Raw genomic sequence first — 110425 nt, forward strand, 5'->3', positions numbered from 1 at the left:
GTCAGCGTCGCCAGCGAGGCGCCCAGCGACAGCAGCATCAGCGGGATCAGCATGCCGCCCAGGATCTCGGTGGTGCGCGCGATGAACTCCGGTGGCCTGGAGCCGGCGAGGATGAAGGCCAGCGCGAGGATCAGGGTGTAGATCAGTGGTTGGCGTGCCAGGGCGCGCGGCGAGAAGCTGCCGGCGGCGATGCCGATGCCGACGGTGAACTGGCCCATGGCGGCGATCGCGAACCAGGCGATGCCCAGCGCCAGACCCTGCTCGCCGAAGGCCAGCAGGCAGAGCGGCAGGCCGACATTGCCGCCATTGGGGAACATCAGCGCCGGCAGATAGGAATGCGCCGGCAGGCGCGCCAGCCGCAGGACGATCAGCCCGAGGACGGCCATGCCGGCGAAGCAGCAGAGGCTGGCCAGTGCCAGCGTGCCCAGGGCGCCGGGCGAGACCTGCAGGCGGGTGAGCGCGCTGAAGATCAGGCAGGGCGCGCCGATGCCGGAGACCAGCGCGGTGGCGAAGCCGGGATCGAACGGCCGGCCCAGCCGCGCCCAGCCATAGCCGATGGCGACGCAGAGCAGCACCGGCGCAATGATGGTGAAGAGCTGGCCGATCAGGTCGAGGGTCATGGGCGGCCGCACCATGCGGACTCTCCGCCGCTCCCCGCAAGCGGCGGCGCGATCCCATATCGGACCACCCCGCCATATTCGAAAGCGGGAGCATTGACGCGCGGTGCGGCGCTCAGCAGGCTTCGCCGGTGCCAAGCCAGATCCATGCCACCTGCGTCGCGCTGCCGGAGGGCGGCGTGCTGCTGCGTGGCGGATCGGGCGCCGGCAAGTCCGATCTCGCGCTGCGCCTGATCGATGGCGGCGCGCGCCTTGTCGCCGACGACCGCACCGAGCTGACGCGCGAGGGCGATCGGCTGATTGCGCGCGCGCCATCGAGCATCGCCGGCCTGATCGAGGCGCGCGGCGTCGGCATCCTGCGACTGCCGCCGCAGCGACTGGCACCGCAGGCGACCGTCGCCCTGATCGTCGATCTGGTCGATCCGGCGCGGATCGAGCGTCTGCCGGAAGCGGCGACCGAAGACCTGCTCGGCATCGCGCTGCCGCGCGTCGCGCTCGCGCCCTTCGAGGCCTCGGCGCCGGCCAAGATCAGGCTTGCGCTGCTCGCGTCGGGCTCAGCATCATCCTCGCCGTGAAGAGGCCAGCCGTCCCAAAGACGAAGTCGTCATCGAGTCGCCGCAGGACGGTACCGGCGCGTCGGCCGGTTGTTCTGGTGACTGGCCTGTCGGGCGCGGGCCGCAACACGGCGCTCAATGCGCTGGAGGATCACGGCTACATCGCCGTCGACAACCTGCCTCTCTTCCTCGTCGACGATCTCCTGCGTCCCGGCACCGGCGACGCGCAGCCGCTGGTGCTGGGCATCGACGTGCGCTCGCGCGGCTTCACCACGCCGGCCGTGGTCGACCATGTGCGCGATCTGCGCGCACGGGCCGACCTCGACGTGCGGCTGCTTTACCTCGACTGCGACAACGACGTGCTGCTGCGGCGCTTCACCGAGACGCGACGCGCCCATCCGCTGGCCCAGGAGCGGCCGGTCCTCGATGGCATCGTCGACGAGCGCCGCCTGCTGCGGCCGCTGCGCGATCACGCCGACGTGACCATCGATACCTCGCAACTGGCGCCGCATGAGCTGAAGGCGCTGATGCTGGGCCATTTCGCGCCGCGTGCCGGGGGTGGCGGGCTGCGCATCGCCGTGATGTCGTTCTCCTACCGGCGCGGCCTGCCGCGCGAGGCGGACCTGGTGCTCGACACGCGCTTCCTGCGCAATCCGCACTATGTCGACGGGCTGCGGCCGCTGACCGGACAGGATGGGGGGGTGGCGCGGTACGTGAAGGCCGACAGGGACTTCAAGGGTTTTTTTCGTGGCATTACGTCGCTGCTCGAACCCCTCTTGCCGCGCTTCGATAGTGAGGGCAAGAGTTACCTGACCGTCGCGGTGGGCTGCACCGGCGGCCGGCACCGCTCGGTGCTGGTGGCCGAGGAACTTGCAGCTTGGCTGCGGCGGCGGGGGCGTGTCGTCACTCTCACCCATCGCGACCTGGAGGCAGGCGCGGCGCGGACGGTGGCTGGGACTGGGAGAACCGGATGATCGGCATCGTGCTGGTAACGCACGGCAAGCTGGCGCGCGAATTTGTAGCCGCCCTGGAACATGTTGTCGGTCCACAGAAGAATGCGGCCGCGGTCTGCATCGAGGCCGACGACGACATGGAAAAGAAGCGCGAGGAGATTCTCGCCTCGGTCTCGGCCTGCGACACGGGCCAGGGCGTGGTGCTGTTGACCGACATGTTCGGCGGCACGCCGTCCAATCTCGCGATCTCCGTCATGGACCGCGCCCGCGTCGAGGTGATCGCCGGCGTCAACCTGCCGATGCTGGTGAAGCTGGCCTCGGTGCGCGTCGATCGCACGATGGCCGAGGCGGTCGCCGCCTGCCAGGACGCCGGCCGCAAGTACATCACCGTCGCCTCGCGCCTGATGGCCAAGGACGCCGGCTGATGGCCGATGCCGGCGGCTTGAGTGGCGACAGGCGCACGCTGAGGATCCTCAACAAGCGTGGCCTGCATGCCCGCGCCGCCGCTAAGTTCGTCCGCACCGCCGGCCAGTTCGACGCCGCAATCCGCGTCGCCCATGGCGGCCAGAGCGTGTCCGGCCTGTCGATCATGGGCCTGATGATGCTGGCCGCGGGCATCGGCAGCGACATCGAGATCAGCGTCTCCGGCCCCCAGGCGGCCGAGGCGATGGCCGCGCTGAGCGAGCTGGTGATGCTGAAATTCGGCGAGGACTGAGGACCTGTATCTCGGGGTGAGCACGCCGTTGCAGCGGAAGAAACCCGCTTCCAAGGCGGGCGCCCGTTCCGCCCCGACTGCACCGATGATCCCCCTTCCGGCGGCTGATCCTGGGGGGTGAGGGATTGTGAGGGATTTTCGGTTATCGACCGTCCGCGCGCGTGACGCCGATAACCCGACAAAGGTTCACAATCCCTCACCCCGCTGGCCTGACCCGTGCGCGAGGCGGCTCATTCTCATATCAGCATGTCTTTATATCGGCCGCGTTGTCGCTGCCGGCCGGCGCTGATATAGGGCGCTCCACATTTCAGGAGCCGTTCCATGGCCAAGGACTACGTCGTCAAGGATATCGGGCTGGCCGAGTGGGGCCGCAAGGAACTCGACATGGCCGAGACCGAGATGCCCGGCCTCATGTCGATCCGCAAGGAATACGGCTCCTCGCAGCCCCTCAAGGGCGCGCGCGTTGCCGGCTCGCTGCACATGACCATCCAGACCGGAGTCCTGATCGAGACGCTCAAGGCGCTCGGCGCCGACGTGCGCTGGGCCTCGTGCAACATCTACTCGACCCAGGACCATGCCGCCGCCGCGATCGCCGCGTCGGGCACGCCGGTCTTCGCCGTCAAGGGCGAGTCGCTGAAGGAATATTGGGACTACACGCATCGCATCTTCGAGTGGGCCGACGGCGGCACCGCCAACATGATCCTCGACGACGGCGGCGACGCGACCTTGCTGGTCCACCTCGGCATGCGCGCCGAGAAGGATCCGTCGCTGGTCGCCAAGCCGACCAACGAGGAGGAGGAGGTGCTCTACGCCGCGATCCTCAAGACCAACAAGGAGCGACCGGGCTGGTACGCCACGCTGGGCAGGAACATCAAGGGCGTCACCGAGGAGACCACGACCGGCGTGCATCGTCTCTACGAGATGGAGAAGCAGGGCCGCCTGCTGTGGCCGGCGATCAACGTCAACGATTCGGTGACCAAGTCGAAATTCGACAACCTCTACGGCTGCCGCGAATCGCTGGTCGACGGCATCCGCCGCGGCACCGACGTGATGATGTCGGGCAAGGTGGCGATGGTCGCGGGCTTCGGCGACGTCGGCAAGGGCTCGGCCGCCTCGCTGCGCCAGGCCGGCTGCCGCGTCATGGTCTCCGAGGTCGATCCGATCTGCGCCCTGCAGGCGGCGATGGAAGGTTACGAGGTCGTGACCATGGAGCAGGCCGCGCCGCGCGCCGACATCTTCGTCACCGCCACCGGCAATGTCGACGTCATCACCGTCGAGCACATGCGGGCGATGAAGCACCGCGCCATCGTCTGCAACATCGGCCACTTCGACAGCGAGATCCAGGTCGCGGCGCTCCGGAACTACAAGTGGAGCAACATCAAGCCGCAGGTCGATGAGATCGAGTTCCCCGACGGCAAGCGCATCATCCTGCTGTCCGAGGGAAGGCTGGTGAACCTCGGCAACGCCACCGGCCATCCGAGCTTTGTGATGTCGTCCTCGTTCAGCAACCAGACCCTGGCGCAGGTCGAGCTGTGGTCCAACCCGGGCAAGTACCAGAAGAAGGTCTACACCCTGCCCAAGCACCTCGACGAGAAGGTCGCGGCGCTGCACCTCGAGAAGATCGGCGTGACCCTGACCAAGCTGCGCCCCGACCAGGCGAAGTACATCGGCGTCGCGGAAACCGGGCCGTTCAAGCCCGAGCACTACCGCTACTGATCAGCCCCGTCGCACCGGCGCGGGCAGGGCGATCGCATATGTCGAGCTTCATACCTTCTCCCGCTGGCGGAGAAAGGTGGCGCGAAGCGCCGGATGGGGGTGGCTCGCGCGGCCAGACGCGATCTGACTTGCGAGGCCGCCATCGCCTTCGACAGCCACCCCCATCCGCCCTTCGGGCACCTTCCCCAGCCAGCGGGGGAAGGTAGGAGACCAAACGTCGCCCCGGCGGCGCCTCTTCGTGTTACATCGCCGGTGTGTCCGGTCCGTCGCGTTCTGACATCGCTCTGGCGCTGCCCGACCTCGCCGCCACAAGGCGGCTGGGCGCGGCCCTGTCGCGCCGGCTCGCGATCGGCGATGTCGTGGCGTTGCACGGCGACCTCGGAGCCGGCAAGACCGAGCTGGCCCGCGCCATCATCCGCGCCGCCGCCGAGCATCCGGAACTGACCGTGCCCAGCCCGACCTTCACCCTGGCGGAGACCTACGACACGGCGCTGGGGCCGATCTGGCATTTCGACCTCTACCGCCTCGATGCGCCCGAGCAGGTCTGGGAATTGGGCTTCGAGGAGGCGCTGGCCGGCGGCATCAGCCTGATCGAATGGCCCGAACGTCTCGGCGCGCTGCTGCCGGCGAGGCGGCTCGATGTCACGCTCACCATCGAGCGCGACGAGGCGCGGGCCGCGGCGCTGGCCGCCGGCGCGTCCTGGGCCGATCGCCTGGCCGAGCTGGGCCGTGAGGTCGCGCATGGTTGATCGCGCGTCGGCGCGGCGCGCCTTCGTGGAGGCGAATGGCTGGGGCGATGCGTGGGAATCGCTGCTGGCCGGCGATGCGTCGTTCCGCACCTATTACCGGCTGACACGCGGCAGGCAGACCGTGGTGGTCATGGACGCGCCGCCGCCGCAGGAGGATGTGCGGCCCTTCGTGCGCCTGGCGCGGCATCTGCGAGACCTCGGCCTCAGCGCGCCCGAGATCCGCGCCGTCGACGAGGCGGGAGGCTTCCTGCTCGAGGAGGATCTCGGCGACACGACATACGCACGGCGCCTCCTTGCCCGGCATGACCCGGATGAGGAGCGCGCGCTGTACACGCTGGCGACCGACGTGCTGGTGCATCTCGCAGCGCAGGGTTCCGCGGCCGTCCCGCCCGGGCTGGCGCGCTACGCCGGCGAGGCGCTGATCGACGCGGCGATGCTCCTGCCGGAATGGTACCTGCCGCAGGTCGCCGGCCGCCCGGCGACGGCGGCCGAGCTCGAGTCCTACCGGGAAGCATGGCGCGACAGCCTGCGCGCCTTGCCGTCCTCGCCGACGACCCTCGTCCTGCGCGACTATCACCAGGACAACCTGCTGTGGCTGGGCGATCGGCCCGGCGTGCGCGCCTGCGGTCTGCTGGATTTCCAGGACGCGACCAGCGGTCACCCCGCCTATGACCTGATGTCGCTGCTCGAGGACGCGCGGCGGGACATCGGCGAGGAGCTGCGCGCGGCGATGATCGCGCGCTATCTCGAGCACGCCGACGTGACGGACCGTCCTGGCTTTCTGGCCGCTTTCGCGATCCTCGGCGCCCAGCGCCACGCGCGTGTCGTCGGCCTGTTCATCCGGTTGCTGCGCCGCGACGGCAAGCCGATCTACCTGCCGCATCTGCCGCGTGTCTGGCGGCTGCTGGAAAACGCGCTGCGGCACGAGGCGATGACGCCGCTGCGCCGCTGGATCGACGCCCACATCCCGCCCGACCAGCGGGGCAACCCGACATGAGCCGGGGCGATCGCATGGGGCGCTTTCCTCCCTCTCCCCGCAAGCGGGGAGAGGGTCGGGGTGAGGGGTCGTTTCAGGTTGGGCACATCCGCGGTGCGCGACTTGCGGCAGCTCCTCACCCCAACCCTCTCCCCGCGCGCGGGGAGAGGGAGCGGAAGGCAAGCTGTCTTCGGGCCGCGCCGCTCCAGCGGCGCTCATGCTCGGCGAGCACGCATGGGTCCGTGATGTCTTCATTCTCTCCGCGAATGCAGGGAGAAGCAGGGCTATCGCATATGGACTTCAACCTTCCCCCTCCTGGGGAAGGTACGACCAGGTCAAACCGGCCATATGCGATAGGCCGGTGGCGCCCATCGGGCATTGCTCGTGAAGCGTCGCTGGCGCGACGCGGCCTCGCGAGGGCCGCATGAGCGCGTCGCCGCGCCGTGCCATGGTGCTCGCGGCCGGGCTCGGCCAGCGCATGCGGCCGATCACCGACAGCCTGCCCAAGCCGATGATCGAGATCGCCGGCCGCACGCTGATCGACCGCGCGCTCGATTCGCTCGCGGCCGCCGGGGTCGAGACCTGTGTCGTCAACACGCACCATCTCGGCGACATGCTGGCGGCGCATCTGGCGACCCGCACCAACCCGCGCATCGTGCTGTCGCCGGAGGACACCCTGCTCGACACCGGCGGCGGCGTCGTCAAGGCGCTGACGCATTTCGGCGACGAGCCGTTCTTCACCGTCAACGCCGACACCTTCTGGCTCGACGGGCGCACGCCGATGCTGGCGCGTCTGGCGGCGCAATGGGATGCTCGCCGTATGGACGCGCTCCTGCTGCTGCACTCCACCATCACCGCGCATTCTTACGAGAGCCACGCGATGGGCGACTACCACCTCGCCGCCGACGGCCGCGCCCGCTGGCGTGGCCGCGTGGGCGTGGCGCCTTTCGTCTTCGCCGGCGTCACGCTGTGCCATCGACGTCTGTTCGAGGGCGCGCCGCAGGGTGCCTTTTCGCAGCTCCGGCTGTGGAGCGAGGCCGAAGCGCGCGGCCGGCTCTACGGCCTGCGCCATGATGGCGAGTTCTTCCACGTCGGCACGCCGCAGGCGCTGGCCGAGACGCGGGCGTGGTTCGCCGCCGGCGGCGAGCAGCGGGCGATGGAGTAGGCGCGATGCGCGGCCTGTTCCACATCCCGCCGCGCCATGCCTTCATCGACGCCCTGGCGCGCGGCCTGCTCGATGCCCATGGCGGCGATCCGCTGGCCTTCGCCGATGCGCTGGTGCTGCTGCCCAACCGCCGCGCCGTGCGCGCGTTGCGCGACGCCTTCCTGCGCATCACCGACGGCCGTCCGCTGCTGCTGCCGCGCATCCGGCCGATCGGCGACATCGATGATGACGAGCTCGCTGCTTCCGCCGGGCCGACGCTGGGCGAGGACGCGACACGGATCGAGGATCTGCCGCCGGCGGTCACCCCGCAACGGCGCGAGGCGCTGCTGGCGCGTCTGGTCCTCGAGGAGGGGCCGCGCCTGGCCGGCATCGAGGCCGCCGCGTTCTCGCCGGCGCAGGCGCTGCGCCTGGCGCGCGAGCTGGCGGGCCTGCTCGACGAGCTGCAGATCGCCGGCGTGCCGCTCGACGCCCTGTCCGGCCTGGTGGCCGACGACCACGCCGATCACTGGCGCGGCACGCTGGAGTTCCTCGGCATCCTGCGTACGCGCTGGCCGCAGGAGCTGAGGCGGCTGGGCGCGATCGATCCGGTCGATCGGCGCAGCCGCGCGCTGCGCGCCCAGGCGGCGCAGTGGCGCGCGCAGCCGCCCGCGCACGCCGTGATCGCGGCCGGCTCGACCGGCACGCAGCCGGCGACCCGCGAGTTGCTGGCGGCGATCGCCGATCTGCCGCTGGGCTGCGTGGTGTTGCCTGGCCTCGACCTCGATCTCGACGAGGAGGGCTGGGCGGCGCTCGACGAGACACATCCGCAGTTCGCCCTGCGCGAGCTGCTGGCCGGCCTTGGCCGGCTGCGGCACGAGGTTGCGCACTTCCCTTCTCTCCGCGAAGGCGCGGAGAAGGAAAATGCCCGCGCCGCACTGCTGTCGGAGGCGATGCGGCCGGCGGCGACGACGGATCGCTGGATCGGCGGCATGACCGACGCCGACCGCGCGCTGGCGAACGTGACCCGTATCGATTGTCCGACCGAGCAGGCGGAGGCCGTGGCCATCGCCCTGGCGCTGCGCGAGACGCTGCAATCGCCCGGGCGTACGGCCGCCCTGGTGACGCCCGATCGCGGCCTGGCGCGGCGCGTCGCCGCCGAGCTGCAGCGCTGGGAGGTCGATATCGACGATTCGGCCGGCGTGCCGCTTTCCGAGACTCCGCCGGCAGCGCTGGCGCGGCTGCTGGTGGCGATGATGGCGGGCGGCTTCGCACCGGTGGCCTCGCTTTCGGTGCTGCAGCATCCGTTCGTCGCGCTGGGTATGGCGCGCGAGGTCTGCCGGCATCGCGCCCGACTGCTCGATGCCGGCGTGCTGCGCGGGCCGAAGCCCGAATCCGGGCTCCAATCGCTGCGCGACCTGGTGGCGCGCGGCGAGGGCGGCCAACGCGGCACGCTGGAGGAATTGCTGGCCGCCCTGGCGCGCGCCTGCGCGCCGCTGTCGGCGGTGGGCGAGGACGAGGCGCACCCTGTGGCGGCGTGGCTCACGGCGATGACGCAGGCGCTCGAAGCGCTCGCCGCCACCGACCGGGAGCCCGGCGCGGCGACGATGTGGCGGGGCGACGCCGGCGAAGCGCTGGCGCACATGATCGCGACGCGCCGCGACGACAGCGACGAGCTGCCGCCGCTCACATTGGCGCAGCTTCCCGACCTGCTCGACGAGCTGCTCGCCGGCGTCGTGGTGCGGCCGAGGCACGGACGACATCCGCGCCTGGCGATCCTCGGCCCGCTCGAAGCGCGCCTGCAGCATGCCGATCGCGTCGTGCTCGGCGGCCTCAACGAAGGAACCTGGCCGGCCGCCGTCGACACCGGACCGTGGCTCAACCGTCCGATGCGGCGGGCGCTCGGCCTGCCCCAGCCGGAACTGCGCATCGGCCAGGCCGCGCACGACTTCGCCCAGGCCTTCGCCGCCGACGAGGTTTTCCTGGTGCGCAGCAATCGCGTCGGCGGCACGCCCACCGTGCCGGCACGCTGGCTGGCGCGGCTCGATGCGCGGCTCGGCTACGATTCGCAGGACAAGGACGCGAAGCCGCCGGCTTATGTCGCGGCCGGCCTGGCGTATCTCGACTGGGCGATGGACCTCGACGCGGCGGCGGGCCGCGCGACGCCGGTGCGCCCCGCCTACAGCCCGCCCGTGCCAGCGCGTCCGAGAAGGCTCTCGGCCAGCGCCATCGAGCAGTGGCGGCGCGATCCCTACGGCCTTTATGCGCGACTGATCCTCAAGCTCTTCCCGCTCGATCCTCTCGAGCAGCCCTACGGCGCGGCCGAGCGCGGCACGGCGATCCACGATGCGCTGGAGGCGTTCCTGCTGGACTGGCCCGACGAGCTGCCCGATGACGCCGAGGCGAAGCTGATCGAGCTTGGCCGCAAGACGCTCGGGCCGCTGCTGGCGCGCCCGGCGGATCGGGCGTTCTGGTGGCCGCGCTTCGAGCGGCTGGCGGGATGGTTCTGCGATTTCGAGCGCCAGCGGCGCGCCGAGGGCTGGCGTCCCTATGTGCTGGAAAAGCGCGGTGAGCGCGTCGTCGGCCCGGTGACGATCAACGCCAAGGCCGACCGCATCGATCGCAACGGTTCGGCCTGGGAGATCATCGACTACAAGACCGGCCGGATCCCGACGCGCAACGAGATCGAGGCCGTCTATGCGCCGCAGCTGGCTGTCGAGGCGCTGATCGCGCGTGCCGGCGGCTACGGCGAGAAGGCGGGCGGCGATATCGGGCTCGGCTATTGGCGTACTGGTGGCGGCGATGCCCAGCGCGCGGTCGCGGTCAAGGACCCGGCCGCGGTGATCGCCGAGACCGAGCGCGTCCTGGGCGAGATGATCGACGCCTTCTACCGGGACGGGGCGGCCTATGTCGCGATCCCGCAACCGGCCTACGCGCCCACGTTCAACGACTACGCCCATCTCGAGCGCATCGACGAATGGGCGACGCGCGTCGAGCCCGAGGACGAGGACGCGCCGTGAGCGACGTGCGCGCCACCGCCGACGCCCAGCAGCGCCTGGCGATCGACCCGGGCCGCTCGACCTGGGTGATGGCCAACGCCGGCACCGGCAAGACGCACGTGCTGACCAACCGCATCCTGCGCCTGCTGCTGGGCGGCGCGTCGCCGCAGCGCATCCTGTGCCTGACCTTCACGCGCGCCGCGGCGGCGGAGATGCGCAACCGGCTCGCCGGCCGTCTCGGGCGCTGGACCTTGATGGCCGACGCGGCGCTGGCGGCGGAGCTCGAGAGGCTGGCGCTGCCGTCGCCCGATGCGGCGATGCTGCAGCGCGCGCGCCAGCTCTTCGCGCGCGTGCTCGACGCGCCGGGCGGCGTGCATATCCTGACCATCCACGCCTTTGCCCAGTGGCTGCTGACGCGCTTTCCGCTCGAAGCCGGCGTGGCGCCCAACGCCAAGGTGCTCGACGAGACCGAGGCGCGCCAGCTGCTCGACCGGGCGCGCGACGAGCAGATCGCCGCCATTGCGCGCGGCGAGGACAAGGCGTTGGTCGCCGCGCTCGACACGGTGGCGCGCCGCGTCAGCGAAGCCGACTACGCCACGGCGCTGGACCGGCTGCTGGGCGAGCGCGGGCGACTGGCGATCCTCGGCGAGGATGTCGGCGCGGCGATCGCGGCGCTGCGCCAGGGCCTGGGCCTCGCCGACGATGACGACGAGGCGGCGGTGCTGTCGGCGACATGGCGCGAGACGGATGCCATGGCCGCGGCGCTGTACGACATCATCGAGGGCCTGTCGCGCGCGCCCGGCGTCAAGAACGACGCGATGGCCGCCGGCATCGAGCGCTGGCTCGGGCGGGGGGAAGGCGGCGAGGCCGAGGCGCGGCGCCTGTGGCCGCAGTATCGCGCCGCCTTCCTCACCGCCAGGGACGAGGCGCGCAAGGATGCGCCGACGAAGAAGTGGCGCGACGCCCATCCGGCGCTCGTGCCGGTCATCGAGCGCGAGGCGGCGCGGCTGATCGCCGCCGAGGAGCGGCGGCGTGCGGCGGTGCTGGCCGACATGAGCGGCGCCCTGCTGCGGCTGGCGGTCGACATGGCCGGCCGCTACGAGGCCGCCAAGCGCGCCCGCGCCGCGCTCGACTACGACGATCTGATCCTGCGCGTGAAGCGCCTGCTGAGCGGCGATCGCGCCGCCGCCTGGGTGCTCTACAAGCTCGATGGCGGCATCGACCATGTGCTGGTCGACGAGGCGCAGGACACCAATCCCGATCAATGGGACATCGTGCGAGCGCTCACGGGCGAGTTCTTCAGCGACGCCAGCGCCGCGCATGACCGCACGATGTTCGCGGTCGGCGACGCCAAGCAGTCGATCTTCAGCTTCCAGCGCGCCGATCCGCGCAAGCTGATCGAGATGCGCACGCATTTCGACGCTGCGGCGCGCCAGGTCGGCAAGCGCTTCGGCGCCGTCGGTCTCACGGCCTCGTTCCGCTCGACCGAGGCGGTGCTGGCCGCGGTCGACGCCGTCTTCGCCATGGGCCTGCCGGCCAACGAAGGCGTCGGCGAGGAGGGCGAGATCCAGCATCTCGCCACCCGCGCCGGCGAGCCCGGGCTGGTCGAGCTGTGGCCGTTGTGCAGGCCCGATGGCGAGGCCGATGACGTGCCGCCGGCGCGGCGCATGGCGCGGCTGGTGGCGGCGCATTGCGCGGCGCTGATCGGCCGCGAGCGGCTGGCGGATGGCAGGCTGATCGATGCCGGCGACATCATGGTGCTGCTGCGCAAGCGCAACGCCTTTGTCGGCGAGCTGATCGGCGAGCTCAAGGCGCTGGGCATCGACGTCGCCGGCCGCGACCGGCTGAGCCTGTTCGACGATCTCGGCGTGCAGGACCTGGTGGCGCTGGGCAGGGCGGCGCTGCTGCCGACCGACGATCTGACGCTCGCCTGCGTGCTGAAGGGGCCGCTGGTCGGCTTCGACGAGGCGGCGCTGTTTGCGCTCGCGCATGGCCGCGACGGCGATCTGTGGGCCGCGTTGCGCCGGCGCGCCGCATCGGGCGAGGCGCCGTTCTCGACTGCCCATGCGCGGCTGTCGGCGATCTTCGCCCGCGCCGATTACCTGCCGCCCTACGCCCTCTATGCCCGCGTCCTGGGGCCTGAGGGCGGCCGCCGCGCGCTGCTCGAACGGCTGGGGCCGGACGCGCTCGATCCGATCGACGAGTTCCTCGCCCAGGCGCTGGCGTGGTCGAGCGCGGGCCATGGCTCGCTGCAGGGCTTCCTGCACCACATCGAGACCGAGGGCGGCGAGATCAAGCGCGACCTCGACGGTTTGCGCCGCCGCGAGGTGCGGATCCTGACCGTGCACGCGGCCAAGGGGCTGCAGGCGCCGATCGTCTATCTGCCCGATACCTGCTCGGCGATCGACGACCGCGAGCGCGTGCTGTGGGTGCCGCAGGGGCCGCCGCTGTGGGCCTTCCGCGCCGCCGAGACCCGCGTGCCGACCGTCGACTTCCTCAAGGCCGATCTCGCGCGCCGCCAGCGCGAGGAGCATCACCGGCTGCTCTACGTGGCGATGACCCGCGCCGGCGAGCGTCTGTACATCGGCGGCTTCCACGGCAAGCGGCCGCCGCGCGAGGGCAACTGGCACGGCCTGATCGACGCCGCCCTCTGTCCGGTCAGCGAACGCTTCGCATTCGCAGCGTGGACCGGCGAGGGACTGCGCCTGCAACGCGGCGATTCATCAAATGCCCCCCGCCGGCCCGGCGAGCCGCGAGCCCGCGCGGCGCTGCCCGACTGGACCCGCCGGCCGGCGCCGGCCGAGAGCGCGCCGCCGCGCCCGCTGATGCCCTCGCGCCCCGACGACGAGGATGCGTGGGGCGACGCCGCGCGCGCGGCGCTGGGCGGCTGGAGCGAGCCGGCGGCGCTCTCGCCCCTGGCCGGCGACCAGGGCCGGCGTTTCCGCCGCGGCACGCTGCTGCATCGCCTGCTGCAGCGCCTGCCGGATGTCGCCGTGGCCGAGCGGCCGGGCTTCGCCGCCGCCTGGCTGGCGCGCGAGGCGGCCGACCTGGACGAGGCGATCCGCGCCGGCTGGGTCGAGGAGGCGCTGGCGAGCCTGGCGCTGCCCGAGGCCGCCGCCCTGTTCGCGCCCGGCTCGCGCGCCGAGGCGCCGGTGGTCGGCATGGTCGAGACGCCGTCCGGGCGGGTGGCGATCAGCGGCCAGATCGACCGCCTGGCGGTCACCGGCGAGGCCGTGCTGTTCGCCGACATCAAGACCAACCGCCCGCCGCCCGAGCGCGTCGAGGACGTGCCGCGCGTCTACCGCCGCCAGCTCGCGCTCTATCGCGCGCTGCTCGCCGGCATCTATCCCGACCGTCAGGTGCGCGGCTTCCTGCTGTGGACCGACGGGCCGCGCCTGATGGAAGTGCCCGCCGCCCTGCTCGACGCCGCGCTCATGCCGGCCTGAAATAAACTTGCGCCGGCCCTTGCCTTGACCCCCCTTCGGCCTCTCCCTAGATTCCGGCCTCGCCTCAACCGGAGTTTCCTATGGCAACCATCAAGGCCAGCGACGCGACCTTCGAGCAGGAGGTCCTGAAGTCGGACCAGCCCGTGCTGGTGGATTTCTGGGCCGAATGGTGCGGTCCCTGCAAGCTGATCGGGCCGTCGCTCGAGGAGATCTCCGGCGAGCTGGAGGGCAAGCTGAAGGTCGTCAAGGTCAACATCGACGAGAACCCGATGGCGCCGTCGAAGTACGGCGTGCGCTCGATCCCGACCCTGCTGGTGTTCAAGAACGGCCAGGTGGCGGCGACCAAGATCGGCGCCGAGCCCAAGCAGCGCCTGATGCAGTGGATCAACTCGGTCGTCTGACCGTCGCGACAAATCGAGGGGGAAATCCACGATGGTGAGGGCGTACGCGGCGCGCATGGGCGCGCGGCCATGGGCGGTCGCTGTCGTGCTCGCCCTGGCCGCCTGCCAGACCACGGCCACCTCCGAGCCTTCGGCCAGTTACGCCGTCGTCTCCGCCCAGACCCAGGCGTCGGTGGGCCAGGGCGCCGGCTGCCTCGACGAGGCCGAGCACAACGCGGTGCGCGCGCGCATCCTGCAGAACTCGCTGGCGACGGCGACGCTGACCTGCCTGGGCGCCAACCGCGTGCGCCTGCTCGAGGCGAAGTACAACCAGTTCGTCCAGCGCTACAATTCGGAATACGCCGAGAACGCGCGGACGCTGCGCCAGATCGCGGCGCGCCGCGGCCGCAACTTCGACGTGATGAACACCGACATGGCCAACCAGGCGGCCGCCCAGCTGAGCGCCGACGCGCAGTTCTGCAATCGCAGCAGCCGCGCGCTGGACTGGGCGCTGAGCCCGAAGGTGACGTCGCTGTCGCAAGTGCCGCCGCCGGTGGATTACACCGGGCAGCTCGGCCTGCGCCTGTGCAGGGCGCGGGCTTAAGTACTCTTCACTTGATCAGGTCAGGCCGGCGCCGAACGGCTGGCCGTCGGTGCCTATGACTTGAAGCTCAATTCGGTGCTGGCAGTCAGGACGGTGAGATTCGTTCCGACCGCCGAGACGCCAATGGCCGCCGCGAGCGAGATCGTGGCAATGAACCCGACGATCGTGGCGAGCAGTTCGCGGTCGAGGTTCCGACGAACGAATGCAGACATGATGCACCTCACAAAGCCACGTCCAATGGCCGCGGCGCGTTCTTAGTGCTCGCGTTGCGGCGGCCAGTCAGCCCGGGAATGATCCGGATCGAAGCGATCTCCCGCCGGCGTCGACGCGCGTAGGCCAAAAAAGCAGCCGGCGACCGGTGGGAGGAACCGGTCGCCGGCGCGGTGAGCGGGTGACGCCGTGGGGCGCGTCAGGCCCGCCAGAAGGGCTTGCTCGCCTCGTAGGCCAGCAGGCCGGGATCGATCCCGAGGTCGCGCGCGTCGCGGGCGCTCAGCTGGGCGATCTCGGCCCGCTCGCGCGCGCGCTTGCGCCACAGCGCCAGCGTGCCGGGCACGCGCGAGAGGATGCTCTCGGTCGGATGGTCGCGCAGGTCGGCGATGGTGAAGATGGTCATGGAAGACTCCTGGAAACCGGGGTGTGCGATGACGGTGCCGCGATCAGAACTGGACGCGGCTCTCGACGTGGAGGCGGGTCGGCGGTGACCTGGTATCCCTGAGGTGCGTCGCTCGCCGCCACAGCCAGGCAATGCCGCCGCCGATCATTTCGCGCATCAGGGCGGCCCGGTCTCGGCGGGCTCTGGCCACGATGGCGAAGGTATCGACGGTGCGAATCGGCCCGGCAGTGACCAGGTCACCGTCGAAATATCGGATGAGATCGGTTTGTGCTGGATCACGCGGACTGACGCTGTGGACGGCGGTCATGTCGACCTCCTCGATTGGCTCTTTGATGGGCTGAAATTGAGCTTCGAGAGGTGGCTTTACAAACGACGACTCGTCCATCATAGATGAGCGAATCTCATGAAAATGGGGACCGACCGATGCGCCGTGCGCTGCCCTCTCTCAACGGCCTGCGAGCCTTCGAGGCCGCGGCGCGGCACCTCTCCTTCACCGAGGCGGCCAACGAGCTCAACGTCACGCAGGCGGCGATCAGCCATCAGATCCGCGGGCTCGAGGATCGTCTCGGCTTGAAGCTCTTCATCCGGCGCAATCGCGCGCTGCTGCTGAGCGAGGCGGGCCAGGCCTACCTGCCGGGCATTCGCCAGGCCTTCGACCTCCTGCACGAAGCCACCGAGCGCCTGCTGCAGAAGGACGCCTCGGGTCCGCTCACCGTGACCACGACGGCATCGTTCGCCACCAAGTGGCTGGTGCCGCGCCTGGGCGGCTTCCAGCAGAAGCATCCCGAGATCGACGTGCGCATCTCGACCAGCACCCACCTGGTCGATTTCGGGCGCGACGACATCGATGTCGGCATCCGCTACGGCCGCGGCCATTGGGGCGGCCTGCACGCCGAGTTCCTGGTCGCCGAGGACGTCTTTCCGGTCTGCTCGCCCGCGTTGCTCAAGGGGCCCAAGGCGCTGCGCAGGCCCTCCGACCTGAAGAACCACACGCTGCTGCACGTCTCGACCTTCCGCGACGACTGGCAGGTCTGGCTGACGGCGGCCAACGTCAAGGGCGTCGATCCCTCGCGCGGCGTGCTCTTCGACCTGGCGCTGGCCTCGATCCAGGCGGCAATCGACGGCGTCGGCGTCGCCCTGGGCCATCGCCCGCTGGTCGCCGCCGACCTGAAGGCCGGCCGTCTGGTGGCGCCCTTCGACGTCGCGCTGCCGAGCGACAGCGCCTACTACGTCGTCGCGCCGTCGGAGCGCCTGCGGCGGCCCAAGATCAAGGCCTTCGTGCAGTGGCTGCTGGAGTCCGTGGCGCGCGAGCGCGCGGCGAGCTGACAGCAGAATCCTACCTTCCCTCTCCGGGGGAAGGTAGTCGGAGACTTCCGGTCCAGGTAGAGTCTCACGCCGGTAGCAGCGCCTGCACTTCCTTCGACATGGTCGCCAGCGCTGCCATCGGCTCGGCCTTCTGCGCCACCACGGACTGCAGGTGGTCCTTGATCACGTCGGTGATCTTGAGCCCGTTCTCGCCCGGGAAGGCGTACCAGCCGGTGGCTTTGGGCAGCTGCTTCATGGCCACGAGGTGGTTGGGATTGGCGGCGTAGAAATCCTTGAGCATCGCCGGATCGTCGGCGACCTTCAGCGCCGAGGGGAAGTAGCCGGTGGCCTTGACCATCATGGTCGCGCCGACCGGACCGGTGGCGAACTTGATGTACTCCCACGCCGCCTTCTGCTTCGCCGGATCCTTGGCGAACAGCATCGCGGTGTTGCCGCCCATCGGCAGCCGGCCATTGGCGGCGGTCGGGAACGCGGCGGTGCGCAGCTTGAACTTCTCGCCGACCTGCTTGGTGACGCCGCCCAGGCGCGAGGTCGAGTGGCCCCAGATGCCCATCGTGCCCGAGGTGAAGTCCTGCAAGGCCACTGACTGCGCGACGTCGCGCATGGTGCCTTCCTTGACCATGCGCGAAAGCGCGGTGATCGCCTGCTTGCCGGCCTCGCCGTCGAAGGCGACCCTCTTCTCGTCCTCGCTCAGCATGGTGCCGCCATTGGAGAACACCAGCGCCTGGAACATCCAGTTGCCGGTGATGTCCCAGTCGAAGTGGAAGCCCTGGGTGCTGCCGCCCAGCGCCTTGACCTTGCGTGCCAGCTCGAAGATGCCGTCCCAGGTGGCAGGCAGCGCCGCGAGGTTGCCGCCGGCCTTCGCCACCAGGTCGCCGTTGACGTAGATGATCGGCGTCGAGAGCGAGAAGCCGATGCCGTACTGCTTGCCCTTGATCTTGCCGATGTCGAGCAGGCCACGCGCGTGGCCGAACTCCTTGAACTGCGCGTCGGCGGCGATGAACGCCTCGAGCGGCTGGGCGATGCCGCGATCGACGAAGATGCGCTGGCGATTCAGGCCGTGATAGGCGACGTCGGGCAGGGTGTTGGTGATGGCGGCGCGCAGCACGCTCTGGGTGATCTCCTCATAGCCGGGCTGCGGCGCGCGGAAGGTGATCTTGTACTGCGGGTTGGCCTTCATGAACGCCCGCGCGATGTCCTCGTGCAGGGTCTTGAACAGGTCGGGGATCGAGTACTCGACGATGATCTCCGTGGTCGACTGGGCGATGGCCGGTGCGGCCACCAGGGCGGTGGTCGCGGCCAGCGTCTTCAGGGCGGTGCGTCTCAGCATGGAGCTCTCCTGTCCGTCTTTCACTTGATGCCCGAGAGCGTCATGCCCTCGATGAACCGCCGTTGAGCGGCGAGAAAGAACAGCACCAGCGGCGCGGTGATGATCACGGCGCCGGCCATCAGCGGGCCGTAGTCGATGCCGGCCTCGGTGTTGCGCAGGTAGACCGTGCCCAGCGCCGGCATCGCCATGTCCGGGCTGGTGACGATCAGCAGCGGCCAGAAATAGTCGTTCCAGTGGATGACGACGGAGAGGATGCCGAAAGCGGTCAGTGCCGGCGCGGCCGCCGGCAGCATGATGCGCCAGACGATCTCGAACTCGCCCATGCCGTCGAGACGTGCGGCATGCAGCAGGTCGTCGGGTACGGTGCGGAAGAACTGGCGGATCCAGAAGATGCCGAACACCGAGATGATCGAGGGCATCACCAGGCCGGCATAGGAGTTCAGCAGCTTGGCCTCGCTCAGCATGATGTAGTGCGGGATCGCCGGCACGTGCGAGGGGATCAGCAGGCCGAACAGCACCAGGGCGAACAGCGGCTTGGCGCCACCGAAGCGCAGCTTGGCCAGCGCGTAGGCGGCAGGCAGGGCGAAGGCGACCTGCAGGATGAAGATCGTCGCCGTCACCACGGCGCCATTCAGCAGGTAGCGGTGCATCGGCACCTTCTGAAAGGCGGCGCCATAGTTGCGCAGCGCGTCCCATTTCTGCGGGATCAGGTGCAAGTCCGACGTGAAGATGTCGTCGGGCGCGCGCAGCGACAGCGACAGCATCCAGACGAAGGGCGCCAGCATCACAACCGCGCCACCCATCAGCAGCAGATGGCGCAGCGCCGCGGCGGGCAGGGAGAGCGCGGCATTCATGCGTAGTGCACGCGGCGCTCGGCCAGCCGTACCTTCAGCAAGGTCAGCAGCAACACGAAGACGAGGAAGACGACGGTGATCGCCGCCCCGTAGCCGGCACGGAAGAAGCCGAAGCCCTCCTGGTACATGGTGTAGAGCAGCACCTCGGTAGCCTTGTTCGGACCGCCTTCGGTGAGCACGGCCACCGTGTCGAAGACCTGGAAGCTGCGGATCGAGGAGATCACCAGCACGAACAGCGAGGCCGGTCCCAGCATCGGCCAGGTCACCGTCGTGAAGCGACTCCACCATCCGTCGGCCCCGTCGATCGCAGCTGCTTCGTAGAGGTCGCGCGGGATGGATTTCAGCCCGGCGAGGAACAGCACCATGTTCAGGCCGACCATCTGCCAGACGCCGATCGCCGCAAGCGAGGCCAGTGCCAGGTCGGGATGCTTCAGCCAGTTGTGCTTGCCCAGGCCAAGCGAATCGCTCAGCAGATTGATCAGGCCGATGCTGGGATGCAGCATGATTTCCCACACCGTCGCCATGGCGATCAGGGTGGCGGTCACCGGCAGGAAGTAGGCAGCGCGGTAAAAGCCGCGCAGGGAGGTGCCAGATTCGATCAGGATGGCGGCGAACAGCGCCAGCGCCACCGAGGCGGGCACGACGAAGCCGACATAGAGCAGCGTGTTGGAGAGCGACTTCCAGAACACGCGGTCGCCGAACAGCTTGGCGTAGTTGTTCAGCCCGACCCAGTTGAAGGCCGCTGCACCGAACTGCCAGTCGGTGAAGGACAGCAGCACAGTCGCCAAGGTCGGCAGCAGCAGGATGGCGAAGAGCAGGAACGTCGCCGGTGCCGCCAGCGCCCAGGCGGCGAGCGCCTCGGCGTGCGCCTGCCGGCCGATGCCCGATGCGACGTCGGCGCTCTCGGTCGCGGGCAGCGAGGCGACGCTCACGCGAATCTCGCCAGCCGGCGGCCATCGGCGTCGAAGGCCAGGATGTGCAGCGGCGACGGACGTATGCCAACCGCGCTGTCCATCGGTACCTCGCCGATGCGCTGCGGCTCAAGCCGCAGGATCAGCGGCTGGCGTGCACCGACGGGCAGGACATGCGCGAACAGATCCGAGCCGAGATTCTCGCGATGGCGCACGACGCCGGGGATCGCGCCGACCGCATCATGCGCATCGAGCGTGGCGTGCTCGGGGCGGAAGGCGAGCGTGACTCGGCTGCCGGCGTCGGCCTTGGGGCGGATCGGCATGATGGTGCCGTCGACCTCGACCGCACCGTCCTTGCGGATAACGCCGCCCAACGTGTTGATGCGGGGGCTGCCGACGAACTCCGCGACACGCAGGTCGGCGGGATCGTCGTAGATCGCCGAGGGCGCCGCGACCTGCAGGATGCGGCCGTCCATCATGACGGCGACGCGGTCCGACATGGTCATCGCCTCGGCCTGGTCGTGCGTGACGTAGACGAAGGTGGTGGCGAGCCGTCGATGCAGCTCGGCGATCTCGGCGCGCGCCTGTACCCGCAGCTTGGCGTCGAGGTTGCTGAGCGGCTCGTCCATCAGGAAGGCGCGCGGCTGGCGCACCATGGCACGCGCCAACGCCACGCGCTGGCGCTGGCCGCCGGAGAGCTGGCCGGGGCGGCGCGCCAGCAGATGGCCGATGTCGAGCGAGCTGGCGACACGCGCCACCTCGGCCTCGACATCGCGGCGGATGCGCCGCGCCTGCGGGCCCATCCAGCGCAGCACGGGCAGGCGCTGCCACGGGCGCGAGCGGCGCATCATCAGCGGCACGGCGATGTTCTCGCCGGCGCTCATATGCGGATAGAGCGCGTAGCTCTGGAACACCATCGCCACGTCGCGCTCGGCCGGCCGCAGCCCGTCGATGGCGCGGCCGCCGATGATGACGCTGCCGAGATCCTGGCGCTCCAGGCCGGCGATCACGCGCAGCAGGGTGCTCTTGCCGCAGCCCGACGGTCCCAGCAGGGTGAGGAATTCGCGCTCGCCGATGTCGAGCGACACGTCGCGCAGCACTTCGGTGGCGCCGAACGACTTGCCGATCGTCCGCAGCGACACCCCAGCCATGTGACCACCATGAGTTCTTGCGATGGCGGGACTTACGGTGGCGGGGTGTCGCGATTCCTACCGATCGATGATGCTTCAGTGACGCCCCGTGGATGATGTGTGATCCCCGTCAAGCTGAAGCCTGTCATCAGATCGTCACGCCTCTGTCACGCTGCATTTATCGCCGGCGCCTACCAGCGGCCGCGATGGTGTCCCTCGACGCAGCTTCCACCGGCGCAGCGAGCCGACCGCAGGCGCGGGTCGAACGGCGTCGGCCGCGCCGCGCCTGGTGGTTTCCCTATGTGCTGCTGGCGCCGTCGCTGCTGTTCCTGGTGCTGTTCACCTATCTGCCGGTGATCCGGGTGATCGTCGATGCGCTGCATGTCAGCCGACACGGCAGCGCGGAGCCGGCGCGCTTCGCCGGCCTGGCGAATTTTCGCACGGTCCTGGGTGATTCCGCGTTCCATCAGGCGCTGATCAACAATGTGATCTACGCCCTGGGCACCCTGGTGCCGACCATCGTGCTGGCGCTGCTCTTCGCGCTGGCCGTGCAGCGCTCGACGCGGCTGGCGTCGGTGCTGCGCACGATCTTCTTCTTTCCCTCGCTGGTGCCGCTGGTGGCGGCGGCGTCGCTGTTCTTCTTCATCTTCCTGCCCGGTGTCGGCCTGCTCGACTATCACCTGGGCAAGCTCGGTCTCAGCGGTCCGAACTGGCTGGGCGACAGCGACGTGGCGCTGTGGTCGATCATCGGACTCACGGTTTGGAAGAACGCCGGCTACTACATGCTGTTCTACATCGCCGGCCTGCAGAACATTCCCGGCGACACCATCGAAGCGGCGATGATCGACGGCGCCAACGCGCTGCAGCGGCTGTGGTACGTGATCCTGCCGGCGCTGGCGCCGACAACGGCCTTCGTCGTGGTGATCGCGCTGATCAACGTGCTGACCAACGTCGACCACGTGGTCGTGCTGACCAAGGGCGGACCGAGCAACGCCACCAACCTGCTGCTGTTCTACATCTTCCAGGAAGCGCACGAGAATTTCGACTACGGCAAGGCTGCCGCCGCGACGGTGATCAGCGTCGCGGTGCTGCTGGCGATCTCGCTGGGCTCGATCCGCGTCATGGAGCGGGGAGGTCGCGGTGCGGCGTGATCGAGGGCTCGTGGCGATGCTGCTGGTGGCGCTGGTTTGCGCCGTCGCCTTCGTCTGGGCCGCGCCGTTCATCTGGACGCTGGTGGCCTCGTTCCGGACCGAGGGCGCGGGTAGCGCCGGCATGGCGACGCTGATCCCCGACCTCAATCCGACGCTGTCGAACTTCCGCAACGCGCTCGATAGCGGCACCTTCGGCCTCTACTACCTCAACACCGCGATCGTCGTGACCGGCGTGTTGCTGGTGCAGTGCGTCACCGTCAGCCTCGCCGGCTACGCCTTCGCGCGGCTGCGCTTCGCCGGCCGCGACGTGCTGTTCTACGTCTTCCTGCTGCAGCTCATGCTGGTGCCGCCGGCGCTGATCGTGCCCAACCTGCGCACGGTGGTCGACCTTGGCCTCTACGACTCGCTGGCGGGCGCGATGGCGCCGTACTTCGCCTCGGCCTTCGGCACCTTCCTGATGCGCCAGACCTTCCGCGCCATCCCGCGCGACTTCGAGGAGGCGGCCGCGATCGACGGCGCGCCGTGGTGGGCGGTGGTCTGGTACGTCCTGCTGCCCATGGCGCGGCCCGGCCTGGTCGCCTTCGCCATCGTCTCGGTCACCGCCCACTGGAACGAGTTCCTGTGGCCGCTGATGGTGATCAACGACCCGAACAGCCACACGCTGACCATCGGCCTCGCGGCGTTCACGCGCGGCGCCGAGGGCGGCAAGGAATGGGGCGTGCTGGCGGCCGGCACGCTTCTGGTCATGGCGCCGCTCGCCGTGGCCTTCGTCGCGTTCCAGCGCCGCTTTGTCGACAGCTTCGTGTTCAGCGGCATCAAGGGATAGGGGGTGGCCATGTCATTCATCGGACGTCTGGCGGCCGGCGCGGCGGCGCTGGCGATGGGTTGCGCGGGTGCGTCGGTGGCGCAGGCGCAGACCAGGATCGAGTTCTTCTTTCCGGTGCCGGTCGAGGGCAAGCTGGCGCGCGAGATGACGCGACTGGTGAAGCTCTACAACGAGGGCCAGAAGGAGGTCGAGGTCACGGCGGTCTATACCGGCAGCTACGACGAGACCAAGCTCAAGGCGCAGGCCGCGGCCAAGGCGGGCAAGCCGCCGGCGGTGGTGCTGATGAGCGCCAACTTCAACGTCGACCTCAAGCTTTCCGGCGACATCATGTCGCTCGAGCCGCTGGTGAAGGCCGAAGGCTTCACGCGCGAGAAGTTCCTCGCCGATTTCTGGCCAGCGCTGCACGCCAACACCACGGTCGACGGCGAGCTCTACGGCGTGCCGTTTCACAACTCCACGCCGCTGCTCTACTACAACGTCGATCACTTCAAGCAGGCCGGACTCGATCCCGCCAAACCGCCGCGGACCTGGGCCGAGCTGGTCGACGCGGCCAGGAAGCTCACCAGGCGCGACGGCGACAAGGTCGAGCGCTACGGCTTCCTGATGCCCTCCGGCTACGACTATCTCGGCTGGCTGATGAGCGCGCTGTCGATGTCCAACGGCGGGCGCTACTTCAACCAGGATTACGGCGGCGAGGTCTACTACGACTCGCCCTCGATGCTGGGCGCCGTGCGGCTGGTCGACGACATGATCCACAAGCACAAGGTGATGCAGCCCGGCGTCGTCGAGGCGGGCGGCGTGTCGACGGCGTTCTTCGCCGGCAAGGCCTCGATGATGCTGCTGTCGACCGGCTCGCTGTCGTTCATCCGCGAGAACATGAAGAGCCCGTACAACGTGGGCTTCGTGCCGCGCAACGTGCGCAACGCCGTGCCGATCGGCGGCGCCTCGCTGGTGATGTTCAAGGGCCAGAGCGAGGCCAGCCAGCGGGCCGGCTGGAAGTTCGTGAAGTGGCTGTCCTCGACCGAGACGCTGGGTGGCTGGAGCCGCTTCACCGGCTACTTCGCGCCGCGCCGCTCGGTTTACGACACGGCGGAGATGAAGGACTTCATCGCCAGGAACCCCGACGCCAAGGTGGCGCTCGACCAGCTGGTCCATGCCCAGCCCTGGTTCGCGACCTATCAGACCGTCGCGGTGCGCAAGGCGCTGGAGGACGAGGTGCAGGCGGTGATGAACGGCAAGAAAAAGCCCGACGCCGCCGTGCGCGACGCGCAGAAGAAGGCCGATGAGCTGCTGAAGCCTTACGTCGACGAGACGGCACTGAAGCTGCCTTAGTCCAATTGCCTTCCCCTGGAGGGGGAAGGTGCCCGAAGGGCGGATGGGGGATGTCGAAGACGGACTCCTCCGTTCGTCTTCGACATCCCCCATCCATCGCTCCGCGCCACCTTCCCCCTCCGGGAGAAGGTAGATCGGGTCAACAGGAGTTGCCGAGATGATGATCGCCCAGATCACCGACCTGCATGTACGGCCGCCGGGCACGCGTGCCTACACGGTGGTCGAGACCAACGCCATGCTGCAGGCGACGGTCGAGGCCATCAATGCCCTGCCGCGCCTGCCCGACGTGGTGATCGCCACCGGCGACCTGACGGATTGCGGCCTGCCCGAGGAGTATGCCGCGCTGCGCCGCATCCTCTCGGCGCTGGAGATGCCGGTCTATCTTGTACCTGGCAACCACGACCGGCGCGCCGAGATGGTCGCGGCGTTCGGCGACGACGGCTACCTGCCCGACGATGGCGAGTTCCTGCACTACGTCGTCGAGGACAACGACGTGCGCCTGATCGGGCTGGATACCGTCGTGCCCGGTCACGGCCATGGCCAGATGTGCGAGCAGCGCCTGCGCTGGCTTGATGCGCGGCTGCTCGAGGAGCGCGAGCGGCCGACGCTGATCTTCATGCATCACCCACCGTTCTCGACCGGGCTGGCGGCAATGGACGACATCAATTGCCGCGACGGCGAGGAGATGGCGGCGGTGGTCGGCCGGTATCGGCATGTCGAGCGCGTGATCTGCGGCCACCATCACCGGCCGATCGTGACGCGCTGGGCCGGCACGATCGGCTCGGTGGCGCCCAGCACGGCGCATCAGGTGACGCTGCATCTCGCGCCCGGGGACGAGCCGTCGACCTTCACCATGGAGCCGCCGGCCTACCAGCTCCATGTCTGGAGCGAAGGCGCCGGGCTGATCAGCCACACCGCCTATGTCGGTGCCTTCGCCGGCCCGTATCCCTTCATCCTCGACGCCGACTACCCGGGACACCAGAAGGTCACGGCAGCGGAAACCGCTTGAGCAGCGGCAGCAGCTCGGGCTCGAGGTCGATCTCCAGCGTCGCCAGCACGCGCACCACGGCGCAATAGAAGCTGGCGAACAGGGTGAACTCGACGATCATCTCGTCGTCGAGCTTCTCGCGCAGCGACGCGAAGGTGGCGGCGGCGACGCCGCGGCCGGTTTCCATCTCGCGCGCGGCGGCGAGCAGGGCACGCTCGAAGGCCGGCAGCGAACTCGTGTCGCCCTTCGATTCGAGGATCAGCGCGTCGATGTCCGCGTCGCTCACGCCGAACTCGCGGCCGATCTCGATGTGGTGCGCCCATTCGTAGGGCGAGGATGCGACGTAGCCGATCTGCAGGATCACCAGCTCGCGCAGCCTGCCGTCGAGCCTGCTCTTGAAGCGGATCCAGCGCGCGATGCCGTTGAAGGCGCGCGCACCGTCTAGGCTGTTGGCCAGCGCGCGATAGATCGGCCGGTCGCGCCAGATCACGTCCTTGTCCTCGGGTGACAGTTCCTCGGGGGCGACATAGCGGACGCGGGCCATCTGGATCTCCTCGGGTTCGGGCTGCGGCGGAGCGTAGTGCATGATCCGGATGAGTTGAATCGCCACTGTCATCCCGAGCGCAGCGAGGGATCCAGGGAAGCCGCCTGGATTCCTCGCTGCGCTCGGGATGACAGCCGGTCCGGGACCTGCGGACAAATATTTGCATTTGCAAATATCGTCGGATGGGTGCAGGATCGCCAGCAATGACGGATGGGAGGCCGCGATGGCGCTGGATTTCGGCTACTTCACGCTGAGCGACAACCGCTACAAGGACAACCCGCGCAGCGCCGAGTCCTTCATCAAGGACATCTACGCCGAGGCGCTGTGGGCCGAGGCGGTGGGGCTGAACTCGGCCTGGATCGGCGAGCACCATTTCAACCTGCTGGGCGTCAACGCCAGCCCGCTGGCGATCCTGGCGCAGATCGCCGGCGCGACGAAGCGCATCCGGCTCGCGCCCGCCGTGACCTTGCTGCCCGTGCACCATCCGCTGCACGTGGCCGAGGAATGGGCGACGCTCGACCTGCTGTCCGGCGGCCGTGTCGACTTCGCCGCCGGCCGCGGCTACGACCGGCTGGAGTACGGCCCGTTCCAGGCCGATTTCGACCATTCCGCCGAGATCTTCGCCGAAGGCCTGGAGGTCGTCTGGCGCGCCTGGACCGAGACCGGCAAGTGGTCGCACAGGGGCCGCTTCTTTCAGTTCGACGACATCGAGGTGCGGCCCAGACCGGCGCAGTCTCCGCTGCGGCCCTACGTGGCCTGCTTCTCGCGGCCCTCGATGGAGCTGGCGGCGCGCCACGACTGGAACATCATCTACGCGCCCTTCGCCGCCGCCATGGTCTACGGTTCGCTGGCCGACGCGGTGCGGGTCTATCGCGAGACCTGCGAGGGCACGCACAAGCGGCCGGCGCGGCGCGCGATGTGCTCCTACTTCATCCATATCGCCTCGACGCCGCAGGAAGAGGCCTATGGCCGCGAGGCGCTGATCCGGTACTTCCACGATGCGCTGATCGCGGCGTTCCCCTCGTCCTCGGGCGAGAAGGTGCCGCCGACCTACAAGTACTTCGTCGAGATCGTGAACCTCCTGCGCGACATGCGGCCGGAGAAGCTCACCAGCAAGTCGATCCTGGTCGGCCCGCCGGCCAAGATCATCGAGGACCTCAAGACGGTCGAGGAGGCCGGCATCGCCGAGGTGATCCTGTACTTCAACTACGGTTGCAAGCCGCACGCGCTGGTGAAGGAGCAGATGCAGCGCTTCATGCAGGAGGTCGCGCCGGCCTTCGAGGGCTCGCACACCAAGCTCCGCCTGAGGGCGGCCGAGTAGCGTGCTGCCGCTCGACGACTACGTTCCCTACCTGCTGAACCGCGCCGGCGCGCGCATCGCGGCGTCGTTCAGCGAGGAGGTACGGCCCTTCGGCATCACGCTGCAGATGTGGCGCGCGCTGGCGGCGCTGACAGACCGCGACGGCCAGACCGTGGGCGAGCTGTCGGGCCGCACCAGCATCGAGATCTCGACGCTCTCGCGCGTGCTCGACGGCCTGCAGCGCCGCAAGCTGCTCGAGCGCCGGCGCGCCGAGGATGATGGCCGCGTCGTGACCCTGCACCTGACCGCGGCAGGCCGGACGATGACCCGGCGCGTGATCCCGATCGCCGAGCGCTACGAACGCGTGGCGATCGCCGGCCTGTCGGCGCGCGACGTCGAAACGCTCAAGCGCCTGCTGCGCACGCTCTACGCCAACATGGACGGGCTCGCGGAAAGGCCCTGAGCGCTGCGGGGTTGAATACGATCGGCACCTCGGCGATGATAATCGTTCGCATTTCCTGGAGCCGAAACATATGGCGCGTGTCACCTCGGTCGATGCCCTGCGCAACATCGTCAAGCCGCCCAACCCGCGCACCTTCACCAAGATCACGCCGGAGCTCGACGAGCAGTCGATCGACTTCCTCAAGCGCTGCCCCTTCGCGCTGGTCAGCACGGTGAGCGAGGACGGCACGATCGAGGTCTCGCCCAAGGGCGACGAGCCGGGCTTCATCCGCGTCGAGGATCCGCGTACCCTGCTGATCCCGGAGCGCGCCGGCAACAATCTGGCCTTCGGCCTGACCAACATCCTCAACAACGGCAAGATTGGCATGATCGCCCTGGTGCCGGCGACCGGCGAGACCCTGCGTCTGTCGGGCACGGCCGAGATCTTCGACGATGCCGACCTGGTGGGCTCGATGAGCTCGCTGGGCAAGCCGGCGCTGCTGGCCACGCGCATCCACATCAAGCACTGCTACTTCCACTGCGCGCGCTCGATCCTGCGCGCCAAGCTGTGGGATCCGACCGCCTGGCCGGCGCCCGGCCGCGTCTCCTTCGGCAAGATCATCGCACCCAAGATGGGCGGCGACGAGGCGATGGCCAAGCAGATCGACGCCGGCATCGACGGTGCCTACACCACGCGGCTGTGGAGCAACGGCTAGCGTCCCCGCGGCCGCCATGCTTTGCTTGGCGGCATGTCCAGGACTGACGCCGCCCAGCCGCCGTTTCGCGCCGAGGTGATTGGCAGCCTGCTGCGCCCGCGTTCGCTCAAGGACGCGGCCGCATCGGGTGCCGAAAGCCACGCCGCCGCGCTGGAGCGCGAGATCGCGCGCGTCGTCGCCAAGCAGGAGGAGCTGGGCTTCCGCGTCGTCACCGATGGCGAGCTCGGCCGCACCTCCTGGTTCGGCTTCTTCTTCGAAGGCCTCGACGGCATCCGCCTGGCGCCCTCGCAGTTCCGCTTCCGCGACGCCGAGGGCGGCAGCTACGAATGGCCGACCTGCGTCGCGGCGCAGAAGCTCAGGCGGCGCGCGCCGATCACGCTCGCCGAGTATGCGCGGCTCAAGCGGCTGGTGAAGCACGCGCTGCCCAAGGCGACCCTGCCGACGCCCAGCGCCTTTCACTTCTTCCGCTTCACCGCGGCCTTCGACCCGCAGGCCTACGCCGATGCCTCGGGTTACTTCGACGACCTCGTCGCCATCTACCGCAGCGAGCTGGACGAGTTGGTCAAGGCCGGCTGCCGCTACATGCAGATGGACGAGGTGCCGGTCGCCATGCTGTGCGATCCGCTGGTGCGCGAGCAGACCCGCGCGCAGGGCGGCGATCCCGACGCGCTGCTCGACCTCTACGTCTCTGTGATCCGCCGCATCCTCGAGGGAAGGCCGGCGGGCGTGACCGTGGGCATGCATCTGTGCCGCGGCAATTTCCGCGGCCGCTGGATGGCCTCGGGCGGCTACGAGCCGGTGGCGCGCAAGCTGTTCAACGACTTCCCGGTCGACGTCTACTTCCTCGAATACGACAGCCAGCGCGCCGGCGACTTCGCGCCGCTGCGCCACGTGCCCGCCGACCGCCACGTCGTGCTCGGCCTGGTGTCGTCGAAGAGTCCCGAAATGGAGAGCGTCGACGATCTGCGGCATCGCATCGACGAGGCCTCGGTGCACGTCAATCTCGATCGGCTGTCGCTCTCCTCGCAGTGCGGCTTCGCCAGCGTCGCCGGCGGCAATTTGCTGAGCGAAGACCAGCAATGGGCCAAGCTGGCGCTGATATCAGACACGGCGCGGCGCGTCTGGGGTACCACTTAGGAGACGACCAATGGCGGCGGCGAAGCGCAAGCTGGGTTCCAGTGACCTCGACGTGTCGGCGATCAGCCTGGGCTGCATGTCGCTGTCGGGCACCTACGGCAAGGCCGACGATGCCGAGGGCATCGCGCTGATCCACCACGCGCTGGATCGCGGCGTCACCATGCTCGACAGCTCCGACATGTATGGCTGGGGCCACAACGAGCAGCTGATCGGCAAGGCGCTGGCCGGCGCGCGCCGCGACGGCGTCGTGCTCGCGACCAAGTTCGGCCAGGTGCAGCGGCCCGGCGGCGCCAACGGCGTCGATGGAACGCCGAAGCACGTGAAGGCGGCGTGCGATGCGAGCCTCAAGCGGCTGGGCGTCGACGTGATTGACCTCTACTACCAGCACCGCGTCGATCCATCGGTGCCGATCGAGGACACGGTCGGCGCCATGGGCGAGCTGGTGAAGCAGGGCAAGGTGCGCGCGCTGGGACTGAGCGAGGCCGCGCCCGACACCATCCGCCGCGCCCACGCCACGCATCCCATCGCCGCCGTGCAGAGCGAATACTCGCTGCTCTATCGCGTCGATGCCGAGGAGACACTGAAGACCACGCGCGCGCTGGGCATCGCCTACGTCGCCTATTCGCCGCTGGGCCGCAGCCTGCTGACCGGCAGCGTGCGGCAGGTCGGCGATATCCCCGAGGGTGACGGCCGCGGCCGCCACCCGCGCTTCGCCGCCGACAACCTCTCGCGCAATCTCGGCCTGGTCGGCAGCATCGAAGGCGTCGCCCGCGCCAAGGGCTGCACGCCGGGCCAGGTGGCGCTGGCCTGGCTGCTGGCGCAGGGCCCTGACATCGTGCCGATCCCCGGCACCAAGCAGGCGCGCCGCCTCGACGAGAACATGGCGGCGCTCGACGTGACGCTTTCGCCCGCCGAGGCCGCCTCGCTCTCCGCCGCGATCCCGCCCGGCGCCGCCGCCGGCGGCCGCTACGCCGATGCGCAGATGAAGGCGGTGTATCTGTAGGCAGCGGGCGATCCTTCGTCTTCCTGGGAGCGCCGGCGGGACGCCGGCGCTCCCAAAGACGGTTGATGCTCAACGCCGGTAGCGCCGCTGCACCACTAGGTTCGCCGCCATGGTCAGCAGCAGCGTCACCGTCATCAGCACGAAGGCGATGGCGCCGCCGAAGGGCCAGTTGGTCTGCTGGGTGAACTGGTTGTAGACCAGCGGCGCCATCATCTTGAACAGCGGGCCGCCGAGCAGGAACGGCGTGGCATAGGCGTTCATCGCCAGGATGAAGGTCAGGATGGTGCCGGCGAGGATGCCGGGCAGCGCCAGCGGCCACAGCACGCGGCGGAACATCGTGCCCGGCGTGGCGCCGAGGCTGAAGGCGGCCTCCTCGACCGAGCGGTCGATGCTCTCGATAACGCTCTGCAGGCTGAGCACCATGAAGGGCAGGTTCACGGCGATGATGCCGATGATCACCGCGCTCTCGCTGAACATGATCTCGATCGGCTTGCTGATGACGCCCAGACCCATGAGCGTGGCGTTGACGAAGCCCTTGGTGCCGAACACCACCATCCAGCCGGCGGCGCGCACGGCGTTGCCGACGAACAGCGGCAGGACGATGGCGATGATCAGCAGGTTCTTGAACCTCGATTGCGTGCGCGCCACGACATAGGCGAGCGGGAAGCCCAGCACCAGGCAGGCGGCGGTCACGATCACCGCGACGCGCACGGTCACGCCGAGGATCGAGGTGTAGTACGAGTCGGTGAAGAACCTGACGTAGTTGGCGATCGTCACCGCCTCGACCATCATCTTCTTCGTGCTGACGAACTCGTTGAGGCTGTAGCGGAACAGGATGACCAGCGGTCCCAGCAGGCAGAGCGCGACGAAGATCGTCGCCGGCGACACCAGAGTCGCCGCCGTCAGGCCCTCGCCCCGCCGCCTCTCGGCGACGGGGCTGGCGGCGATGGCCGTATCGGTCATTCAGCGATGACTACGCCTTGAACGACTTGTCCCACCATTCCTTGAAGGCGGAGTCGTTCTTGGCCATGTAGCCGTAGTCGAGGTCGACCAGGCGCGTCTGCTCCTCGTCGGTGAAGCCGATGCGCCGGCGCAGCTCGGGGTCGACCTTGGCGTTGGTCACGGTCGGGTTGTAGCCCATGTCCTTGGCGAAGTTCTCCTGCGCCGAGGCGTCGAGCATGGCGTCGAGAAAGGCGTAGGCGCCCGGCTTGTTGGGTGCGTTCTTCGGCACCACGAAGCCGGAGACGTACATCGGCACGCCTTCCTTGGGCGCGATGGTCTGCACGTTGATGCCGGCGTTCTGCCACTGCACGGCGCGCGCCTTCCACATCACGCCGCAGGCGATCTCCTCGGTCTTCAGCGCCTGGGCGAAGGCCTCGTTGCTGGGATAGATGCGCGCGCCGGCCTTCTTCAGGGCGACCAGCAGCGGCTTGCCGGGCTCGAAATCGCCGACCTTGCCGCCGGCCGCCAGGCTCGCGCACAGCATGGTGTACTGATACTGGATGTCGATGATGCCGAGCTTGTCGCCATGGCTGGTGTTGAGGATGTCGGCGAAGCTCGTCGGCGTGGCCATCATCTTGGGATTGAACAGGCCGACCTTGCCCGAATAGATGTGGCCCACGCCGTAGGGATACTTCATCGCCGGGATGAGGTTCTTGGCGTTGGGGATCTGCGAATAGTCGAGATGCAGGATCGTGCCCTGCTCGTTCATCTCGTACATGTTGGCGGCCGAGGCTCCCTGGATGTCCGAGGTGCCGCGGCGCAGCGACTTCTCGGCCAGCACCTTGGCGCGGCGCGGCGGGTCGCCGGCCTCGTCCTTGACCACGTCCCAGCCCTTGGGCTTCAGGATCGGCGTCTCGATGTTCTTGGCCAGCAGGCGCGAGTAGTCGCCGCCCCAGGTGCCGACGACGATGCGCTTGTTGTCCTGCGCGATGGCCGGCGCGGCGAGGCCGCTGGCGAGCGCGGCGGTGCCGCCCAGCACGGCGCGGCGATTGATCTTGAGACGATCCGTCATTTGTCTCTCCCGTTGACGTTCGACGCTACCCTGTGAAGACAAGACCGGCCCCGGCGGGCCAGCCGATATGGACCTGTTGTCCGACTTGCGGCGCGAAGCTGCTGTCGCGGTTGGCGATCTGCACGACGACGCGATCGGCGGGCGACAGGCGCACGTGGATGTCCGTCAGCGCGCCGAGATACGAGACGAATTCCACCGTACCCGGCAGCCGGTTGTCGAGTCCCGAAAGCGGCCCGGAGGACGCCATGGCGGCGATCTCCAGCCGTTCCGGCCGCAGGGCCAGCGACGCCGGGCCCGGCGCGCCGCCGCTGCAGGCCAGCGCGAGGCCGCCTTCGGTGCGGAAGCGGCCCGGAGTCTCGATCGTGCCGGTGAGGAAGGTGCTGCGGCCGACGAAGCCGGCGACGAAGCGGTCGGCCGGCGTCTCGTAGAGCTCGCGCTGGGTGCCGACCTGGCACACCGAGCCCTCGTTCATCACCACCAGCCGGTCGGCCATGGTGAGCGCCTCTTCCTGGTCGTGCGTGACCATGACCGTGGTCAGCCCGAGCTGGCGCTGCAGCTCGCGGATCTCGACGCGCACCTCCTGGCGCAGCTTGGCGTCGAGGTTGGAAAGCGGCTCGTCGAGCAGCAGCACGTCGGGCCGGATGGCGAGCGCGCGCGCCAGCGCCACGCGCTGCTGCTGGCCGCCGGAAAGCTGGCGCGGCAGGCGCGCGCCGAAACCGCCCAGCCGCACCAGCGCCAGCGCCTCCTCGACGCGCTTGGCGACATCGGCGCGCGGCAGCTTGCGCATCTCCAGGCCGAAGGCGACGTTCTGCGCCACGCTCAGATGCGGGAAGAGCGCGTAGCTCTGGAACACCATGCCGGTGTTGCGGCGCCACGGCGGCAGCTCGGTGACCTCGGCGCCGCCCAGCCGTATGTGACCCGCGGTCGGCTCGATGAAGCCCGCCACCATGCGCAAGGTCGTGGTCTTGCCGCAGCCGGACGGGCCCAGCAGGACGAGGAACTCGCCATCGGCTACCTGAAGGTCGACCTCGCGCACGGCGTGGAAATCGCCGTAGCGCTTGCTCAGCCCATGTATGTCGAGACGCGCCATCTCACACCACCCGCGCAAGCTTCACGTAGCGATCGGTGACCAGCATGGCGATGCCGATCAGCAGGATCTGCAGCACCGAAACCGCGGCGATGGTCGGGTCGATCTTCCACTCCAGATACTGGAGGATGACGATCGGCAGGGTGGTGCGGCCGGGGCCGACGAGGAACAGGCTCATCTCGAGATTGCCGAAGGAGGTGACGAAGCCGAACAGCGCGCCGGCGACGATGCCCGGGCGGATCGACGGCAGGGTGATGCGCCAGAACGTGGTCCACGGCCCGGCGCCGAGATTCTGCGCCGCCTCCTCGATGGTGCGGTCCATGCCGGCGAGGCTCGCCGTCACCAGCCGCACCACCCAGGGAATGACGATCACGACGTGGCCCGCGACCATGGCGTAGAAGGTGCCCAGCACGTCGACATCGAGGCCGTTCTCGACCTCGACATGGAAGACGTACATCGCCGTGCCCAGCACGACGCCGGGCACGACCACCGGCATCAGCAGCAGATTGGCCAACGGCCCGCGCAGCTTGAAGTCGAAGCGCGCCAGGCAGAGTGCCGCCGGGATGCCCAGCGCCAGGCCGATGAAGGTCGCCAGCACGCCCACCCGCAGGCTGAGTGAGAAGCCGTCGACGAACTTGCGCTGGTCGAGGATGGCGGCGAACCAGCGCAGGCTGTAGCCCTCGGGCGGAAACGACGGGATCTCCTGCCGGAAGAACGCCAGCCAGGTGACGAAGATCAGCGGCGTCAGGATGTAGAGCAGCGCGATGCCCGCGGCACCATTCAGCGCCCAGCGCCGCGCGCGCCGGCGGATGAGGGCGGCGGCGGTCATGGAAGCCGGGCGCGCGCCACTCCAGTGGCGCGATCCTTGTTGGCGCAAGACAAGACGCGCCACTGGAGTGGCGCGCCCCCAGCCATGAAGGCCAGCACCATCACAGCGCGTTCTTGTGGAAGCGGCCGCCTTTGACGATGGCCGCGAGGTTGGGGCCGCCGTCCTGGAACAGGCCGAGGTTCTTCAGCGGATCGCCGTTGACCACCAGCAAATCGGCGAAGGCGCCGGGCTCGATCACACCCAGCCTGCCTTCCTGGCGCACGACCTCGGCGCCGATCAGCGTGGCCGAGCGGATCACGTCGATGGCCGGCATCACCTCGCCGCGGATCTGGAACTCGCGCGTCTGCTCGTCCTCCAGCGCGCCCAGCAGGTCCGAACCGTAGGCCATCTTCACGCCCGCCTTGCGGCAATGCTCGAGCTCGGCGAAACCGTATTTCAGCACCTCGTCGTTCTTCTCCAGCATGGAGTCGGGCATGCCCAGCTCCTTGGCGCGCCGCTTCATGGCGTCGTAGGCGATCAGGTTGGGCACCATGTAGACCTTCTTGCTGGCCATCAGCCTGGCGGTCCTGGCATCGACCAAGTTGCCGTGCTCGATGGTGCGCACGCCGCAATTGACCGCCCGCGTGATCGCCTCGGGCGTGTAGGCGTGGGTCAGCACGTAGCGGCCGAAGGCGTGCGCCTCCTCGACGGCGGCGGTGATCTCCTCGATGGTGAACTGGATCGATTCCAGCGGATCGTAGGGCGAGGCGACGCCGCCGGAGACCATCAGCTTCACCTGGTCGGCGCCTTGGCGCATCTGCTCGCGCGCCGCCTTGCGCACCGCGTCGGGACCGTCGGCGATGCAGCGGATGAACACCATGCCGTTGCAGCACAGGCAGGGCGGTCCGGTGAAATCGGTGCGCCGGTTGCGATCGTTGTGGCCGCCGGTAGGACCGATCGAGCGGCAGGAAATGAACAGGCGCGGACCGGGGATCAGGCCGGAGTCGATCGCAGTCTTGGTGCCCCAGTCGGCGCCGCCGGCGTCGCGCACGGTGGTGAAGCCGCGATCGAGCATGCGCTTCAGGCGTCCGGTCGAGCGCGCCATCATCAGGGTCAGCGGCACCGCCTCCATGCGGTTGATGTAGACTTCGCTGTGGTGCGTGTGCACGTGGCAGTCAATCAGCCCGGGCATCACGGTGCGCCCGCCGCAATCGATCACGTCGGCCTTGGCCGCCTTGATCGGCTTGGCCGAAACCTCCTTGATCAGATCGCCTTCGACCAGCACTTCGTAACCGCCGCGCGCCTCGGTCCAGCGCGGGTCGAGCAGGCGCAGATTTCGGAACAACAGCATCGATCCTACCCCGCGCCTATTTCAGCGTGTTCTTGTGGAACTGGCCGGCCTTCATGATCACCGGCAGATGCGCGCCCTGGTCGAGGAACAGCTCGAGGTTCTTCAGCGGATCGCCGTCGACCACGACCAAGTCGGCGAAGGCGCCCGGCTCGACGATGCCGAGCTTGCCTTCCTGACGCAGGATCTTGGCGCCGACCAGGGTCGCCTGCCGAATGATCTCCAGCGGTTTCAGCACCTCGGCGCGATAGATGAACTCGCGGCTCTGCTCGACCTGCAGCTGGCCGAGCAAGTCGCTGCCGAAGCCGACCTCGACGCCGGCCCGCTTGCAGATCTCCAGCGAGCGCAGCGCGCCGTCCATGACGATGTCGTTCTTGTCGAGCATGTCCCTGGTCATGCCGAACTGCGCCGCGCGCTCCTTCATCACGAAATAGGTGACGAGATTGGCGATCATGAAGCCACCCTTCGACGCCAGCAGCTTCGCCGATTTCGCATCGATCAGGTTGCCGTGCTCGATGGTGCGCACGCCGTTGCTGACCGCGCGGGTGATGGCCTCGGGCGTATAGGCATGCGCCAGCACGTAACGGCCGAAATTCTTCGCCTCGTCGGTGGCCGCGGCGATCTCGGCCGGCGAGTATTGCAGCGAGTCGAGCGGATCGTAGGGCGACGCCACGCCGCCCGAGCACATGATCTTGATCTGGTCGGCGCCCTGGCGCATCTGCTCGCGCACCGTCTTGCGCACCTCGTCGGCGCCATCGGCGATCGCCATTGCGTAGACCATGGCGTTGCAGCAGCCGCAGGACGGCGCCCCGGTATCGGTGCGGCGGCGCGAATCGCTGTGGCCGCCGGTGGGGCCGATGGCGCGGCCGGAGATGAACAGGCGCGGGCCCGGGATCAGCCCGCTGTCGACCGCGGTCTTGATGCCCCAATCGGCGCCGCCGGTGTCGCGCACCGTGGTGAAGCCGCGATCGATCATGCCCTTCATCAGGTCGGCGGCCCGCGCGGTCAGCAGGGTGAGCGGCACGGATTCGAGGTTGCGGATGTTCACCTCGCTCAGGAATACGTGCACGTGGCAGTCGATCAGGCCCGGCATCAGCGTGCCGCCGCCGCAATCGACGATGCGCGCGCCCGACGCCTTGATCGCCTTGTCCGAGACGTCCCTGATGGTCGCGCCCTCGACCAGCACCTCGTAGCCGCCGCGCGCAGCGGTCCAGCGCGGATCGAGCAGTTTCAGATTTCGGAACAGGATGGCGGCCACACGACTCTCCCCGGATGCGCTCCTTGCAAGGCTAGCGCCAACCGCGGCGGAAGTCTTGTGTGTGAGCGCGGCTGCGGGGCTGTCTATGATGGCCCGGACAATCCGCGCGGGTGGGACAATCCATGCAGTACACGACATTGGGCAACACCGGCCTGAAGGTCTCGGTCGCCGGACTGGGTTGCGGCGGCAACAGCCGGCTGGGATTGGGCACCGGCGGCAGCGACGCGCAGGCGGTCGCGGTGGTGCGGGCGGCGCTCGACCTGGGCGTGAACTTCCTCGATACGGCGGAGGCCTATGCCACCGAGCATGTCGTCGGTGAAGCGCTCGCCGGGCGGCGCGACCAGGTGGTGGTCTCCTCGAAGTGCCGGATCCGCCGGGGCGAGGGCCTGATCTCCGGTGCCGATGCGGTGAAGGCGCTGGACAACTCGCTGCGCCTGCTCAGGACGGACCACGTCGACGTCTATCATCTGCATGCCGTGGCGCCGGCCAACTATGACCACGCGCTAAAGGAGCTCGCGCCGGCGCTGCTGCGCGAGAAGGAGAAGGGCAAGCTGCGCCATCTCGGCATCACCGAGACCGGACCAAACGATCCGAAGCAGGAGATGATGGCCCACGCCGTCGCCGAGCCGCCGTGGGAGGTCGTGATGCTGGCCTACAGCATGATGAACCAGGGCGCGCGGCGCGCCATCCTGCCGACGGCAAAGAGGCGCGGCATCGGCACCCTGCTGATGTTCGTGGTGCGCAATATCTTCAGCCGGCCCGCGGCGCTCAGGCAGGCGATGGCCGATCTCGCGGCCGCCGGCGAGGTGCCGGCCGAGTTCGCGAAGTCCGACGCGCCGCTGTCGTTCCTGATCCACGAGGGCGGCGCCACCAGCCTGACCGACGCCGCCTATCGTTTCGTGCGCCACGAGCCGGGCGTCGACGTCGTGCTGTTCGGCACCGGCCGGCAGGAGCATCTGCGCGCCAACATCGAGTCGATCCTGCGGCCGCCGCTGCCCGAGGCCGACATGCAGAGGCTGCGCGACCTGTTCGGCACGCTGGTCGGCGTCGGCCTCGACCTGCCCGACCGCGTGCGCGCCAGGGCCTGAGCCGCCGACTCATCGCCACATTCGTGCGGGATTGACATGCTGGTTGCGTTTCACTAATTAACTTTAGAGTTAATTAGTGAGCGCTCGCGAGGAAGGAGCAGTCCCATGACCTATGTCGATGGCTTCGTGATCCCGGTGCCGAAGAAGCAGCTCGCGGCCTACAGGAAGATCTCCGCCAAGGCAGGTCGAATCTGGAAGGAGTTCGGCGCGCTCGACTACAAGGAGTGCGTCGGCGACGACCTGAAGATCAAGTGGGGTACGCCGTTCCTCAAGCTGGCGAAAGCCAAGCCGGGCGAGACGGTGGTGTTCTCGTGGATCACTTACAAGTCCAAGGCGCAGCGCGACAGGATCAACAAGAAGGTGATGAACGACCCGCGCCTGAAGATGGATGGTTCCAGCATGCCCTTCGACATGAAGCGCATGAGCTACGGCGGCTTCAAGGTCTTTGTCGACGTGTGACGGGCGGCGGGCATGCTCGAGATTATCCAGATCGTGCTTGCCGTCGTCGCCACCGCGGTGATCGGACTGCTCCTCTATGCCTCGACGCGCCCCGACAGGTTCCGCGTCCGGCGCTCGGTGACCATCGAGACGCCGGCGCGGAGGACCTTCCCGCGGCTCGATGATCTGCGCGCCCAGCAAGGCTGGTCGCCGTGGGAGGCCAAGGATCCGGCGATGAAACGCACCTACAGCGGCGAGCAGAGCGGCAAGGGCGCGAAGTACGAGTGGCAGGGCAACAAGCAGGTCGGCCACGGCCGGATGGAGATCATCGAGTCGAGGCCACCGACCAGGCTGGTGATGAAGCTCGACTTCATCGCGCCCTTCCCGGCCAACAACATGGCCGAGTTCATCCTCGAGCCGCAGGGCGTTCGACGATGGTGACCTGGGCGATCTATGGACCGAGCCCGTTCATGTCGAAGCTGATGGGCGTATTCATGAACATCGACACCATGATCGGCAAGGAGTTCGACACTGGCCTGGCGAACCTCAAGGCGCAGATGGAGAAGTGAGGCCGGGCGGCCTAGACTGCCGCCAATCGACGCTCATTCGCAGGAGGCCACCATGCAGGCGATCTGGCAGGGCGCGGTGATCGCGGACAGCGATCGCACGCTCGAAGTCGGCGGCTACCGCTACTTCCCGCGCGAGGCGGTGCGGATGGAACTGCTGCAGGCGTCGCCGCAGACGGCGAATGACCTGAAGTGTCCACATGGGGTGCGGTTCTACGACGTGGTCGATGCCGGCAGGCGCAGCGACCGTGCGGCGTGGTCCTACGAGGCGCCGCGCGATTCGATGAAGCCGGTCGATCACTGGATCGGCTTCTGGGAAGATGTCGAGATCAGGTGATGGCCAAAGGTGGCAAGATATACACGGGCATAGGCGGCTGGACCTTCGAGCCCTGGCGCGGCGTGTTCTATCCCGAGGGCCTGTCGCACAAGCGCGAGCTGGAATACGCCGCGCGCAAGCTGACCTCGATCGAGATCAACGGCACCTACTACTCCAGCTTCAAGCCCGTGAGCTGGGCGAAGTGGCGCGACGAGACTCCCGAGGGCTTCGTCTTCTCGATGAAGGCGTCGCGCTTCTGCACCAACCGCCGTCAGCTCGCCGACGCCGCCGAGTCGATCCAGCGCTTCGCCAACCAGGGCCTGGTCGAGCTGAAGGACCGGGCGGGGCCGATCAACTGGCAGTTCATGGCCACCAAGAAGTTCGACGCCGAAGACATCGAGAGCTTCTTCAAGCTGCTGCCCAGGGAAGTCGGCGGGCTGAAGCTGCGCCACGCAATCGAGGTGCGCAACGAGACCTTCAAGGACAGGAAATTCTACGAGCTGGCGCGCAAGTACAACGCGGCGATCATCGTCGCCGATGATGACGACTTCCCGGCGATCGACGAGCCCACCGCCGACTTCACCTACGCGCGGCTGATGCGCAGCGAGGAGAAGGTGAAGACCGGCTACAAGCCCGCCGACCTCGACAAATGGGCCAGTCAGGCCAAGGCCTGGGCCAGGCGCGGCGACGTCTTCGTCTACTTCATCTCGGGCGCCAAGGTGCGCAACCCCGCGGCGGCGCAGGCCTTCATCGAACGCGTCGGCTGAGCCTCAGCCCTTCTGGCCGACCAGCGCGAAGGCGGCGCCCTGCGGATCCATGCCCTGGATGATCCAGTCGCCGCCTGGCACCTCCATCGGGCCCATCAGCACCTGGCCGCCGGCATCCCTGACACGCTGTGTCGCGGCCTCGATCGGACCGACCTGCATGTAGTAGGTCCAGAACGGCACCGGCACCTCGGTCGGCTTGGTCATCATGCCGCCCATGGGCATGTCGGCGTCGGGTGGGCCGAACAGGTGGTAGAGGCCCATCGGACCCATGTCCATGGTGTCGAACTTCTTCCAGCCGAACAGCGCGCTGTAGAAGTCGAAGGCCTTGGCGCCATCGGCGGCGTAGAGCTCGTTCCAGCCGGTACCGCCGACCGTGCCCGGCGCGACCGGTCCCGGATCGCCGCCCGGCATCGGCAGCGGCTTGAACAGCGCCAGCGCCGCGCCGCCAGGATCGAGGAACATCGAGAAGCGGCCTACGGTCGGAATGTCCTGCGGCGGCACCTGGATGGTGGCGCCGAGGCTCCTGGCCTTCTCGGTGCCGGCATCGACGTCGTCGACGCCGACATAACCCAGCCAGTGCGGCGGCACGTTGCCCTTGCGCAGCTCCTCGGGCATCTCCATCAGCCCGCGCACGCCGCGTCCGCCATCGATGGTGAACACCGCGTAGTGCATCTCCGGCATGTCCTGCGTGCCATAGCCGACGACCTTGCCGTAGAAGGCCTTGGCGGCCTTGGTGTCGGTGGTCATCAGCTCGTACCAGACGAAGCGGCCGGTCCCGGACATCGCGCTCTCCGCACGTGGGTTGCGATGTGCCCTCTTAGACAACCCGATGTAGCGCGGTCTACCGCGAGCTTGTCTCAGTTCTCCGGGGACACGCGGAATTGATAGGGCGCCTCCAGCGCTGCGATCTCTTCGGCCGACAGTGCAGGCATTGTGCTGGCGACGGCCGCGTCGTCGAGCTGCTCGAGCCGGGTGGCGCCGATGATCGGCGCGGCCATGTAGGGCTTGGACCACAGCCACAGCAGCGCGACCTGCGTCGGCCTGCAGCCGCGCTGCTGCGCGATGGCCTTCAGTGCCTCGACGATGGTCCAGTCGCAGTCGCGCCAGGTATCGGCCTTGACCAGCGAGTCGGTTCTGGCGCGCTCCGTCTCGCCGCCACCCGAGCGCGACCGGTTGCCGGCAAGGAAGCCGCGCGCCAGCGGCGAGTAGGGGATCAGCCCGACGCCCTGCTCGAGGCACAGCCGGTTCATCTCGCGCTCTTCCTCGCGCTGCACCATGTTGTAGAGGTTCTGCATGGCGATCGGCCTGGCGTAGCCCTTCCAGTCCGCGACCATGCACATCTGCGCGAACTTGTAGGCCGGCATCGTCGAGCCGGCGATGTAGCGAACCTTGCCCGAGCGCACGAGCGCGTCGAGCGAGTACATCGCCTCCTCGATCGGCGTGTGCGCGTCCAGCCGATGGACGTGATAGACGTCGATGTAGTCGGTCCTGAGCCGCCTGAGCTGCGCATCGATCGCCGACATCAGATGCTTGCGGCCGACGCCGGCATCGTTGGGCTTTTCGCTCATCTTGATGCCGAACTTGGTCGACAGCACCAGTTCGTCGCGCGGCACCATCCGCATCAGCGACTCGCCGACGATCTCCTCCGAACGGCCGAGATTGTAGGCGTCGGCGGTGTCGAAGAAGGTGATGCCGAGATCGAGCGCGCGCCTGAAATAGGCCGGCGCCTCGTCGGCGTCGAACTTGCCCCACGGGCGGCGGCCCTTGGCGCCCCAGGAATTGCCGCCGAGGCAGACGCGGCTGACGATCAGGCCTGAGCGGCCGAGCGGAACGTACTTCATCGGTGATCCTCTTGCGTATCCTGTCATCCCCAGCGCAGCGGGGGGCTTGTCTGGGAGCGCCGGCGCTCCCAGCCCCTCGCCGCGCTCGGGACGGCAATCAGGTGGGTTCGAGCAGCGCGCTGCTCTCGAGAGTCTTGAGCGTGGCCTCGACGAACTCGGCGGCGGCCTTCCGGCGCGCCTCGTCGCCCTCGACCGGCCGGCCGTCGCGCATCAGCTGCAGGCCACCCTCGGCGACGATGCGCATCACGCCCTCGGCCAGGCCGGCGCGGTCGCGCGAGCCGTCGAGCAGCGGCAGGAGCGCGCGCATCGGCACGTCGATGTTGATCGCCTCGTGGCGCAGGCTGGCGGTGTAGGCCGAGTTCTCGATGGCATCGAGGCGCGCGAAGGCCGAGGCGACCGGCCGCTCGGCCGCGGCCGAGCCCACGCGCAACGGCACGGTCGAGAAGTCGATCATACCGACATTGGCCATGCGAAACAGCGCGTCGAGCACGGCGGCCTCCTGCAGCGCCGGCTGGTCGGCCCAGCGCGTGGCGATGGCGATCAGCTCGCGCGGCTCCGCGGTCCCCGGATAGCGCGCCGCCAGCGCCTCCAATGCCGTCGCGACCGAGGCGCTGGCCGTGGTCAGCGTCCGATCTGACGCATCCTTGAACAGAAAGGCACCCTTGTCGGTGCGCTCGGGCTCGAGGCGGAACTTGCCCGACAGATGCAGGTCCATCAGCCGGACCGGCTCCAGCATGCGCTGGGCGCGCCGCGCCTGCTCGGTCTTCACCAGGATGGTCTGGCGGAAGGTGCGGCCGGTGAGGATGTCGATGTACTGCTCCAGCGGCAGCAGCCGGTTGCCGGCCAGCTCGCGCAGCGCCTTGGCGGTATCCTCGCCATAGGTCTCGGCCAGCATGGTGTGGATCTCGGTCTCGGCGAGATAGCTGGTGCCCTGCCTCTCGGCGGCGAGCACGAACTCGGTGACGGTGCAGGGCGTGTTCTCGGCCTCGAGAAACTCGTGCAGCACATAGTCGTCGCGCTGGTTGACGAGGAAGGTGGCCTCGGCGCGCAGCGCGCTGCCATAGGGCGTGGCCTGCGCCACCTTGTCCTTGAGGAAATTGATCAGCGCCTTGGCCTGGCCGACCTTCTGCGCCGGGTCGGGGATATGCGCGACGTGCGCCAGCATCGCGTCGCGCACGATGCGCTTGAGATGCCAGCCGGGCATGACGTTGTAGCTGACGATGGCCATGCCGTTGTCGGCCAGCCGCGTGGCGCAGATGCGCAGGATCGCCTGGCGCACCTGCTCCGGCACCCAGGAATAGACGCCGTGGCAGATGACATAGTCGAACGTGCCGTCGGCCTCGCCGACCTCGGTGATGCTGCCGTGGCGCAGCTCGACGTTCTTCAGCTCCAGCCGGCCGAGGCGCCGCCGTCCGTGCTCGACCTGCACGCCCGAGAGATCGACGCCGAGGAAGCGCGCCTCGGGGAAGCGCAGCGCCATCGGCAGCAGATTGCCGCCGGCGGCGCAGCCCAGCTCCAGCACCCGCGCCTTGTGCACGGCAGGCGCATCGAGGCCGAACATGCGCGCGACGGCCGACAGCCGGCCCGGCTGGGTCAGCGGGAAGGCGTGCGAGGTGTAGGGCGCGGCGTCGTAGTCGGCGGCCGTGCGCTCGAGCGCCGTCGCCAATTGCCCGGCACCATCTCCGTCAGCTGCCACCACTATCCGCGCTCCCTGCCGGTTGCGCGCGGAGTATAGACAGCGCCGTCACGTCCCGGCGAGGGCGTCGATTTCCGCGTCGGTCGGAAAACGGCCGGTCTTGCCGCGGGTGTAGGCAAGCGCGCCGTCGACCGTGATGTCGAACTGCCCGGACCTGCCGGGGATCAGGGTGACGTCGGTGTGCCCGGACCGGGCAAGCATGTCCCTCACACGGAGGGCCTGGGGCTTGTAGCCTCAACCGCTGCAGTATTCGATCAGGACCTTCATCGGCCTCTCCGCATGCGCCGAACCGGGCATGGCGCAAGGATACATTGTTTGACGGCGCGGGCGATATATCCTGAGTTGGTGGCGGCAGGACCGGAGATGGACATGGATCGCTCGGGGCGGGCAATGGGGCGGCGGCGCGCATTGGGCGCCGCCGGCGCGGCTGGCGTGCTGATATCCTTGGCACCCGCCGCCGGAGCCACCCCGGAAACCGCCCGGGGCCTGCTGGGCAGCCTGGTGAAGGGTACCGCGCGCGAGGGCCGGATTTCGATCCTCGCGCCCGAGATCGCCGAGAACGGCGCGGCCGTGCCGTTCACGGTGAGGGTGGAGAGCCCGATGACGGATGCCGACCATGTGCGCGCGATCCATGTCGTCGCCGAGGGCAACCCGGCGCCGGGCGTGGCCTCGTTCCGTCTCGGTCCGCTGAGCGGTCGCGCCGAGGTGCAGTTCCGCGCGCGGCTGGCGGCCTCGCAGCGCGTCCTCGCCGTGGCCGAGCTCGGCGACGGGTCGCTGTGGATGGCGGCGCGTGACGTCACGGTGACCGTGGGCGGCTGCGGCAGTTGAGGTCGGGAGAGGGCGATGGCTGACGACATCAGGCCGCGCATCCGCGTGCCGGCCAATCCGAAGAAGGGCGAGGTGATCGAGGTCCGCACCCTGATCAGCCACGCGATGGAGAGTGGTCAGCGCCGGGATGCCGGCGGCGCGCTCGTGCCGCGCAAGATCGTGAACGCCCTCGAGGTGACCTTCAACGGCAGGCCGGTCTTCGCCGCCAGGCTGGAGCCGGCGATCTCCGCCAATCCCTATCTGGCGTTCTTCATGCGCGTCGAGGAGAGCGGCGTGCTGCGCTTCATCTGGCGCGACGACGACGGTGCGCAGTACACGGCCGAGCAAAAGGTCGAGATGGCGGCCTAGCACAAGGAGAGGGGGGATGACGATGAAGCGGATCTTCGGGGCACTGCTTTCAGTGTCCGCCTGCGTCGCGCTGGCGATGCCGGCACGCGCGCAGAGCGGGCAGGCGATGGCGCAGACCTGCTACGTCTGCCACGGGCCGGGCGCCAAGGGCTCAGGCCAGATCGTGGCCCTGGCCGGCCTGCCCAGGGATCACCTCGCGCGCCAGATGTCCGACTTCAAGGCCGACAAGCGCCCGGGCACGATCATGAACCGCATCGCCAAGGGATACACCGACGAGCAGCTGGCGCTGATCGCCGCGTATCTCGCGGCGCTGAAGTAGGGGAGGCCGACATGCACACGACACGTCGTCGTTTCCTGAGGTCGGCCGCCGCGACGGGTGCGGCGATTCCGCTGCTGGGCGCGCCGGCGATCGCCCAGGGCATCGCCGGCAAGGTGGTGGTGGTCGGCGGCGGCTTCGGCGGCGCCACGGCCGCGAAATACCTCAAGCTCGCCAATGCCAGGCTCGACGTCACGCTGGTCGAGCGCGACGATCGCTACGTCACCTGCCCGTTCTCCAACTACGTGCTGGGCGGCTTCCGCAAGATCGAGGAGAACGTCAGGACCTTCGAGGCGCTCGGCAAGCTCGGCGTGAAGGTCACCAAGGGCGAGGCCGCGGGCATCGACGCTCCGGGCCGACTGCTGCGCCTCTCGGGAGGCAGCCGAATCACCTACGACAAGCTGATCGTCTCGCCAGGGGTCGAGCTGAACCACAAGGGCGTGCCCGGCTACGACGAGGCGGCCTCGAAGAAGATGCCGCACGCCTGGAAGGCCGGTCCGCAGACGACATTGCTGCGCAATCAGCTCGAAGCGATGCCGGACGGCGGCACCTTCATCCTGGTCTCGCCGCCCAATCCGTTCCGCTGTCCGCCGGGTCCCTACGAGCGCGTCAGCGCGATCGCCTGGTACTTCAAGAACCACAAGCCGAAGTCGAAGATCCTGATCCTCGATGCCAAGGATGCGTTCTCCAAGCAGGGCCTGTTCCAGGCGGCATGGGAAGCAGAGTACCCGGGCATGATCACCTGGATCGCCGGCAAGGATGGCGGCAAGGTCGAGAGCGTCGATCCGGCGACGATGACGGTGAAGTCGGGTTTCGGCAGCGAGAAGGGCGCGGTGATCAACGTCATCCCGCCGCAGACCGCGGGCCGCATCGCCGTTGACGGCGGGCTGGCCGACGATCGCGGCTGGTGCGCCGTCGATCCCATGACCTTCGCCTCGCGCAAGGCCGAGCATGTCTACGTCATCGGCGACGCCTCGATCGCCGGCGCGATGCCGAAGTCGGGCTCGTCGGCCAATATCCAGGGCAAGGTCGCGGCTGCCGCCATCGTCGCCGCTCTCGACGGCAAATCCCCGGGAGCGCCGGCGCTGCTGAACATCTGCTACAGCCTGGTCAACCCCGACTACGGCATCTCGGTCACGGACGTCTATCAGGTGACCGATCGCGGCATCGTGGCTACGCCCAATGCCGGCGGCGTCAGCCCGCGCACGCCGACGGCGATGAACGAGCGCAAGCTGGAGGCCGAATACACCCGCGCCTGGTACCAGGCGATCACGGCCGACACCTGGGGATGACGCCGGGGTGCGGCGGCGGCGCGCATGGCGTCGCGCCGCGTGCCGCCTCATATCTCGCGGCGGTTCCGCAGGAGGGCGTCGCATGAAGTGGCTTGGGCCGGCAGCCGCCGGGATGATCGCAGGTCTTCTCGCAATCCCGGCGCAGGCGCAGGACGTCGCCGCCGGCGAACGGCTGTTCAAGCGCCATTGCGGCATCTGCCATATCGCCGAAAAGGACAGCACGCGTCGCCTGCAGGGGCCCAATCTATGGGGCCTGATCGGCCGGAAGGCCGGCACGATCGAAGGCTTCCGCTACTCCGAGGCCAACAAGAACTCGGGCATCGTCTGGAGCACCGAGACGCTCGATCCCTATCTTGCCGACCCGCGCGGGGTGATCCGGGGCACCACCATGGCCTTCGTCGGCGTGAAGAAACCGGACGAGCGCAAGGCCATCATCGAGTTCCTCGACGCGCAAAAGTGACAGAGGGCGCGGTGCGCTTTCGCTGTCATCCCGAGCACGCGAGGGATCTATGGGTTCTCCGCTGCCCTCGGAATGGCAACGGTGCGCTTCGTCCTCGCCGCCTCGAAGATCGCGTCGGCCAGCACCGCCATCGCCACACCTGAACCCGCGTTCGCCTCCGGCTGCGCGCGCCGGGCGATGGCGTCAAGGAAGACCGCGAACTGCGCCGCCATGCCCTGGATCGGCGACAGCGGCATGAACCCGCGGCGTTGCGGGCTCTCATAGAGCGGCAGCCAGCCGCCGTTGTCCTGCGGCATCAGCAGGCATCTGCGCGTTGTCAGGGCATCGAGCATGAAATCGACCGAGGCCTGTCCCTGGTCGCCCGTGATCGTCAGCCGCTTGCGCGAAAACGCGCCGCGCGCGAACTCGTCGGCGTGCTCGCCCGGCACGATGCACGAGGCATCGACCCGCGCCACCGGCCCGTCGATCCAGTTCAGCGTGATGGCGGCGATGTCCTCGAAGCCGCGGCCCAGCCGCTCGACCAGGGTCGCCGACACCTCGTCGGGCAGTCGGCCGACGATCCAGCACATCAGATCGAGGAGGTGCACGGCGTCGTTGAGCACCACGCCAGCGTCACGCCGCGGGCGCTTGAGGCTGATGAACTCTGCCACGATCATCGACATCGCGCCGACGCCCGATACGCCCACGTGCTCGCGCAGCGCCCGCGCGGCGGGATGGATGCGTAACAGATAGCCGACCTGCACGATGCGCCGCCGCGCTGCCGCCTGCCCGGCGATCTCGCGCGCCTGCGTGGCGCTGCTCGCCATGGGCTTCTCGATGAAAAGGTCGAGGCCCGCCTCCAGCGCCGCCATCGCGATCGCGTGATGCAGGTCGCTGGGTGCTGCGATGTCGAGCGCGTCGCATTCTCCCAGGGCCTCGCGCCAGTCGGCGACGATCCTCGCCTTCGGATGCGCCTTTGCCGCGGCATTGCGCGCCGCTGCGGAGCAATCCGCGATGATCAGCGAAGCTTCGTGCCCCAATGCCGCCCAGGCACGGGAATGCTGCGCGCCGAAGACGCCGTAGCCGACCTGCAGGATGCGCGGCGGGGTCAAATGCCGAACGCGGCGCGGGCGTTGTTGCCGAGGATGCGCGGGCGCGCCGTCGCCGGCATCGCATCGACCATGTGCTCGAGCTCGGCGAGGTAGTCGCCGGTATGGTCGGGGTGCGGATAGTCGCTTGCCCAGAAGAAGCGGTCGGCGCCGTAGAGGTCGAGCAGCGCCGGAATCGTGCGCTCGTCGGGATCGGCGGAGATCCAGACCTGGCGGCGGAAATAGTCGCTGGGCTTGTGCTTCAACGGCGCCCGGCCGCCGATGAAAGTCGACGTCACCACGCCGTCGAGCCGGTCGAGCCAATAGCCGATCCAGCCGGCTCCCGATTCGAGAATGATCAGCTTCAGCCTGGGGAAGCGATCGAAGGTCGCGAACTGGAAGAAGGTGGTGAAGGCCTCGCGCACGCCGTTGGCCGCCGAAACCGCGGCGAGCAACGACATGCGGTGCTGGTCCTCGAAGCGCTGGCCGCGCAGGCGGAACGGCTCGAAGGCGGGATGGATCGCGATCGGCACGTCGAGCTCGCAGGCCTTGGCATAGAGCGGGTCGTGCACCGGATCGCCATGCGCCTTGCGCGTCCAGGTGAAGGGCACGACGAAGGCGCCGCGGCAGCCATCCTTGACCGCGCGCTCCAGCTCGGCCGCCGCCGCCGGCGGATCGCCGAGCGACAGATGGGCGATCGGCACCAGCTTGCCGCCCGACGAACGGCAGAAATCGGCGATCCAGCGGTTATAGGCACGGCAATAGGCCTGCGACAGCTCGGCGTCCTCGAGCTCCGCCTCCCACAGGATGCCCAGGGTCGGATAGAGGATCGCCTTGTCGAGGTTCTCGGCCTCGAGCAGCTTCAGGCGCTGGCCGGCGTCGCAGGCGCCGAACGGCATGTTGGCGGCGTAGGTCTTGTCGGGGTGCGGCTTGAAGGCGTCGAGCTCCTTCTGGCCCATGCGGCCCAGCGTGGCCGGATAGCCCTTGCGCGTCATCTTCGAGGGCTGGCCGCCGACCTCGAGATACTCCAGCCCGTCGGCGTCGCGCCTGATGCGCAGCGCGCGCTCGCGATAGCGCGCCTCGATGTAGGTGTCCCAGAGATCGCCCGGCTCCAGCACGTGACCGTCGGCGTCGATGGCGCCGGGATGCTTGAAGCGATGCACCGAAGACAGGTCGAACACCGGCTGCATGGCCTCCTCCATCGCGATGGCTTCCACCCTGCCCTGCGAGGATAGGGGTCGCACGCGTGGCGGGCAAATTGCATCATTCCGCATGGTGCGATGACGGAGCGGACCATGAAGCGCGTGATCCTGGCGACTGCTTTCCTTGCCGGCCTGACAGTGCCGGCAGGCGCGCAGCAGACGCTGCGCATCGGCATCGGCAGCGATCCCGATGCGCTCGATCCCACGCTGTCGCGCACGGTGGCCGGCCGGCAGGTCTTCGCCGCGATGTGCGACAAGCTGATCGATATCGACGAGAAGTCGAACCTCGTGCCGCAGCTCGCGACATCGTGGAGCTGGTCGACCGACGGCCGCACGCTCAGCTTGAAGCTGCGCCCGGGCGTGAGCTTCCACGACGGCGAGAAGATGGACGCCGCGGCGGTCAAGGCGTCGCTCGACCGCCACCTGACCATGCAGGGCTCGACGCGTCGCTCGGAGATGGGGCCGATCAAGCAGATCGCGGCGGTCGGCGCCGATACAGTGGACATCGAGCTCAACCAGCCCTTCGCGCCGCTGATCTCGGCGCTGGCCGATCGCGCCGGCATGATCATGTCGCCCAAGGCGATCGCCGCCCTGGGTGACAGGTTCGCCAATGCGCCGGTCTGCGCCGGCCCGTTCAAGTTTGTGCGCCGCGTCGCGCTGGACCGCATCGAGCTGGAACGCTTCGCCGATTACTGGGACGCCCGGAACATCCATCTCGACCGCATCGTCTACCTGCCGGTGCCCGACGGCACGGTGCGCCTGAACAACCTGCGTGCCGGCAGCCTGGACCTGATCGAGGCCGTGCTGCCCAGCGACGTGGCGGATCTGAAGAAGGACACGCGGGTGCGCGTCGCCGCCGGGCCGGGCCTGTCGGCCGTCTACATCTCGTTCAACATCGCCAACGGCCCGCGTGCCCAGGCGCCGATCAACAAGGTCCAGAAGCTGCGCGAGGCGCTCGACTGGGCGATCGACCGCGAGGCCCTAGCCCAGGTGCTGTCGGACGGCGTCTACATGCCGGGCAACCAGTCGGTGGCGCCGGGCACGGCGTTCTACGCCAGGAGCGTGCCGGTGCCGAAGCGCGACGTGGCCAAGGCCAGGGCGCTGATCAAGGAGGCCGGCCTCGAGCGCGTGAAGGTGCACATGTCGCTGCCCAACACGACGGAGTTCAGGCAGGCGGCCGAGATCATCCAGGGCATGGTGGGCGAGGCCGGCTTCGACATGGAACTGCAGGTGTTCGAGACCGCGACCCTGCTGCGCGACTGGGTCGCCGGCAATTTCGAGAGCCTGCTGATCCTGTGGAGCGGACGCGTCGACATCGACGGCAACATCTACAGCTTCAAGGCCTGCGATGGCGCGCTCAACGGCGGCAAGTACTGCAACGCCGAGGTCGACAGACACCTGAAGGACGGTCGTGGTCGCGTCTACCTGCCGGCGCGGCTCAGCGCCTACGAGGCGGCCGCCAAGATCTATCTCGCCGAACGGCCATACATCTACCTCTACCACCGCACCAATATCTTCGCCCACGGCGCGAAGCTCGAGGGCCTGCGCCTGATCCCCGACGGGCTGATGCGCGTGCAGGGACTGAGGCTCAGGTAATTCTCGCATAGGGACTGGACGAACCGCCTCCGGGCGCGTAGAAGGCGCGCCCCCAAGGAGGCTGAGATGAGCGGACGTAGCTACGACGTCCTCGCGCAGGACGGTCACAAGCCCATCAAGATGTGGACGCGCGGCGTGATGGTGGCCGACAACGCGGCGCAACAGCTGCGCAACGTGGCGTCGCTGCCCTTCGTCGGCCCGCACGTCGCGGCGATGCCCGACGTGCATTGGGGCATGGGCGCCACGGTCGGCAGCGTGATCCCGACCAGCGGCGCCATCGTGCCCGCAGCCGTCGGCGTCGACATTGGCTGCGGCATGTGCGCGTCGCTGACCAATCTGACCGCGTCCGACCTGCCGGACTCGCTGCTCGGCGTGCGCACGGCGATCGAGGCGGCGGTGCCGCACGGCCGCACCGACAACGGCCGCGAGAACGACACCGGGACCTGGCGCGGCAATGTCCCGCCGCCGGTCGCCGAGGCAATCGCCGAGCTGCGCGAGGGCCTGGACAAGGTCGTCGAGACGCGTCCAGCGCTGAGCCGCGCGGCCAAGCGCATGCCCTCGCACGCCGGTACGCTGGGCACCGGCAACCACTTCATCGAGGTCTGCCTCGATGAGAAGGACCGCGTGTGGGTGATGCTGCACTCGGGCTCGCGCGGCATCGGCAACGCCATCGGCCAGCTCTTCATCGAGCTCGCCAAGCAGGACATGCGGCGCTGGTTCATCAACCTGCCGGACGAGAACCTTGCCTATATTCCTGACGGTTCGGAGCATTTCGGGGCCTACCTGAAGGCGCTGAACTGGGCGCAGAAGTTTGCCCGGACGAACCGCGAGATCATGATGGCCGCGACGCTGCGCGCCATCGGCGAAGCGCTCGGGCGGCCGGTCGACGGCACGGCGATGGCAGTGAACTGCCACCACAACTACGTGTCGAAGGAGCGGCACTTCGGCAACGACGTGTGGCTGACCCGCAAGGGCGCGGTCTCGGCGAAGGAGGGTGAGCTCGGCATCATCCCCGGCAGCATGGGCGCGCGCTCCTACATCGTGCGCGGCAAGGGCAACCGCGACAGCTTCATGTCGTGCTCGCACGGCGCGGGGCGGGCAATGTCGCGCGCCGAGGCCAAGCGCCGCTTCACCCTGGCGGACCACGAAGCGGCGACATCAGGCGTCGAGTGCCGCAAGGACGCCGAGGTGATCGACGAGACGCCCGGCGCCTACAAGGACATCGACGCCGTCATGGCGGCGCAGACCGACCTGGTCGACATCGTGCACACGCTGCGCCAGATGGTGTGCGTGAAGGGCTGAAACGGAAGGGCCGGCGAAACGCCGGCCCTTTTCACTCTACCTTCCCCCGGGGGAAGGTAATCAGTAAACCACCACGCTGCGGATCGACTCGCCCTTGTGCATCAGGTCGAAGCCTTCGTTGATGCGCTCCAGCGGCAGCTTGTGCGTGATCAGGTCGTCGATGTTGATCTTGCCGTCCATGTACCAGTCGACGATCTTCGGCACGTCGCGGCGGCCCTTGGCGCCGCCGAAGGCGGTGCCCTTCCAGACGCGGCCGGTGACCAGCTGGAACGGCCGGGTCTTGATCTCCTGGCCGGCCCCGGCGACGCCGATGATCACCGACACGCCCCAGCCGCGATGGCAGCACTCCAGCGCCTGGCGCATGATCTCGACGTTGCCGATGCATTCGAAGCTGTAGTCGGCGCCGCCGTCGGTCAGCGACACGAGGTACGGCACGAGATCGCCCTGGACCTCTTTCGGGTTGACGAAATGCGTCATGCCGAACTTCTCGGCCAGGGGCTTGCGCGCCGGGTTGATGTCGACGCCGATGATCTTGTTGGCGCCGGCGAGCCGCGCGCCCTGGATGACGTTGAGCCCGATACCGCCCAGGCCGAAGATCACCACGTTGGCGCCGGGCTCGACCTTCGCGGTGTTGATCACCGCGCCGATGCCCGTGGTCACGCCGCAGCCGATGTAGCAGACCTTATCGAAGGGTGCGTCCTCGCGGATCTTCGCCAGCGCGATCTCCGGCAGCACTGTATGGTTGGCGAAGGTCGAGCAGCCCATGTAGTGGAAGACCTTCTTGCCGCCCAGCGAGAAGCGGCTCGAGCCGTCGGGCATCACGCCCTGGCCCTGCGTTGCACGAATCGCCGTGCAAAGGTTGGTCTTGCCCGACAGGCACGATTTGCACTGCCGGCATTCGGGCGTGTAGAGCGGGATGACATGATCGCCCTTCTTCAGCGACGTCACGCCGGGCCCGACATCGACGACGACGCCGGCGCCCTCGTGGCCGAGGATCGCCGGGAACAGGCCCTCGGGATCGGCGCCCGACCAGGTGAACTCGTCGGTGTGGCAGATGCCGGTGGCCTTGATCTCGACCAGCACCTCGCCCGCGCGCGGTCCCTCGAGGTCGACAGTCTCGATCACCAGCGGCTTCTTGGCCTCGAGCGCGATCGCGGCACGGGTCTTCATGCGAGAGTTCCTTGTGCTGGGGGCACGCCACTCCAGTGGCGCGTCTCAGCTCGTTTCACCAAAGACGCGCCACTGGAGTGGCGCGCCCCGACCATCCTAATCGCAGCGCGACAGGGCGCGCCAGCATGAAGCCCACGGTGACTGTGGTCGGCGGCGGCCCCGCCGGCCTGATGGCGGCCGAGGTGCTGGCCGGCGGCGGCTGCGCGGTGACGGTCTACGAACGCATGCCAACGGTCGGCCGCAAGCTGCTGATGGCCGGCCGCGGCGGGCTGAACCTCACGCACAGCGAGCCGCGCGAGGCATTCCTGTCGCGCTACGGCGAGGCGCGCGACTGGCTGACGCCGATGCTCGGTGCGTTTCCGCCGTCGGCGCTGCGGGCCTGGTGCGCATCGCTGGGCGAGGAGACCTTCGTCGGCTCCAGCGGCCGCGTGTTTCCGAAGAGCTTCAAGGCCTCGCCGCTCCTGCGCGCGTGGCAGCGTCGGCTCGATTCGTTGGGCGTGCGCATCGAGACGCAGCACCGCTGGCTGGGTTGGGCCGACATCCGTGCCGATGCGAGCGTGCTGGCCCTCGGCGGCGCATCCTGGCCGCGGCTGGGCTCAGACGCATCGTGGGTCGGCATTCTGCGCCAGCGCGGTGTCGTCGTCAGTCCGCTGCGTCCGGCGAACTGCGGCTTCGAGGTCGATTGGAGCGATCACCTGCGCGAGCGCTTCGCCGGCCAGCCGCTCAAGCGCATCGCGCTGTCGTTCGGCGAGCAGCGGGTGCGCGGCGAGGCGATGATCACCGCGCACGGCCTGGAGGGCGGCGCCGTCTATGCGCTCGCGGCGACCCTGCGCGAGGCGATCCTGCGCGATGGTCGCGCGGTCGTGAATGTCGACCTGCTGCCCGATCTCGACGAGTCCGATATAGGCCGGCGGCTGTCCGAGCCGCGCGGCGCGCGCTCCCTGTCTACCATCCTGCGCCGCATTGGCCTGTCGGCCGCCGCCGTGGCGCTGCTGCACGAGAACCGGTTCGGCGCGACGCCGGCCGAGATCGCGGCGCGGATCAAGCGCGCGCCCGTGATCGTCGTCGCCGCCCGCCCAATCGAGCGCGCGATCTCGACCGCCGGCGGCATCGCGCGCGACGAGGTCGACGATGCGCTGATGCTCAAGCGCATCCCCGGCGTGTTTGTCGCCGGCGAGATGCTCGACTGGGAGGCACCGACCGGCGGCTACCTGCTGCAGGCGACCTTCGCGACAGCGGTTACCGCCGCGCATGGCGCGCTGGGCTATCTCGGTCGCCCGGTCCCGCTACCGATGGGGCCGTGGTAGAGGGTCGCAATGTCCGAGATCATCGACGCCTACATGGCTGCCTGGAACGAGCCCAACGAGGCTCGGCGCGACGCACTCCTGCGCCAATGCTGGGCCGAGGACGGCGTCTACACCGATCCGGGCGTGTACCTCGTCGGCGCGACCGCCCTGTCGGCGCGCATCGAGCAGAAGCAGCGCGAACGTCCGGGCGCGCGGCTCGTCCTCATGAGCGCCGTCGATGCGCATCACGGCCGCTTCCGCTTCCATTGGCGGCTGATCAACGCCAACGGTGGTCCCGGGCCGAAATCCGTCGACTTCGGCCAGTTCGGCGCCGACGGTCGCATCGCGCTGATGGTGGGCTTCTTCGGCCCACCGCCCGAGGATCGCGACTAGCCCGAGGCCGAGGCGCTCTCGATCACTAATGCCTTCTTCTGCGCCAGGTCGTATTTCAGCCGCTGCACGTAGTCGAGGTCGCGGCCGGTGACGCGCACGAAGCGCGAGCCCTCGGGATAGTCAATGGAATGGATGTCGCCGACGTCATAGCAGCCGGCATGGCCGGGCTCGAGGCGGTAGGTCTTCACCGGCTCGAGTTCCGCCGGGCCGGCGCCGTCGCCTTTGTCGAGGCGCTTCCACACCGTCATGTCGGTGTGCTTGATCGCCTGGCCGTAGACCGCCCAGGACGGGCCGTGGTCGTGCGGCGGCGATTTGTGTGCGCCATTGTTGACGTGACCGAGCACGACGAAGCCCAGCTCCTTGTCCTCGTAGAGCGTGGTGCGGCCCTTGGGGGCATTCTCGCCCACCGCCTTCTCGACGAAGTCCTTGTTGGTCAGCAGCTTCTCCAGCAGCACGCGCACCTTCTCGCGGCCATCGCGGCCGGGCGTGCCCTTCAGCGCGTCGTGCGCGTCGCGGCAGAATTCGTCGAGCGTGTAGACCATGGTTTCCTCCCGGCGAAACTCGGCTGTCCCGATGGATGCTAGGCTACTCCTCCGGCAGCCGCGCACAAGGGAGCGAGACGTGAAGAAGGACCCGTTCGATTTCACCGGCAAGGTGGCGCTCATCACCGGCGGCAGCCGCGGCATGGGCCGCCAGATGGCGCTGGCCTTCGCCGAGCGCGGCGCCGACGTAGTGATCACCAGCCGCAAGATCGACTCGTGCGAGAAGGTCGCCACCGAGGTGCGCGCGATGGGCCGCCGCGCGCTGCCCTATGACTGCAACGTGGCGCGCTGGGAGGAACTCGACGGGCTGGTCGACGCCGCCTATGCCGCCTTCGGCAAGGTCGACATCCTGGTGTGCAACGCTGGCAGCTCGCCGATCGCGCCGTCCTCCGTGGAAACCAGCGAGCAGCTGTTCGACCGGGTGATCTCGCTGAACTTCAAGGGCCCGTTCCGTCTCAACGCGCTGATCGGCAGCCGCATGATGCAGGGCGACGGCGGCTGCATCATCAACGTCAGCAGCGTCGGCGCACTCAGGCCGCGGCCGCAGATCATCCCCTATGCCGGCGCCAAGGCGGGGCTGAACGCGATGACGGTCGGCTTCGCCTTCGAGTTCGGCCCCAAGGTGCGGGTCAACACCATCTCGCCCGGCCGCTTCCTCACCGACATCTCGGATGCCTGGCCGGAGGAGCACAAGAAGAACAGTAGCGCCGCGCTCAAGCGCAGCGGCCAGCCCGAGGAGATCGTCACCGCCGCGCTCTACCTGGCGAGCGATGCGTCGTCCTTCACCACGGGCTCCAACATCCAGGTCGATGGCGGGATTGCCTGAGGGCTGTGGTGTCAGCCGTAGAGCGCGAGGATGCCGCGCAGGCTGACATAGAGGCCGGCGGTGATCACGAAACCGGCGAACAGCCGGGTCAGGACCGTCTTGTGTCGGGCCAGCGCGGCGTTGGCGCGGGCACCCAGCATCGCACCGGCCACGCCTCCGGCGATCAGCAGTCCGGCGATGCGCCAGTCGATCAGACCCGACCAGGCATAACTCGACGCCGACGCCAGGCCGAACGCGGTGACAGCCACGAGCGAGGCGCTTGTGGCGGCCGCCAGGCTCATGCCTGTCGCCATCATCAGTCCCGGCACGATCAGGAAGCCACCGCCGATGCCGAAGAAGCCGGACAGCACGCCGACTCCGGCGCCCAGACCGACGAGGCGTGGCACCAGGCGCGAGGCGCTGCCGCGCGTCAGCCAGACATCGTCGCCGCCGGCGGGTCGCGAGCGCAACATCAGCGCACCGACCACGATCATGACCAGCCCGAAGAGCGCCAGCAGCCTCTGTCCCTCCGTCGCCTTGCCGAGGGCGGCGCCCAGCAGTGCGCCGCCGACCCCGGCAATGCTGAACACCGCCGCGCAGGGCCAGTGGATACGCGTGCGCCGCGCATGCAGTCCCAGGCTGAAGCTGGCGTTTGCCGCGACCGCCAGCGCGGCGGTGCCGACCGCGGCGTGGGTCGAGGGCATGCCGACGAGATAGACGAGCAGGGGAACGGCGAGGATCGATCCGCCGCCGCCGATCAGCGCGAGCACGACGCCGATCGCGGCGCCGGAGCCGAGCGCCAGCGCGGCCGGAGCGAAGGCCGCGATCATGCGACCGTGCCTCTTGCCGGACGATTCCACGGCATCATCGCCAGCAGCTTTGCCATGCCGCACCAGCCGCTGACACCGGCGAAGACGAGCCCGGCGCCGACGAACGCGGACAACGCGACGAATGATGGCGCCACGGTCAGGGCCAGCACCGCGCCGATCACCACGAGGCTGCCGGCGGTGATCTGCACCTGGCGCATGATCTCCAGCGGCTGCCTGCGGTCGACCGCCACCGGCAGGCCGGCCTTCTTCCATGCTTCGATGCCGCCTTCCAGGATGTACGCGTCACAGGCCGCGGCCTCGGCGAGGCGTTGCGTGTTGGCTTTGGTGCGCGCGCCGGAGCGGCAGTGGAAGACGATCGCCCGCGCGCCGGCGGAGTGGATCGGCGCCAGGCGCGACAGGGCCTCGTGGCGTGCGCCCGGCACCCATTCGCGGCGATGCTCGTCGAGCTCGCGGATGTCGACGAGGATCGCGCCCTGGTCGATGAGTTGCCGGGCGGCCTGTGGGGCGATAGCGGGAAGCGTCATGGTCGATCCTCCAGAGAAAGCGGTTCAATCCCGGCAGTAGAGGCGATGGAGCGTTGCCAGCAGCGTGCCGATGCGGGGATCGGCGATGCGGTACCAGATCGTCTGCGCCTCGCGGCGGAAGGCGACGATCCCTTCCTCGCGCATCCGGGCGAGATGCTGGGACAGCGCCGATTGCGACAGGCCCACGTCATTCGCCAGCGCGCCGACCGTCTCCTCCCCCTGTTCCATGAGCCGGCACAGGATCAGCAGGCGCCGATCGTTGGCCAGGGCGCGAAGCAGGTCGGCGACCTCCGCGGCCCTGCTTTCCAGTGCTTTTGCGTCGATGCGGGTTGCTGCTGTCGGCATGGTCGCTGCTGTTGTTTAGGTATTGCTAATTTAGTATATACTAATATATCTGTCAAGTATCCACATTGGAGACACGACAGATGACGTCATCACCCGACATCGAGGCCTTCTTCGATGAAGCGACCTTCACCATCAGCTACCTGGTTGCCGACCCCACAACCGGTCGGACCGTGATCGTCGATCCCGTGCTCGACTACGATCCCCGCTCCGGCAAGGTGTCGACCGCTTCCGCCGACAGGCTTCTCGCGCGCATCGCCGACCGCGGGTGCGGGGTGGACTGGATCCTCGAGACCCACGCTCATGCCGATCACCTGAGCGCCGCGCAGTACTTGAGGGTGCGCACCGGCGCCGCCGTCGTGATCGGCGAGCACATCCGCGACGTGCAGCGCATCTTCGGGCCGGTGTTCAACGCCGCCGACGTCAGCGGCGAAGGTCGGGAGTTCGACCGATTGGTGCGCGACGGCGAGCGCCTGAGGCTGGGTGGCCTGGAGATCGAGGTGATGCACCTGCCGGGCCACACGCCGGCGGACGTCGCCTATCGGATCGGCGACGCGGTGTTCGTCGGCGACACGATCTTCATGCCCGACTACGGCACCGCCCGTGCCGACTTCCCCGGCGGCGATGCGGGCACGCTCTACGCCTCGATCCGGCGCCTGCTGTCACTGCCACCCGAGACCCGCCTGTTCATGTGCCACGACTACAAGGCACCCGGCCGCAATACCTATGCCTGGGAGACCACGGTGGGCGAGCAGCGGGCCAGGAACGTGCATGTGCGTGACGGTGTCGATCAGGCCGCCTTCGTCGCCATGCGCAAGCAGCGCGATGCGACGCTGGCGGCGCCGGTCCTGCTGCTGCCCTCGATCCAGGTCAACATGCGCGCCGGGCGGTTGCCGCCGGCCGACGCCAACGGCACCCGCTACCTGCGCGTCCCGCTGCGCGTGCCGGAGGGCGTCGCCTGAGCGCTACTCCGGATACCGCCATGGGTTCGCCGGCTGCTGCGCGGTCTCGTCGATCGTCCAGTGCGGAATCGACAGGCCGGGCGCCACGTCGGCGAAGACCATGCGCATGCGGCTGCCGATGCCGACGCGCTTGACCATGTCGGGCGGCGCCAGCTTGCCGTCTGGCGTGGCGAGGTTGCCGACGACGCGCAGCGCCTGGTGCTCGGTCGGCTTGCCCTTCTGCGTGTCGAGATCGACCAGCAGGATCAGATAGGGCGTGTGCTGCCTGAACGATTGCTGGATGGCGTGATGCACCTCGGAATAGGAATGCACCGCGCCCTTGCCCTCGACCCGCGTCCAGGTCGACTTGGCGTGGGCGCAGAACGGGCAGCCGGTGGTCGGCGGGTAGCGCAGCAGCCCGCAGGCATCGCAGCGCTGCAGGTGGAAGTCGTGCGCCGCGCAGTGCTTGAAGTACTCGAGGTTCTCGACGTCGAGATCGTTGATCTCCAGCGGCATGCCGAGATAGGTCGCGCTGATGGCCATGATGCGATCCTCCCTCAGGCGCCGCGCCGCATGACCATCGCCGAGCCCGTGCCGGGCATCGCCCAGCCGAGATTGGCGCTGACCTCGACGTTCTTCACCTGCCGGCAGCCGCCGGGTCGGTAGTCATAGGTGTGCTGGCGCTTGCCGTCGGGTCCGATGGGGCACGAGTCGTCGACGTCGTGCCTGAGCTGCCGCACGTTCTCGACCACCATGTTCACGCCGTGCGTGTAGCCCTCGCAGAGATGGCCGCCGCTGGTGTTGTTGGGCCGCCTGCCGCCCAGCCGCATCGTGCCGTCGCTGACGTAGTGTCCGCCCTCGCCCTTCTTGCAGAAGCCGTAATCCTCGAGCTGCAGCATGGTGGTGAAGGTGAAGGCGTCGTAGGAGCCGGTGATGTCGACGTCCTCCGGCCCGACGCCGGCGTTGGGCCACAGGATGTCCTTGCCGTAGTGGCCGGCCACGGTGGAGATCGGGCCGTGCTGGTAGTGCATGTCCATGCGCGGCTTATTGCAGCGTCCGACGACGCCGCGGATCAACGCCGGTGTGTGCCTGCAGTCCTTGGCGCGGTCGGCCGAGGTGATGACAATCGCCGTGCCGTTGTCGGTCTCGACGCAGCAATCGAGCAGGTGCAGCGGCTTGCAGATGATGCGGCTGTTGAGCACGTCCTCGACCGTGACGCGATCCTTGTAGTAGGCCTTGGGATTGTTGCCGGCGTGCTCGCTGTGGATCGCCTTCACGGCGGCGACCTGCGCCGGCGTCGTGCCGTAGTCGTGCATGTGGCGCATGAAGGTGAGGCTGAACATCTGCCCGGCGCTCTGCCAGCCATAGGCGCGGTTGTGCAGCATGTCGCCCAGCACGGGTGCCGCGGCGCGCGCGCCGGTGCCGCCGATGCGCACCTGCGAGAAGCCGTTCATGGCGCGGAAGATCACCACCGTCTTGCACATGCCGGCCTCGATCAGGCCGATCGCCATGCCGCACAGCGCCTCGGTCGAGGAGCCGCCGCCGAAGACGTCCATGTAGAAGTTAAGCCTGATGCCAAGATCGCCGGCGATGAACGGCCCGAAGGTCGAGTCGCCGGACTGGTAGGACAGCATGCCGTCGATGTCGGAGGGCTTCAAGCCGGCGTCGGCGATCGCGTTGCGCACCGCCCAGCTGCCCAGCGCGCGCGTCGTGATGCCCGAACCGCGCGTGTAGGTCGTCTCGCCGACGCCGACGATGGCGTACTTGTCGCGGAGATACTTCGGGCTGGTGGTGTCGACATCGGCCGGCAATGGCATGGGCGCTCTCCCTCGTTGGTTCTGAAGACAGTGTATCGCGGCCCGGCGGACACGCTAGGATCGAGGCAAGGAGTACCGTGCATGGGAGGGGCGCAATGGACGCGGTGAAGATCGGCGACGCGACGATCACGCGCATCGAGGAAACCTACGAGCCGAACTTCGATGCGGCGAGATTCTTTTCCGACTGGCGGCCGGAGATCGTCGAGAAGCACTACGGTTGGATGCTGCCCGACCACTACGATCCGGCGAGCGGCATGATCAAGCTCAGCGTGCACAGCTGGCTGATCACCGTCGGCGGCAAGCGCATCCTGATCGACGGCTGCGTCGGCAACCACAAGCCGCGCCCGCTGCGCAAGATGTGGGACATGATGAATACGCCCTATCTGGAGCGGCTGGCCGCCGCCGGCGTGAGGCCGGAGCAGGTCGACATCGTGATGTGCACCCATCTGCACATGGACCATGTCGGCTGGAACACGCGACTGGAGAACGGCCGCTGGGTGCCGACGTTTCCCAATGCGAAATACGTCTTCAGCCGCGCCGACTACGACCACTACCTCAAGCTCGACAGCGATCCCGCGACCGGGCCGGTCAACCAGGGCTCGTTCCGCGACAGCGTGATCCCGATCGTCGAGGCGCGGCTGTCGCAGATGGTCGACGGCGCGCACACCGTCGACGAGCATCTCTCGCTCGATCCGCGGCCCGGCCACACCCCGGGCACGGTGGCGATCAATCTCGCCTCTCGAGGGCAGAAGGCGCTGTTCTGTGGCGACATCCTGCATCACGCCATCCAGGTCTATCATCCGGAGTGGAACAGCTTCGCCTGCGCCGACCAGGTCAACGCGCGCAGGAGCCGCCGCCAGGTACTGGAGGATTGCGCCGGCTCGGGCGCGCTCTTGATGCCGGCGCATTTCGGTGCGCCCTTCGTGTGCCGAGTCGATCCCAGGGGCGAGGGATTCACGCCGCGCTTTGGTGCCTGATTCGTTGAAGCGCGCGGGCCTGGCGGCTACACTGTCCGAAGAGACCTTTGCGCGTTTGACGGAACCCACAATGCGTCTGTTCGGGGCCATCGCTTTCGCGGCGGTGTTGATGGTCGGCGTCGCCGCGCGCGCCGAGTTGGTCAACGGCACGCAGTTCCAGAGCGGCAACTGGAAGGGTGCCGCCTATACCAACGATACCACCCGCCGCTTCTCGCATTGCGCCATGAGCACCGCGTATCGGAGTGGCATCTCGATGTTCTTCGCGATTTCCGACAACTACACGTGGCGCGTCGGCTGGAGTCGAACGACCTGGAACCTCAATGTCGGGCAGAGCTACCCGGTATCGCTGACCGTCGACGGGATCAATGCCGGCACCCTGCAGGCCAAAGCGGTCAACAGGCAATTCGCCGTCGCCGAGCTGCCCGCGCAGGCCACGCTTTTCGACCTGTTCCGCCGCGGCAATCAGCTCACCATGGTCTCGGGCAGCGACCGCTTCCAATTCAGCCTCCTGGGCACCAGCGCGGCGCTGGCCGTGCTGATCAACTGCACCCGAACCCAGCTCGCTTCCGCCACGCCACAGCCGTCGCCACAGCCGTCGCTCCAGCCCTCGCCGCCGTCGCCGCCGCCAGGAGCCTCTCGCCCGGGACCGATCACCGTGCCGCAGCCGGCGGACCCGCGGCCAACGCAGCCCGTCGCTCAGCCGGCACCGTCATCGGCGCCGCCGCCGGCCAATACACGGCGGCTGTGGCCGGAGAGCTCTGCGCAGCAGCGCGTCGAGGCGGCGCGTACCCTGTCGGCGATCCTGGCCTTGCCGGGCATGCAGGGGTTTCGGCCGATGAGCGAGCGCGAGGCGATCGACCTGAACGTTGCGCAATCGGCACGCGCCGACCTGGCGTGGCGCGCCGACCTGCTGACAGGGGTGCTGGACATCGTGCCGGCGCAAAGCGGGTTCAACGCCTCGGCGATCGCGGGCACGATCATCGCCGCCGATCGGCGCGCCTGCGGTGGCGGCCGCTTCCACTCCGGCACGGCGCCCGACCAGCGCTCGCAACGCGTGACCCGGCTGTTCACCACCTGCGAGGCTTCGCTGCGCACGTCCGAGGCGCGCTACATGGTGGTGCCGATGGTCGACGGCGCCAGCCACTATGTCTTCGCTATGGTCGGGCCTTCGTTCCAGAGCGCCGACGGCAGGACCGAAGTGGCCAAGGCGGCCGACGAGCTGCGCCAGGCCGTGCTCGAGGTGCTGCGACAGTAGCGGCGCCCTGTGGGCAGCCGGAGGGGCTGCCCGCCGAGGCGCATGCTGCCGGCGCTACGTCGCCGCAGGGCGCCTCAGAGCGAGATCGTCTTGCCGAGCTGGAAGTCGGTGCCGCGCTGGCCGTACTCGCTGACGGTGTAGCTGCTCGAGCTTCTGTGCTGGCCCATGGCGAAGATCTTCGCGTTCACACCCGACATGTAGAAGAACAGGGTTACGCTCTTCTGCATGTTGCCCGACGAGGCGTGCAGCACCGGCTGGCCGGCGAAGGTGTGGGCGCCGCTCGCCTTGCCGCGGCCGCCGAAGACGTCGTTCATCGCCTGCTTGAGGTTGGCGACGCGGTCCTTGGTCAGGAGGTTGGCGAGATAGCTCTCGGCCTGGGCCTGCATCATGGCGGTGGTGTCGCCCTCGCCATCCTTCTTGACGATGATCGCCATGCTGGCCGGTGTATGCGTCATGAGTCACTCCCCCTCAAGAACGGATGACGCAGTCGGCCAGCGTCGGTCAGCCGCGTCAAGCCAAGGAACGACTACAGGGACTGAAACAAGAGCGGACGCCGGTCGGGGGCCCGGCGTCCGCATGTTGCCGTCGAAACCGCGCGAGGAGAATCGCGATCCGCATCGAAAAGGCACTGCATCGTGACACAGCCGTGTCCGGTTGCAATGGAAAGGTTTTCCACAATCATTGCGCGAGTACCAACCCGTCAGTTTGGGCTTTGCGGGCGGCAAGCGCAACAGTGTCCGTGTGGCTACGCGACCTTCACCGGCCGGGCGCGCTGATTGTACAGCAGCTTGGCGCGACGCTCCTGCTCCTCGGCCGGCAGCTTGGTGACGTCGCCCGAAAGGTCGGCGCCTACCGCCATGCCCTTCTGAACCGCCGGCCGCGCGCCGAGCTCCTCGAACCAGCGCTTGAAGTAGGGGAACTCCTCGATGTCCTGGCCCTGGAACTTCCAGTTGACGGTCCACGGGTAGCAGATCATGTCGGCGATCGTGTACTGGTCGCCGGCCAGGTACTTGTGCTTGTAGAGCTGGTTGTTGAGGACGCCGTAAAGCCGATTCGCCTCGTCGGTGAAGCGCCGGATGGCGTAGGTCTGATCACCGTTCTTGGCCTGGTCGACGCGGCGGAAATGCCCGCACTCGCCGGTCTTCGGGCCCTGGTTGGCCATCTGCCAGATCAGCCACTGGTTGACGTCGTAACGCGTGCGAAGGTCCTGCGGATAGAACTTCCCGGCCTTCTCGGCGATGTACATCATGATCGCGCCCGACTCGAAGATCACGAGCGGCTTGCCGCCGTCCACGGGCGCGTGGTCGACCATCACCGGCATGCGGTGGTTGGGATTCATCTCCAGGAACTCGTCGGTGAACTGATCGCCACGGCCGATGTTCACCGGCACGATCTTGTACGGCACGCCACACTCCTCGAGCAGGATCGTGACCTTCTTGCCGTTGGGCGTGGGCCAGTAATGCAGGTCGATCATGGTCGCTTCCTTCCGATCAGCAGATGCACAGGCGCGTCCAGCATACGCGCCCGCCACGCTGCCCGGGAAGCTCAGGACTTGTGAGCCGCCGCCAGCGGCGCCAGCTTGTCGAGGGCCGCCAGGATGCCGTCGCGATCGAGATCGGGCACCGCCAGCAGGGCGCGCTGGATGCCGTGCTCCTCGTAATCCGCCAGCGCCGCCGCCTCGTTGGGCGCACCGAAGACGGTGATCGACAGCGTCGAGAAATCGCGGCCCATCCTCTCGGCCATGGCCTTCAGGCGCGCGACGCCTTCCCTGGCGACGAAGCCGCGCGGGCGCGGGAACCAGCCGTCGCAGAACTCGACCACGCGACGCAGCGTGTGATCGCTCTCGCCACCCAGCAGGATCGGCGGATGCGGCCTCTGTTTGGGCTTGGGGTAGCACCACAGCGGATCAAGGTTCACCATCTCGCCGTGGAACGAGGCTTCGTCCTTGGTCCACATCTCCTTCATCGCCAGCACGCGCTCGCGCATCAGCTTGAAGCGCGTGGCGTGGCGCGCGCCGTGGTTCTCCATCTCGTCGACGTTCCAGCCGCCGCCGATGCCGAAGACGAAACGGCCATTGGACATATGGTCGAGGCTGGCGACGCTCTTGGCGGTGATGATGGGATCTCGCTGTGGCACGAGGCAGACGCCGGTGCCCAGCAGCAGCTTGCTGGTCGCCGCCGCGGCAAAGGACAGCGCAACGAAGGGATCGTGCGTATGGATGTAGCGCCTGGGCAGTTCGCCGCCGGCCGGAAAGGGCGTGCGGCGGCTGACCGGTATGTGGGTGTGCTCGCAGAGGAACAGCGAGTCGAAGCCGCGATCCTCCAGCGCCCGCGCCAGCTCGGCGGTGTGGATGCCGTAATCCGTGGGGAAATAGAAAACGCCGACGCGCATCGCTGGCTCTCCCTCGAGTGTCCTGTCGAGGGATACTATAGGGCGCGGCCGGTGCTTTGTGTCGCTTAGGCCCGCGACAGCGGGGAGGACGAGGAGTCGACCGACCCCAGAGCCGTGCGGCAGGCGCGCATCAGGTCGGCAGGCGCGCAGGGTTTGCCGAGGAAGGTGCTGCGCGAGACGATCCGCGCGCCGTCCATGGAGTTGCCCGAGACATACACGACGGGAAGATCGGCGTAGCGCGATCGCAGGCGCTGCGCGACGTCCCAGCCGGTCAGCTCGCCGGCCAGCCGGATATCGGTCACGACCAGGTCGATCCGGCCGACGGCATCGGGCAGCGACAACGCGGCCTCTCCCGTGCTGGCCTCGACGACCTGCCAGCCGACATTGCGCATTTCGGAGGCCATCGCTTGGCGCAGGAGCCAGTCATCCTCGACCACGAGGATCACCGCCGGCCCACCCTGGCCAGCGGATCCATGCATCTGCGCATTGGACGCCATGTGCGACATTCAACTCGGTATTCGACAAAAGCGGCAGTCGGATCAACGCAATGGTGCCCGCTTTGTTCCTCGCGTCGTTCAAGCGGGAAAGGTAAGCAGTGCTGCCATGTCGAACACGGTCAGGAATCCAGAGAATCCCTGTCACGACTGCACGGACAGGGCCTCGACGACACTTCTAGGGGTGGAAATCGGCGGCCGGCCGATTTCCGTCACCGGGATTGTCGACACAGGAACTCTCGGAGCCTGCACGGCGTTAAGCGAACCTCTGACGGGAAATCCATGAGAGATCGGGTCGGCGGTACCGTGGCATTGGCTGAACGGGACGAGGAAGGTCGGCGGGAGGCACCGGGGTTCTCCCGAGCGGTGCTCGACGTGCTGCCGGCAGCGATCTACACGACCGACGCGCAGGGCCGGATCACCTACTACAACGAAGCGGCTGCGGCGCTCTGGGGACATCGACCGGAGCTCGACAGCGCGACCTGGTGCGGCGCGTGGAAGCTGTTCTGGCCCGACGGGCGGGCCATGGCGCACGACGAATGTCCCATGGCCGTCGCGTTGCGCACGGGCGAAGCGGTGCGCGGTGCCGAAGCCTTCGCCGAGCGTCCGGATGGCACCCGGGTACACTTCACCCCGTACCCGACCCCGCTGTTCGACATTTCCGGCAGACTCGTCGGCGGCGTCAACATGCTGGTCGACATCACCGATCGCAGGCGCAGCGAGGAGTCGGCCCTGCGCCTTGCCTCGATCGTCGATTCCTCTGACGACGCGATCGTCGGCAAGGATCTCCGCGGCATCGTCACGAGCTGGAACGCCGGCGCCCAGCGGCTCTTCGGTTACACGGCCGATGAGATGATCGGCCGATCCATCACCATCCTTATCCCGCCCGAACGCCTCGACGAGGAGCCCGGCATCCTCGGCCGCATCGTGCGGGGCGAGCGCGTCGATCCATATGAGACCGTGCGCCGCCGCAAGGACGGCAGCCTGGTCGACATCTCGCTGACGGTGTCGCCGATCAGGTCCCACGACGGCACGGTCATCGGCGCCTCCAAGATCGCGCGCGACATCACCGAGCGCAGGCGGGCGCAGGAGCAGGCAAACCTGCTGCTGAGCGAGATGAAGCATCGCCTGAAGAACAGCCTTTCGGTCGTCCAGGCGATCGCTTCGCAGACACTCGGCAGCGTCACGCCGGAGGACCACGCCGCTTTCGCCGGGCGCCTGCAGGCCCTGGCGGGCGCGCAGGACCTGCTGACCCTGAAGAACCTGCGCAGCGTGCCCCTGCGCGAGGTCCTGGCCCGGGCGCTGGCGCCGTTCCAGGAACGGCACGCCGAGCGCATCGTGCTCGACGGCGTCAATGACATCTGGCTCGACGCCGGAAAGGTGACGCTGCTCAGCATGGGGTTGCACGAACTGGCGACCAACGCCGCCAAGTACGGCGCCCTGTCGAACGACACCGGCACGGTACACCTCACGTGGCGCGTGATGCCGGCAGAGGAGACCAGGCGGGTGAAGCTGGTCTGGCGGGAGAAGGGCGGCCCACCCGTTGAGCGACCGCAGCGCAAGGGCTTCGGCTCCCTGCTGCTCGAGCAGGCCCTGAAGTCGGAGCTTGGGCGTGCGTCGCTGGAGTTCCGTCCTGGCGGCGTCGTGTGCTCGGTGGAGCTGACGATCTAGGCAACCAGCGGCCGGCCGTATCCTTGATGCCTCGGGGAGATCAAGGAGGACGGTCATGTTCATGCCGACATTGCCGGTGTGGGAGCTGATCGCGCGCGGCGCGATCGTGTTCGTGGCGGTGCTGGTGCTGTTGCGCGTCTTCGGCAAGCGGCAGGTCGGGCAGATGACACCCTTCGACCTCGCCGTGCTGCTGCTGATCAGCGAGGGCGCGTCCAACGCCATTCGCGCCGACGACCATTCGATCACCGCCGCCATCGTGGTCGTCGCCACCATGCTGGGCATCAATCTGCTGATCGGCTTCGTCGGCGCGCGGTCGAAAGCGTTCGATCGCCTGGTGGAAGGCACGCCTGAGATCCTGATCCGCGACGGCCGCGTCGACTACGAGAAGCTGTGGACCGTGAACGTCTCGAAGGCCGATCTTCTGACCGCGTTGCGCGAGCACGAATGCACCACGCCGCACGAGGCCGAACTGGCCGTCCTGGAGACCAACGGCCACATATCGGTCAAGAAGAAGGCATCTTGAGCCGGGCGGAACCGGGGTTTGCGGCTGGCGTTTTTCCTTTGCTTCGACGGACCGCGTTTCGACGGCGGTCGCCGTGCAATCAATGGAGATTCCCATGAAGACCAAGGGCCGAATCTGTGCGGCGTCGCTGCTCGGTCTCCTTGTCGCCAGCGCGGCCAGCGCGCAGACCAGCATGATGCCGGGCTATCCCGAGTTCCGCGACCCCGTGACCGGCAAGGTCTGGACGCCCGACAATGTCAGCAAGGACGGCACGCCGGTGCCGTTCGACGACCGCGCGTTCGAGCCACGGGCGCAGGCCGGTGGCGTTCCGGGCGTCGTCGTCCAGCAGGCCAGCCTGCGCGTCCTGGGCACAGTGCCGATCACCTCGGGTCCGAACACCAACGTGCCGACCATGACCATGGACGTGCCGTCGCTGTTCGCCGATCCGGGCCGGCGGTGGATGGCCGTGATCTACCTGACCAACAACAGCCCGATGGCGATCGAGCCGGTGGTGAACTGCAGCTTCACCAACGCGGGCCAGGTCGTGCTGGCGACGCGCGTCATGACCGGACCGATCGGCCCCGGTGAGCGCGTCGGCACGTTCGTGCGCGGGCCACGCACCGAGCTTTACGTCGACCAGACGAACTGCCAGATCCATACGCCGGGCTGAGCCTTCCGGTTGCGCCTGGTGCTGGTGAGGAGTACCCGTCCATCCGGCTTGGATCGGACAGGGCAGTCCATTAGGGTTCCCTCCTGCCGCGTTGGGCGGCACGAGGGGCGATGCGCAGCATTCTGCTGACCGAGGACGAGTTTCTCATCCGTGCCGTCTTGGTCGAGACCTTCAAGCAGGCGGGGTTTCATTGCCTCGAAGCCTCGACCGGCGGCGCGGCCCTGAAGGTGCTGCGAAGCGCGCAACCGCTCGATGCCATCGTTGTCGATATCGGCCTGCCTGACATGTCTGGCGACGACGTCATCGCCGCGGCGCACAGCCTGCGCCCCGGCGTTCCGATCATCCGCTGCTCGGGCGATCGCGGCGGTCCTGCCACCATGCCCTCGGTGCATGTCTTCGACAAACCCTACCTGCCGGTCGAACTCTGCCGGTTCGTGATGTCGTTGGTCGACCCCAAGGCGGCCTGACGCAGCTTCGGCGGATCGAATCGGCGTCCAGCGCGTTTTGCGGTGACCAATCGGAGCCCGCGGCGCGAACGCGTCTCTCCGTCATTGGTGCGGAGCAGCGTGATGGCCGAAACCGCCGCGCAGGCGGAACCGTTTGCCGATCTCGTCGATGCCGAGGAGACCCCGCAGCAGCGCGAGCGCGCCCGTCGGCGCGCTCTGACGGGCGTCTTCTGGCGACGTGCGCGCGGCTTCTGGGGCGGCCGGGGATACCGGTGGGCATGGTGGCTCACGCTCGCCCTGCTCGTCGTTATCCTGCTGACGCTCGCGGCACAGTACGGTGTCAATCGCTGGAATCGGGCGATCTTCGATGCTCTGGAGAAGCGCGACGCGTCCACCGTCTGGCGCATGGCGGTCCTGTTCGTGCCCCTGGCGGTGGCCAGCGTGACGTTCGGCGTCGTCGCCGTCCTCCTGCGCATGACGATGCAGCGGCGCTGGCGCGCCTGGCTGAACGACAAGGTGCTCGACGGCTGGCTGGCCAACGGCCGCTACTACCAGCTGAACCTGGTGAGCGGCGAGCATCAGAATCCGGAGTACCGCATCGCCGAGGATCTGCGTGTGGCCACCGACGCGCCGGTGGACTTCGCCGTCGGCGTGCTCTCCGCCTTCCTGTCGGCGATCACCTTCATGGTCGTGCTGTGGAACATCGGCGGCACGATGCACTTCGAGATCGCCGGCGCGACGATCGCGGTGCCCGGTTTCCTCGTGGTGGCGGCGATCATCTACGCCTGCATCGCCAGCATCTCCATGCTGATCATCGGCCGCCGCTTCGTGCGCGTGTCCGAAGACAAGAACCAGGCCGAGGCTGAGTATCGCTACGCGCTGACCCGCGTGCGCGAGAACGGCGAGAGCATCGCGTTGCTCGGCGGCGAAGCGGAAGAGCGCGCCGGGCTGCAGCGCCACTTCACCAAGGCGCTGCGCCGCTGGCGGGAGATCTGCGGCCAGCATATGCGCACGACCGTGGTGTCGCAGGGCAGCAACCTGGTCGCGGCCGTCGTGCCCGTCATGCTGACGGCACCGAAGTTCCTCGACGGCTCGATGAGCCTGGGCACCGTCATGCAGGCGACGTCGGCCTTCGTCATCGTGCAGAGCGCCTTCGGCTGGCTGGTCGACAACTATCCAAGGCTGGCCGACTGGAGCGCCGGGGCACGTCGCATCGCCTCGCTGATGGCTTCGCTGGAGGCTCTGGAAGGCGCCGAGAAGGGCGACGGCATCATCCATCATGGCGTGGCAAAGGATGCGGCGCTGCGGCTGGCCAACGTCAGCGTCACCCTCGACGACGGCACGATGGTGGTGGAGGAGACGGAGGTGCTGATCGCGCCGGGCGAGCGCGTGCTGTTCGCGGGCGAATCGGGAACCGGCAAGAGCACGCTGATCCGCGCCATCGCCGGCCTGTGGCCCTGGGGCGGCGGCACCATCGAGGTCGGCGACGGCCTGCAGCTCTTCCTGTTGCCGCAACGGCCCTACGTGCCGACCGGCACCTTGCGCCGCGCCGTGGCCTATCCCGCGCCGGCGGAGCAATGGCCGGCGGAGCAGATGACGAAGGCCCTGGAAGCGGTCGGCCTGGGGTATCTCGGCCAGCGACTGGAGGAAGAGTCGCCCTGGGACCAGACGCTGTCTGGCGGCGAGAAGCAGCGCCTGGCTTTCGCCCGCGTCCTGCTGCACCGGCCGGACATCGTCGTGCTCGACGAGGCGACGTCGGCGCTCGATCCCAACAGTCAGGATGCATTGATGGGCCTGATCTGCGAGCAGCTGAAGGAAGCCACGATCCTCAGCGTCGCCCATCGGCCGGAGCTCGAAGCGTTCCACAGCCGCAAGATCGTGCTGGCACGGCGCGAGCACGGTGCGCGACTCGTTGCCGACATACCCCTGGCGCACAAGGCGGGACGCTTCATGCTGATTCCGGGCTGGTTCAGGCGGCGCGGTGGCGAAAGCAAGGCCGTCTCCACCGAGCGCTATCCCGGACATCGACCGTAACCAACCGCCACCGCTTTTCCGCAACCGGCCTCTTATGTCGACGTTCACAGCCGACCTCTTGGAGCACACACCACGATGACATTGCGGCGGCGATTCTTGCTGGCGGGTGCGGCGGCGGCATGCGCGTCAGTGCCCGGACGGTTCACTTGGGCCCAGGCGCAGGCGTTCTCCTTCGCCCAGGTTCGAGAGCAGGCGAGACGCATGGCCGCCGAGCCGTACAAGGCGCCGCCGCCACTGCCGCCGAGCGATCTCGCGCGCATCAACTACGATCAGTACATGCGCGTCCAGTTTCGCCCCGAGGCGATACTGTGGCGCAGCGCGCCGAGCATGTTTCGCGCCGAGTTCTTTCCCGCCGGCTTCATCTACAACACGCCGGTCGCGATCCATGTTGTCGCCGAGGATAGCGTTGCGCCGCTGACGCCATCGCCCGGCATGTTCGATTTCGGTCCCGCGAATCTGCGCGAGCCGCCGGGCGCTGTGGCCTTCGCCGGCTTTCGACTGACCTATCCGCTGCATGAGGCGAAGTTCGACGAGATCATCTCGTTTCTCGGCGCCAGCTACTTCCGGCCGATCGGCCGCGAGCAGACCTATGGCGCTTCGGCGCGCGGCCTGGCGATCGACACCGGCCTGCAGCGCCCGGAAGAGTTTCCGGCGTTTCGCGCCTTCTGGCTGGTCGCGCCGGCCAAGGGCGCGCGTGAGCTCACACTGCATGCGTTGCTCGACAGCCCCGGCGCCACGGGCGCCTACACCTTTCTCGTGCGGCCGGGTCGTCGCACGACGATAGACGTCAGCGCCACCCTGTTTGCGCGCCACGACATATCGCTGCTCGGCATCGCGCCGCTGACCAGCATGTTCTTCGCCGGGAAGACGGGACGCCGCCACCCGCCCGACCATCGGCCGGAGATCCACGATTCGGATGGTCTGCTGATCGCCAGCGGCTCGGGCGAGCGGATCTGGCGACCGCTCAGCAATCCGTCGGCTCTGGCGGTGTCGTCGTTCAAGGACCGGAACCCGCGCGGCTTCGGTCTGCTGCAGCGCGAACGCGGCTATGCCCAGTACAAGGATCTGGAAGCGCGCTATCACGCACGGCCGAGCCTGTGGGTCGAGCCGGCGGGGGAGTGGGGCGAGGGCGAGATACGCCTGGTCGAGATTCCCACCGATTCGGAAGTGCACGACAACATCGCGGCCTTCTGGGCCAGCCACACGCCGACGCGTCGCGGCCAGGAGGTCGAGTTGCGCTACCGCGTGTCGGCGCTCAGCGACGAGCAAGCGCTGTCGCCCGGTGGCTTCGTCACTGGCGTACGGGTCTTCCGGGCACCCGATCCCAAGTTCTGGCGCCTCGCCGTCGAGTTCGGCGGCGGCGACATCGCCGGCCTGCGGCCGGCGCAGCCCGTCGAGGCGGAGATCGCGGTGTCGTCCGGCCGCCTGGCACATGCGCGGACGGAGCCGATCCCCGACGAGGCGAGCTGGCGGCTGTTCGTCGATGTGCAGCCCGACGGCAAGAAGCCGATGGAAGTTCGCGCCCATCTGCGCCTGCACGGCGAGGTGCTGAGCGAGACCATGACCTACACGGTGCGGCCATGAGCGACTGGAACCTCGACCGCTATGCGACAGACGTCGACTGGCGTCGCGTCCTCGTCCTGGGGCTGACGGCGCTGACGACGATGGTCGGCGTGCTGCTGATGGCCGAGATCCTCGGGCCGGGCGGGATCTCCCTGATCGAAATCGGGGTCCTGGCCGCTTTCACGCCCGGCTTCGCCATGGTTTCCCTGTCCTTCTGGGCGGCGCTGGCGGGCTTCATCCTGAGCCTCCTGGGCCTGCACCCCGTCACGCTGCGGCGCGCCGCACCTTCGGCGGGCGTCGTGCCGGCCCTCGGCAGTCGCACTGCTATCCTCATGCCGATCTACAACGAGGACTCCGAAGCGGTGATGGCGCGGTTGGCTGCGACCTACGAGTCGGTGCGCGGCACCGGGCAGCTCGACAGCTTCGGCTTCCACGTGCTGAGCGACACGACCGACGCCGGGCTCGCGCGCCTGGAGGAGGAGCGCTTCGAGGAGCTGCGGCGGCGCTACGACGCCGAGGGCCGCATGTTCTACCGACGGCGCCCGAAGAACATCGGCCGCAAGGCGGGCAACATCGCCGACTGGCTGCGCGCCGACGGCCGGCGCTACGATCACATGATCATCCTCGATGCCGACAGCGTGATGAGCGGCGACACGATCGTCCGCCTTGCGGTGCTGATGGAGCGCAACCCGCGCACCGGACTCATCCAGACGCATACCGCCAGCGTCGGGCGCGAGACGCTGTTTGCGCGGCTGATGCAGTTCTCCGGCCGTCTCTACGGGCCGTTGCTGGCGGCCGGCCACAGCTTCTGGCAGGCGGGCGAGGCGAACTACTACGGCCACAACGCGATCATCCGGGTCGCCGCCTTCGCCGAGCACTGTCATCTGCCCGTGCTGCCCGGCAAGCCGCCGCTGGGTGGCGAGATCCTGAGCCACGACTTCGTCGAGGCGGCGCTGCTGCGGCGCGCCGGCTGGCGCGCCTGGCTGCTGCCCGAGCTGGGCGGCAGCTTCGAGGAGATGCCGACCAACCTTCTCGACTACGCCGCGCGCGACCGCCGCTGGGTGCAGGGCAATCTGCAGCACGCGCGCCTGCTGGCCATGCCGGGGCTGCACTGGATGAGCCGACTTCATCTGGCGATGGGTGTGCTGGCCTATGTCGCCTCGCCGCTGTGGCTGACGATGCTGTTGCTGACCGGCGTGCTGGTGCTCGACCAGGCGGTCACCGGCCACGTCTATTTCGACGAGCATCGCAGCCTGTTCCCGCTCTGGCCGGAGTACAAGCCGGGAGAGATCCAGAGCTTGCTGACGATCACCGCCAGCCTGCTGTTCCTGCCCAGGGTGATGGCGATGATCCTGGCGCTGGCGCGCGGCACCACCGCACGGCGCTTTGGCGGCCGGATGGCACTGGCCATCAGCGGTGCGCTCGAGCTGGTGTTCTCCATGCTGCTGGCGCCGGTGATGATGCTGTTCCATTCGGCGTTCATTGCCGCGATCCTGTCAGGCCGGCCGGTCGGCTGGCCGCCGCAGCCGCGCGAGGAACGCCGCGTCCGCTGGGCCGCCGCCCTCGATCGGCACCTCCCGCACATGCTCGGCGGCACCGTCGCCACCGGCCTGATATTGACGATCGCGCCGGAGTTCCTGATCTGGATCGCCCCTGTCTGCGCCGGTCTGCTGCTGGCGGTGCCGCTGAACGTGCTGTCGAGCTGCCAAAGATGCGGCCGCGTGGCGCGCGCCGGCGGGCTGTTCCTGATCCCGGAAGAGGTGCGGGTGCCGCGTGAGCTGGACTTCGCGAACCGTCAGGGCTTCTTCGGCGGCGTGGGACTGTCGGCCGCCTCCTGACGTGTCCGCTCGGCATCCTGGTCGATCAGGCGGATCAGATCCGCCGGCAGCGGCTCGTTCACCACCTCGTCGAACATGGCGTGCAGCTGCTTGCGGAGCCATCTGTCGAACGGCTGCTCTTCGGCCGCAGGTGCGACCGCGTGACCCCCATCCGGGGATTTTTCGCCGTCTGCCATGGCTGGTTTGAAGAACTCTGTTCCCTTCCCGCGCGAAGGGCTGTCCGACCGGCGGGTGGCGTGTACCCGCCGATCGACGATCCCCGTTACTTAACGCACGACGCGCTCCCTCGACATTATCAGGATTAGGTGGCGAGTGAAGAGCGCGTGTCCTCGTCCTCGGCAACCGGGCCCCTGCCGCGGGCGATCGCACGCACGCCCTGGTCGACAGCGGTCACGGCGTCTTCCGGATCCAGCAGCAACCGAGCCAGCGTGGCGCGAGCGCGCGACACCCGGCTCTTGATGGTGCCGATCGAGACGCCGACCTGCGCGGCGATCACGTCATAGGGTTGTCCCTCGACGACGGCGAGCACCAGAGCCTCGCGCTGGCCGGGTGATAGCTGCCCGAAGGCGCGCAGGAATTCGCGCATCACCAAGCCGTTCTCCTGCGCCGGACGCTGGGTCAGCGATTCGGCTACGGCCGTGTCGATCGGCACCGTCGGCTTCTGGCGCCGCAGGCTGGAAATGAACTCGTTGCGCTGGATGCGAAAGATCCAGCCGGAGAAGTTCGTGCCGGGGCGGAAGCTCGCGCGACCGGCAAGAGCCTTCATGACGGTCTCCTGGACGAGATCGTTGGCCCGATCGCGGTCATGGGTGAGAGAGAGGGCATACAGGCGCAGACGCGGCAGGATCGCCTTCATCTGCTCATGGAAGTCATCCACTTCGTTCGCATTCGAGCGCACCGTTTCCATAGCGTCCTCCTGCTGAACTACGCGTCGATTGCCATGTAGGCACCCTTGGCCACTTGGCCAAGGGCTGGGCGGATTGAAGGGATTTCCTTGATGGAAATGGGAAATTCACAATCTTGCCGGAACCGTCCATCCTGCCGGGCGTTGAACCTTGTGGCGTCGGTGGTTAACGCTGGTCACCGAGGGCATCCCTCGAGGGCCTCCCCGGGGGCCAAACACAAGGTTGTGATGGCGCAAGACGCCGGCTAATTGCCACGTCAGGGCAGCAGTGACGGGGGTTCGCTTGGAACAGGTGAAGACGGGTCTGCCGGATGCGGTCGCATCGATGCTGCCGTTCCTGCGCCGCTATGCGCGCGCACTCACGGGATCGCAGAAGCGGGGCGACGAATGGGTGCGGCTTTGCGTCGAGGTGCTGCGCGAGCAGCCGCTGGACGCCCAGGAATACGACACCAAGCAGAAGATATTCGCCCTGTTCCACCGGCTGCGCCAGCCCTTCGACGTGCTCGAGGAGCGCGAGGCGGCGGCCGACGGTGTGCCGGGCCGGCTGAAGGCGCAGCTCAGCGAGATCCCGGTGCTGCAGCGCCAGATGCTTCTGCTGACCGCGCTCGAAGGCTTCTCCATCGGGGACGCCGCGCGCATCGTCAATGTCAGTCGTGCCGACGCCGAGGCGGCGCTGGGCGAAGCGCGCAACGAGCTGCGTCGCGTCGCCTCGGTCCGTGTCCTGGTGATCGAGGACGAGGCGGTGATCGCGCTCGATGTTGCGAAGATCGTGCAGAACGCCGGCCATCAGGTGGTTGGCATCGCGGCCACCGAGAAGAACGCGGTCGACCTGGCGCGCAAGCACTCGCCCCACCTCGTGCTCGCCGATATCCAGCTCAAGGGCGGCGACAACGGCATTTCGGCGGTGCGCGAGATCATGAAGGGCCTGGAGGTGCCCGTGATCTTCGTCACCGGCTTTCCGGAGCGGCTGCTGACTGGCAGCGGCGTCGAGCCGGTCTTCGTCATCACCAAGCCCTTCGATCCCGATCTGTTGCGCACCGCGATGGCCCAGGCGCTGAACACCGTCGCGATCTGATCGTCCCGGGGAGGCCGCGCGGAGCAGGCCAATGCATTCCTGGCCCATGCGCGCCCGCTTCGTGACCCTGCTGACCGTGCTGTTGCTGCCCGTCATCGCGCTGGCGGGATGGTGGACCTTCGAGAAGCAACGCGAGCTGCGCCTCGCGCGCGGCGAGTTCATCGCCAGCGCCGTCGAGGCCGCGGCGATGCCATGGCGCGAAGCGTTGCAAGGCGCGCGCCGTGTGCTCTCGACGCTGCGCGAGGACCGCGATGTCGCGCGCTGGACCGGCGAGACCCTCGCGCCCGGCGAGCTGGCGCGTTGCGAGGATCACCTGCGCCGCCTGCTGCGCCATCTCGGCGACCGCTACGCGCTGATCGTCCTGGTCGATGCGCAGGGCACGCGTCGTTGCTCGACCTCGCCGCAGCCCGGTGTCGGCTTCGAGGCCCTGCTGCCGCAGGTTCGCGAGGGCGCCGAGATCGCGGTCTCGTCACAGCCCGCGAGCCGGTCGGACACCCGCTTCGTCGTGCCCGCAGCCATTGGGCTGGCCCGCGATGGCCAGTTCGCCGGCATGGTCGGCATTGGTGTCGCCTGGACGTATCCGGGCAAGACGGAGAGCGACCGCCCGCCGCTTCCCATCCAGCTGACGCTGATCGACCTGATGGGGCGGCCGATCGGCGGGGCCAACATCCTGCCGCCGCCCGATCGCCTGCAGAAGGCGCTGGCGGCGCGCGAGAGCGCCCTGCGCGCCGCCGGCGGTGACGGCCGGACCTACGAGTTCCGCCTGCTGGCTTTCGGTCCCAACTCGCCCCTGATGCTGGCTGCGATCCCGGCTGCCGTGGCGGACGCCGATCTCGGCGGCCCGTGGCTCGACTTCATGCTGGTCGTGCTGACGTCGCTGGTGGCGCTGGCCGCCCTGTGGTTCGGCACCGCCCGCTGGTGCCTGCAGCCGCTCGGCCCGATCCGGCGCTTCGCCGCTGCGATGGCGCGGGGTGCCGACGCGCCGCAGCCCGGCAGCGCGGGCCCGCCGGAGGTGCGCTCGCTCGCCGCCGACATCGCCGTCATGGCCGGCGCCATTCGGGCGCGCGAGCAGGACCTGCGTGCCGGCCTTGAGCAGCGCAATCACATGCTGCGCGAGATCCATCACCGGGTGAAGAACAACCTGCAGATGATCTCCAGCCTGCTCAGCCTGCAGAGCAACGGCATCCGATCGCCGCGCCTTCGTCGCCACTTCTCCGACGCGCAGAACCGCGTCCTCGCTCTGTCGATCCTGCATCGTCATTTGTACGAGCGCACGAGCTGGGCGCAGGTCGACTTCCAGGCCTTCATCAACGATCTGGTGCGGCAGCTCTCGATGAATCGCGACAATCCCGCCCCCGACAACATTCGCCTCGACATCCGCGCGCCGGTCATGGCGGTCGGGCCCGACACGGCGATCCCGGTCGGCCTGATCGTCACCGAGGCGGTCGGCAACGCCTTCCGCCACGCTTTCGTCGACGTGGCGGAGCCGGCGGTCTCCATCCAGGCAACCGAATCAGGAGGGACGGTCGAGTTCGCCATCGAGGACAACGGCGTGGGGATCGGTGACAGAATTGTCACAGGCGAGGACGCGGGAAGTCTGGGATTAACGTTGATCCGGGGCTTGGCCATGCAACTGGGTGGCGAGGCCGAGATCCGGCGGAGAACCGGCGGCGGCACGCGGGTCGCCGTGCGATTCCCGTTGCCGACCTAGCTGCGGCGCGCCTGCAACCCTGCCGGAGCAGGGCGCGTTATGGTCGTAACAGATGTGGAGCGTGCCATGATCCCCAGTCAGAGATCGTCCCGTTCCTCGGAGCCGGAGCGCGAGGATCTGGCCATGACGCGGGCGTGGGAGGCCAACGACTACGTCGACTTCATGGCAGCGGTCCTGCTCGGTGTGGCGCTGACGGCGCTGGCTCTTTCGATCATGTAGATGGCGGCCGCTGGCCGGCGCGGAAATCAAAGCGGGCGGCCCTTGGGCCGCCCGTTTCGCGTTCGGTGGATCGTCAGAGCCAGTAGGTCGGCACGTTGTAGTACTTGTCGACCCGGCGGCCATAGTCGGGCGTCCAGGTGAAATCATCGCCCTCGTAGGTCGGCGCGCCCTCGAGGAGCTTGCGATCGAGGTCGACGACGTAACCACCCTGCTTCTGGTCGTACTTCAGTGTCGACCAAGGCAGAGGATGCTGCTTCTCGCCCATGCCGAGAAAGCCGCCGAAGGACATCACGGCGTAGATCGCCTTGCCGGTCACCTTGTCGATCATGATGTCCTCGACATGGCCGAGCTTCTCGCCCTTGAGGTTGTATACGTTGGTTCCGTTGACACGTTCGGCGGCGATCAGGTTGCCGCTCGTCGACTGAGTGAGGTCGGTCATGCCGGGCTCCTCTCGCTGTGGTGGATGATCGCGGGGCACGGCGAGCCCGCTCGTGCCCCCTCACGTGAACGGCGCTCCGATGCGGCGGGTTCCGCCCGTCCCCGGCGGGAACTGCGCCGCGCGAGGCGACGTTGGCGAGCAAGGGCCGCGTTCGAGTGGCCGTTCCCACCATGGAGTTCACGCCATGCGTAATCTCGCCCTCGCCATCGTCCTGGCCTTGTCCGCGGCCGTTGTCGCGCCCAGCTTCGCGCAAACCACTACGGCGCCGCCGCCTACGACCGCGCCGTCGCCCTTCTGGGAGAAGATGAAGGGCAGTTGGTCGCAGACCAAGGGCGCCGTGAAGGAGCAGTGGGGCAAGCTGACCGACGACGATCTGCTCGCAATCGAGGGTCGCCGCGACCAGCTGATCGGCAAGCTGCAGACCCGCTACGGCATCACGCGCGAGGAGGCGGAGCGTCAGGTTGGTGCCTTCGAGAAATCGCATCAGATGTAGCCCGCGGGTGGCTGACATCGAGGCCGACGGCGTGGACGCGGGCCGCGGCGCGGTTCGCGTCCATGGCTTTTTTGTGAAGTTGCGAGGGTCAAGAAAACTTGAGGATCGGCGGCGCGTGAGGGCTGCAGGCAACGACCGAAGTCAGGTCCCGTTGATTGGGGGCAACAGACGGAGACGGATCATGGACAGCTCCTCCAAGGTCGCCCAGTTCCACCTCGGCATGAGCGAAGACGGTCAGCGCTGCCTGATGGTCTTCATCGACGAGAAGCAGCACGCCATGGAGTGCGTCGCGGACTTCTCCGAGTTCACCGCCTTCATCTCCAGCCTCTGCGACGCGGCCAACGAGATGGTCAAGCGGCAGGGTACCGACAACGAGCCGGTCGCCAACCAGGCAGCGGCGGGCGAGACCCAGACGATCCAGTGCCGGCCGATCGACGTATCGTCCGCCGCATTCCAGGTTCATCCAGGCGACGGCTCGATCATGGGGGCGCTCGTCAGCGATGCCGGGGAGGTCGTCGGCGTGCGCATGCGGCCGCAGGTCGCCAGCCAGCTGATGCGCGACCTGCTGCTGGCGTCGCCCGCGGCTCGCACCTGAGCGGGCCTATAGCGACAGCTCGCCCGCGACGTGGCATCACGCTGGCCAGCCCATCGGGCTGGGCGCAATCCGCCGTCGGGTAGGGTCAAGGCCTGGCTAGCCTGGACCTGCGCCCTGCGTGCCGACATAGACGGCGTAGAGTGACTGGCTCGCCGCCATGAAGAGCCGGTTGCGCTTGGGCCCGCCGAAGCAGATGTTGCCGCAGACCTCGGGCAGGCGGACGCGTCCCAGCAGCTTGCCGTCGGGCGCGCGCACGACGACACCGCTGTAGCCGAGATTGCGCCCGGCATTGCTCGAGCACCAGACATTGCCGTCGACGTCGCAGCGCAACCCGTCGGGCCCGCACTTGATGCCGTCGACCATGCAGTCGCTGAACAGCTTGCCGCCGCTCGGCTTGTTGTCGGCGCCGACATCGAAGACGTGGATGTCGCCCTTGCCGCCCGGCCCGGTGTCGCCCGGCCCCTTGCCTGTGCTGGCGACGTAGAGCTTGGTGTAGTCGGGCGAGAAGCACAGGCCATTGGGATCCGGCACCTGCTCTTCGGTCAGCACCAGATCGACGCGGCCGCCGGGATCGATGCGATAGCAGTTGGTCGGCAGCTCGCGGCGCATCGAGCCGATGCCCGGCGGCTGGCCCAGGGTGGGCTTCAGCTTGCCGCGCGCGTTGCTCGGTCCGCCCGGCGCATCCGGCGCGCCTTCGTAGAGCTGGCCGCCATACGGCGGATCGGTGAACCAGTAGCTGCCGTCGGGATGCGCCACCACGTCGTTGGGCGAGTTCAGCCGCTTGCCCTGGAAGCTGTCGGCCAACACCGTGACCGATCCGTCGAGCTCGTAGCGCACCACGCGGCGCGTCAGGTGCTCGCAGGAGAGCTGGCGGCCCTGGAAGTCGAAGCTGTTGCCGTTGCTGTTGTTCGAGGGCAGGCGGAAGACGCTGACGCGGCCGTCGTCCTCGAGCCAGCGCAGCTGGCGATTGTTGGGTATGTCGCTCCACACCAGGTAGCGGCCCTGCGCGTTCCACGCCGGTCCCTCCGACCACAGCGCGCCGGTCCACAGCCGCACGATGGCGGCGTTGGGCTGGGTGATGCCGTTGAACGCCGGGTCGACGGTGATCATGTCGGGGTCGCGGAAGTATGTCGTCGGCGCCGCGTTCGGCCCGAAATCGCGCGGCGGGCTGGTGATCGTGCTGGCCGGCGCCGCCACGGCGGGCGTCGACGCCGGCGGAGTCTGCGCCCGCGCGACGGCGGGGGCCGCGAGGGCGGCTGCTCCCAGGGCTGTGACCACGCTGCGGCGGGTCTGCGGCTGCGTCATGGTTGTGTCCTCCCGGTTGTTGCCGCAGCGAGCCTATGCCCGTCAGGCGCGAACAAACGTGAATCCGGGAAGAAAACCGCGTGGCTCACATCACTTAGTCGTTCACTTCCGAAGCGGCCTGAAATGGGCAACGAGCCGATGCGCATCGCCCGGGTAGAGCAGGCGGACGAGCGTGATCGGCGTCTTGCCGCGCCATGTCCGGCGTTCGACGACGAGACAGGGCGCCCCCGTCCTGACAGCAAGCGAGCGGGCCTCGGCGCGGCTGGCGCCGGCGGCGTGAATGCGATGTTCGGCTTCGGTCCAGGGAACGGTGTCAAGGAGCCAACGGCCGGGCGACACATCGGCGAAGCTTTGCGCTTCGGCCTGCGGCACCGCCTTGAGATTGATCAGACGTTCTTCGAGACAGAATACCCTGCGCCCCGCGAAGTGGCGGCCGGTGACCTCGAGCAAGCGCCCGCCGCCATGCTCTCCGAGGAAATCATGGTCGTCGCGATCGCCCCTTCGCATCGTTCGGCGCATCATCTCGAAGCGATAGGCTTGTCCGAGCGCCAGTACCTCGGCCTTGATATCGTGAATCTCGAGAATCGCGGCCTGTGAGCTCGGCTGCCGCACAAAGGTGCCGGCCTTGCGGCGCCGTTCGACAAGGCCGGCATTGGCCAGCATCACCAGGACCTTGCTGACGGTCATGCGAGAGCAGCCATAAGTGGCCGCCAGCTCCTGCTCGGTGGCGATGCGCGCGCCGGGCGGCAGGGCCCCTGACAGGATACGGCCTTCGATGTCGCCGAGAATTCTCTGGTGAAGAGAGGTGCTGGACATGTGATTATGTATAGTCATAATAATGCCGGCAGGCAATGGAGGGGCGGATGACCGAGATCGTGTTGTCGCCGGGCGCCGTGCCGCTGGCCGGGTGGCGCGCGATCTATCGTGGCGCATCCGCCAGCCTCGATGCGGCCGCCTATGCGGCGATCGAGAAATCGGCGCGCGCGGTGTCGGCCATCGTCGCCAGGGGCGTGCCGGTCTATGGCGTCAACACCGGCTTCGGCAAGCTCGCCAGCGTGCGCATCGAGGCCGCCGACCTCGAGGCGTTGCAGCGCAATATCGTGCTGTCGCACGCCGCCGGTGTCGGTGCGCCGATGCCGGTGCCTGTCGCGCGCCTGATGATGGCGCTTAAGCTCGCCAGCCTCGCGCAGGGTGCGTCGGGCGTGCACGAGGAGACGGTACGGCTGCTCGAGGCGCTGCTCGCCAAGGGGCTCACGCCGCTCGTGCCGTGCCAGGGCTCGGTCGGCGCGTCGGGCGATCTGGCGCCGCTGGCGCACATGAGCGCGGCGATGATCGGCGTCGGCGGCTTCATCGTCGATGGCGCGATCGTGCCGGCTCAGGAGGCCCTGGCGCGCGCCGGGCTCGCGCCCCTGCGCCTGGGCCCCAAGGAGGGCCTGGCGCTGCTCAACGGCACGCAGTTCTCCACGGCCTACGCGTTGGCCGGCCTGTTCGAGGCCGAAACCGTCTTCGGCTCGGCGCTGATCACCGGTGCGCTGTCGACCGACGCGGCGCGCGGCTCCGACGTGCCCTTCGATCCGCGCATCCATCGCCTGCGCCGGCACCAGGGCCAGATCGATACCGCCCTCGCGCTGCGGCGCCTGATGGCGGGATCAGCGATCCGCGCCTCGCACCTCGTGGGCGACGAGCGCATCCAGGATCCCTACTGCCTGCGCTGCCAGCCGCAGGTGATGGGCGCGGCGCTCGACATCCTGCGCCAGGCGGCGGCGAGCCTGGAGACCGAGGCCAACGGCGTCACCGACAACCCGCTGATCTTCGCCGACACAGGCGAGGCCCTGTCGGGCGGCAACTTCCACGCCGAGCCGGTGGCCTTCGCCGCCGACATCGTCGCCCTGGCGGTCTGCGAGATCGGCTCGCTCGCCGAACGGCGCATCGCCATGCTGGTCGATCCGGCGCTGTCCGGCCTGCCGGCGTTCCTGACACCGCGGCCCGGCCTGAACTCCGGCTTCATGATCCCGCAGGTGACGGCGGCGGCGCTGGTGGCGGAGAACCGGCAGCGCGCGCATCCCGCCAGCGTCGATTCGATTCCGACCTCGGCCAACCAGGAAGACCATGTCTCGATGGCCGCGCATGGCGCGCGCCGCCTGCTCGACATGACGGCCAACGCCGCCTCGATCGTCGGCATCGAGCTGCTGGCCGCGGCGCAGGGTTGCGACTTCCATCGGCCGCTGGCCTCGAGCCCGCCGCTCGAGGCGGTGCGCGGCCTGCTGCGCGCGCGCGTGCCGCATCTCGAGGACGATCGTCACTTCCATCCCGACATCCAGACCGCGACGGCGCTGGTCGCCGACGGCGTCCTGCCGCGCGCCATCGGCGATGGCCTCCTGCCCACGCTCGACCGAGGGAGATCCGCATGAGCCGCATCGACAATGCCCGCATCGTGCGCGCGCCGCGCGGCAACATGCTCAGCGCCAGGAGCTGGCTGACCGAGGCGCCGCTGCGCATGCTGATGAACAACCTCGATCCCGATGTCGCCGAGAAGCCCGGCGAGCTCGTGGTCTATGGCGGCATCGGCCGCGCAGCGCGCGATTGGGCCGCCTTCGACCGCATCGTCGAGGCGCTGCGCAAGCTGGAGGCCGACGAGACCCTGCTGGTCCAGTCGGGCAAGCCGGTCGGCATCTTCCGCACCCACGCCGATGCGCCGCGCGTGCTGATCGCCAACTCGAACCTGGTGCCGCGCTGGGCGACCTGGGAGCATTTCAACGAGCTCGATCGCAAGGGGCTGATGATGTACGGCCAGATGACGGCCGGCTCGTGGATCTACATCGGCAGCCAGGGCATCGTGCAGGGCACTTACGAGACCTTCGTCGAGATGGCGCGCCAGCATTACGGCGGCAGCCTCGCCGGCCGCTGGATCCTGACCGCCGGGCTGGGCGGCATGGGCGGCGCGCAGCCGCTGGCGGCGACCATGGCGGGCGCGTCTTGCCTGGCCGTCGAATGCCGTCCCAGCAGCATCGAGTTCCGCCTGCGCACCGGCTATGTCGACGTCCAGGCGAAGGATCTCGACGATGCGCTGGCGATCATCGGCAGGTCGACGGCGCAGAAGAAGCCGCTGTCGGTGGCCCTGCTCGGCAACGCCGCCGACATCCTGCCCGAGCTGCTGCGCCGCGACGTGCGGCCCGACTGCCTCACCGACCAGACCTCGGCGCACGATCCGGTCAACGGCTACCTGCCCAGGGGCTGGACGCTCGCCGACTGGGAGGCGCGGCGCACTGCCGATCCGTCGGCGGTCGCGAAAGCCGCGAAGCAATCCATGGCGGGCCATGTGCGTGCCATGCTGGAGTTCCACAAGCGCGGCGTGCCGACGGTCGATTACGGCAACAACATCCGGCAGATGGCGCTGGAGGAGGGCGTTGGCGACGCCTTCGCCTTCCCGGGCTTCGTGCCGGCCTATATCCGCCCGCTGTTCTGCCGCGGCATCGGGCCGTTCCGCTGGGCCGCGCTGTCGGGTGATCCCGAGGACATCTACCGCACCGATGCGAAAGTGAAAGAGCTGTTGCCCGACAACGCCCACCTGCATCGCTGGCTCGACATGGCCCGGGAACGCATCAGGTTCCAGGGCCTGCCGGCGCGCATCTGCTGGGTCGGATTGGGCGATCGTCATCGCCTGGGCCTCGCCTTCAACGCGATGGTCGCCAGCGGCGAGCTCAAGGCGCCGATCGTGATCGGCCGCGATCACCTCGACTCGGGCTCGGTCGCCAGCCCGAATCGCGAGACCGAGGGCATGAAGGACGGCACCGACGCGGTGTCGGACTGGCCGCTGCTCAACGCGCTGCTCAACTGCGCCTCGGGCGCCACCTGGGTGTCGCTGCACCATGGCGGCGGGGTCGGCATGGGCTTCTCGCAGCATGCCGGCATGGTGATCGTCTGCGACGGCACGCCGGAGGCGGCGCGGCGCATCGAGCGCGTGCTGTGGAACGATCCCGCCACCGGCGTGATGCGGCACGCAGATGCCGGCTACGAGGACGCCATCGCCTGCGCGCGCGAGAAGGGCCTCAACCTGCCGAGTCTCTAAAGTCCAGAGGCTCTGTCATCCCGAGCGTAGCGAGGGATCCAGGCTAACCCTGGATCCCTCGCTACGCTCGGGATGACAGTTTCGCCCGTCTCGGCACTTCACCACTTGTTCCGCAGCTCGCGCAGCTTGAGGAACACCGTCTTGCGGTCGGGGTTGTCGGGCAGGTCGGAGAACGCCTCGCGCAGGCGCGCGATCACCGTCGGGCTCGACAGCCGGAAGAAGGTGTTGATCTCGCGCTCGAGCTTCAGGGTGGTGACCAGCGGGTTGTTGGGATCCTGCCGCTGCATTGCCGGCAGCATCTCCGCGGCTTTGGCATTGTCGGGCTCGCGGTCGAGCGTGAAGCCGAGGTTGTTGGCGATGTAGTCGTGGCCCGGATAGATCAGCGTGTTCTCCGGCAGCTTGTCGAGCTGGTTGGCAAAGGTGCCGTAGAGCTCGGCGGGATGGCCGCCATTGTGGCAATTGCCGGCGCCGGCGTTGAACAGCGTGTCGCCGCAGAACAGCGCCGGCCGATCGCCATGGCTGCGCAGGCAGATGTGGCACATCGTGTGGCCGGGCGTGTCCATGCACTCCAGCTCGACCGTGCGGCCGACCTTGATGACGTCGCCGGCGCCCAGCCCGCGATCCATGCCCGGGATGCGGTTCTTCGCGTTGGCGTGCGCCAGCACCTTGGCGCCGGTGGCGGCGACCACCTGCTGATTGCCGCCGGTGTGATCGCCGTGCTCGTGCGTGTTGAGGATCTGGGTGATGGTCCAGCCCTTCTCCTTCGCCTTGGCCAGGCACTTCTGGTGATCCAGCGGATCGATTGCCAGCGCCTCGCCGGTCTCCGGGCAGGCGATCAGGTAGTTGAAGTTGCGATAGGCGTTCGCGGTCCAGATTTGCTCGACGATCATGCGTGACCTCGTGACGTGCGGCCTGGAGTATAAGGCAAGCCGTCGGGCCGCCGCCAATGGCCGCGCGACCTGCCGGCCGACGTCCCCCGGATGAAGTCCGGCCCACAGCGTGATAGGGTGACATCCCAAGGCCTGCCCGATCGCCTGGTATTTCCGGCGGAGGAGCGATGGCCGAGCACCGCGATTGGCGTCTGATCGCCGGCGGCATTTGCGCCGGTCCGGGCAGTGGCGAACCGTGAAGTCTCGCGTGCTGGGACCGGCCTCACCTGACTTCGAGGACGATGACCATGGCGACGACAGGGCAGTTCACCAAGGGCCAGTTCCAGCTTGCGATCGACGGCCACTCGATCGCGGCTTTCTCGGAGCTGCAGGGCATCACGACCACGGTCGAGCCGGTATCGCGCGGAACCGTCGCGCCGGTGACCCTGATCCTCAGGCGCGGCAAGACCGACGACGCGCAACTTCTGGCGTGGCAGCGCTCGGGCGTGCGGAAGAACGGCACGCTCACCATATCCGGCTCGGCCGGCGCCGGGCGCTACCGGCTGAAGAACGCCGCGGCGACGAAGTACGGCAGCGTGACCAAGATCGACAGCTTCACCTGGAAGCAGGGCGTCGCGCCGGCGCAGGTGGAGGAGATCACGCTCGTCGTCGATCGCATCGACCGCTTCTGACTGCGATCACCGCGCCAGTCTTACGTCCCATTTAGTCCATTATTTCGATAAGTTAGGGATTGTGAAGTTCTTCGGGTCCCTATCGAGTTCGATGCCGCGTAGCTACGTCCGTGCTACGCGCACTGCAGGGAAGCAGACGCGGCCAATGCCCGTGAAACTGACCAAGCGCGTCGTCGAATCCGCGTCTGTCGGCGATTCCGACGTGCTTCTCTACGACACCATCGTGAAAGGCTTTGGCGTTCGTGTCGGCAGGGGTGGGTCGCGAGCGTACTTTGTCGATTATCGCTTAGGCCGTCGTCGCCGTTTCACTGTCGGTGCACATCGCCCGCCGTGGACCGTTGAGACGACACGCTCTGAGGCGCTTGGAGTGCTCGGCGCGGCGAGCCGCGGAGAAGACCCTTTGCAAAGCCGACAGGATGATCGCAGAGCGATGACCGTTGCCGAGCTGTGCGATGCCTACCTGGCCGACGGCTGCGAACTGAAGAAGGCCTCGACCATAGCCATCGACATTGAGCGCATCGAATGGCCTATCAACCCGCTCCTGGGCCGACTACCGGTCCGCGGCGGCCCGCGTCTGCCAGTCGCGCTCGCGATAGCCGTTGCGCTGCGCCAGGCGGTTCGGGCTCTTCTCGCCATGCGCCGCCCCGGTCAGCACGCCGACCTCGATCTCCATCAGCCGCTCGGCGGCGAAGGCGATCATGTCGCGCAACACATCGGCGTCGGGGGTCTTCGCCACGAGCGAACGCAGGTTCATCATCTCGGTGGTCATCGGTGGTCTCTCGGTCGCAGGTTGGAACTCGCAACCCGACCCTGACCCGGACATCGTCGGTGACCACCGCAACCCGCCCGCTCGCTGCAGCGCTATTGGGCAGCGCGCTTCGCGGGCGGCCTTGCTCTACCGAGCTACACCACTACTGGGGACGTGACCGTGGCCGATCCAGTATGCCCGTTCGGTAGCGCGGAACCGCGGCAGAACAGCTTGGTGAACGTACCACGACCGAGGAAAGTTCTGCAGCCAGGTCGACGATCCTCAGCTGATGCGGCTAGGCAACTGGTGCCGACTGCGCGGTAGCGTGGCTCAGTCGATCGTGAGCACCGGATCGCCTAGCACGTCAAGGTAGGGCGACACACCCAGCCCGGGGCCTGATGGAGCCTTGATCCATCCACCCCGGTGCTGCGGACCGTTCTCGGCGATGCTTAGCGTGTTGTAGCCGTTGACGTCGCTGGAGCTGAAGCGGAAGGCCTCCGGCGTCGAGTGCGCGAGATGGGCGATCGCGGCGGTGACGATGTCGCTGCCGCCGCTGTCCTCGATGGTCATGGCGATGCCCATGGACACGCACATGTCGCGCATGTGCCGCGCCATCGTCAGCCCGCCGACCTTGCTGAGCTTGATGTTGACCACGTCGGCCGCCTGGTCGGCATGGGCGCGCAGCAGCATCGCCGGGCTGTCGATGATCTCGTCGAGGATGAAGGGCCGCGTCGTGCGCCGCCGGATGCTCAGGCACTCGCCGTATCCCAGGCACGGCTGCTCCAGGTAGAGATCGATGTCCTCGATCGCCCGCACCACGCGCGCCGCCTGCACCGGCAGCCAGCTGGTGTTGGCGTCAGCCACCAGCACCTCGCCGGGCTTCAGGGACTCCGCCACCGCCCGGATGCGCCTGATATCGAGATCGGCGTCGCCGCCGACCTTGATCTGGAACTGGTGGTGGCCCTCGGCGCGGCAGACCGCGACGCGCTCGACCATGCGCTCGGGCGTGTCCTGCGAGATGGCGCGGTAGCACTTCACCGCCTCGCCCTGGCAGCCGCCGAGCAAGGTCGAAACCGGTACGCCGCTCTTCAGGCCGAGAATGTCCCAGCAGGCGATATCGAGCGCCGACTTCACATAGGCGTGGCCCTTGAGGTGCTGGTCCATCACGCGGTTGATCACGCCCAGCTCTGTCGGGTCCTGGCCGATCAGGTGCGGCGCCAGCTCGGCGAGCCCGGCGCGAACGCCTTTGGCATAGGCCGGCAGATAGGCCGGACCCAGCGGACAGACCTCGCCGTGACCGATCAGCCCGGCATCGGTATGCACGCGCACCACCGTCGAATCGTAGATGCGGATCGAGTGGCCGCCAGACCACGAGTACTTGCCCTCGCGCAGCGGCAGGTCGACCTGGTGCACGGTGATCCTGACGATCTTCATTCGACCCCATTGTGCGGTATGGTAACTCTTGTGCGCCGCGCGGCCACGACAAGTGGCGCCATTCCTCGATCTCCTGCCGAACGATGTCGACCTTAGCGCCCCAGAGTTGTTCACATAATGAACTTCCGTACAAGTCGGGCATCGAGGTCATGCTCGAAGTCGATGGCAAGGCGGTCCCCGCCCGCATCGGCGATACGCTGGCCGCCGCGCTGATCGCCGCCGGCATCACGTCGCTGCGCGAGACAGCGGCGGGCGACACCCGCGGCGTCTTCTGCGGCATGGGCGTCTGCAACGAGTGCCTGGTAACGATAGACGGCGCCGAAAGCCGCCGCGCCTGCATGACCAGGGTCAGCGGCGCGCATGTCGTGTGCCGGCAATCGTTTCCGGTACGCCTCGGCACAGCAACGGTCGGCGCCGCACCGATCCTTGCGCCCGACCTGGCGGTGCGGACACCCGAGCTGCTGGTGATCGGCGGCGGCGCCGGCGGCCTCGCGGCGGCGACGACCGCGGCGGAAGCCGGCCTCACCGTCACCCTCGTCGACGAGCGGGCCAGGCCAGGCGGGCAGTTCTTCAAGCAGCCCGGCGACTCGCACCGCTTCGCCGCGCGGATCGCCGAGGATCCGCAGATCGCCGAGGGCCGCGGCCGCATCGAACGCGCGCGCCAGGCTGGCGTCGAGATCATCCCGGGCGCGGAGGCCTGGGGCGCCTTCCCACCGATGACCGTGGGCGTCACCACGCCCGAGGCTTCGCTGCTGTTCAAGCCGCAGCGCCTGGTCATCGCCACCGGCGCCTATGAGCGGGGCCTGCCCGTGCCGGGCTGGACCCTGCCCGGTGTGATGACCACCGGCGCGGCGCAGACACTGCTGAAGACCGACGGCGTGCTGCCGGGCAGCCGCGTGCTGGTTTGCGGCAACGGGCCATTGAACCTCCAGGTGGCGCTGGAGCTGGCGCGCGCCGGCACCGACATCGTCGCGATTGCGGAACTGGCACAACGACCCGGCATCGCGAATGCCGGCGCGATCCTGCGCATGCTGACGACATCATTCGCTCTGGCGCGGCAGGGCCGGGCGATGCTCGCCGAGCTGCGACGGCGTGCCATTCCCCTGCTCTGCGGCAGTGCTTTGACACGCGTGGAACCCGGGCTGGCGGCCTATGTCGGCCAGCAGCGCTTCGAGGTCGACGCCGTTCTGATGGGCTACGGCTTCATGCCGTCGAACGAATTGCTGCGCGCCCTGGGCTGCCGGCATCGCTTCGATGCGACGCGCGGCCATCTCCTCACCGAGCGTAGCGAAGACTGCCAGACCAGCCTCGCGGGGGTCTACGCGGTGGGCGATTGCTGCGGCCTTGGCGGCGCGCCAGCTGCGGGTGAGGAAGGCGTGATCGCCGGCGCCGCCGTCGCGCGCGCTCTGGGGCGGCGGATCGACGAGACCAAAGTCGCCAGGGCGCGTGCTGCCCTCGGCCGGCATCGGCGCTTCCAGGAGGCGTTGTGGCAGGTGTTCGCCGCGCCGCGTCCTCACGTCGAGTACGCCGAACGCGGGACGATCGTGTGCCGCTGCGAGGATGTGACGTTGGGCACGCTCGACGCGGCCCTGGGCGATGGCATGCCGGCGATCGGCGAGGTCAAGCGGCGCACGCGGCTGGGCATGGGGCGCTGCCAGGGGCGCTATTGCGCACCGGTGCTGGGAGCACTGCTGGCGGAGCGGCAGGAGCGTGTCATCGACGAGCTGGCCTTCTTCGCGCCGCGCGTACCGGCCCGGCCGGTCTCGATCAGCGATCTGGTGCGCACCAGATGAGTCGTGATCCGCGCACGCCGCCAGCCGACATCGGCACGGCGATCATCGGCGGCGGCATCGTCGGCATGTGCCTCGCGTGGTTCCTCGCCGAGGACGGCCACGACGTGACGGTGCTCGACGACGGTCGCCACGCCGGCACCATCGCCAATGCCGGCGGCCTGCACGTGCAGCTGCAGAGCCGCTTCATGCGCCTCTATCCTGAGATGGTGCCGGCGTTCGAGGAGACCCTGCCCTTCTATCCACGCGCCGTGCGCCACTGGGAGGCGCTGGCGGCGCGGCTGGACGAGGACATCGAGCTCGCCGTCACCGGCGGATTGATGGTGGCGGAGAGCCGCGAGCAGTACGCCTTCCTCGAGAAAAAGTGCCGGCGCGAGCAGGAACTCGGCTTGAAGGTCGAGATGCTCGACCGCGCCGCGCTCGACCGCATCGCGCCCTATTTCGCATCCTGCGTTGTCGGCGCGGAGCTGTGCGCCGACGAGGGCAAGGTCAGCCCGCTGCTCGCCAACCAGGCTATCCGGCGCAAGGTGCTGGCACTGGGCGTTCCGCACTGCACCGAAACCCGGGTCACCGGATTGACCCGCGCCACAAGCGGGTTCGTGGTCGAGACAAGCCGCGGCACGATCCGCGCCGGCCGCGTCGTGATCGCCGCCGGCGCCGGTTCGGCGGCATTGGCGGGCCACCTCGGGGTGCGCGTGCCGGCGCGCGCCGAGCCGCTGCACATGAACATCACCGAGGCGACCGAGCCGCTGATCCATCACATGGTGCAGCACGCCGACCGGCAGATCACCATGAAGCAGCTCGGCGCCGGCCAGGTCGTGATCGGCGGTGGCTGGCCGGCGAGCCTGGTCGGGCCGAACGAGCACCCAACCGTCGAGCTGGAGAGCCTGATCGGCAGCCTGAGCCTGGCGCAGCATGTGATCCCGCGCGTGGGCTCGCTGCGCCTGATCCGCACCTGGGCGGGCGTGAACACGGGCATCGATGGCCGACCGGTGATCGGGCCCGTCGGAGGCGTGCCCGGACTGCATTTCGCCATTCCGGGCGATGCAGGCTACACGCTGGGCCCGCTGACGGCGCGGCTGGTGGCGCAGACGATGATGGGCCGCGAGCCCGAGGCGAAGGTCAGCGACTACACCGCCGATCGCTTCGCCTGAGCTCAGCCCGGCAGCGCCAGCGAGATGCGCTGCGCGGCGTCGAGCAGCTCGGCCAGCACGCGGCTGCGCATTTCCTCGGGCGTGACGCGCGCGGAGGGGCAGCAGACATTGAGCGCCGCCTTGATCGTGCCGGCGCGATCGCGGATCGGCACCGAGATCGCCCGCAGGCCGGCCTCGAGCTCCTGGTCGACGATCGACCAGCCCTGGCGGCGTGTCTCCTCGATGATGCCGCGCAGCTTGACCTTCGACGTCACGGTGTTGGGCGTGAACTTCTCAAGCTTGACCCTGGCGAGGTATTCGTCGAGCTCGTGCTCGGAAAGGCCCGACAGCAGCACGCGGCCGGTCGACACCGCGTGTGCCGGAGCGCGGTTGCCGACATTGATGCCGACATTCATCACCCGGCGCGACGCGGCCCGCGCGACATAGACCGCGGAGAGGCCGTCGAGCACGGCGGCGAAGCAGGATTCCGAGAGCTTCTCCGAAAGCTCGTTGAGCACCGGCTGGGCGATGTCCCAGATGTCCATCGACGCCAGCGCGGTGAAGCCCAGCTCGAGAATCTTCGGGCGCAAACGGAAATGCTTGCCGTTGGTCTCGACGTAGCCCTCGCGCACCAGGGTCAGCAGGAAGCGGCGCGCCGCCGCGCGATGCATGTCGGTGCGGTCGGCCACTTCGCTGAGCGTCATGCTGGGCTTGGCGCGCGTGAAGGCGCGGATCACCTCGAGGCCGCGGGCGAAGGAACTCACATAGTCGCCACTCTCTTGGTCGGTAACGGCCAGGTCGGACATGCCTTGCTCTTTTCCACTCACTCGATCGGAGGCGTCTGTCGATACACCGGCCCACGTGTGGACCGAAAGCCCGTACGTCGCCGCATCATGGCGGAATGCGAACATATGTTCGTCCAGCGCCCGCCTCAATCTGTTTTGTTGAAGATATCCCCAAGCCAACTTCGAGAAGAAATGACGCCTTCTCAGGGATATAGGCCCGAAAACCTCTCCTTGAGCCGTCCTTGCCGCTTGCCAATGCGCCCTGCGCCTCTCAGTATTTCCGCACGGATGTTCGTATAGCGGGAGGGGAACATGACAAAGAGGACGGTTTCACGTCGTGCGGCATTGGCGGGCATCGGTGCGGTGGGCATGGCGGGCGCGCTGGGGGCGCCCAGACCGGGCGGCGCACAGGGCGGCGCGACCCTGCGCTGGTGGTCGACGCAATCCGTGCCGGCACAGCTTGCGGCCTACAAGTTCCAGATCGCGCAGTTCGAGGCGGCCAATCCCGGCATCAAGGTGGTGTTCGAGCCGACCTCGAACGAGACCTATGCCGCCCAGCTCGCCGCCGCCTTCGCCAGCGGCCAGGTGCCCAACATCGTCACCCACCTGCCGTCCTTCGCGGTCACCAATTACTGGCGCAACGGCCTGCTCGAGCCGTTCAACGACGTCATCAAGATGGTCGGCGAGGACAAGTTCTTCCCCGGCGCCAACCGCATCTACGAGGTCGAGAAGGGCGTCTATGGCGGCGCCGGCATCGGCGGCACGGCAGCCAACTCGCTGTGGCTGCGCACCGACCTGATGAAGAAGGCCGGAATCGACAAGGCGCCCAGGACCTGGGACGAGCTGCGTGCGGCCTGCCGCAAGATGCAGGGCGGCGGCATCTACGGCGCGCCCCTGCCCTACGCCAAGAACAGCATGACCTCGCTGGTCTTCATCTGCTTCGTGCACGGCGCGGGCGGCCAGGTGTTCACGCCCGATCTGCAGATCGCGCTCGACAGCAAGGAAACGCTGGACGCGCTCGAGTTCTACAAGTCGATGCGCGAGCTCTGCCCGCCCGGCGCCACCGGCTACTCCTGGGGCGAGAGCCTGACGGCGTTCGTATCCGGGGCCACGGCAACCGGGCTCTACACCGGCCGCGTGCTCGCCAACGTCAACGCGCAGAACCCGGGCATCAAGGACTCGATCACCTGCGAGACCTATCCGACGATCTCGCCAAGCGTGCCCGGGTGGACGTTCAACGACTTCCCCAGCATCTTCATCCCCAAGGCGGCCAAGGACATGGCGGCGACCAAGAAGTTCGCCGCGCACATCTTCGCGCCCGAGGGCTACATCAAGCAACTGCACGCCGCGCCCGGCCACGTGCTGCCGGTGCTGAAGACGATCGCCGAGGATCCGAAGTACTACGACAACCCGATCATCTCGAAGTACCAGAAGGAGGTGAAGCTGATGGCCGCCAACTCGGCCGCCGGCTTCAACCTCGGCTTCGAGACTGCCAACCACAAACCCAACATGAAGGCGGGCGAGATCATCAACAGCGGCCTGCTGGCCGAGCTGGTGCAGCGCGTCTGCCTGAACAACGAGGACGCCAAGAAGGTGCTTGGCGAGACGGCCAAGAAGATCGAAGCCATCGCCAAGGCCTGACGGCACTTCGCTCGGGCCATGACGGCAACCACGGCCCCGGCGCGGCCCACCGCGCCGGGCCTGCACCTCTCAACCCGATACGGCCTGCTCGGCGCGCTGCTGATCGCGCCGACGGTGCTGATCTTCTGCGCCGTCATCGTCTACCCGCTGGTCTCGGCGATCTATCTCAGCCTGTTCTCGATCTACACGCCGACGCTCAAGGGCCGCTGGATCGGCTTCGACAACTACGGCGCATTGCTGGCCTCGGGCGAGTTCTGGCAGGCCCTCTGGGTCAACGTCGTGTGGACCGTGGGCACGCTCTTCCTGCAGATCGTGCTGGGCGTGGCGCTGGCGTTGCTGCTGCACCAGAACATCTGGTTCCGGTCATTGGCGCGCAGCCTGATCCTGTTCCCCTATTTCATGTCGACCGTCGTCGCCGTGCTGGTCTGGCGCTGGGTGTTCAACGATCTCTACGGCATCCTCAACCACACCATGATGTGGCTGGGCCTGCTCAACATGCCGTTGGACTGGATCGGCCAGATGCCCAACGCGATGATCAGCGTGATCCTGGTCGGCGCCTGGAAATACTTCCCCTTTGTCGTCATCAGCGTGCTGGCGCGCCTGCAGACCATCCCCGACCATCTCTACGAGGCGGCGACGATGGATGGCGCCGGCACCTGGGGCCGCTTCACCGACATCACCCTGCCGCAGCTGCGCGAGGTGCTGTTCATCGTCATCCTTCTGCGCGCCATCTGGGACTTCAAGGAGTTCGACCTGATCTACCTGCTGACCGGCGGCGGACCGGTGACCTCGACCCAGACGCTGCCGCTCCTAGTCTACAAGCAGGCCTTCGCGCTCAACGAGATGGGCGGCGCCTCGGCCGTGGCCGTGCTGATGATGCTGATCATGCTCGGTTTCATGGCGCTCTACTTCCGCTACGGCCGGACGGCGGAGGGCTGAGCCATGAAGCCGTTGCGCCGCATCCTGTTCAACATCTTCGCCTGGACGATCGTGTTCGTCGTCGCCTTCCCGCTGCTGTGGACGATCGTCACGTCGCTGAAGCCGCAGACCGAGCTGTTCCGCATCCCGCCCAGCCTGTGGCCCGGCGAGGTGACCTTCGAGCACTATCGCAAGCTGCTGCTCGAGACCAAGTTCCTCGCCTACTTCGCCAACTCGGTGATCGTCGCCGTCGCCACGACGGCGGTGGTGGTGATCGTCGGCGTGATCGGCGCGCACAGCCTGGTGCGCTTCTCCTACCCCGGGCGCGAGCGGCTGGCGCAGCTCGTGCTGTTCACCTACCTGCTGCCCTCCGTGGTGCTGATCATCCCGCTCTACCTGATGCTGGTCGAGATGGGTGTCGCCAACACGCTGTTCAGCCTGACCATCGCCTACACCACCTTCGCGCTGCCCTTCGCGCTGTGGCTGCTGCGCTCCTTCATGGCCGGCATCCCGCCGGATCTCGAGGCCGCCGCCATGGTCGATGGCGCTTCGCGCATGGGCGCCTTCGTCGACGTGATCCTGCCGCAGGCGCTGCCAGGCATCATCTCGACCGCGGTCTTCACCTTCATCCTGGCCTGGAACGAGTACCTCTTCGCCCTGGTCCTGGTGAACCAGGACACCGCACGCACGCTGACCACCGGCGTGATCACCATGCTGGTGACCTCGTTCCACATCGAGTGGTCCATGCTGATGGCCGCCTCGGCGATGATGAGCGTGCCGGTCATCGTCGTCTTCGCCTTCCTCCAGAAGCATCTGACCCGCGGCTTCGGCGCGGGCGGCGTCAAGGGTTGAGCAGTCATGGCCGCGATCACCTTCGAGCGCGTGCACAAGGCCTTCGGGGCCGTGGTCGCGCTGGAGGAACTCGACCTCACCATCGGCGACGGCGAGTTTGTCAGCCTGCTGGGCCCGTCGGGCTGCGGCAAGACGACGACGCTTCGCATGCTCGCCGGGCTCGAGCAGCCGACGCGCGGCTCGATCAGCGTTGGCGAGCGCGTGGTCAACGACCTGCCGCCCGGCCAGCGCGACCTCGCCATGGTTTTCCAGTCCTACGCGCTCTATCCGCACATGTCGGTGGCGCAGAACATCGAGTACCCCTTGAGGAAGCGCGGCGTGCCCCGGGCCGAGCGCCAGGAGATGGTCAGGCGCACGGCAGCGCAGCTGCAGCTCGAGTCGATGCTCGATCGCAAACCGCGCCAGCTCTCCGGCGGCCAGCAGCAGCGCGTGGCGTTGGGCCGCGCCCTCGTGCGCGACCCCGCCGCCTTCCTGCTCGACGAGCCGCTGTCCAACCTCGACGCCAAGCTGCGTGCCCACATGCGCGCCGAGCTGATCGAGCTGCACCAGCGCATCGGCAAGACCATGGTCTATGTCACGCACGACCAGCTCGAGGCGATGACCATGTCCGACCGCATCGCCGTGCTCGACCAGGGAAGGCTGCGGCAGTACGACACGCCGATGGAGATCTACAACAGGCCCAACAGCCTGTTCGTTGCCGGCTTCATCGGCACGCCCTCCATGAACTTCATCAGGGGCCGCCTGCGCCAGGACGCCGGCGGCCTGGTATTCGAGGCCGGCCGGCTGACGCTGCAGCTGGCGCCCCATCTGGTGCGCGAAGGCGTGACGGGCGACGTCACGATGGGCGTCCGGCCCGAGGACGTGAGCCTGTCCGCCGACGGCCTGACCGCGGCGGTGAAGGTGGTCGAGCCGACCGGCCACGAGAGCATCGTGTTCTTCGACGTGGCGGAGCACGCGGTGATCGCCCGTGTCGGGCCCGACGTCCAGCTCAAGCCCGGCGAGGCCGTCCGGCTGAGCTTCAGCACGGCCAAGCTGCATTTCTTCGATGGCAAGGACGGGCGACGGCTGAATGCCGATCGCCCCGCGTAGACAGGAACGGAGCACAGGACCATGGACCGCAACTCAGTGAAATGGTGGGGCCCGATCCCCGCGATCGTCACGCCGTTCGACGACAAGGGCGCTATCGACGAGCACCTGCTGCAGCAGAACATCGACATCCTGATGTCCAAGGGCGCCACCGGCGTGGTGATCGGCGGCTGCACCGGCGAGTTCTGGGCGATGTCGATGGAGGAGCGCCGCGCGCTCTTCAGGATGGGCGTCAAAGCGATGGCCGGCCGCGGCTTCGTCATCGCCGGCACCGGCGCGGTGCGCATCGAGGACGCCATCGCGCTCACCCGCGCCGCGCACGATGCGGGCTGCGACGGCGGGCTGGTGCTGCCGCCCTACTTCGTGAAGCTCACCGACGACGAGATCTTCGCCCACTACGAGGCGCTGTCGCGCGCCGTCGAGGGGCCGGTGATGCTCTACAACATCCCCGGCAACGCGGTGAACGCGCTCAGCCCGGCGCTGGTGCTCCGCCTGGCCGATCTCGATCGCGTCGTCGGCGTCAAGGAGAGCTCGGGCGACTGGAACAACTACTACGCCACGGCGATCGCCGTGCAGGATCGCCTGCGCGTGTTCTGCGGCCCCTCTTCGGTGTTCGGCGTGCCGGCGGTGCAGGCCGGCGCCGACGGCGTCATCGACTGCTTCCCCAACATGTGGGCGCCCGGCTGCCTCGACCTGTTCTACGCCGCGCGCGACGGCCGCCTCGAGGAGGCACGCCGCCTGCAGGCGATGGGCGTGCGGCTGACCAGCCTGTTCACGTCGGGCGGCCGCACGCTCTACCCCGCCACCAAGGCGGCGATGGACATGCTTGGCCTGCCCGGCGGCAGGCTGCGTCCGCCGCTGCAGCCGCTCGCCGGCGAGCCGCTGGCCGGCCTGCGCCGCGGCCTGATCGAGCTCGGATTGTTGTCCGGCGATTCCACCCAGCGCACCGCTGCCTAGCTCTCTGTCATTCCGAGCGCAGCGAGGAATCTTTCAAGACTTAAAGATCCCTCGCTTCGCTCGGGATGACAGCCCGGTTCCGAACCCATCTCAGGGAGACTCCCATGCCCGTGCAGCTCACGCCCCGCCAGTACAAGGTCAACTACGGCGAGTTCTACGGTGTCGGTCCCAACGGCAACCTCTGGGTCGAGGATTGCGACGTCAAGGATCTCGCCGACAAGTTCGGCACGCCGCTGTTCATCATCTCCGAATCGCAGTTCCGCTTCACCTACCGGCAGTTCCGCGACGCCTTCCGCGCGCAGTATCCCGACGTCGAGATCCTGTTCGCCAACAAGTCGAGCAACGGTCTCGCCATCCGCCACATCATGAACCAGGAAGGCGCCGGCGGTGACTGCTTCGGCGTCAACGAGATGTACCTGGCGCTGCTCGCCGGCACCAATCCCAAGACCCTGGTGCTCAACGGCTCGAACAAGCAGACCGAAGAGCTGGAGATGGCGATCCAGAACGGGCTGTGCATCAACATCGACGCCATGGACGAGCTCGACCGCATCGACGCGATCTGCAAGCGGCTGGGCAAGGAGGCCGATATCGGCATCCGCCTGAAGCTCGACCTCGAGCCGCTGCAGAATCTTCGCGGCGTGGCCATGCATGGGCCGGGCACGCTGAAGGAGCAGAGCGACAGTACCAAATGGGGAATGTCGCGCGAGCAGACCGTGGCGATCATCAAGCGCGCCCAGTCGATGCCGCACATCAAGCTGAAGGAAACCCACTTTCATCTCAGCCGCATGTCGAACGACCCCACGAGCTTCGCCGTGATGGCGCGCGAGATGATCACCTGGTCGGGCTACATCCGCGACAATACCGGCTGGACGCCGCCGACCATCGACATCGGCGGCGGCTGGACCTTCGGCAAATGGTACGGCACCGGCCCGCGCGGCCAGCTCGACGACGACAAGGCGCCGAAGGCCACCGACTACGCCCGCCTGTGCTGCGAGGCGATCAAGGACGAGGCCAAGAAGCTCGGTCTGCCGCTGCCCAAGCTCAGGCTCGAGCCCGGCCGCGCGCTCTCCGGCCCGGCGGGCCTCGCCATCGGCCAGGTCGGCGCGGTCAAGCAGGGCCAGCGCAAGAAATGGGTCAACATGGATCTCAGCACCAACCACCTGTCCTGGGCCGCCGTGCTCGACTGGTACTACCACGCCGTGCCGGTGGTCGGCGCCGATCGCGAGGCCAGCGAACTGGTCGATCTCGTGGGCCCGCTGTGCAATTCCGACGAGGTCGGCGCGCATCGCAGGATGGCCCCGCTGCAGCGCGGCGACTATGTCGGCTTCCTCGACGCCGGTGGCTACACCGAATCCTGCGCCGCGCGCTACAACGCGCAGCTGCTGCCGGCCACCATCCTGGTCAGTGGCGACAGGGCCGAGGTGATCACCGAGCGCGAGCAGCTCAAGGACATCGCCGGACGCTTCCGCGTGCCGCCGCGCCTGCTGGCCGGCTCCTTCGCGCCCACGGCGATGGCGGCGGAGTAGATCGGGGTGGATCTCGGACTCCGCGGCCGCAAGGCCATCGTCTGCGCCGCCAGTCGCGGCCTGGGACGCGCCACCGCCTTCTCGCTGGCGCGCGAGGGCGTCGACCTGACCCTGATCGCGCGCACGCCGGAGGCGCTGGAGCAGACCGCCGCGGCACTGCGCCAGGCGCACGGCGTGCGCGTCACCGCGGTGGCCGGCGACATCAACACCGATGCCGGGCGCGAGGCGGTGCTGGCCGCGTGCCCGGATCCCGACATCCTGGTGAACAATCCCGGCGTGCGCCAGGTGCCGGGCGACTTCAGGGCCTGGCCGAAGGCGGAATGGCTGCGCTGGCTCGACATGCACTTCCTGTCGTCGGTGCAGCTGATCCAGAGCGTCGTGCCGGGTATGTGCGAGCGGCGCTTCGGGCGCATCGTCAACATGTCAGTGAGCTTCATCAAGTTCCCGCAAATCGGTTTCGCGCACAGCCACGCCGCGCGGCTGGCGCTGTCGGGCGCGGTGGCCTCGATGGTGCGCGAGCTGATCCCGCACAACGTCACCATCAACACGGTGTGCCCCGGCCTGTTCGACACCGATGCGCTGCACACCAACCTGCATGGCCATGCCCGGCGCGGCAACACGACCTACGAAGCCATCGTCGCCGACCGGCTGAAGACCTGCCCGGCCGGACGCTTCGCCGACCCCGGCGAGTGCGGCGATCTGATCGCCTATATCTGCAGCGCCCAGGCCGGCTTCATGACCGGCCAGAACATCGTCAACGACGGCGGCGTGTATCAGGGTCTGTTCTGATGAGCGACGAGCTGCTGCAGCCCGCCGGCCGCGTGATCGCCATCTCGGGCGCCTCGCGCGGCATCGGCGCGGCGATCGCCCGCCGGCTTCACGCCGACGGCTTCACCCTGTCGCTGGGCGCGCGCGATCCGAACGCGGCGCGCGAGGCGCTGGGCACGCACGACGAGGCGCGGGTGATGGTGGCGCGCTTCGAGGCCACCGACGCCGCCTCGGCACAGCAATGGATCGACGCGACGCTGGCGCGCTTCGGCCGCCTCGACGGGCTGATCAACAACGCCGGCATCCTGCGCATGGTGCGCTTCGACGAGGGCGACGAGGCGGCCCTGACCGAGATGTGGAACGTCAACGTCATGGCGCCCTTCCGCCTGCTGCGGCTGGCGCTGCCGCACCTGCGCAAGGCCGGCCACGGCCGCGTCGTCAACATCGCCTCGACCGACGCCAAGCGCTTCCGCGACGCGACCTCCTCGATCGGCTACGTCATGACCAAGCACGCCGTGCTGGCGCTGAGCCACGCCGCGAAATTCGCGGGCTGGGACGACGGCGTGCGCGTCACCGCGCTCTGCCCCGGCGCGGTCGAGACCGGGCTGATCGCCGGCCTCGCCGGCGCGACACCGACGGCCGGGCGCCTGAAGCCCGAGACCATCGCCCACACTGTCAGCTTCCTGCTGTCGCTGCCCGACACGGCATCGGTCGCCGAACTGCCGATGAATACCCGGCTGGAATCGACTTTGTAGCCCCAAGCCTATGACAGAGGTCCAGTCTTGGCGATTTCTGCGCCGACACCCGTGCGGCCATATGGCCTGGTATGGTTGATCATCCGCTGATCGGCGTGCCGCCTTGATGAACCTCGCCGCCGCATCATCGAGCAGCACGGCGAGCACCGCCGTCGCCTGCCCGACGACTTTTCTCTCGCCGTCGGCGCAGAGCACCACGACGCCGGACCTCGTCGGGCGGCCGAGCCTCAACGGCCTTGCCTCGGCGATGACGATGTTTGCCCGCGGGTTTACCATTCAGCCAAGCCTCACAGGTGTGATCGGAAGCCGGCAGGACTCAGTGCATTTCGTTCTTTCTGTACTCAGCTCGACGCAAGCGCAGAGCGCGGCGCATTTGGCCGACATACCATCACCCAACGACGAAGCCCGACCGATGAGGAAAGTCACATTCTGCAATCAGTTGGCGTCGGCAGATGGCAGATGACGAGCGCTCGACGCCCGCTTCAAACGCTATGGCCAGCCGTCCGACCGATTGCCGGGCCGTTCAGGGGTCGTGCGGCTACGCGCCAGCTACGCGGCAATTTGCGGCGCGGTCTCTGGACAGCCCAAATTATTGAAATTGTTGGCGGACCCGGCGAGATTCGAACTCACGACCTCTGCCTTCGGAGGGCAGCGCTCTATCCAGCTGAGCTACGGGTCCGGCGCGGCCGGACCATACCGGATCGGGTATGAAGGGGCAACTGCAGGCGCTCCCGGGGGCAGTCATGAGCGAATCGTTCGTCCACATCGAGAAGGGGCTGGGCACCGCCGGCCGTATCGCTGTCGTGCGCTTCGACCGCGGCGGCGCCGTCAACGCGCTGTCGCCGGAGGCGATGCGCCAGCTGCGTCGCGCCGCCGAATCCTTCGAGGACGATCTCGACACCTCGGTCGTGATCCTCACCGGTACGGCGAAGTCGTTCTGCGCCGGCTTCGATCTGAAGGACGGCGAGGGCGCGCTGCGCGCCGCCGCAGGCATCGGCGCACGCCGCCACCAGCAGCGCATCGGCCCGCGCATGTGCCGCGCCTGGCACGAGATGGACCAGGTGACCATCGCCGCCATCGAGGGCCATTGCATCGGCGGCGGCGTGGCGCTGGCGGTGGCGCTCGACTTCCGCTTCTGCGGTCGCTCCACGCATTTCCGCGCGCCCGAGGTCGAGCTGGGCATGAACATGAGCTGGGGCACGATCCCGCGCATGGTTCAGCTCTGCGGTCCCTCGCGCACCAAGCAGGCAGTGATCCTCGCCAGCGACCGCATCACCTCCGCCGAAGCGCATGAATGGGGGCTGGTCGAGGGCGTGTGCGACGACGGCAAGGCGCTCGATCGGGCGCTGGCCTTCGCCGAGCGCATCGCCATGCAGCCGCCGATTCCCGTGCGCATGACCAAGCAGACGGTGAATCGCGTCGCCGGCGCCCTCGACGACCTGGCGAGTCACATGGATCACGACCAGTTCACATTGACCGCGCTCACCGAGGACAACCGCGAGGGCGTCGCCGCCTTCCTCGAGAAGCGCAAGCCGAGCTTCAAGGGGCGGTAAACTTCCTACCTTCCCCCGGAGGGGGAAGGTGGCGCGTAGCGCCGGATGGGGGATGTCGAAGACGGACACGGATGTCGTTGCGACATCCCCCTTCCGCCCTTCGGGCACCTTCCCCCTCCGGGGGAAGGTAAGAAGTCAGTTCACGATCGGCGCCGGATCGGGCCGGCTCGGCAGCTCGGCGATCACGCGCTCGCGCTCCTCCTCGCTCATCGAGATCCAGCGCCCGACCTCGGCGGCGGTGCGCTTGCAGCCGCGGCACAGGCCCGAGGCGGCGTCGATGGTGCAGATCGCGATGCAGGGCGAGACGATCCGCTTGCGGACGGCGAGTGTCATCAGCCTTCGCGCTTGGTGCTGAGCGCGCTGAGCTGGGCCTGCAGCTCCTCGAGCTTGCGGCGCAGCTCCTCGAGGCCCTGGCCGCTGGCCGCCGGGTCGGATGGCGGCGGCGGCGGTGCCACCGGCGCCACGGGCGGTGCCGAATCGTCGGGCGCGGCGGCGGGTGCCGAATCCGGCGGCGTGACGCCGGCGCCGGTCATGCCGGCCATGAATGGGTTCATCAGCTTCATTGCTTGCTGGAACATCGCCATGTTCTGGCGCGCGGCATCCTCCAGCCCGCTGAACGGCTTGAAGCCGAAGGCGTTCTGCATCGCCTGGCGCATCTGCTCCTGGTTGCGCGCGAAGGCCTGCATCGACATGTCGAGATATTGCGGCACCAGCCCCTGCAGGTTGTCGCCGTAGAACGCGATCAGCTGGCGCAGGAAGGAGATCGGCAGCAGGTTCTGGCCGCTCTTGCTCTCCTCCTCGAAGATGATCTGGGTCAGCACCGAGCGGGTGATGTCCTCGCCGGTCTTGGCGTCGTAGACCACGAACTCGGTCTTCTCCTTCACCATCTGCGAGAGATGGTCGAGGGTGACGTACATCGAGGTGGACGTGTTGTAGAGCCGGCGGTTGGCGTACTTCTTGATCACCACCGGCGCGGGTTTCGCGCCGGGTCCGGACTCGGGTTGCGTCGCCATATCAACTGTCTCCGCCAATGCCGCGCCGCACAAGATGGCACCGTAAACCCCGGGGCCCACAGGAGCAAGCCACAGGTGCGCTGCGGCGAGTGCGGCTGCTCAACCGGGACGGCAGGAGCCCGGCTGGGTCACGACATGGATGCGGGTGACCGAGCCGCCCGGGGCATGCTGCCAGCTCGCGGCAGGGGCTGGCAGGCCCGCGATCGGCTCGCCGTGGTGCAGCAGCACGCCGCCCTCGGCACAAATCCGGCGCGCCGCCTCGGCGAGCGGCACGTCGAAGCGGCCGCCGTCGGAGACGACATGGAGGTCATAGCGCGGCCGCGACGGGCTGATGGACGCGCCCAGGATGTAGAATCTGCGATGCGCACCACGCTCCTGGTGGATGTGCTCCTCGCTCAGCGCGCGCGGAACCGGCCCGCCGCCCAGGCCGAAGCGATCGAGGCCCAGCCGCAGCTTGTCGCGCCAGGCGTCGGGTCGCGCCACCAGAGCCCAGATCCGATCCGCCGCCTCGGGCGTGGGCAGCGGCACGTCGATGCGATCCGTGATGTAGATCCTGGTGCCGGGCGGCACGTTGCGTTCGATCCAGGCCACGGCCTGGTCGGGCGCGTGCGCACGCCGCAAATACCACGCGTCGCTGGCGCCGATCGCGAACGCGGGCGCGACGACGGCGAGGCCGATCGCCAGCATGGCGACGGCGCGGCGGTTCTGCGATACGAGCTCGCCGAGCGCATGCAGCGCGATCGGCATCAGGCCCACGGTGGCGACCACCAGCGCGCCGTCATGGCGCAGGCCGAAAGGGGAGGGCTTCAGCGCCATCACGGCGAGCAGCAGCAGCCAGGCTCCGGCAAGCGCCTCCGGCCAGCGGCGGTACCACGCGGCCGCTGCCAGGCCGGCCAGCGCCGCCATCGCCGGCAGCATCAGGCCCTCCTGCCAGAACGTGAGCCAGATCGGCGGCGCGCCGGGAGGCGGCCGCGGGTCGAGCATGCGCACCGAGATGATGTAGCGCAGGTTGCCCAGCAGATGGGTGAGGTACCACGGGGCGATCACGACGAAGGCGAGCGCGGCGACGAGGATGGTGAGGGCGAAGTCGCGCCACGGCGGGCGGCCGCCGGCTGCGCGCCATTGCAGCAGCAGGACCAGGGGACCCACCATCACCATGTCGATGCGGGTGCCGACGGCGAGCCCGACCAGGATGCCGGCGCCGACGACGCGCCCGCGACCCTCGCGCTGCGCCACCAGCAGGGCCAGCAACGCCAGCGACCAGGCGATGGCGTAGGGTCGCGCCTCGGTCGACATCTCGACGAACATCGGGAAGCTGGCCGCGAGCGCGCCGGCAACCAGCGCCCGTCGCGCGGCGAGCAGCGCAGTGACGCAGCTCAGCACGACGATCGCGCCGACGGTGACGAGGCGCAGCGACGACAGGTCGGCGTAGTGGGCGAAGAGCGTGGCCTCGAGCGCGGCGATCGGCTTGAGCATGCCGGGCACGGCGGCGAACGCCGCCCCGCCGGCGATCAGCCGCCACGCCGCGTCGATGCCGCCGATCATCGCGGTGAACCACGTCAGCACGCCCGCCGGCACGAACTTGTAGGCCGGCGTGATGCCTTCGAGCAGCAGCAGCCCGTCGCCGAGATAGCCGACCTCGTCCGACTCCGGCGGGGCGTGGCCGGCGGGGAAGGCGACGAGCCGCAGCGCGATGGCCGCGAGCACGATGGCGATGACGGCCCATACCTTCCCCCGCTTTGCGGGGGAAGGTGCCCGAAGGGCGGATGGGGGTGTCGGCATCGCGGTCAGACTCGATCGACGGAGTGTGTGGAAACAGCCACCCCCATCCGGCGCTTCGCGCCACCTTCCCCCGCCAGCGGGGGAAGGTAGGGGAACTGCATCATCCCTTTAGCGGCGCGCGCCCGACGGCGAAGAGCGACAGGCCCATGACGTGGCGCAGCGCCTTGTCGAGCGGGCGCAACAGCGGGATCAGGCGGTTGAACAGCCTGACCTGCTCGGCCGGCGGCGTGGTGCGCTTCAGCACGCGGCCGTTGAGCCACCAGCCCGGCACGGCGAAGGCGTTGAACGGCCACAGGCGCTCGGCCTCGAAGCCGGCCTCGCGCAGCGTCGCAGCGAGCGAGGCGCGGTCGTAGCGCCGCCAGTGGCCGATGGCCTCGTCCATCGGCGAATGCAGCGCCTTCATCGCCGGCACCTTCAGCACGATGCGGCCGCCGGGCTTGAGCCGCGCGCGCAACCGCGACAGCAGCGCCACGTCGTGCTCGATATGCTCCAGCACGTCGAGCAGGATCACGCTGTCGAAGGCCTCGCCGAGATCGACCGCGGGATCGGTGGCATCGGCATGCCGCACGGTGACCGCCGCCATGCCCCTGGTCGCCTGCGCCGCCGCCGCGGCATAGGCCGGGTCGATGTCGACCGACACCAGCTCGTGCCCGGCGCGGGCCAGCGGCACGGTGTAGGTGCCGGTGCCGCAGCCGACCTCGAGCACGCGCCGGCCGAGATACGGGCGCGCCTCGTCGAGGATCCAGCGCGTGTAGGCGTCGGCGCCCGAGAGGTTGTCGAGCCAGAAATCCTGCGCCGCCGAGGCGCCGCCCAGGCTCGTCCGTGCCGTCGTCGGTGTCGTCATGGCCGCGCCTTCGTCATGTTGCCGCGTGTCGCCGCCAGCACGGACGAGCCCGCCCAGGTCGCCAGCCCGACCAGGGTATAGCCGCCGATCAGGTAGATCTGCACCGTGCTCGCCGCGACGATCGCCGAGGTGGCGTCGACGTCGAACTGGCCGAGGATCAGGACATAGGCGATCTGATAGCTGCCGACATAGCCGGGCGCGGTGGGCAGCAGGGTGCTGAGGCTGGCGCCGCCCATCAGCGACAGCATGCCGGCCGGCGACAGATCGACGCCGACGGCGCCGCAGATCGACCAGATCGAGCAGACCTCGACCGCCCAGATCGGCAGGGTGCCGAGCGCCACGAGGGCGAAGCGCGGCGTGCGCACGATCCGCAGCAGCTGCGCGAAATCGCCCAGCATGGCGCCCAGCCGGTTGGCCAGCGCCCGACCGCCGGGCAGGCGCGCGATCAGCAGCGCCAGCGCCGCCTCGGCATTGGCCTGCGACAGCCGCGTAGCGATCAGCAGCAGCACGCCGATGCCGATGGAGGCGACCGCGGCGCCGCCGATCAGCGCGTGGCGGCTGGCCGGGTCGCTGCCGCCATGCAGCGCCAGGCCGACGGCAAGCAGGCCGACCACCGCCAGCAGGTCGAGCAGCCGCTCGACGACGATCGAGGCCAGCACGCCCGAGCGCGACAGCCCGGTGCGGCGCGCCAGGTAGTCGGCGCGGAACAGCTCGCCCAGCCGCGCCGGCAGCGCGGCGTTGACGGCGTAGCCGGCGAGCAGCGCCTGCAGGCTCATGCCGGCGCCGACCGGCGCGCGGAAGGCGAGGATGGCGCGCCAGCGGATCGCGCGCATGATCATCGCCGCGCCGTACAGCGCCACGCCGGTGAGGATGCCGCCGAGATCGGCGGCGCGGAAGATGCGCGCGGCTTCGGCCCAGTCGACGTTGCGCGCCGACAGCCACAGGCACAGCGCGCCGATGGCGACGCCCAGCACCGCCATCACGATCCGGCGCAGGGTAGGGTTCATGGCTTCACATCTTTACCTTCCCCCGGAGGGGGAAGGTTCCCGAAGGGCGGAAGGGGGATGTCGAAGCCGAACGCAGGAGTCCGTCTTCGACATCCCCCATCCGTCGCTGCGCGCCACCTTCCCCCTCCGGGGGAAGGTGAAGGACTGACGATGCTCACACCCGTCCCGGCCGCTTGAAGCGGAACTTCACGACGTACCACAGCGCCAGCACGCCATCGCGCCAGCCGATCTTCTTGCCCTCGGCGTAGGTGCGTCCGTAGTAGTTGATGGCGCATTCGTAGATTCGCCAGCGCTTGGGCCGCGCGAAGACCGACGACAGCTCGACCTCGATGCCGAAATCGTCGCTGACGAGGTCGACGCCCGCGATCACCTCGCGGCGGAACATCTTGTAGCAGGTCTCGAGGTCGGTCAGCGTCTGGTCGAACAGCACGTTGAACAGCGCCGAGATCGTGCGGTTGCCGAGGTAGTGGTAGAGGTACAGCGCGCGGTGCGGGCGGCCGTAGAAGCGCGAGCCGTAGACCACGTCGGCGACGCCGATCTGCATCAGCCGGAACATCGCCGTCCAGTCCGACGGATCGTATTCGAGATCGGAGTCCTGGATCACCACCACGTCGCCGGTGACTGCGGCGAAGCCGGTGCGCAGAGCGCGGCCCTTGCCGCCGTTCTTCTCGTGCAACAGCGGGCGGATGCTCACCGGGCCGGCGACCTTCTCGAAGCTGTCCTCGGGCGCCGCCGCCGCGTCGGTCGGCGAGAGGAAGGCGATCGTGCCGTCGGCCGCGCGATGCACGCCGGCGATGACATTGGTCTCGGCCGGGAAGGCGGCCTCGATCCACGCCCGCGTGCCGTCCTTCGAGCAATCGTCGACCAGCACGATCTCGCGCGCGATTCCGGGAAGCACCTGGGTCACGGCGCGGATGATGCGCGGCAGGGTCTCGCGCTCGTTGTAGACCGGGATGACGATCGACAGCAGCAGGTCCTGGCGCGGCGCAACGTCAAAACCGGACTGGCTCACCGGCAGGGTCTCGGCATAGGGCACTGGGAATCTCTTAAACGAATCAAAGAAATAGCTGAAGATCGTTGATAGATGTAACCTTTTTTGCCTGCCAAATGCAATCGCGCGCGATGCCGCGGCAGCACCTGCCCTCTATGGCAGGTCGCCTGATCCGGCGGCATAGTCACCGTTCTGACCAGGGGAGAACCTCCCGGATGGCTGAGGCGACGGCTGCGGGCCCCGACGCGGGCCCTTCATGGCGGCGGAGGCTGTGGCGGGGCGTTGTGGTCTATGCGCCCGCGGCGGTTGTGGTCATCGGCGGACTGTGGACGGGCACCGTCTGGTTGGTGGAACGGTCCGACAGCGCCGCGAAAGAGCGCGAGCTCGCGGTCCGCGAGTCACGCCGCCCGTTCCTGGAAAAGCAGCTGTTGTTCTATTTCGAGACCGCGAAGGTGACGGCGAAGCTGGCGACCGTCCCGAAGATGGGCGTGAACGACAAAGGGCCCGGTGCCACCGAGGACTGGCAGTGGGCGTATCGCCGCTTCTGGGAACTGTACTGGGGCGAGCTGGGGGTCGTCGAATCGCAGGAGGTTGCCAGGGCGATGGCCCGCTTTGGCTCGGCTCTGAAGGACATGGAGGTCTGCGCGACGCCGCAACAATGCGAGAGTGAGCAACGCAAGCTCACCGGCCTGTCGCTGTCGATCGCCTCCGAGATGCGAAAGTCGATCCAGGCGGATTGGGGCTATCAGCTGCCGCCGCTGGCGAAGTGAACCCCATCACCTGTCGCGCCGGCGCGCCTCCGATGAATGCGTCGAGAACTTGTGACGGGTGGGCGCAACGTCGAGTCGTCGACCTATCGCGCGCCTTGCTGCCGCTTGGCGAGCCGCGCTTCGACGTGGCGACGACTCTCGGTGAGTACGGCGGATGGCGCCACGCCGGCGGCCGCGCAAAGGCGTGCCCAGTAGTAGATGGCGTCGCCCAGCTCGTGGGCGAGATGCGCGCGATCGAGCGTGCCGCCCTGCAGGCGCCGCTTGACGATCTCGCCGACCTCGCTGGCGTCGCCCATCAGCGAGAAGGCGAGGATCGCCAGGTGCGTATCGGGCGAGTCCGCCGTCGTCTCCTCGCCACCCGCCTGACGCGCCCATTTGCCGTAGTCATCGATGTTCATCGCCGCCTCCCGTGAGGTCCAGGACAATCAATCCATATGGCATTTCAGCTATGGCCATCACTCCCTCTCCCCGCTTGCGGGGTGAGGGATCGTGTCGAGTGGCGCACCGCCGCGTAGACGGGAATGGCGATCGACAGCAGCAGGTCCTGGCGCGGCGCGACGTCAAAAACCGGCCTGGCTCACCGGCAGGGTCGCGGCATAGGGCACGAAGAACTCGTAAACGAATCAAAGAAATAGCTGAAGATCGTTGATTAATGTAACCTTTTTTGCCTTCCGAATGCAATCGCCATGGAGACGCACGGAGTGCGCCGCTGTCGACGCCGGTTGGATCACTCCTTGCGCAAGACGCGGCTTACACCGATCCAAAGAAGACATATCGGACGAATGGCATCATCAGGCCCTCGTCGTGAACGTACCGCGCCAATCTCAGATCGACGTGCTCCAGGAATCCTTCCCGGTCTTTCTCGCTCAGCAATGCCAGCCGCTGACGGGAGTATGGGGCTCCCGACGCGATCCATCCGATGAACGATCGGGCCGATGGCACCCGACGCACGAGGTGTCGTGCCTCGACATGCACATCGACAAATCCGGCCTGCGTCAGGAGCGTGTGGATCTCATCCGGGTGCGAGAACACAAAAGAGGTCAGCCGGCCGGCATCGGCCGACACGAAGCGAGCGAGCCCCTCCGAGAGGGCCTGATATCCCGGGTTCTGCTCAATCGGT

The 110425-nt window shown here is 68.3% G+C and carries 114 protein-coding genes, 1 tRNA gene and 3 pseudogenes (2 of these 118 cut by a window edge); 68 read left to right on the forward strand and 50 right to left on the reverse strand.

Annotation, left to right across the window (positions count from 1 at the left end; genetic code table 11):
* Positions 1-620: the 5' portion of an AEC family transporter gene (locus KF889_00780; GenBank protein ID MBX3497950.1), read on the reverse strand. It extends 271 nt beyond the left edge of the window; only the first 620 of its 891 coding nucleotides appear in the window; the start codon lies at positions 618-620; its stop codon lies beyond the left edge, outside the window.
* Between the two features lie 140 nt (positions 621-760).
* On the opposite strand from KF889_00780, the gene KF889_00785 reads away from it, so the two are divergent.
* The 12 genes from KF889_00785 (at position 761) to KF889_00840 (ending at position 14850) form a co-directional block, all read left to right on the forward strand.
* A complete protein-coding gene (locus KF889_00785; protein ID MBX3497951.1) occupies positions 761-1192 on the forward strand; it encodes an HPr kinase/phosphatase C-terminal domain-containing protein in 432 nt (143 codons plus the stop codon).
* A gap of 74 nt (positions 1193-1266) precedes the next feature.
* Positions 1267-2145: an RNase adapter RapZ gene (gene rapZ / locus KF889_00790; GenBank protein MBX3497952.1), complete on the forward strand. Its 879-nt coding sequence runs from the start codon at positions 1267-1269 to the stop codon at positions 2143-2145.
* Positions 2142-2549: a PTS sugar transporter subunit IIA gene (locus tag KF889_00795; GenBank protein ID MBX3497953.1), complete on the forward strand. Its 408-nt coding sequence runs from the start codon at positions 2142-2144 to the stop codon at positions 2547-2549. The genes rapZ and KF889_00795 overlap by 4 nt, the downstream gene beginning before the upstream one ends.
* Positions 2549-2839 (forward strand): HPr family phosphocarrier protein, encoded by a 291-nt coding sequence (locus tag KF889_00800; protein MBX3497954.1) that lies wholly within the window; start codon positions 2549-2551, stop codon positions 2837-2839. The genes KF889_00795 and KF889_00800 overlap by 1 nt, the downstream gene beginning before the upstream one ends.
* 321 nt (positions 2840-3160) lie before the next feature.
* Entirely contained in the window at positions 3161-4555 is a 1395-nt protein-coding gene (ahcY, locus tag KF889_00805; protein MBX3497955.1) for an adenosylhomocysteinase, read from the forward strand.
* A gap of 254 nt (positions 4556-4809) precedes the next feature.
* Positions 4810-5304, forward strand: coding sequence for a tRNA (adenosine(37)-N6)-threonylcarbamoyltransferase complex ATPase subunit type 1 TsaE (tsaE, locus tag KF889_00810; protein MBX3497956.1), 495 nt, complete (start codon positions 4810-4812; stop codon positions 5302-5304).
* Entirely contained in the window at positions 5297-6301 is a 1005-nt protein-coding gene (locus KF889_00815) for a phosphotransferase (protein MBX3497957.1), read from the forward strand. Before tsaE ends, KF889_00815 begins: the two co-directional genes overlap by 8 nt.
* A 403-nt stretch (positions 6302-6704) precedes the next feature.
* On the forward strand, positions 6705-7445 hold the full coding sequence (locus KF889_00820; protein ID MBX3497958.1) for a nucleotidyltransferase family protein: 741 nt from the start codon (positions 6705-6707) through the stop codon (positions 7443-7445).
* Between the two features lie 5 nt (positions 7446-7450).
* Positions 7451-10441 (forward strand): double-strand break repair protein AddB, encoded by a 2991-nt coding sequence (gene addB / locus KF889_00825; GenBank protein MBX3497959.1) that lies wholly within the window; start codon positions 7451-7453, stop codon positions 10439-10441.
* Positions 10399-13866 (forward strand): double-strand break repair helicase AddA, encoded by a 3468-nt coding sequence (gene addA / locus KF889_00830; protein ID MBX3497960.1) that lies wholly within the window; start codon positions 10399-10401, stop codon positions 13864-13866. Before addB ends, addA begins: the two co-directional genes overlap by 43 nt.
* Before the next feature lie 80 nt (positions 13867-13946).
* Positions 13947-14267, forward strand: coding sequence for a thioredoxin (trxA, locus tag KF889_00835; GenBank protein MBX3497961.1), 321 nt, complete (start codon positions 13947-13949; stop codon positions 14265-14267).
* 31 nt (positions 14268-14298) lie between these two features.
* Entirely contained in the window at positions 14299-14850 is a 552-nt protein-coding gene (locus KF889_00840; GenBank protein ID MBX3497962.1) for a hypothetical protein, read from the forward strand.
* A 53-nt stretch (positions 14851-14903) separates the two neighbouring features.
* On the opposite strand, the gene KF889_00845 is transcribed toward KF889_00840, so the two are convergent.
* The 3 genes from KF889_00845 to KF889_00855 form a co-directional block, all read right to left on the reverse strand.
* Positions 14904-15062 carry a hypothetical protein gene (locus KF889_00845; GenBank protein MBX3497963.1) on the reverse strand — a complete coding sequence of 53 codons (159 nt, stop codon included), beginning with the start codon at positions 15060-15062 and terminating at the stop codon, positions 14904-14906.
* Between the two features lie 197 nt (positions 15063-15259).
* Positions 15260-15463, reverse strand: a complete 204-nt coding sequence (locus tag KF889_00850; GenBank protein MBX3497964.1) for a DUF1127 domain-containing protein — start codon at positions 15461-15463, stop codon at positions 15260-15262.
* 43 nt (positions 15464-15506) lie between these two features.
* A complete protein-coding gene (locus tag KF889_00855; protein MBX3497965.1) occupies positions 15507-15770 on the reverse strand; it encodes a hypothetical protein in 264 nt (87 codons plus the stop codon).
* 116 nt (positions 15771-15886) lie between these two features.
* On the opposite strand from KF889_00855, the gene KF889_00860 reads away from it, so the two are divergent.
* Positions 15887-16789: a transcriptional regulator GcvA gene (locus KF889_00860; GenBank protein MBX3497966.1), complete on the forward strand. Its 903-nt coding sequence runs from the start codon at positions 15887-15889 to the stop codon at positions 16787-16789.
* Between the two features lie 64 nt (positions 16790-16853).
* On the opposite strand, the gene KF889_00865 is transcribed toward KF889_00860, so the two are convergent.
* The 4 genes from KF889_00865 to KF889_00880 are packed head-to-tail and all read right to left on the reverse strand — an operon-like array spanning position 16854 to position 21035.
* Positions 16854-18119, reverse strand: a complete 1266-nt coding sequence (locus KF889_00865) for an ABC transporter substrate-binding protein (GenBank protein MBX3497967.1) — start codon at positions 18117-18119, stop codon at positions 16854-16856.
* A gap of 20 nt (positions 18120-18139) precedes the next feature.
* Positions 18140-18973: a carbohydrate ABC transporter permease gene (locus KF889_00870; protein MBX3497968.1), complete on the reverse strand. Its 834-nt coding sequence runs from the start codon at positions 18971-18973 to the stop codon at positions 18140-18142.
* Positions 18970-19911, reverse strand: coding sequence for a sugar ABC transporter permease (locus KF889_00875; protein MBX3497969.1), 942 nt, complete (start codon positions 19909-19911; stop codon positions 18970-18972). Before KF889_00875 ends, KF889_00870 begins: the two co-directional genes overlap by 4 nt.
* Positions 19902-21035 (reverse strand): ABC transporter ATP-binding protein, encoded by a 1134-nt coding sequence (locus KF889_00880; protein ID MBX3497970.1) that lies wholly within the window; start codon positions 21033-21035, stop codon positions 19902-19904. The genes KF889_00875 and KF889_00880 overlap by 10 nt, the downstream gene beginning before the upstream one ends.
* Before the next feature lie 185 nt (positions 21036-21220).
* Here KF889_00880 and KF889_00885 point away from each other — a divergent pair, with 185 nt between their 5' ends.
* From KF889_00885 to KF889_00900, 4 genes are all read left to right on the forward strand, one after another.
* Positions 21221-22165, forward strand: a complete 945-nt coding sequence (locus KF889_00885) for a sugar ABC transporter permease (GenBank protein MBX3497971.1) — start codon at positions 21221-21223, stop codon at positions 22163-22165.
* A gap of 16 nt (positions 22166-22181) precedes the next feature.
* The gene (locus tag KF889_00890) at positions 22182-22991 is read left to right on the forward strand and encodes a carbohydrate ABC transporter permease (GenBank protein MBX3497972.1); all 810 of its coding nucleotides are present in this window, start codon (positions 22182-22184) and stop codon (positions 22989-22991) included.
* Between the two features lie 9 nt (positions 22992-23000).
* Positions 23001-24323: an ABC transporter substrate-binding protein gene (locus tag KF889_00895; protein ID MBX3497973.1), complete on the forward strand. Its 1323-nt coding sequence runs from the start codon at positions 23001-23003 to the stop codon at positions 24321-24323.
* Positions 24324-24480: 157 nt separating this feature from the next.
* The gene (locus tag KF889_00900) at positions 24481-25332 is read left to right on the forward strand and encodes a phosphodiesterase (protein ID MBX3497974.1); all 852 of its coding nucleotides are present in this window, start codon (positions 24481-24483) and stop codon (positions 25330-25332) included.
* Here the strand turns inward: KF889_00900 and KF889_00905 are convergent.
* Positions 25310-25855 carry a carboxymuconolactone decarboxylase family protein gene (locus KF889_00905; GenBank protein MBX3497975.1) on the reverse strand — a complete coding sequence of 182 codons (546 nt, stop codon included), beginning with the start codon at positions 25853-25855 and terminating at the stop codon, positions 25310-25312. The two genes, KF889_00900 and KF889_00905, sit on opposite strands and share 23 nt — an antisense overlap.
* A gap of 223 nt (positions 25856-26078) precedes the next feature.
* Here KF889_00905 and KF889_00910 point away from each other — a divergent pair, with 223 nt between their 5' ends.
* The 5 genes from KF889_00910 (at position 26079) to KF889_00930 (ending at position 30452) form a co-directional block, all read left to right on the forward strand.
* The gene (locus tag KF889_00910; GenBank protein ID MBX3497976.1) at positions 26079-27176 is read left to right on the forward strand and encodes an LLM class flavin-dependent oxidoreductase; all 1098 of its coding nucleotides are present in this window, start codon (positions 26079-26081) and stop codon (positions 27174-27176) included.
* A 1-nt stretch (position 27177) separates the two neighbouring features.
* A complete protein-coding gene (locus KF889_00915) occupies positions 27178-27618 on the forward strand; it encodes a MarR family transcriptional regulator (protein ID MBX3497977.1) in 441 nt (146 codons plus the stop codon).
* A 70-nt stretch (positions 27619-27688) separates the two neighbouring features.
* Positions 27689-28312, forward strand: coding sequence for a pyridoxamine 5'-phosphate oxidase family protein (locus KF889_00920; protein MBX3497978.1), 624 nt, complete (start codon positions 27689-27691; stop codon positions 28310-28312).
* A 33-nt stretch (positions 28313-28345) separates the two neighbouring features.
* Positions 28346-29449 (forward strand): 5-methyltetrahydropteroyltriglutamate--homocysteine S-methyltransferase, encoded by a 1104-nt coding sequence (locus KF889_00925; protein ID MBX3497979.1) that lies wholly within the window; start codon positions 28346-28348, stop codon positions 29447-29449.
* A 10-nt stretch (positions 29450-29459) separates the two neighbouring features.
* A complete protein-coding gene (locus KF889_00930) occupies positions 29460-30452 on the forward strand; it encodes an aldo/keto reductase (GenBank protein ID MBX3497980.1) in 993 nt (330 codons plus the stop codon).
* A 69-nt stretch (positions 30453-30521) separates the two neighbouring features.
* On the opposite strand, the gene KF889_00935 is transcribed toward KF889_00930, so the two are convergent.
* From KF889_00935 to KF889_00960, 6 genes are all read right to left on the reverse strand, one after another.
* On the reverse strand, positions 30522-31415 hold the full coding sequence (locus tag KF889_00935; GenBank protein ID MBX3497981.1) for an ABC transporter permease: 894 nt from the start codon (positions 31413-31415) through the stop codon (positions 30522-30524).
* A 10-nt stretch (positions 31416-31425) separates the two neighbouring features.
* Complete coding sequence (locus KF889_00940; protein MBX3497982.1) at positions 31426-32466, reverse strand: extracellular solute-binding protein; 1041 nt, start codon at positions 32464-32466, stop codon at positions 31426-31428.
* Positions 32467-32491: 25 nt separating this feature from the next.
* Positions 32492-33556, reverse strand: coding sequence for an ABC transporter ATP-binding protein (locus tag KF889_00945; protein MBX3497983.1), 1065 nt, complete (start codon positions 33554-33556; stop codon positions 32492-32494).
* Between the two features lies 1 nt (position 33557).
* Positions 33558-34382: an ABC transporter permease gene (locus KF889_00950; protein ID MBX3497984.1), complete on the reverse strand. Its 825-nt coding sequence runs from the start codon at positions 34380-34382 to the stop codon at positions 33558-33560.
* 100 nt (positions 34383-34482) lie between these two features.
* Positions 34483-35712, reverse strand: coding sequence for an amidohydrolase family protein (locus KF889_00955; protein MBX3497985.1), 1230 nt, complete (start codon positions 35710-35712; stop codon positions 34483-34485).
* Between the two features lie 16 nt (positions 35713-35728).
* Positions 35729-36967 (reverse strand): amidohydrolase family protein, encoded by a 1239-nt coding sequence (locus tag KF889_00960; GenBank protein MBX3497986.1) that lies wholly within the window; start codon positions 36965-36967, stop codon positions 35729-35731.
* A gap of 122 nt (positions 36968-37089) precedes the next feature.
* Between KF889_00960 and KF889_00965 the strand changes: the two genes are divergently transcribed.
* The 5 genes and pseudogenes from KF889_00965 (at position 37090) to KF889_00985 (ending at position 40142) form a co-directional block, all read left to right on the forward strand.
* Positions 37090-38055 (forward strand): aldo/keto reductase, encoded by a 966-nt coding sequence (locus tag KF889_00965; protein ID MBX3497987.1) that lies wholly within the window; start codon positions 37090-37092, stop codon positions 38053-38055.
* Positions 38056-38160: 105 nt separating this feature from the next.
* Positions 38161-38514 (forward strand): DUF1428 domain-containing protein, encoded by a 354-nt coding sequence (locus KF889_00970; GenBank protein ID MBX3497988.1) that lies wholly within the window; start codon positions 38161-38163, stop codon positions 38512-38514.
* 12 nt (positions 38515-38526) lie between these two features.
* A pseudogene (locus tag KF889_00975) lies at positions 38527-39062 on the forward strand (SRPBCC family protein).
* Between the two features lie 52 nt (positions 39063-39114).
* Positions 39115-39396, forward strand: coding sequence for a DUF427 domain-containing protein (locus tag KF889_00980; protein MBX3497989.1), 282 nt, complete (start codon positions 39115-39117; stop codon positions 39394-39396).
* Positions 39396-40142, forward strand: coding sequence for a DUF72 domain-containing protein (locus KF889_00985; protein ID MBX3497990.1), 747 nt, complete (start codon positions 39396-39398; stop codon positions 40140-40142). Before KF889_00980 ends, KF889_00985 begins: the two co-directional genes overlap by 1 nt.
* Before the next feature lie 3 nt (positions 40143-40145).
* Here KF889_00985 and KF889_00990 read toward each other — a convergent pair whose 3' ends face one another.
* The 4 genes from KF889_00990 to KF889_01005 form a co-directional block, all read right to left on the reverse strand.
* Complete coding sequence (locus KF889_00990) at positions 40146-40925, reverse strand: VOC family protein (GenBank protein MBX3497991.1); 780 nt, start codon at positions 40923-40925, stop codon at positions 40146-40148.
* 74 nt (positions 40926-40999) lie between these two features.
* The gene (locus KF889_00995; protein ID MBX3497992.1) at positions 41000-41983 is read right to left on the reverse strand and encodes an aldo/keto reductase; all 984 of its coding nucleotides are present in this window, start codon (positions 41981-41983) and stop codon (positions 41000-41002) included.
* A 97-nt stretch (positions 41984-42080) separates the two neighbouring features.
* The gene (locus KF889_01000; GenBank protein MBX3497993.1) at positions 42081-43679 is read right to left on the reverse strand and encodes a class I SAM-dependent methyltransferase; all 1599 of its coding nucleotides are present in this window, start codon (positions 43677-43679) and stop codon (positions 42081-42083) included.
* A gap of 48 nt (positions 43680-43727) precedes the next feature.
* Positions 43728-43880 (reverse strand): Rdx family protein, encoded by a 153-nt coding sequence (locus tag KF889_01005; GenBank protein ID MBX3497994.1) that lies wholly within the window; start codon positions 43878-43880, stop codon positions 43728-43730.
* A 162-nt stretch (positions 43881-44042) separates the two neighbouring features.
* Between KF889_01005 and KF889_01010 the strand changes: the two genes are divergently transcribed.
* The 5 genes from KF889_01010 (at position 44043) to KF889_01030 (ending at position 46923) form a co-directional block, all read left to right on the forward strand.
* A complete protein-coding gene (locus KF889_01010; GenBank protein MBX3497995.1) occupies positions 44043-44507 on the forward strand; it encodes a thiosulfate oxidation carrier protein SoxY in 465 nt (154 codons plus the stop codon).
* A 15-nt stretch (positions 44508-44522) separates the two neighbouring features.
* Positions 44523-44855: a thiosulfate oxidation carrier complex protein SoxZ gene (gene soxZ, locus KF889_01015; protein ID MBX3497996.1), complete on the forward strand. Its 333-nt coding sequence runs from the start codon at positions 44523-44525 to the stop codon at positions 44853-44855.
* Positions 44856-44871: 16 nt separating this feature from the next.
* Entirely contained in the window at positions 44872-45174 is a 303-nt protein-coding gene (locus tag KF889_01020; GenBank protein MBX3497997.1) for a c-type cytochrome, read from the forward strand.
* An 11-nt stretch (positions 45175-45185) separates the two neighbouring features.
* Positions 45186-46463, forward strand: coding sequence for an FAD-dependent oxidoreductase (locus KF889_01025; protein MBX3497998.1), 1278 nt, complete (start codon positions 45186-45188; stop codon positions 46461-46463).
* 82 nt (positions 46464-46545) lie between these two features.
* On the forward strand, positions 46546-46923 hold the full coding sequence (locus KF889_01030) for a cytochrome c family protein (GenBank protein MBX3497999.1): 378 nt from the start codon (positions 46546-46548) through the stop codon (positions 46921-46923).
* Between the two features lie 47 nt (positions 46924-46970).
* Here KF889_01030 and KF889_01035 read toward each other — a convergent pair whose 3' ends face one another.
* Positions 46971-48014 carry a Gfo/Idh/MocA family oxidoreductase gene (locus KF889_01035; protein MBX3498000.1) on the reverse strand — a complete coding sequence of 348 codons (1044 nt, stop codon included), beginning with the start codon at positions 48012-48014 and terminating at the stop codon, positions 46971-46973.
* Positions 48011-49207 (reverse strand): amidohydrolase, encoded by a 1197-nt coding sequence (locus KF889_01040; protein ID MBX3498001.1) that lies wholly within the window; start codon positions 49205-49207, stop codon positions 48011-48013. Before KF889_01040 ends, KF889_01035 begins: the two co-directional genes overlap by 4 nt.
* Before the next feature lie 78 nt (positions 49208-49285).
* Between KF889_01040 and KF889_01045 the strand changes: the two genes are divergently transcribed.
* Both KF889_01045 and KF889_01050 read left to right on the forward strand, forming a co-directional pair.
* Positions 49286-50788, forward strand: coding sequence for an ABC transporter substrate-binding protein (locus KF889_01045; GenBank protein ID MBX3498002.1), 1503 nt, complete (start codon positions 49286-49288; stop codon positions 50786-50788).
* A 66-nt stretch (positions 50789-50854) separates the two neighbouring features.
* Complete coding sequence (locus KF889_01050; protein ID MBX3498003.1) at positions 50855-52090, forward strand: RtcB family protein; 1236 nt, start codon at positions 50855-50857, stop codon at positions 52088-52090.
* A 60-nt stretch (positions 52091-52150) separates the two neighbouring features.
* Here the strand turns inward: KF889_01050 and KF889_01055 are convergent, their stop codons facing one another.
* A complete protein-coding gene (locus KF889_01055; GenBank protein MBX3498004.1) occupies positions 52151-53260 on the reverse strand; it encodes an S-(hydroxymethyl)glutathione dehydrogenase/class III alcohol dehydrogenase in 1110 nt (369 codons plus the stop codon).
* 125 nt (positions 53261-53385) lie between these two features.
* Between KF889_01055 and KF889_01060 the strand changes: the two genes are divergently transcribed.
* A complete protein-coding gene (locus KF889_01060) occupies positions 53386-54567 on the forward strand; it encodes a TIGR03862 family flavoprotein (protein ID MBX3498005.1) in 1182 nt (393 codons plus the stop codon).
* Between the two features lie 9 nt (positions 54568-54576).
* A complete protein-coding gene (locus KF889_01065) occupies positions 54577-54939 on the forward strand; it encodes a nuclear transport factor 2 family protein (protein ID MBX3498006.1) in 363 nt (120 codons plus the stop codon).
* Here the strand turns inward: KF889_01065 and KF889_01070 are convergent.
* The gene (locus tag KF889_01070) at positions 54936-55481 is read right to left on the reverse strand and encodes a hypothetical protein (protein MBX3498007.1); all 546 of its coding nucleotides are present in this window, start codon (positions 55479-55481) and stop codon (positions 54936-54938) included. The two genes, KF889_01065 and KF889_01070, sit on opposite strands and share 4 nt — an antisense overlap.
* A gap of 31 nt (positions 55482-55512) precedes the next feature.
* On the opposite strand from KF889_01070, the gene KF889_01075 reads away from it, so the two are divergent.
* Positions 55513-56307 (forward strand): SDR family oxidoreductase, encoded by a 795-nt coding sequence (locus KF889_01075; GenBank protein ID MBX3498008.1) that lies wholly within the window; start codon positions 55513-55515, stop codon positions 56305-56307.
* 11 nt (positions 56308-56318) lie between these two features.
* Here the strand turns inward: KF889_01075 and KF889_01080 are convergent, their stop codons facing one another.
* The 3 genes from KF889_01080 to KF889_01090 are packed head-to-tail and all read right to left on the reverse strand — an operon-like array spanning position 56319 to position 57985.
* The gene (locus KF889_01080) at positions 56319-57116 is read right to left on the reverse strand and encodes a sulfite exporter TauE/SafE family protein (protein ID MBX3498009.1); all 798 of its coding nucleotides are present in this window, start codon (positions 57114-57116) and stop codon (positions 56319-56321) included.
* Positions 57113-57640 carry a rhodanese family protein gene (locus KF889_01085; protein MBX3498010.1) on the reverse strand — a complete coding sequence of 176 codons (528 nt, stop codon included), beginning with the start codon at positions 57638-57640 and terminating at the stop codon, positions 57113-57115. Before KF889_01085 ends, KF889_01080 begins: the two co-directional genes overlap by 4 nt.
* A 24-nt stretch (positions 57641-57664) precedes the next feature.
* A complete protein-coding gene (locus KF889_01090) occupies positions 57665-57985 on the reverse strand; it encodes a helix-turn-helix transcriptional regulator (protein ID MBX3498011.1) in 321 nt (106 codons plus the stop codon).
* Between the two features lie 80 nt (positions 57986-58065).
* On the opposite strand from KF889_01090, the gene KF889_01095 reads away from it, so the two are divergent.
* A complete protein-coding gene (locus KF889_01095; GenBank protein MBX3498012.1) occupies positions 58066-58944 on the forward strand; it encodes an MBL fold metallo-hydrolase in 879 nt (292 codons plus the stop codon).
* A 3-nt stretch (positions 58945-58947) separates the two neighbouring features.
* Here the strand turns inward: KF889_01095 and KF889_01100 are convergent, their stop codons facing one another.
* Positions 58948-59466 carry an OB-fold domain-containing protein gene (locus KF889_01100; GenBank protein ID MBX3498013.1) on the reverse strand — a complete coding sequence of 173 codons (519 nt, stop codon included), beginning with the start codon at positions 59464-59466 and terminating at the stop codon, positions 58948-58950.
* A 14-nt stretch (positions 59467-59480) separates the two neighbouring features.
* Positions 59481-60740, reverse strand: coding sequence for a hypothetical protein (locus tag KF889_01105; protein ID MBX3498014.1), 1260 nt, complete (start codon positions 60738-60740; stop codon positions 59481-59483).
* A gap of 95 nt (positions 60741-60835) precedes the next feature.
* On the opposite strand from KF889_01105, the gene KF889_01110 reads away from it, so the two are divergent.
* Together KF889_01110 and KF889_01115 are read left to right on the forward strand one after the other, a co-directional pair.
* A complete protein-coding gene (locus KF889_01110) occupies positions 60836-61717 on the forward strand; it encodes an MBL fold metallo-hydrolase (GenBank protein MBX3498015.1) in 882 nt (293 codons plus the stop codon).
* 70 nt (positions 61718-61787) lie between these two features.
* The gene (locus KF889_01115) at positions 61788-62972 is read left to right on the forward strand and encodes a hypothetical protein (GenBank protein MBX3498016.1); all 1185 of its coding nucleotides are present in this window, start codon (positions 61788-61790) and stop codon (positions 62970-62972) included.
* A 74-nt stretch (positions 62973-63046) separates the two neighbouring features.
* Here KF889_01115 and KF889_01120 read toward each other — a convergent pair whose 3' ends face one another.
* The 4 genes from KF889_01120 to KF889_01135 form a co-directional block, all read right to left on the reverse strand.
* Entirely contained in the window at positions 63047-63406 is a 360-nt protein-coding gene (locus KF889_01120) for a hypothetical protein (GenBank protein MBX3498017.1), read from the reverse strand.
* A gap of 311 nt (positions 63407-63717) precedes the next feature.
* Positions 63718-64446, reverse strand: coding sequence for a glutathione S-transferase N-terminal domain-containing protein (locus KF889_01125; protein MBX3498018.1), 729 nt, complete (start codon positions 64444-64446; stop codon positions 63718-63720).
* Between the two features lie 71 nt (positions 64447-64517).
* The gene (locus tag KF889_01130) at positions 64518-65363 is read right to left on the reverse strand and encodes an LLM class F420-dependent oxidoreductase (protein ID MBX3498019.1); all 846 of its coding nucleotides are present in this window, start codon (positions 65361-65363) and stop codon (positions 64518-64520) included.
* Between the two features lie 65 nt (positions 65364-65428).
* Positions 65429-65860, reverse strand: coding sequence for a response regulator (locus KF889_01135; GenBank protein MBX3498020.1), 432 nt, complete (start codon positions 65858-65860; stop codon positions 65429-65431).
* A gap of 279 nt (positions 65861-66139) precedes the next feature.
* Between KF889_01135 and KF889_01140 the strand changes: the two genes are divergently transcribed.
* From KF889_01140 to mdoH, 7 genes are all read left to right on the forward strand, one after another.
* A complete protein-coding gene (locus KF889_01140; GenBank protein MBX3498021.1) occupies positions 66140-67528 on the forward strand; it encodes a PAS domain S-box protein in 1389 nt (462 codons plus the stop codon).
* Positions 67529-67583: 55 nt separating this feature from the next.
* The gene (locus tag KF889_01145) at positions 67584-68051 is read left to right on the forward strand and encodes a DUF421 domain-containing protein (GenBank protein MBX3498022.1); all 468 of its coding nucleotides are present in this window, start codon (positions 67584-67586) and stop codon (positions 68049-68051) included.
* A gap of 94 nt (positions 68052-68145) precedes the next feature.
* Positions 68146-68700 (forward strand): hypothetical protein, encoded by a 555-nt coding sequence (locus KF889_01150; GenBank protein MBX3498023.1) that lies wholly within the window; start codon positions 68146-68148, stop codon positions 68698-68700.
* A gap of 110 nt (positions 68701-68810) precedes the next feature.
* Positions 68811-69167: a response regulator gene (locus KF889_01155; protein ID MBX3498024.1), complete on the forward strand. Its 357-nt coding sequence runs from the start codon at positions 68811-68813 to the stop codon at positions 69165-69167.
* 102 nt (positions 69168-69269) lie between these two features.
* Positions 69270-71180, forward strand: a complete 1911-nt coding sequence (locus KF889_01160) for an ABC transporter ATP-binding protein/permease (protein MBX3498025.1) — start codon at positions 69270-69272, stop codon at positions 71178-71180.
* A gap of 201 nt (positions 71181-71381) precedes the next feature.
* Positions 71382-72764 carry a glucan biosynthesis protein gene (locus KF889_01165; protein MBX3498026.1) on the forward strand — a complete coding sequence of 461 codons (1383 nt, stop codon included), beginning with the start codon at positions 71382-71384 and terminating at the stop codon, positions 72762-72764.
* Positions 72761-74581: a glucans biosynthesis glucosyltransferase MdoH gene (gene mdoH, locus KF889_01170; GenBank protein MBX3498027.1), complete on the forward strand. Its 1821-nt coding sequence runs from the start codon at positions 72761-72763 to the stop codon at positions 74579-74581. The genes KF889_01165 and mdoH overlap by 4 nt, the downstream gene beginning before the upstream one ends.
* Here the strand turns inward: mdoH and KF889_01175 are convergent.
* Entirely contained in the window at positions 74539-74757 is a 219-nt protein-coding gene (locus tag KF889_01175; protein ID MBX3498028.1) for a hypothetical protein, read from the reverse strand. The two genes, mdoH and KF889_01175, sit on opposite strands and share 43 nt — an antisense overlap.
* A 125-nt stretch (positions 74758-74882) precedes the next feature.
* Positions 74883-75488, reverse strand: a complete 606-nt coding sequence (locus KF889_01180; GenBank protein MBX3498029.1) for a sigma-70 family RNA polymerase sigma factor — start codon at positions 75486-75488, stop codon at positions 74883-74885.
* 280 nt (positions 75489-75768) lie between these two features.
* Between KF889_01180 and KF889_01185 the strand changes: the two genes are divergently transcribed.
* On the forward strand, positions 75769-76560 hold the full coding sequence (locus KF889_01185) for a response regulator (GenBank protein ID MBX3498030.1): 792 nt from the start codon (positions 75769-75771) through the stop codon (positions 76558-76560).
* A 31-nt stretch (positions 76561-76591) separates the two neighbouring features.
* Entirely contained in the window at positions 76592-78271 is a 1680-nt protein-coding gene (locus KF889_01190) for a sensor histidine kinase (GenBank protein ID MBX3498031.1), read from the forward strand.
* A 292-nt stretch (positions 78272-78563) separates the two neighbouring features.
* Here the strand turns inward: KF889_01190 and KF889_01195 are convergent, their stop codons facing one another.
* Positions 78564-78929 (reverse strand): PRC-barrel domain-containing protein, encoded by a 366-nt coding sequence (locus tag KF889_01195; protein ID MBX3498032.1) that lies wholly within the window; start codon positions 78927-78929, stop codon positions 78564-78566.
* 304 nt (positions 78930-79233) lie between these two features.
* On the opposite strand from KF889_01195, the gene KF889_01200 reads away from it, so the two are divergent.
* On the forward strand, positions 79234-79422 hold the full coding sequence (locus KF889_01200) for a CsbD family protein (protein ID MBX3498033.1): 189 nt from the start codon (positions 79234-79236) through the stop codon (positions 79420-79422).
* 181 nt (positions 79423-79603) lie between these two features.
* Positions 79604-80017 carry a hypothetical protein gene (locus KF889_01205; protein ID MBX3498034.1) on the forward strand — a complete coding sequence of 138 codons (414 nt, stop codon included), beginning with the start codon at positions 79604-79606 and terminating at the stop codon, positions 80015-80017.
* A gap of 96 nt (positions 80018-80113) precedes the next feature.
* Here KF889_01205 and KF889_01210 read toward each other — a convergent pair whose 3' ends face one another.
* A complete protein-coding gene (locus KF889_01210) occupies positions 80114-81322 on the reverse strand; it encodes an SMP-30/gluconolactonase/LRE family protein (protein ID MBX3498035.1) in 1209 nt (402 codons plus the stop codon).
* A 102-nt stretch (positions 81323-81424) separates the two neighbouring features.
* Positions 81425-82156: a histidine utilization repressor gene (hutC, locus tag KF889_01215; GenBank protein ID MBX3498036.1), complete on the reverse strand. Its 732-nt coding sequence runs from the start codon at positions 82154-82156 to the stop codon at positions 81425-81427.
* Between the two features lie 17 nt (positions 82157-82173).
* Here hutC and hutH point away from each other — a divergent pair, with 17 nt between their 5' ends.
* Together hutH and KF889_01225 are read left to right on the forward strand one after the other, a co-directional pair.
* Positions 82174-83733 carry a histidine ammonia-lyase gene (hutH, locus tag KF889_01220; protein MBX3498037.1) on the forward strand — a complete coding sequence of 520 codons (1560 nt, stop codon included), beginning with the start codon at positions 82174-82176 and terminating at the stop codon, positions 83731-83733.
* A complete protein-coding gene (locus tag KF889_01225) occupies positions 83730-85391 on the forward strand; it encodes a urocanate hydratase (protein MBX3498038.1) in 1662 nt (553 codons plus the stop codon). Before hutH ends, KF889_01225 begins: the two co-directional genes overlap by 4 nt.
* A gap of 98 nt (positions 85392-85489) precedes the next feature.
* Here the strand turns inward: KF889_01225 and KF889_01230 are convergent, their stop codons facing one another.
* Complete coding sequence (locus KF889_01230; protein MBX3498039.1) at positions 85490-86281, reverse strand: hydroxyacylglutathione hydrolase; 792 nt, start codon at positions 86279-86281, stop codon at positions 85490-85492.
* A gap of 287 nt (positions 86282-86568) precedes the next feature.
* On the opposite strand from KF889_01230, the gene KF889_01235 reads away from it, so the two are divergent.
* Together KF889_01235 and KF889_01240 are read left to right on the forward strand one after the other, a co-directional pair.
* Positions 86569-86952: a hypothetical protein gene (locus KF889_01235; GenBank protein MBX3498040.1), complete on the forward strand. Its 384-nt coding sequence runs from the start codon at positions 86569-86571 to the stop codon at positions 86950-86952.
* Between the two features lie 91 nt (positions 86953-87043).
* Positions 87044-87370: pseudogene (locus KF889_01240) on the forward strand (integrase arm-type DNA-binding domain-containing protein).
* A gap of 141 nt (positions 87371-87511) precedes the next feature.
* Here KF889_01240 and KF889_01245 read toward each other — a convergent pair.
* Positions 87512-87721 (reverse strand): annotated as a pseudogene (locus tag KF889_01245) (transposase).
* A 309-nt stretch (positions 87722-88030) separates the two neighbouring features.
* Positions 88031-89134, reverse strand: a complete 1104-nt coding sequence (locus KF889_01250; protein ID MBX3498041.1) for a mandelate racemase/muconate lactonizing enzyme family protein — start codon at positions 89132-89134, stop codon at positions 88031-88033.
* Between the two features lie 149 nt (positions 89135-89283).
* Here KF889_01250 and KF889_01255 point away from each other — a divergent pair, with 149 nt between their 5' ends.
* The gene (locus KF889_01255; protein MBX3498042.1) at positions 89284-90927 is read left to right on the forward strand and encodes an FAD-dependent oxidoreductase; all 1644 of its coding nucleotides are present in this window, start codon (positions 89284-89286) and stop codon (positions 90925-90927) included.
* Positions 90924-92078, forward strand: coding sequence for an FAD-binding oxidoreductase (locus tag KF889_01260; GenBank protein MBX3498043.1), 1155 nt, complete (start codon positions 90924-90926; stop codon positions 92076-92078). The genes KF889_01255 and KF889_01260 overlap by 4 nt, the downstream gene beginning before the upstream one ends.
* A gap of 2 nt (positions 92079-92080) precedes the next feature.
* Here the strand turns inward: KF889_01260 and KF889_01265 are convergent, their stop codons facing one another.
* Complete coding sequence (locus KF889_01265) at positions 92081-92863, reverse strand: helix-turn-helix domain-containing protein (GenBank protein MBX3498044.1); 783 nt, start codon at positions 92861-92863, stop codon at positions 92081-92083.
* A 291-nt stretch (positions 92864-93154) separates the two neighbouring features.
* Between KF889_01265 and KF889_01270 the strand changes: the two genes are divergently transcribed.
* The 9 genes from KF889_01270 (at position 93155) to KF889_01310 (ending at position 101808) form a co-directional block, all read left to right on the forward strand.
* Entirely contained in the window at positions 93155-94483 is a 1329-nt protein-coding gene (locus KF889_01270) for a carbohydrate ABC transporter substrate-binding protein (GenBank protein MBX3498045.1), read from the forward strand.
* Positions 94484-94501: 18 nt separating this feature from the next.
* Positions 94502-95422: a sugar ABC transporter permease gene (locus KF889_01275; GenBank protein MBX3498046.1), complete on the forward strand. Its 921-nt coding sequence runs from the start codon at positions 94502-94504 to the stop codon at positions 95420-95422.
* A 3-nt stretch (positions 95423-95425) separates the two neighbouring features.
* A complete protein-coding gene (locus KF889_01280; protein ID MBX3498047.1) occupies positions 95426-96253 on the forward strand; it encodes a carbohydrate ABC transporter permease in 828 nt (275 codons plus the stop codon).
* Positions 96254-96259: 6 nt separating this feature from the next.
* Positions 96260-97342 (forward strand): ABC transporter ATP-binding protein, encoded by a 1083-nt coding sequence (locus KF889_01285; GenBank protein ID MBX3498048.1) that lies wholly within the window; start codon positions 96260-96262, stop codon positions 97340-97342.
* Positions 97343-97363: 21 nt separating this feature from the next.
* Positions 97364-98296 (forward strand): dihydrodipicolinate synthase family protein, encoded by a 933-nt coding sequence (locus KF889_01290; GenBank protein ID MBX3498049.1) that lies wholly within the window; start codon positions 97364-97366, stop codon positions 98294-98296.
* Positions 98297-98400: 104 nt separating this feature from the next.
* A complete protein-coding gene (locus KF889_01295) occupies positions 98401-99822 on the forward strand; it encodes a diaminopimelate decarboxylase (protein MBX3498050.1) in 1422 nt (473 codons plus the stop codon).
* A 6-nt stretch (positions 99823-99828) separates the two neighbouring features.
* Complete coding sequence (locus KF889_01300) at positions 99829-100611, forward strand: SDR family oxidoreductase (GenBank protein ID MBX3498051.1); 783 nt, start codon at positions 99829-99831, stop codon at positions 100609-100611.
* Entirely contained in the window at positions 100611-101345 is a 735-nt protein-coding gene (locus tag KF889_01305) for an SDR family NAD(P)-dependent oxidoreductase (GenBank protein ID MBX3498052.1), read from the forward strand. The genes KF889_01300 and KF889_01305 overlap by 1 nt, the downstream gene beginning before the upstream one ends.
* Positions 101346-101451: 106 nt before the next feature.
* Positions 101452-101808 carry a hypothetical protein gene (locus KF889_01310; GenBank protein ID MBX3498053.1) on the forward strand — a complete coding sequence of 119 codons (357 nt, stop codon included), beginning with the start codon at positions 101452-101454 and terminating at the stop codon, positions 101806-101808.
* Positions 101809-101947: 139 nt separating this feature from the next.
* Here KF889_01310 and KF889_01315 read toward each other — a convergent pair.
* Positions 101948-102024 (reverse strand) — tRNA-Arg (locus KF889_01315).
* Positions 102025-102088: 64 nt separating this feature from the next.
* Between KF889_01315 and KF889_01320 the strand changes: the two genes are divergently transcribed.
* Positions 102089-102898, forward strand: coding sequence for an enoyl-CoA hydratase/isomerase family protein (locus tag KF889_01320; protein ID MBX3498054.1), 810 nt, complete (start codon positions 102089-102091; stop codon positions 102896-102898).
* Positions 102899-103033: 135 nt separating this feature from the next.
* Here the strand turns inward: KF889_01320 and KF889_01325 are convergent, their stop codons facing one another.
* The 6 genes from KF889_01325 to KF889_01350 form a co-directional block, all read right to left on the reverse strand.
* Positions 103034-103231 carry a DUF1289 domain-containing protein gene (locus KF889_01325; protein MBX3498055.1) on the reverse strand — a complete coding sequence of 66 codons (198 nt, stop codon included), beginning with the start codon at positions 103229-103231 and terminating at the stop codon, positions 103034-103036.
* The gene (gene phaR, locus KF889_01330) at positions 103231-103911 is read right to left on the reverse strand and encodes a polyhydroxyalkanoate synthesis repressor PhaR (GenBank protein ID MBX3498056.1); all 681 of its coding nucleotides are present in this window, start codon (positions 103909-103911) and stop codon (positions 103231-103233) included. The genes KF889_01325 and phaR overlap by 1 nt, the downstream gene beginning before the upstream one ends.
* A gap of 99 nt (positions 103912-104010) precedes the next feature.
* Positions 104011-105618 carry a glycosyltransferase family 39 protein gene (locus tag KF889_01335; protein MBX3498057.1) on the reverse strand — a complete coding sequence of 536 codons (1608 nt, stop codon included), beginning with the start codon at positions 105616-105618 and terminating at the stop codon, positions 104011-104013.
* A gap of 175 nt (positions 105619-105793) precedes the next feature.
* A complete protein-coding gene (locus KF889_01340; protein ID MBX3498058.1) occupies positions 105794-106537 on the reverse strand; it encodes a class I SAM-dependent methyltransferase in 744 nt (247 codons plus the stop codon).
* Entirely contained in the window at positions 106534-107544 is a 1011-nt protein-coding gene (locus KF889_01345) for a flippase-like domain-containing protein (GenBank protein MBX3498059.1), read from the reverse strand. Before KF889_01345 ends, KF889_01340 begins: the two co-directional genes overlap by 4 nt.
* Before the next feature lie 154 nt (positions 107545-107698).
* Entirely contained in the window at positions 107699-108517 is an 819-nt protein-coding gene (locus tag KF889_01350; protein MBX3498060.1) for a glycosyltransferase family 2 protein, read from the reverse strand.
* A gap of 233 nt (positions 108518-108750) precedes the next feature.
* Between KF889_01350 and KF889_01355 the strand changes: the two genes are divergently transcribed.
* Positions 108751-109305, forward strand: a complete 555-nt coding sequence (locus KF889_01355; GenBank protein MBX3498061.1) for a hypothetical protein — start codon at positions 108751-108753, stop codon at positions 109303-109305.
* An 83-nt stretch (positions 109306-109388) separates the two neighbouring features.
* On the opposite strand, the gene KF889_01360 is transcribed toward KF889_01355, so the two are convergent.
* Together KF889_01360 and KF889_01365 are read right to left on the reverse strand one after the other, a co-directional pair.
* Positions 109389-109703: a pyrophosphatase gene (locus KF889_01360; protein ID MBX3498062.1), complete on the reverse strand. Its 315-nt coding sequence runs from the start codon at positions 109701-109703 to the stop codon at positions 109389-109391.
* A gap of 352 nt (positions 109704-110055) precedes the next feature.
* Positions 110056-110425: the end of a class I SAM-dependent methyltransferase gene (locus KF889_01365; GenBank protein MBX3498063.1), read on the reverse strand. 425 nt of this gene lie beyond the right edge of the window; only the last 370 of its 795 coding nucleotides appear in the window; the start codon falls outside the window, past its right edge; it ends in the stop codon at positions 110056-110058.

It is taken from the genome of Alphaproteobacteria bacterium, assembly GCA_019635875.1.
Taxonomy (GTDB): domain Bacteria; phylum Pseudomonadota; class Alphaproteobacteria; order Reyranellales; family Reyranellaceae; genus JAFAZJ01.

Bases quoted from the DNA above. Each gene is read 5' to 3' on its own strand.
- KF889_01135 (MBX3498020.1), bottom strand. From the start codon at position 65,860: ATGGCGTCCAATGCGCAGATGCATGGATCCGCTGGCCAGGGTGGGCCG.
- KF889_01070 (MBX3498007.1), bottom strand. From the start codon at position 55,481: ATGGTCTACACGCTCGACGAATTCTGCCGCGACGCGCACGACGCGCTG.
- KF889_01230 (MBX3498039.1), bottom strand. From the start codon at position 86,281: ATGATCGTCGAGCAAATCTGGACCGCGAACGCCTATCGCAACTTCAAC.
- KF889_01175 (MBX3498028.1), bottom strand. From the start codon at position 74,757: ATGGCAGACGGCGAAAAATCCCCGGATGGGGGTCACGCGGTCGCACCT.
- KF889_01055 (MBX3498004.1), bottom strand. From the start codon at position 53,260: ATGAAGACCCGTGCCGCGATCGCGCTCGAGGCCAAGAAGCCGCTGGTG.
- KF889_00940 (MBX3497982.1), bottom strand. From the start codon at position 32,466: ATGACGGATCGTCTCAAGATCAATCGCCGCGCCGTGCTGGGCGGCACC.
- KF889_00860 (MBX3497966.1), top strand. From the start codon at position 15,887: ATGCGCCGTGCGCTGCCCTCTCTCAACGGCCTGCGAGCCTTCGAGGCC.
- KF889_00845 (MBX3497963.1), bottom strand. From the start codon at position 15,062: ATGTCTGCATTCGTTCGTCGGAACCTCGACCGCGAACTGCTCGCCACG.
- KF889_01095 (MBX3498012.1), top strand. From the start codon at position 58,066: ATGACGTCATCACCCGACATCGAGGCCTTCTTCGATGAAGCGACCTTC.
- KF889_01310 (MBX3498053.1), top strand. From the start codon at position 101,452: ATGAACCTCGCCGCCGCATCATCGAGCAGCACGGCGAGCACCGCCGTC.
- KF889_01205 (MBX3498034.1), top strand. From the start codon at position 79,604: ATGGACAGCTCCTCCAAGGTCGCCCAGTTCCACCTCGGCATGAGCGAA.
- KF889_01145 (MBX3498022.1), top strand. From the start codon at position 67,584: ATGTTCATGCCGACATTGCCGGTGTGGGAGCTGATCGCGCGCGGCGCG.
- KF889_00870 (MBX3497968.1), bottom strand. From the start codon at position 18,973: ATGAATGCCGCGCTCTCCCTGCCCGCCGCGGCGCTGCGCCATCTGCTG.
- KF889_01295 (MBX3498050.1), top strand. From the start codon at position 98,401: ATGCCCGTGCAGCTCACGCCCCGCCAGTACAAGGTCAACTACGGCGAG.
- KF889_01110 (MBX3498015.1), top strand. From the start codon at position 60,836: ATGGACGCGGTGAAGATCGGCGACGCGACGATCACGCGCATCGAGGAA.
- KF889_00795 (MBX3497953.1), top strand. From the start codon at position 2,142: ATGATCGGCATCGTGCTGGTAACGCACGGCAAGCTGGCGCGCGAATTT.
- KF889_00855 (MBX3497965.1), bottom strand. From the start codon at position 15,770: ATGACCGCCGTCCACAGCGTCAGTCCGCGTGATCCAGCACAAACCGAT.
- KF889_01360 (MBX3498062.1), bottom strand. From the start codon at position 109,703: ATGAACATCGATGACTACGGCAAATGGGCGCGTCAGGCGGGTGGCGAG.
- KF889_01125 (MBX3498018.1), bottom strand. From the start codon at position 64,446: ATGATCGACCTGCATTACTGGCCCACGCCCAACGGCAAGAAGGTCACG.
- KF889_01225 (MBX3498038.1), top strand. From the start codon at position 83,730: ATGAGCCGCATCGACAATGCCCGCATCGTGCGCGCGCCGCGCGGCAAC.
- KF889_01150 (MBX3498023.1), top strand. From the start codon at position 68,146: ATGAAGACCAAGGGCCGAATCTGTGCGGCGTCGCTGCTCGGTCTCCTT.
- KF889_01115 (MBX3498016.1), top strand. From the start codon at position 61,788: ATGCGTCTGTTCGGGGCCATCGCTTTCGCGGCGGTGTTGATGGTCGGC.
- hutC (MBX3498036.1), bottom strand. From the start codon at position 82,156: ATGACTATACATAATCACATGTCCAGCACCTCTCTTCACCAGAGAATT.
- KF889_01010 (MBX3497995.1), top strand. From the start codon at position 44,043: ATGGACATGGATCGCTCGGGGCGGGCAATGGGGCGGCGGCGCGCATTG.
- KF889_01155 (MBX3498024.1), top strand. From the start codon at position 68,811: ATGCGCAGCATTCTGCTGACCGAGGACGAGTTTCTCATCCGTGCCGTC.
- KF889_01340 (MBX3498058.1), bottom strand. From the start codon at position 106,537: ATGACGACACCGACGACGGCACGGACGAGCCTGGGCGGCGCCTCGGCG.
- KF889_01180 (MBX3498029.1), bottom strand. From the start codon at position 75,488: ATGGAAACGGTGCGCTCGAATGCGAACGAAGTGGATGACTTCCATGAG.
- KF889_01050 (MBX3498003.1), top strand. From the start codon at position 50,855: ATGAGCGGACGTAGCTACGACGTCCTCGCGCAGGACGGTCACAAGCCC.
- addA (MBX3497960.1), top strand. From the start codon at position 10,399: ATGGGCGACGCGCGTCGAGCCCGAGGACGAGGACGCGCCGTGAGCGAC.
- KF889_00990 (MBX3497991.1), bottom strand. From the start codon at position 40,925: ATGTCCGGGACCGGCCGCTTCGTCTGGTACGAGCTGATGACCACCGAC.
- KF889_01065 (MBX3498006.1), top strand. From the start codon at position 54,577: ATGTCCGAGATCATCGACGCCTACATGGCTGCCTGGAACGAGCCCAAC.
- KF889_01285 (MBX3498048.1), top strand. From the start codon at position 96,260: ATGGCCGCGATCACCTTCGAGCGCGTGCACAAGGCCTTCGGGGCCGTG.
- addB (MBX3497959.1), top strand. From the start codon at position 7,451: ATGCGCGGCCTGTTCCACATCCCGCCGCGCCATGCCTTCATCGACGCC.
- KF889_01265 (MBX3498044.1), bottom strand. From the start codon at position 92,863: ATGTCCGACCTGGCCGTTACCGACCAAGAGAGTGGCGACTATGTGAGT.
- KF889_01025 (MBX3497998.1), top strand. From the start codon at position 45,186: ATGCACACGACACGTCGTCGTTTCCTGAGGTCGGCCGCCGCGACGGGT.
- mdoH (MBX3498027.1), top strand. From the start codon at position 72,761: ATGAGCGACTGGAACCTCGACCGCTATGCGACAGACGTCGACTGGCGT.
- KF889_01320 (MBX3498054.1), top strand. From the start codon at position 102,089: ATGAGCGAATCGTTCGTCCACATCGAGAAGGGGCTGGGCACCGCCGGC.
- KF889_00880 (MBX3497970.1), bottom strand. From the start codon at position 21,035: ATGGCTGGGGTGTCGCTGCGGACGATCGGCAAGTCGTTCGGCGCCACC.
- KF889_01325 (MBX3498055.1), bottom strand. From the start codon at position 103,231: ATGACACTCGCCGTCCGCAAGCGGATCGTCTCGCCCTGCATCGCGATC.
- KF889_00955 (MBX3497985.1), bottom strand. From the start codon at position 35,712: ATGCTGTTGTTCCGAAATCTGCGCCTGCTCGACCCGCGCTGGACCGAG.
- KF889_00895 (MBX3497973.1), top strand. From the start codon at position 23,001: ATGTCATTCATCGGACGTCTGGCGGCCGGCGCGGCGGCGCTGGCGATG.
- soxZ (MBX3497996.1), top strand. From the start codon at position 44,523: ATGGCTGACGACATCAGGCCGCGCATCCGCGTGCCGGCCAATCCGAAG.
- KF889_01200 (MBX3498033.1), top strand. From the start codon at position 79,234: ATGAAGGGCAGTTGGTCGCAGACCAAGGGCGCCGTGAAGGAGCAGTGG.
- KF889_00925 (MBX3497979.1), top strand. From the start codon at position 28,346: ATGTCCAGGACTGACGCCGCCCAGCCGCCGTTTCGCGCCGAGGTGATT.
- ahcY (MBX3497955.1), top strand. From the start codon at position 3,161: ATGGCCAAGGACTACGTCGTCAAGGATATCGGGCTGGCCGAGTGGGGC.
- KF889_01260 (MBX3498043.1), top strand. From the start codon at position 90,924: ATGAGTCGTGATCCGCGCACGCCGCCAGCCGACATCGGCACGGCGATC.
- KF889_01120 (MBX3498017.1), bottom strand. From the start codon at position 63,406: ATGGCGATCATCGTCAAGAAGGATGGCGAGGGCGACACCACCGCCATG.
- KF889_00905 (MBX3497975.1), bottom strand. From the start codon at position 25,855: ATGGCCCGCGTCCGCTATGTCGCCCCCGAGGAACTGTCACCCGAGGAC.
- KF889_01105 (MBX3498014.1), bottom strand. From the start codon at position 60,740: ATGCCATTGCCGGCCGATGTCGACACCACCAGCCCGAAGTATCTCCGC.
- KF889_01255 (MBX3498042.1), top strand. From the start codon at position 89,284: ATGCTCGAAGTCGATGGCAAGGCGGTCCCCGCCCGCATCGGCGATACG.
- KF889_00840 (MBX3497962.1), top strand. From the start codon at position 14,299: ATGGTGAGGGCGTACGCGGCGCGCATGGGCGCGCGGCCATGGGCGGTC.
- KF889_00850 (MBX3497964.1), bottom strand. From the start codon at position 15,463: ATGACCATCTTCACCATCGCCGACCTGCGCGACCATCCGACCGAGAGC.
- KF889_00970 (MBX3497988.1), top strand. From the start codon at position 38,161: ATGACCTATGTCGATGGCTTCGTGATCCCGGTGCCGAAGAAGCAGCTC.
- KF889_01305 (MBX3498052.1), top strand. From the start codon at position 100,611: ATGAGCGACGAGCTGCTGCAGCCCGCCGGCCGCGTGATCGCCATCTCG.
- KF889_00935 (MBX3497981.1), bottom strand. From the start codon at position 31,415: ATGACCGATACGGCCATCGCCGCCAGCCCCGTCGCCGAGAGGCGGCGG.
- KF889_01250 (MBX3498041.1), bottom strand. From the start codon at position 89,134: ATGAAGATCGTCAGGATCACCGTGCACCAGGTCGACCTGCCGCTGCGC.
- KF889_00995 (MBX3497992.1), bottom strand. From the start codon at position 41,983: ATGAAGTACGTTCCGCTCGGCCGCTCAGGCCTGATCGTCAGCCGCGTC.
- KF889_01345 (MBX3498059.1), bottom strand. From the start codon at position 107,544: ATGAACCCTACCCTGCGCCGGATCGTGATGGCGGTGCTGGGCGTCGCC.
- hutH (MBX3498037.1), top strand. From the start codon at position 82,174: ATGGAGGGGCGGATGACCGAGATCGTGTTGTCGCCGGGCGCCGTGCCG.
- phaR (MBX3498056.1), bottom strand. From the start codon at position 103,911: ATGGCGACGCAACCCGAGTCCGGACCCGGCGCGAAACCCGCGCCGGTG.
- KF889_01005 (MBX3497994.1), bottom strand. From the start codon at position 43,880: ATGCTTGCCCGGTCCGGGCACACCGACGTCACCCTGATCCCCGGCAGG.
- KF889_01280 (MBX3498047.1), top strand. From the start codon at position 95,426: ATGAAGCCGTTGCGCCGCATCCTGTTCAACATCTTCGCCTGGACGATC.
- KF889_01130 (MBX3498019.1), bottom strand. From the start codon at position 65,363: ATGCGCGTCGGCGTTTTCTATTTCCCCACGGATTACGGCATCCACACC.
- KF889_00800 (MBX3497954.1), top strand. From the start codon at position 2,549: ATGGCCGATGCCGGCGGCTTGAGTGGCGACAGGCGCACGCTGAGGATC.
- KF889_01030 (MBX3497999.1), top strand. From the start codon at position 46,546: ATGAAGTGGCTTGGGCCGGCAGCCGCCGGGATGATCGCAGGTCTTCTC.
- KF889_01210 (MBX3498035.1), bottom strand. From the start codon at position 81,322: ATGACGCAGCCGCAGACCCGCCGCAGCGTGGTCACAGCCCTGGGAGCA.
- KF889_01060 (MBX3498005.1), top strand. From the start codon at position 53,386: ATGAAGCCCACGGTGACTGTGGTCGGCGGCGGCCCCGCCGGCCTGATG.
- KF889_01270 (MBX3498045.1), top strand. From the start codon at position 93,155: ATGACAAAGAGGACGGTTTCACGTCGTGCGGCATTGGCGGGCATCGGT.
- KF889_01235 (MBX3498040.1), top strand. From the start codon at position 86,569: ATGGCGACGACAGGGCAGTTCACCAAGGGCCAGTTCCAGCTTGCGATC.
- KF889_01100 (MBX3498013.1), bottom strand. From the start codon at position 59,466: ATGGCCATCAGCGCGACCTATCTCGGCATGCCGCTGGAGATCAACGAT.
- KF889_00985 (MBX3497990.1), top strand. From the start codon at position 39,396: ATGGCCAAAGGTGGCAAGATATACACGGGCATAGGCGGCTGGACCTTC.
- KF889_01140 (MBX3498021.1), top strand. From the start codon at position 66,140: ATGAGAGATCGGGTCGGCGGTACCGTGGCATTGGCTGAACGGGACGAG.
- KF889_00950 (MBX3497984.1), bottom strand. From the start codon at position 34,382: ATGACCGCCGCCGCCCTCATCCGCCGGCGCGCGCGGCGCTGGGCGCTG.
- KF889_00820 (MBX3497958.1), top strand. From the start codon at position 6,705: ATGAGCGCGTCGCCGCGCCGTGCCATGGTGCTCGCGGCCGGGCTCGGC.
- KF889_01275 (MBX3498046.1), top strand. From the start codon at position 94,502: ATGACGGCAACCACGGCCCCGGCGCGGCCCACCGCGCCGGGCCTGCAC.
- KF889_01045 (MBX3498002.1), top strand. From the start codon at position 49,286: ATGAAGCGCGTGATCCTGGCGACTGCTTTCCTTGCCGGCCTGACAGTG.
- KF889_01090 (MBX3498011.1), bottom strand. From the start codon at position 57,985: ATGCCGACAGCAGCAACCCGCATCGACGCAAAAGCACTGGAAAGCAGG.
- KF889_01165 (MBX3498026.1), top strand. From the start codon at position 71,382: ATGGCCGCCGAGCCGTACAAGGCGCCGCCGCCACTGCCGCCGAGCGAT.
- KF889_00885 (MBX3497971.1), top strand. From the start codon at position 21,221: ATGGTGTCCCTCGACGCAGCTTCCACCGGCGCAGCGAGCCGACCGCAG.
- KF889_00865 (MBX3497967.1), bottom strand. From the start codon at position 18,119: ATGCTGAGACGCACCGCCCTGAAGACGCTGGCCGCGACCACCGCCCTG.
- KF889_00920 (MBX3497978.1), top strand. From the start codon at position 27,689: ATGGCGCGTGTCACCTCGGTCGATGCCCTGCGCAACATCGTCAAGCCG.
- KF889_01290 (MBX3498049.1), top strand. From the start codon at position 97,364: ATGGACCGCAACTCAGTGAAATGGTGGGGCCCGATCCCCGCGATCGTC.
- KF889_00980 (MBX3497989.1), top strand. From the start codon at position 39,115: ATGCAGGCGATCTGGCAGGGCGCGGTGATCGCGGACAGCGATCGCACG.
- KF889_01080 (MBX3498009.1), bottom strand. From the start codon at position 57,116: ATGATCGCGGCCTTCGCTCCGGCCGCGCTGGCGCTCGGCTCCGGCGCC.
- KF889_01085 (MBX3498010.1), bottom strand. From the start codon at position 57,640: ATGACGCTTCCCGCTATCGCCCCACAGGCCGCCCGGCAACTCATCGAC.
- KF889_01075 (MBX3498008.1), top strand. From the start codon at position 55,513: ATGGATGCTAGGCTACTCCTCCGGCAGCCGCGCACAAGGGAGCGAGAC.
- KF889_00945 (MBX3497983.1), bottom strand. From the start codon at position 33,556: ATGGCGCGTCTCGACATACATGGGCTGAGCAAGCGCTACGGCGATTTC.
- KF889_00815 (MBX3497957.1), top strand. From the start codon at position 5,297: ATGGTTGATCGCGCGTCGGCGCGGCGCGCCTTCGTGGAGGCGAATGGC.
- KF889_01020 (MBX3497997.1), top strand. From the start codon at position 44,872: ATGACGATGAAGCGGATCTTCGGGGCACTGCTTTCAGTGTCCGCCTGC.
- KF889_00965 (MBX3497987.1), top strand. From the start codon at position 37,090: ATGCAGTACACGACATTGGGCAACACCGGCCTGAAGGTCTCGGTCGCC.
- trxA (MBX3497961.1), top strand. From the start codon at position 13,947: ATGGCAACCATCAAGGCCAGCGACGCGACCTTCGAGCAGGAGGTCCTG.
- KF889_01355 (MBX3498061.1), top strand. From the start codon at position 108,751: ATGGCTGAGGCGACGGCTGCGGGCCCCGACGCGGGCCCTTCATGGCGG.
- KF889_00910 (MBX3497976.1), top strand. From the start codon at position 26,079: ATGGCGCTGGATTTCGGCTACTTCACGCTGAGCGACAACCGCTACAAG.
- KF889_00890 (MBX3497972.1), top strand. From the start codon at position 22,182: ATGCTGCTGGTGGCGCTGGTTTGCGCCGTCGCCTTCGTCTGGGCCGCG.
- KF889_01160 (MBX3498025.1), top strand. From the start codon at position 69,270: ATGGCCGAAACCGCCGCGCAGGCGGAACCGTTTGCCGATCTCGTCGAT.
- KF889_01190 (MBX3498031.1), top strand. From the start codon at position 76,592: ATGCATTCCTGGCCCATGCGCGCCCGCTTCGTGACCCTGCTGACCGTG.
- KF889_01195 (MBX3498032.1), bottom strand. From the start codon at position 78,929: ATGACCGACCTCACTCAGTCGACGAGCGGCAACCTGATCGCCGCCGAA.
- KF889_00900 (MBX3497974.1), top strand. From the start codon at position 24,481: ATGATGATCGCCCAGATCACCGACCTGCATGTACGGCCGCCGGGCACG.
- KF889_00930 (MBX3497980.1), top strand. From the start codon at position 29,460: ATGGCGGCGGCGAAGCGCAAGCTGGGTTCCAGTGACCTCGACGTGTCG.